Here is a 115343-nt window from a genome sequence, read left to right on the forward strand (position 1 = left end):
GATCGAATCGGGCCGTGAAGCTGATATCCTGCAGATATGGATTCTGCCTAATTTCATCATCTCCTGAACAGCCTAAAAATGGCAGACTCAGCAATAGATACAAAAAAAATTTTCTCATAAATCCTTTTTTCAAAGCTACAAGATTATAATTGTACTAGATATTAATATTTAGTATATTTGTTAGAAATCCCGTCAAAGCATGGGATTTTTTCTATTTATGTAAAACGTTCAAGATATGAGCAAAGTATCATACTATACCGCAGAAGGACTTAAAAAATTAAGAGACGAACTCAATCAGTTAAAAGATGTAGAGCGTCCCAAAGCTTCTCAGGCTATTGCCGAAGCCCGCGATAAAGGAGATCTAAGTGAAAATGCAGAATATGACGCCGCTAAGGAAGCCCAGGGTCTTCTGGAAATGAAAATTTCCAAGATGGAAGAAATCTATGCAAACGCTCGTCTTATTGATGAGTCCCAATTAGATACTTCTAAAGCCCTTGTTCACTCAACGGTGAAGATCAAGAACCAGACGAATGGTGCTGAAATGAAGTACAAGCTGGTAGCGCAGAGTGAAGCAGACCTTAAAACAGGGAAGATCTCTGTAGACAGTCCTATCGGAAAAGGCCTTTTAGGCAAGAAAGTAGGGGAGGTCGCTGAAGTTCAGGTGCCAAACGGTACTTTGAAGTTTGAGATCCTGGAGATCACTAGAGATTAACTCCTTCTGAAAAAGTTAAAAACAAGATCCTTTCTTTTTTGAAAGGATTTTTTGTTTTAATGAGGTTTGACCTTATTCATGAAAGTTCTAACTTGTATCAACTCAAAAACTAAACAGTTATGCCAACTATATTTACAAAGATCATAAACGGGGAGATCCCCGCTTACAAAGTCGCTGAAACCGATAAATTCCTGGCCTTTTTGGACATTAGACCCAATGTGAAAGGACACACTTTGTGTATTCCCAAGGAAGAGGTGAACAAGATCTTCGATCTGGACGAAGAAACCTATATGGGATTAATGGCTTTCTCCAGAAAGGTAGCCAAAGGGGTGGAAAAGGCGATTCCGTGTAAACGTGTCGGGGTAGCTGTGGTCGGTCTTGAAGTGCCTCACGTGCATGTTCATTTAATCCCTTTGAATTCTATGGGAGATATGAATTTCGCGCAGGTGCAGGAGCTTACAGACGCAGAGTTCAAACAGATCGCTGAAGATATTAAAGCCCAGATATAATGAGCCTTGAGGACTACAAACTTTCACTGGAGCTGCGTATTGACTTCAGTGACCTTGATATGTACAAACATGTCAATAATATTACATTTATAAGATTTCTGCAGTCTGGTCGGGTCAATTTCTGGGAAGCTACGGGTCTTGCTACCCTTTTTTCAGAAACCAATAAAGGAGCGATCCTGGTGTCAACTCATTGCGATTTCAAAAAATCGCTTTTTTATCCCGGGAAGGCGATCGTTAAAACTAAACTGGCTTACATCAAGAACAGCAGCTTCGGTTTGGATCAGGTGATATTGAATGAAAAGGGCGAAGTATGTGCCGAGGGGAGGGATATAGCCGTGTTTTTTGATTTTAGTAAGGATCAGTCTTTACCAATCCCTACAGATCTAAGAGAATCTATGCAACGGTTCTAACTTTTCGTAATATAATTTCAAAGGTGGTGCCTTTGTTTAACTCGCTTTTTAGTACTCGAATTCGTCCCTGGTGATATTTTTCAATGATCCTTTTTGCGAGTGACAGACCCAGTCCCCAACCTCGTTTTTTAGTGGTGTATCCGGGTTCAAAAATCTGTTTGTATTTGCTTTTTGGCAGCCCTTTCCCGGTATCCTTAATAAAAATATAGACATGACGGGTATCGTGTTTTAGGCTTATCTCCAGTTCTCCCTTTCCTTTCATGGCATCGATCGCGTTGCGTACCAGATTTTCAATGGTCCAGCTATAAAGTTGCGGGTTGAGGTTTACAAGAATTGTAACCCTTGGCAGGTCCAGGTTAAAAGTAATGAGCTTGGAGCTCCTGGCTTTTAGATAATCAAAGGAATCTTTTGTTTTCTCAACGATGTCTACCGGCTGAAGAGTGGGGGCAGATCCTATTTTTGAAAATCTTTCGGTGATGGTTTGAAGTCGGTCCACATCTTTTTCGATCTCGGTGAGATAGGTGGGATTCACTTTTTCTTCCTTCAGGATCTCTGTCCATCCGATGAGGGATGAAAGCGGTGTCCCGATTTGATGCGCCGTTTCCTTTGCCATTCCCGCCCACAACTTGTTCTGCTCACTGGTTTTAGTGGTCTTGTAAAAGAAATAGATCACCGCGATGAACAGAATGATAATGAACATAAGAGCCGCAGGATAGTATTTCAGTTTGTTGAGCATGGGGGAATTACCATAATAAACACGGTTAATTCGCCCTTCTCCCAAATCCATGTCTATAGGCTGATTTTCAGATTTGATCTCCTTTAAGAAATCCTGAAGTAATTCGGGGTCGTTTCTTACCTCGTCTTCAATATTCATGGCATCTACAATGTTCCCGTTCTCATCAACTAGGATTGTAGGGATGCTGGAATTACTGTTTATAATTGCCAGATAAAGGTCAAGGCCGGTGTCTGTGTCCACCTGATCGAGATACACCTGGGCTGATGCCCAAATGTTCATTTTTCGACGTTCCTCTTCTTTGATTCGCTGAAAGAACGCAACAGCATTCCAAACGATAAGTGAAATAAGTATTAGGGAAGTAAGGATAATGAACCAGCGGCGAAAGTTCCTTTTATCTGAAAACCTCATGTAGGCAATGCTTTTTGTGCGTTTAAATATAAGTGTTTTCACTTAATTAATATTGTAGCAGCCTCTTTTTCATTCCTTAGGTGGTTTCGTTACCTTTGTCAAAATTTTTGAAAATGCTCACTATAGATCCAAAGGAAATACCTACCTCTAAGTTGCATCAATACCTGCTGGGAGCCGTCGGTCCAAGGCCAATCGCTTTTGCCAGTACTATTGATGCCGAAGGAAGGCCGAACTTATCGCCTTTTAGTTTTTTCAATGTCTTTAGTGCAAATCCACCTGTTCTAATATTTTCCCCGGCCAGAAGGGGAAGGGATAATACGGTCAAACACACTTTTAATAACGCGAAGGCTACCATGGAAGTGGTGATCAATGTGGTGAACTATGATATGGTGCACCAGGTGTCACTTTCCAGCACCGAGTATGAAGAAGGTGTCAATGAGTTTGAAAAAGCCGGTTTCAGTATGCTTCCTTCAGAAGTGGTAAAACCTTTCAGGGTAGCAGAAGCTCCCGTGCAATTTGAATGTAAGATCAACGAAATAGTAGAACTCGGGAATGAAGGTGGGGCAGGAAACCTGGTAATTTGTGAGGTTTTGAAGATGCATATTCAGAATGAGATTTTAGATGAAAATGGTTATATTGACCAGCATAAAATTGACCTGGTTGCACGCATGGGTGGTAACTGGTATTCCCGAGCAATTTCGGGGATGTTCGAAGTGCCAAAACCGCTTCAGACTTTAGGGATTGGGGTTGATGCTATTTCTGAAGATATCAGGAACAGTAAGGTGCTAACAGGTAATGACCTTGGGAAACTGGGGAATGTGGAAAATTTGCCTTCCGCAGAAGAAATTAAAGAATTCGTTCAGGGAGATCCTGAAATTTCCGAATTTTTAAAGAATAATAATGGTGAGAATATTCATCATAAGGCAAAAGAATATTTAGAGAAAAATGATCCGGCTGCAGCCTGGAAAATATTATTAGCAAATAAAATGTGATATGGAAGTACAAGGAAAGATTAAGATGATAGGGGAAACTAAATCCTTTGGAAGCAACGGTTTTAGAAAAAGAGAAGTGGTAGTAACTACAGAAGAGCAATATCCTCAACATATTCTTATTGAGTTTGTGCAGGACAAATGTGACCTGCTTAACAATTACGGGGTTGGACAACCGGTTAAGATCGGTGTTAACCTTCGCGGAAGAGAATGGGTGAACCCACAGGGAGAGACCAAATATTTCAACTCTGTTCAAGGATGGAGAATTGAAAACCTTGCCGCTCAGCCTCAAGGTGGTGCTCCGGTTCCTCCGGCAGACCAGTTTGAGCCTGCGAGCGATATGAATGACGAAGATTATGACGATCTTCCTTTCTAGAAATTAGTAAATGAATTGTGAGCCCGGGAGATCTTCCGGGCTTTTTTTATTTTCAGCAATTCGCTATTTTTCCCTCTAAATAAAAATTGTTTCTGCTTGAAATTTCTGGGTCCAAATGATGATTTTCCGCCGGTAGAATCGGCGAACGCTGTAGGATTGCTGGCCTATGGAGGAGACCTTTCTCCTCAACGGCTTCTAAAAGCCTATTCCATGGGGATATTTCCGTGGTATGATGCCAACCAGCCCATTTTATGGTGGAGCCCTGATCCCAGAATGGTATTGTTTCCGGAAAATCTCAAGGTCTCAAAAAGTATGAAACAACTTCTTAAGAAAGACGTTTTTAATGTCACTTTCAACAGGGATTTCAAGGCTGTGATCGACAATTGTTCTACGGTACCAAGGAAAGGCCAGGAAGGCACCTGGATCACTCCTAAAATGAAACAGGCATACCTGGAATTACACCGGGAAGGAATTGTCTATTCGGTTGAGGTGTGGGATGAAAATGAACTCGTGGGAGGGCTCTACGGAATATATCTGAAGGAAAAGAAAGTCTTCTGCGGGGAGAGCATGTTCGCCAAAAAGAGCAATGCCTCTAAATACGGATTTATCAAGTTGGTGGAGAAGCTTAAGGCGGAAGGAGTGGAGGTTATAGACTGCCAGGTGTATACTGATCATCTTGCCAGCCTGGGTGCCGCAGAGATCCCCAGAGTGATTTTCCTGGAATACCTGAAATAAGCTCAGGCCATATTTTTTACCTCTTCATGACGAAAGCAATCCATCTCATGGTCATTTACCATACCCGTTGCCTGCATATGCGCGTAGACCACGGTTGGCCCCACGAACTTAAAACCTCTTTTTTTAAGGTCCTTACTAATCGCGATACTTAGGTCTGTGCTGGCAGGAGCTTGTTTGTAACTTTTCAGGTTGGTTTGGATAGGTTTCCCATCTACGAACTTCCAGATGTATCCAGAAAATGAACCGAATTCTTCCTGGATCTTCATATAAGCTTCCGCATTTGATATACTTGCCAGGATCTTTTGTTTATTCCGAATGATCCCACTGTCATTCATCAGTTCCTCTACCTTTTCTTTAGAATAATCGGCGATCTTTTTATAATCAAAGTTGTCAAAAGCCTTTCTGAAATTCTCCCTTTTCCGAAGAATAGTGATCCAGCTAAGTCCGGCCTGAAAGGTTTCCAGGATCAAAAATTCAAAAAGCTGGTCGTCTTCGTAAAGTGGAACTCCCCATTCGGTGTCATGATAGGCTTCGTAAAGGGCGTCGCCTTCACACCAGCCGCAACGTTGCTTTTTTTCCATTAGTCCTGAAAATAATAGGTGATGGTTCCGGGCTGAGTCCTTCTCCCCGGTAATTGTGAAAAACGTGCTCCCAATGCATATTCCAGCGCATTGTCGATTAAACATTCATTGGTGGTGGTGGAACTTCGTTTATTTACTGAAGTTTCGATCACCTCACCGTAGTCATTGACCACAATATTCACTACGACCTTGCCTTGTGAATCGCAGGTGTAAATAGGGTTGGGAATGTCAATGGCAGATCTTCCCTGCAGCGAGAATGAAATAGAACTGCTCCTGAAACTGCCTTTTTTAAGTGAAGTTTCGTTCGTTTGGTTATTCCCTTCGGAAGCTTTCTGAGTTTTTTTTCTTTTGTTCTCGGTGAGATTGATGTCTCCTGAAGAGGACTTCGCATCATCGGTTTCTGAAGCTTTTTGTTCAGCAGCGTTCTTTTCAAAGATCTCGTCCAGCCTGCTCTGCATCTTCCGCTGACTTTCTTCCAGGTCCTGGTTGAAGGCCTGGTGGGTCTTTAAAGTGGGAGGTCTTTGAGAAGTTTGTTTTTGTTCCTGCAGTTTGGGTTCCTGCTTTTTGGTTTCTTCAGGCCTCAGGTCATTGAGTTCAATAAGCGTTTCCCTTACTTTTTTGTTCGCATTGGAAATATTGATGTTGATCATGGCCAATAGCAAAACAGAAAAAAGCAGGACAGTAATGATCAGCGCTTTATGTCTCTCAAAAAAATCCATTTTTGTCTATTCTTCCTGAGAAAGATACTCATTTACAAAAGAATCGAGGTCATGGGCATCCGCTACGGAATGCTCTCCGATCCTGGTGCGTCGTAAAGCTGAAAGATGCCCGCCGGTTCCCAATTCCTTTCCGAAATCGTGAGCCAGGCTCCTGATGTATGTTCCTTTACTGCACACCACTCTAAAATGCACTTTCGGCATCTCGATCTGGGTGATCTCGAATTCTGAAATCTGCACGTTTCGTGCCGAAATCTTGACTTCTTCACCGCTTCGGGCGTATTCATAGAGTCTCTTTCCGTCTTTCTTTAACGCTGAAAACACTGGAGGATATTGTTGTATGTCCCCTAAAAAAGCTTTGGTGGCTTCCATTATTTTTTCTTCGGAAAGGTGATCGATCGGATAGGTGGCGTCTACTTCAGTTTCAAGATCGTAGGAAGGAGTCGTGGCGCCCAGCGTGATCGAACCGGTGTATTCTTTTTCCTGGCCCTGAATAAGGTCGATGGTTTTGGTGGCTTTTCCGGTACAGATGATGAGTAACCCTGAGGCCAGCGGATCCAAAGTTCCGGCATGACCTACCTTTATCTTTTTGATCTTAAAATTCTTCCGGATAAGCCAGCGAACCTTATTGACCAACTGAAAGGAGGTCCAGTCCAATGGTTTGTCAAACAGCAATACCTGTCCCGCTTTAAATTCTTCTTCTGTCATAAATCTTAGGCAAATGCGTATTCATAAGTAATGGCGATCACTCCCACCAGGAAGCAGTAGATCGCAAAATAGGAAAGCTTGCTCTTTCTTACCAACGCGATCATCCAGGTACAGGCCGCGAAACCGGCAATGAATGCCGCTGCAAACCCGGCCAAAAGAGGTAATGGTTCAATGGTGGTTCCGGTTAAGTCTCCGCTTAAAAGGTCTTTTGCGATCTTTCCGAGGATAAGAGGCACGACCATTAAAAACGAAAAACGTGCGGCTTTAGCCTTGTCATTCCCAAGTAATACCGAAGTTGAGATCGTTGCTCCACTTCTTGAAATACCGGGAAGTATGGCGATCGCCTGTGAAACTCCAATTACGAACGCGTCTTTATAACTTACCGGTTTTCCGGTGCTTTTTGCTTTATCTGCCAGCCATAACAGCAATGCAGTGATGATTAACATGAATCCTACAAAGGTTAGCGCCCCTCCAAAGAACGTTTCCAGTTCCTCTTCAAAAAGTACACCAACAAGTGCTGCCGGGATCATGGAGATAATGATTTTCAGGGAGAATTTGAATTCGTCATTCCACTTGAAGGCAAATAACCCGCGGAAGATCTCTGCCACGTCCTTTCTAAAAACAAGGATGGTACTTAAAGCTGTCGCGAAATGCAGTACCACTGTTACCATTAATGATTCTTCAGGAACACTTGTATCTCCTAAAATGGCTTTTGCGATCTCTAAATGACCACTGGATGAAACAGGTAAAAATTCGGTTAAGCCTTGGACGATGCCAAGGAAAATAGCGTCAACAACTTCCATTATTTATTTTCGGGGGTTAAGAAGAATGGCGTAAACCTCAATTGCAAATCCAAGTAGAACCAGGGCCGGTGCCAGGCGTATCCTTCTCCAGTTGTAGATCTCAGGATTAAAAACGTTTGGATCATCACTTCCGCCGCCCGACATGAGAATGAACCCCAGTGCGATCACCGCCAGGCCAATGCCCATGACAATGTAGTTCTTCTTTTCAAAGACGAAGTTAAGATCCTGTTTGTGCAAAGGTTTTTTGTTGTTCTTCTTCATTTTCAATGATTATATAATTTATTTAAGCCACTAATGCACTAATATTCTTTTAATAGCGGTCAAATTTAGTGACTCTCCTTTTATTTCTCTTCCCTAACTCCTTTTTTCTTTAAACCACAATTCGGTGGTGTATTAACTTATCACTTTCAAAATTCGCTAATACTGCTAGCTTCAGTTTTGAAATTTTAAGGTAATTTATGCATTGGGCAATGTGTGAATCATGAAGATGAGTAGTAGATTTTAATTCAAGTACTATTTTTCCGAATACAACAAAATCAGCGAAGAAATGATGAGGCAGGACTGTTTCCTTGTAATGTACTTGGAACTTCTTTTCCCTTTCGTATGGAATTTTGCGTTTTTTCAATTCATACTCTACAGCATCTGAATAAACAACTTCAAGAAATCCTCCACCTAATTCATTATGAACATCAAAAAGAATACCTACTAATTCATAAGATTCTTCTTTGTAGAGGAGATTTCCCATAGGTTATTAGTGCATTAGTGGCATTATCTAGTAATATAATTCGTCTGTTTTAAGATTCAGGAAACGCTGGGTCGCGAAAAACGTACTTAACCAGGTAATTATTACCCCCATCAAGAATACTCCTGCAAAAAGTCCTGCCAGCAGGTAAACATCATTAAGAAGATTCAGTTCAGGGAAACTTTTATCCATGTAGTAGAGCACGGCGCCCATCCCGGCCAAAGCCAGCACAGCACCTATCATTCCCAGTTTTACACTTTTCCAGATGAAAGGCCTTCTAATGAACCTTTTTGTGGCGCCCACCATTTGCATGGTCTTAATGATGAATCTTTTGGAGTAAACCGCCAGTCTTATAGAACTGTTGATCAATAATACGGCGATAAAAGTGAAAATTCCGCTCACCACCAGTATCCAGAAACTTATCCTGGTAACGTTCTCATTTAATAGGGAGATAAGTGGTTTGTCATAAACTACTTCATCCACAAAACTTTTTGAGGTGAGATCTTCTGCGATCTGGTCAATTTCTCCCGAACTAATATAATCTGCCTTAAGGTAAACGTCGATCGAATTTTGAAGCGGGTTGTAGCCCAGGAATTCCATGAAATCCTCACCAATTTCCTTGCTGTGTGCTTCGGCTGCTTCCTCTTTAGAAACGTAATTGGTTGTCCTGGTATATTCTGCCAGAGCCAGGCTTTTGTTGAGCTGATTGATCTCAACTTCTTTCGCCGTATCCTTCAGGTAGATGGTAAGGGCGATCTGTTCCTTGAAGTGGTCAGCTATTTTCTTGGTGTTCAATACCAACAAACCAAGCAGGCCCAATAGAAAAAGCACCAGCCCAATACTGATCACTACCGAAAAATAAGAGGAAATAAGACGTCTTTTTTGATACCTTTCAAAAGATGAACTCATATGGCAGATTCGTAAATTTCTGTAAAAATAAGAAAGTAAATCATTCTCTTTCTTTAAAACGCCCAAACTTTTCACTTTCGTACATTAACCGTATTTTTGCCCTTTCCGAAGGATTTCGGAAGTTTAAAAATGAGATGCTGACAAGATATGAGTTACAACTTCAATCAAATTGAAAAGAAGTGGCAGGAGTACTGGGCAAAGAACCAGACTTTTAAAGCTGAAAATAATTCTGAAAAACCAAAATATTATGTGCTGGACATGTTCCCTTATCCTTCGGGAGCGGGCTTGCATGTGGGACACCCGCTGGGTTACATAGCCAGTGATATCTATGCCCGTTTTAAAAGGCACAAAGGTTTTAATGTTTTGCATCCGCAGGGGTATGATAGTTTCGGATTGCCTGCTGAGCAGTACGCGATACAGACCGGTCAGCATCCGGTGATCACTACAGAGGCGAACATTAAAAGATATCGGGAACAGCTTGACCAGATAGGATTTTCCTTTGACTGGAGCAGGGAAGTACGTACCAGCGAGCCCGATTATTACAAATGGACCCAGTGGATCTTTATCCAGCTTTTTGAATCATGGTATGATTATGAGACCGAAAAGTCGCGCCCTATTTCTGAACTGGAAGAGATCTTTGCTGCGGAAGGAAACTCAGGCGTGAATGCGGCTTGTGATGAAGATGTAACTGAATTCACCGCGACCGACTGGAGTAATTTTACTTCCGAAGAAAAACAGGAACAATTACTGAAGTACCGTTTGACCTACCTGGCCGAAACAGAAGTGAACTGGTGCCCGCAACTGGGTACCGTGCTTGCGAATGATGAGATCGTGAACGGGGTCTCTGAGCGCGGTGGTTACCCGGTTATAAGAAAGAAAATGACACAATGGAGCATGCGTATTTCAGCTTTTGCTGAGCGTTTGCTGCAGGATCTGAATAAGATAGACTGGACCGAGAGCTTAAAGGAAAGTCAGCGTAACTGGATCGGTAAGTCCGTTGGGGCCCAGGTAAAATTCAAAGTGATGAACACAGATCATCATTTTGAAGTTTTCACCACCCGGCCCGACACTATTTTTGGAGTGACCTTTATGACTCTAGCCCCTGAACATGAGTTAGTGCAGAAGATCACCACCCCTGAACACAAGGAAGAAGTGGAAGCTTATATTGAAGCGACCGCTAAGCGAAGTGAACGCGAGCGAATGGCAGATGTTAAAACCATAAGCGGAGTGTTCACGGGAGCTTATGCTGAACACCCTTTCACAAAGGAACCGGTACCAATCTGGATCGGGGATTATGTGTTAGCGGGTTATGGAACCGGCGCCGTGATGGCCGTTCCTTGCGGGGACCAGAGAGATTATGATTTTGCCAAGCATTTTGACCTGCAGATCAGGAACATTTTTAAGAATGTTGATATTTCCCAAGAAGCTTATGCGGGAAAAGAAGGTACGGTGATCGCTAATTCTGATTTTCTGAATGACCTGGAATATAAGGAAGCCCTTAATAAGGTTATTTTAGAACTCGAAAAAATAGGTCAGGGTGCAGGGAAGACCAATTATCGTTTGCGGGATGCGGTTTTTAGCAGGCAGCGCTATTGGGGAGAACCCTTCCCTGTTTATTATGTGAACGGAATGCCGCAAATGATAGATATGAAGCATTTGCCCCTGCGCCTTCCTGAAGTTGAAAAATATCTTCCTACCGAAACCGGGGAACCGCCTTTAGGGAATGCTTCGGTTTGGGCCTGGGATACTGAAAATAATGAGGTGGTCGCCAATTCTTTGATCGACCATAAAACCGTGTTCCCGTTAGAATTGAACACCATGCCCGGATGGGCCGGAAGTTCATGGTATCTCTTCAGATATATGGATGCCGGGAATGAAGAGCGTTTTGTTTCCGAAGAAGCCCAGAAATACTGGGGGAACGTTGATTTGTACATTGGTGGTAGCGAACACGCGACAGGGCATTTGTTATATTCCCGATTCTGGACAAAATTCCTGCATGACCGCGGATTTTTAAGTGTAGAGGAACCTTTTAAGAAATTGATCAACCAGGGAATGATCCTTGGAACCAGTGCTTTTGTTTACAGGCTGGAAGGAGAGAATAAATTTGTTTCCAAAAATCTTGCAGAAGGAAAAAATGTTCAGCCTATTCACGCTGATGTTTCTTTAGTAAATGCTTCAGACGAACTGGATGTTGAAGACTTCAGAAACTGGAGGTCTGAGTTTGCAGATGCTGAATTCATTACAGAAGACGGGAAGTATATTGTGGGAAGAGAGGTGGAGAAAATGTCCAAATCCAAATACAACGTCGTGAATCCTGATGACATCTGTGAAGATTATGGGGCTGACACTTTGCGAATGTACGAGATGTTCCTGGGTCCGCTTGAACAGGCAAAACCTTGGAACACTGCGGGGATCACCGGGGTGCACAACTTCCTTAAAAAACTTTGGAAACTGTATCACAATGGAGAAGAGTTCAATGTTTCAGAAGAAAAAGCTTCCGCAGATTCTTTAAAAACACTTCATAAGACCATTAAGAAGGTGACAGAAGACATTGAAGATTTTAGTTTTAATACCTCTGTCAGTACTTTCATGATCTGCGTGAATGAGCTTACCGCTCAAAAATGTAATTCCCGGGAGGTTCTGGAGTCACTGGCAGTCCTTATCGCGCCTTATGCGCCGCATATAGCCGAGGAACTGTGGCAGAAACTGGGACATGACACTTCGGTTGCCACAGCTGAATATCCTGTTTTTGAAGAGAAGTTCTTGGTGGAAAGCAGTAAGGAATATCCTATTTCTTTCAACGGAAAAATGCGTTTTACCCTTGAACTTCCGCTGGATATGAGCAAAGAAGAGATCGAGAAGACCGTGCTGGCTCATGAAAAGACACAACAGCAACTGGAAGGAAGACAGCCTAAAAAGGTGATCGTTGTACCCGGAAAGATCGTAAATATTGTAGGTTAATCGGAAGCCAAGTCAGTACCTGAATTGACAAAATTTCAGCGCCCGATTAAAATTCAAGATTGGCTGGATTTTTGTTTATTTACTTGCGACTTTAAAACATTCAAAAACTATGATGGGATATTATTTAATAGCTATTCTCATTTTTATTGTGAGCGCCTACGTTAGCAATAAACTGAAAAGTAAATTCAAGCACTATTCAAAAGTGCATCTTCAAAACGGCATGAGCGGTCGGGAGATTGCGGAGAAAATGCTCGCAGATAACGGGATCTATGATGTAAAGGTTATTTCCACTCCGGGAAGGCTTACAGATCATTACAACCCGTCTAAAAAGACCATTAATTTAAGTGAATCGGTTTACACGCAGCGTAATGCTGCTGCTGCAGCTGTGGCTGCACACGAATGTGGGCATGCCGTACAGCATGCAAAAGCATACAGCTGGTTGCAAATGAGAAGTCAGCTGGTACCTGTAGTTAGTGTGGCTTCCAGATTTTCTCAATGGGTGATCTTTGGTGGACTAATGTTGATGGCGACCACTGCTATGGGGAGTACCATTTTATTGATTGGAATTATCATGTTCGCGATGGGAACCCTGTTCAGCTTTATTACGCTTCCGGTAGAATATGACGCCAGTAAAAGAGCACTGGTCTGGCTTGAATCTTCTAATATGTTGAATGCAAAAGAGCATGAAGCTGCTGAAGATTCATTGAAATGGGCTGCCCGCACCTATGTAGTGGCTGCAGTAGGTTCCCTGGCTACGCTCTTATACTTCCTGAGCATCTATATGGGAGGAAGGAGATAGAATTAACGCTATTTGAAAAAGAAAAAGAAAACAGAAAAGGACGCCAATGGCGTCCTTTTTTAATATTTAATAATGGTATCTATTCTCCATGTTTGATCCGTTCGTCGATCAGTTTAAGGGCAATGCCATCGGTGCCCATTATATCAAAGATTTCAAGGATCCTTCTAAACTTGTTTTCTTCTTCCATTTGTTCGTTCACGAACCATAGTAAAAATTGTTCAGATGCGAAGTCCTGCACCTTCCTGCATTTCGCGACAATGTTATTTATGGATTTTGTAATGCTGATCTCCTGGTCAAGAGCTGTTTCAAATATCTCCTGTAAGGAATTGAAATCATGTAATACATTAGTAACTTCAGGAGAATAGGCAGTTCCGCCGTTATCATTAATGAACCTGAAGATCTTCATCATATGTTCTCTTTCTTCCGAAGATTGCTTGTAAAGATAATCAGCGCTGCCTACAAGACCATTATGGTCACACCAGGACGCCATGGCAAGGTAGGCGGCAGATGAATGTGCCTCTTTGGAGATCTGCTCGTTGAGCATATCCATAATATCAACATTGATTCCTATTTTTTGACGTACGATATCTTTCATGACTTTTTTGCTTTTCCCTAAAATTACGGAAAAGTACCTTGTTTTCCTTCTTTTGAAGGAAATTTATACTAAGTCTAAATTTGAAAGGTGTTAAGCGTGGGTGACCAGAGAATTGAGTTCCAGCATCCCGAAAGTGGCTTTAATAAGCTGCTTAAGATCAATAACCTGTAAGGTGTCAAGGATAAAAAGATGTTCCCTGTTACAAAGAGTAAGGATCTCAATACCATTGTAATTCATATCCTTGTCGAAATGAGAATCAAGGTTAATGGCATTGACCTTCTGGCGTATGGAAAGTAACTGGCAGAAGGAAAGTTTCACCTGTTTATGACCAAAATCCAGATAAAAGGACCGGCTTTTGTCACACTGGTAGGAGGCGAAATAATATGATTTGTAAAGTAAGTTCATTCAGGGGTCAAAAATAAACCTTATTTAGAATTATTCCAAACAATTTAGGGCAAGTAAAAGGGCTGCTCATGTTAAAGTTTGAGCAGCCCGGTGTTTAAAGGTGGTTTAATTACCTACTTCTCCAAATGGGTTGTAACCCAGGTATTCTTTTTCTTCCTCTTTAAATACAATACCATTTTCGGCAAGTTCCTTCAAAATTGGCTCGTATACTTCTTTGGTAATAGGAAGTTGAACTCCCGGAGTGGAAATTGTACCGTTAAGGATCTTGAGTGCGGCAATGGCAACAGGAAGACCCACTGTACGTGCCATAGCCGTTTCTGACTGGTCTTTACCGATGTTCACCATCGTGGCATCGATCTGTTTCTTTTCACCGTTCAATTCATAGCCGAATTTGTGATACATCACGATCATATCCTTGTCTTCAGGAGCCAGGGACCACTTTTCCATTAATATCTTCTGAAGGATCTGTGCGGGAGTGGCATTTTTAAGTCCCACTTTTTTGTTGGGGTTGAAAATGTCAAGTTCCAGCAGTTTGTCCCACATGATGTCATCCTGGTCTATCTTAAGGTTATGGCGGAATTTAAGTTCTACTGAATCTGTAGGGGAGTAAGGCAGAAAAGAATTGACAAAGTCCCGATAGCTCATATCTTCGGAATTCTCCATGATATAGCTGTCATCTGTTAGACCCAGTTGAACGAACATGTTCCAGGCTTTACTGAAACCTACTCTTCTAATTGTACCGCGATATAAGGTAAGGGCATCATCCAGGCCGTAGATGCTTTTATATTTCAGGGAATTGCGGTTTGCATAGACTTCAAATTTTCCATAGCCCTCCACCTCGATGAATTCTGTTCTTCTGAAAAGTCGGTTATAAGGAATGTATTTGAATTTGCCTTCCTGGATGAACTTGGCTACACCGCCCTGGCCGGCCACAACGACATTTCGGGGGTTCCAGGTGAACTTATAGTTCCAGAGGTTGGTATCGCTCTCAGGAGCTACCAATCCTCCCGTAAATGACTCAAAAAGCAGCATTTTTCCGCCGTTATCACGAATACGGTCTATGACCTGCATAGCACTCATGTGATCAATTCCGGGATCAACACCTATTTCATTCATAAAGACAAGGCCTTTTTCTTTCACCTGCTCATCGAGCTGCTCCATTTCCTCACTTATATAGGAGGCTGTCACCATATTCTTTCCGAAGTGTAGGCAATCTTTAGCCACTTCTAAATGAAACCTCGCAGGAAGCATAGAAATAACGATATCGGCACTTTGTACGGCCGTTTCACGCTCTTCCTTTTTAAAGATATCAAGCGTTATTGCTTTCGCGTTGGGATGATCACCAGCTAGTTTTTTAGCATTTTCTAAAACCAGATCTCCAATGATCAATTGAAAATTTTCTGAAGTTGATTTTTTAAGTAGGTATTGAATCAAGACCCCGGTAGATTTTCCGGCGCCTACAATTAGTATTTTACGCATAAGGGATAAGTTGTAAGTTTGTTGTTTGTTTGGATAACGAATGTACTTAATTGCAGGCGTCTTTAAAAATTAACTATGAACAGAAATCTTTTACTTTCAGGGGCTTTCTTCGGAATGGTCGCGATTATTTTGGGAGCATTTGCCACTCACGGATTAAAACCATTGCTCACTGCGGATTCTATTTCAACTTTTGAAACGGGGGTTAAGTATCAGATGTACAGTGCTTTATTTATGTTGATCCTTGGTGGTCTTCCCCTGGCATCTGAAAAAGTTAAAAGAATCTGCTTTTATTTAACAACTATAGGGATCCTGTTTTTTTCCGGATCAATTTATTTTTTGGCGACGAATTCCCTTACAACATTTGATTTTCGTGTAATTGCGTTAATAACTCCTTTGGGCGGAACCCTCCTTATTGCCGCATGGATAGTGCTGTTAATCAGTTTCATTAAGTTAAAAAAGAAATAAAACAAAATACCTAACCCTGTATCTTTATAAGATTTTCTACTTTTGTTGACCTAAGATAAACACACAACTTATATTTTTTATGTTGGCAAAAAAACAACTTACGAAAACGATTGCGTTAGAGAGGTACGGGATTAAAAATGCTCAGGTTCACTACCAGCTTTCGCCAGAAGAGTTACATCAAATTACAATAGAGAAGGGTCAGGGGGTTGAAACCTCTACCGGAGCCCTTGCTGTAAACACAGGGGAATTTACAGGGAGATCCCCTAAAGACAGGTTCATTGTAGAAGATGAGATCACTAAAGATAAAGTTTGGTGGGGAGATATAAACATTCCTTTTCATGCCGACAAATTTGATGCACTGTATGACAAGGTGGTTGATTACCTATCGGGGAAAGAGGTTTATGCCCGTGACTCTTACGCGTGTTCAGATGATAAATATAGGTTGAACATTAGGGTTGTAAATGAATTTCCTTGGTCAAATCTTTTTGCTTATAACATGTTCCTAAGACCTGAAGAGGAGGAGCTGGAGAATTTCGCTGAAGATTGGTTGGTAGTTAATGCTCCCGGTTTCATGGCCGATCCCGAAATTGACGGTACCAGACAACATAACTTCGCGATACTGAACTTTTCTAAAAAGATCGCTTTGATTGGTGGAACCGGATATACCGGGGAGATCAAGAAAGGGATTTTCTCTGCTTTAAACTTTATACTTCCGGTTGATAAAAATACTTTGCCAATGCATTGCTCTGCCAATGTTGGGGAAGAGGGAGATACCGCTATTTTCTTCGGACTTTCAGGGACCGGAAAAACAACACTTTCCGCAGATCCTGAAAGAAAGTTGATTGGTGATGACGAGCACGGTTGGACCAAAGAAAATAAGGTCTTCAACTTTGAAGGAGGTTGTTACGCTAAGGTGATCAACCTTTCAGAAGAAAATGAACCGGATATTTATCGAGCGATCAAACCTGGAGCTATTGTAGAGAATGTGATCCTGGATGAGAATGGGGATATTGACTTCGCAAATACTTCCATCACTCAGAACACCCGTGTAAGCTATCCTATTTATCATATTAATAATATCCAAAACCCTTCAGTAGGAGAAAACCCAAAGAATATTTTCTTCCTTACTGCAGATGCGTTCGGAGTATTGCCTCCAATCAGTAAACTTACCCCGGGGCAGGCTGCTTATCATTTTATTAGTGGTTACACTGCCAAGGTTGCAGGAACCGAAGCCGGAATCGATGAGCCGTTACCAAGTTTCTCAGCTTGTTTTGGCGCGCCCTTCATGCCGTTGCATCCAACAAAATATGCCGAAATGCTAAGTGCGAAGATGAAGGAAAACAATGTAAACGTATGGCTTGTGAATACGGGATGGACCGGAGGACCTTACGGGGTTGGTTCCAGAATGAAGTTAAGATATACACGTGAAATGATCTCTTCTGCATTAGAGGGGAAACTTGATAATGTGGAATTCGAGCAGCACCCGATCTTTGGATTGGCGATGCCAACTTCTTGTGAGAATGTTCCAACCGAAGTTTTGAATCCGCGTAACACCTGGAATGATAAAGAAGCGTATGATAAGAAAGCTCAAACGCTGGCAGAGTCCTTCAAGAAGAACTTTATAAAATTTGAAAAACAGGCTAATGAAGAGATCCTTTCGGGAGCTCCAAAAACAGCCTAATGTTGATTAGTTGTGATTCAAAAAAACCGGCTATAAGCCGGTTTTTTTTATGGGTTGTAAAAAGCGATTTATGAATGCTTTTTATTTTGCTCTTTAATATACTTTTCCAAAGCCATGGTCATGGATGGAGTTTCAGGAGTTGGGGCCTGAATGTTCACAGTTAGGCCGTGCTCTTTTGCTGCCTTAACCGTGGTATTTCCAAATACAGCGATCCTTGTATTATTTTGTTGGAAGTCGGGGAAGTTCTCAAACAGAGATTTGATTCCGCTGGGGCTAAAGAAAACCAATATGTCATAAAATACTTCTCTAAGGTGGGAAAGGTCACTAACTACCGTTTTATAAAAAATGGCCTGTTTCCAGTCTACACCTAATTTATTAAGGGTTTTTGGTACATCCGGCTTCAGCATGTCTGAAGAAGGAAGTAAAAATTTCTCGTTTTTATATTTTTTGATCAGTGGAGAAAGCTCAGCAAAAGTTCTTTTTCCTACATAGATCTTACGTTTTCTGTACACTACATACTTTTGAAGGTAATAAGCTACAGCTTCGCTCTGGCAAAAATACTTGAGAGTATCTGGCACTTTGAATCTCATTTCTTCAGCAATTCTAAAGAAGTGATCCACAGAATTACGGCTGGTAAGGATGATCGCAGTGTATTTTGAAAGGTCAACTTTTTGCTGTCTTACATCCTTAGAAGAAACGCCCTCTACATGTATAAAGGGGATGAAATCAATCTTAACTTTTTGTTTTTCTTCTAGATCAAAATAAGGGGAATTTTCAACCTTCGGTTCTGGTTGAGAAACCAAAATTGTTTTCACTTTCATATACTTATACTTTTATTCACCTTACAGCTTTGTAATTAGCTTATATAAAATAAAATAAGGTCCAATTTCGAGAGCGCAAAGATACAAAATAAAATAAAACCAATTACTCAAAATGTAATTCTGATTTTTTCTATAAATGCTGGCAATTGTGATAAAATTCATTAAAAGGATGATGCCCACTGTAATATACAGGGCTAATGCCGAGGGTTCCCAAATATAAATAAATACTATGCACACTGGTAATAGAACTAAAGCCATGAAATTGCGGTAGCTCAATTTATAGAATAGGTAATAGTTCATTTTTTGATCTACCGAAAGCACATTTGCAATTATCTTTTCAAGAGAAAACTTAAGAAGTACCAAAGCGGAATAGGCGGTGGCGATCCTTAAGAATAGCACTTTTGGTCTGTCTATTGTTCCTTCGGAAAATACCTCATAAAACACATGTGCGAAAAGGGTTACCGTGATAACGTTAATCGTGAAGAAAAGCAGATTAAAAGGATGAAAAACATTTGGATCTTTTCCTTTTAAAAGCAAATACTTATCTGTTGCGAAGAGCATTACAAAGTGTGAAAATCGCTGGGGGAAAGCATATCTGGCAACCACAAGAAAAGCGAACACCAATAGTAAAAGGAGTGTGATCCAATCTTGTGAAACAGTGTATCTTTCTATGGCTTCCAACTCTAAAAATTTTCTACAAAGGTAGAATTTATACGATTAAAAACGCTTGTTAAACTAAAATGTAAAACTTAAAAATAGTTACATTTGCTCAAAAGAATTTTATGCCAGATGGTATTGTAGTAATACCCACCTATAACGAAAAGGAGAACATTGAGCGTATCGTAAGAAATGTATTTTCTTTACAACGCAAATTCCATATCCTTGTGGTAGATGACAATTCACCTGATGGTACCGCCGATATTGTAAAAAGGCTGCAGGGTGAATTTGGGGAACAGCTTTTTTTATTGGAACGCAAAGGAAAATCAGGGCTTGGCACGGCTTACATCCATAGCTTTAAATGGATCCTGGAAAGAGATTATGATTTGATCTTTCAAATGGATGCTGATTTTTCCCACAACCCCAACGATCTAATTAGATTATATAACGCCTGTAAAAAAGAAAATGCCGATGTTGCTATTGGCTCCAGGTATAAAACAGGTGTAAATGTGGTGAACTGGCCAATGAGCAGAGTGCTTCTCTCCTGGCTGGCATCAAAATATGTGAGGTTCATAACAGCCATGCCGGTAGCAGATACTACGGCAGGATTTGTGTGTTACAGAAGAAAGGTGTTGGAAACCATACATCTTGATGAAATAAAATTCGTGGGGTACGCTTTTCAGATCGAAATGAAATTTAAGGCCTACCTCGCTAAATTTAAAATAATGGAAGTCCCTGTGATATTTACCGACAGGACCAGGGGAACATCAAAAATGAGTGGCTCAATAATTTGGGAAGCTGTTTTTGGAGTAGTGAAAATGAAATTTAATAGTCTGTTTAATAAGATGACGATATAATGAAGAAGGTACTGATCAAAAATGCGAGAATTGTCAACGAAGGAAAAATCACCGAAGGAGACGTCTTTGTCGATAACGGAATTATAACTGAAATTGCCTCAAATATAAGTGCCAAGTCGGGAGATCTGACTATCATAGATGCCGAAGGGAATTATTTGTTGCCTGGGCTTATCGACGACCAGGTTCATTTTAGAGAACCGGGTCTAACTCATAAAGAAACATTAGAAGGAGGTTCAAAAGCAGCTGTTGCCGGAGGGATAACTTCTTTTATTGAAATGCCTAACACCCAACCTCAAACAACGACTATTGAATTACTCGAAGAGAAATTCAAATTGGCCGAAAAGAAGTCTTATGCCAATTATTCTTTTATGTTTGGCGGGACCAATGACAACCTTGAGGAAATTAAGAAGATCGACCCTAAAAACACTGCGGCACTAAAACTTTTTCTGGGTTCATCTACGGGTAATATGTTGGTGGATGATGAGAAAGTTCTGGAAAAGATCTTTAAAGAGTCTCCGGTTTTAATAGCAGCTCATTGTGAAGATGAAGCTACCATTAAAAAGAACATGGAAGAATGTGTGGAGAGATATGGAGATGATATTCCTATAGAACTTCATCCGAAAATAAGAAGTGAAGAAGCTTGTTTTATCTCCTCTTCAAAGGCTGTAGCCCTGGCGAAAAAAACAGGAGCCAGGCTTCACGTTTTTCATATTTCTACGGCCAAGGAATTGAAGCTTTTTGAAAATAAAAAGCCTCTAAAAGATAAAAAGATCACTGCTGAAGTTTGTATTCACCATCTTTGGTTCAATGATGAGGATTACGCTAAAAAAGGAACTTTTATCAAGTGGAACCCCGCTGTTAAAACAAAAGATGATCAGGAAGCATTAATGAAGGCTGTTCTGGATGATAAGATCGATGTTATAGCGACAGATCATGCTCCGCATACTAAGGAGGAGAAAAAGAATGTCTACACAAAGGCTCCTAGTGGTGGGCCATTAGTGCAACATGCCCTTCCGGCAATGCTGCAGCTCCATCATCAAGGGAAGATCTCCCTGGAAAAGATTGTAGAAAAGATGTGCCACAATCCGGCAATTTTATTTCAGATCGAAAAAAGGGGATTTATCAGGGAAGGTTACAAAGCTGATCTTGTGATTGTAGATCTCAATGCTCCATGGGCAGTTCAACCGGGAAATATACTGTACAAATGTGGATGGTCTCCTTTTGAAGGCACTACCTTTAAATCAAGAGTGACCCATACTTTGGTTAATGGGAACCTGGTTTATAAGAATTTCCAGTTTACTCCTTTTGTGCCCGGCGAACGTTTAACTTTTGACCGATAGGATGAAAAAGTTAGCTGCTTTCTTCGGAATTTTAATACTGTTTTCTGGTTGTCAGGGGATTCAAAAATCTGATGAGCCCGAAGGTCTTATTCCCGAGGATAAAATGGTGGAGGTGCTTACAGATATCTCGTTACTTCAGGGAGCTCGTAGCTACAATAAAGACTTAATGAATCAAAAAGGTATCAATGTCGAAAAATACGTTTTTGAAAAATATGACATTGACAGCCTTCAATACATTCGAAGTAACCGTTATTATTCTGAGAATTATAAAGAATATGAGGATATCTATTCGAAGGTAAAGGTTAGACTTGAATCTTTGAAAGTTGAATATGACAGTATCAGAGAGCAAGAGGAGAAAAGACAGGATTCACTGAGGGCTTTGGATAAAAAAGATACCTTAGATCCAGACCGTTTGAGGGATTTGCGCGATTCACTAAAATTAAAGCGAATTAAACGTAGAGATTCTCTTATAAAACCTATTTCGAAGATAGATACTTTGGCTAGGTAAGATCTTGCTTAAAACGCTTTCCGGTTCTTTGGATCACTGAATCCATAGACTCGAATTTAAAGTCTATTTCTTTACAAATCTTCTCGTTGCTGTAATAGCTCTTTTCTGTAAAGGATTTTGCCGAATTTAAGGTAAGGTTCTTCTCGTTTCCGGTGATAAGGCCTCTGATCCCCTGAAATATCCAGCCTGTATAGACCATCCATGAACGTAATTTTTTAGTTGGAGGTTGTTTGTCCAGGACCGTAGCAACTTTTTCAAAAATGGCTTTAAAGGATAGGTTTTCTGAAACCACAATAAATTGATCATTCTCGACCGGTGAATTCATAAGTAATTGCATGACCTTAACCACATCTTCGACTCCTACGAACCCGGTAACTTTATTGATGTAGTATTTAAGACCGTGTTGGATCTTTGAAAAGATTCTTCCGCTTCCGGTTTTCCAGAATCCCGCCCCAATGATTACTCCGGGATTAATCAAAACCACCGGAACGCCCTCCTGGCTGGCTCTCCATACTTCCATTTCGGCTCCATACTTGGTTATCGCATACATGTTGTGATCCTTTTCCTTATTCCAGTAAGAAGTTTCGGAAATTACCTTTTCCTTCGGTTTGAGATCAAGGGTCGCAATAGAACTTACAAAACAAAGTTTTTTGATCTTGTTTTTAATACAATAGTTCACCACGTTAGCGGTGCCTTCAATATTTGCTTTTCTAAGCAGGGAGTCTTTTGAGGAATCAAAAGAAACAAGGGCGGCGCAATGATAAACCTTTGTAATATTTTCAAAAGCTGCTTCCAGGGAGGGAACATCAGTTATATCGGCTTTGATCCATTCAATTGATGAATATAGTCTTTCGACCTCTTCTTCGGAATTTGAATAAGAAAAAACCTTTTTGACAGCCTTCAGGCTATGCGTCGATCTATAAATTGCCCGCACCTTTTGATTTGATCGCGCCAAATCTAAAAGAAGATGTGAACCCACTAATCCTGTGCCTCCGGTAACTAAAATCATTCCGTAAATATAGACAAATCCACTTAGGAAAAATCATGGTTTATGGTATCTTTACGGCTGTTTTTATTTCAAAAGAGTAACCATGAGCAAGAATTTTGTCGAAGAATTAAAATGGAGAGGGATGATACACGATGTCATGCCTGGAACCGAAGAACACCTCAATGAAGCTATGCGTGCGGCCTATGTGGGTTTTGATCCTACTGCCGATTCCTTACATATTGGTAATCTTGTGCCAATCATGTTACTGGCGCATTATCAAAGATGTGGTCATAAACCGGTTGCTCTTGTTGGTGGTGCTACCGGAATGATTGGAGATCCTTCGGGGAAATCCAATGAACGAAATCTCCTGGATGAGGAAACCTTGAGACATAACCAGGAATGCGTGAGAGAACAATTATCCCAGTTCCTTGATTTTACTTCAGGTGCCGAAAATCAGGCTTTGATGGTAAATAATTATGATTGGATGAAAGAATTCAGTTTCCTGGATTTCATTCGTGACGTTGGTAAGCATATTACCGTGAATTACATGATGTCTAAGGATTCTGTGAAGAACCGACTTAGCGGGGAAGGAGCCGATGGTATGTCATTTACCGAGTTCACCTACCAACTTGTACAAGGATATGATTTCCTGCATTTATACAGGGAAGAGAATTGCAGCCTTCAAATGGGGGGGAGTGACCAATGGGGAAATATCACCACGGGAACCGAATTGATTCGACGAATTGACGGTGGAAAAGGATTTGCCCTTACCTGCCCGTTGATCACCAAGAGTGACGGTAGTAAATTCGGAAAAAGTGAAGGCGGTAATATCTGGCTAGACTCCAAAAGGACTTCACCTTATAAATTCTACCAGTACTGGTTAAATACCAGTGATGAAGACGCTGAAAAATATATCAAAATATTCACTTTCCTGGATAAGGAAACGGTTGAAAACCTTGTGAAAGAGCATCAGGAAGCTCCGCATATGCGCTTGCTTCAGAAGCGTTTGGCGCAGGAGGTGACCACTACTGTTCACAGTGAAGAAGAATTTGAAAATGCCGTAAAGGCTTCCGAAGTTCTATTCGGAAAAAGCACCGCTCAGGATCTTAAGAACCTGAATGAAGCAACTTTCCTGGATGTTTTTGAAGGCGTTCCGCAGGCCACTGTTTCTCGTGAAGATGTGGATGCAGGTCTTGATATGATCGCGGCACTTTCAGCTAAAACAGAATTTCTTAAATCAAATGGCGAAGCCAGAAGAGCACTAAAGGAAAACTCTATTTCTGTCAATAAAGAGAAAGTTGGAGAGGATTACAGTATTACCAATGATGATCTATTGAACAATAAATATGTGATCATTAATAAGGGTAAAAGAAATACCTATATCATCAGGGTAGAATAGTTGAAATATTAGTTAGGAACAAAAAACCCCCACGTTGCCGGGCGGCGACTAAGGGGGCTTCTAACTAACCAACCAATTATGAAAACATAATCTAACCGTAAGTTAAGTCGTCTAAAAATCAATACCTTACAGTTGTGGTTGAATTTTTTTTGTTAAAGTATTAAAAGGTTGCAACCACGAATGTCGCTGTTGTCGAAACGGCCCAGTATTTCGGTTTTTCCGTCTCCAAGATCCTTTCCAAGATCCTGAGTTGCAATAAAAGAACAGGAATTTATATTGGCGAGGTCTATAACGTTTATGCCTCCTGATTTACCCCCGGGTAATAAACTTAACGCGTCTTCAGGATCACGAATCAGGATCTTCATCCAGGGCGGACATTCAAAAATACCATTTCCTGTAGAATAGGCCTGAGACAGTAATTCGGTCATTCCATATTCACTGTGAATTTTTTCTACATCAAAAGCCTTTTTGAGTATGCCGTGGAGTTCTGCCCGGATCATTTCCTTGCGGCGTCCCTTCATCCCCCCGGTTTCCATAATGACAGTATGTTTTAATGCCATCGGGAATTTTTCAGCAAGGTCGAGTAATGCAAAAGATACTCCTATTAAAAGGGTTTTTTGCCCTTGTTCTTCGAGGAGGTTCAGTTTTTCAACAAGCTTGTCAAGGTCATTGAGGTAAAATCCGCTATGAGGGTTTTCACTCGTTTTAATAAGGTCTTCCACCATATAGATCAGAGAAGATCCTTCACGTTCCAGATAGGAAGGTAATAATGCAAGGATGGCATAGTCCTGGATATCACCGTAATACAGGCTAAAGCCTTCGCGAAAACTTGTTTCGTAAATGGAAAGATCGGTGACATAATGTTTGCTGGTAGTTTGTCCGGTAGTTCCGCTACTAGAAAAAGTGATCTCTGAAGGGTTATTGGTACTAATGACTTTATGGGTCTTGAAAAACTCGATGGGTAAAAAGGGGATTTCTTCCACACTTTTTACCGCAGATGGGTATTTATTCAACAGTTCACAGAATTCCCGGTACACTTCATTATGGGTGTACTGGTATCTGAATATTTCTAAGGCTTTTGCCTGGAATTCTTCTGAATTGGAAATATCAAAAATATCTGTGGGTATGTGCATGTTCATATATCAACGCACAAAGGTACAGAAAAGGTCATTTTCTGATGAAATAATTAAAAAAGGTGTAAGACTTTAACGCACAACAAGTTTTCGGGTGGCAGAATTCTTCCCTTCCTGAATTTTCATGATATACACGCCCGGGTCAAGGGAGGATATATTTAGTTCGTTACCGGTTAGGTTTGCGGAAAGTACATTCTTGCCCAGTACATTATAAATTTCCACCACTTTGGATTTGTTAAAACGTGTGGTGATAAATACTTTTTGACCGGAAGCAGGGTTGGGGTAAATGGAAAGCCCCTCAATAGGAAATTCCTTTCCGTCTTGAGGTGTAGACACCTGAGCATTAGCCGGACTTGCAAACAGCAACAGGCTAATAATCAATAAGGAGGCTAAGTAGAAGTGTTTCATTATCAGGAATCTATTAAATCAAATTTACAATAAAAATTCAAAAACTAGACCAAAGGCTTAGCAGTGAATAGTTAAATTGTACTTAAAAAACAATATCCTGGATATCGATATCGTTACCCCGATTTTGAGGTTCTCTCCTGATTAAATTACCAAATTCTTACCTTAAGGTTACCAGAAGGTTAACATTTACATTCAAATCATGGGTGTTTAATATTATCTTTACTTTTACCAGTATTAAACGTTAACATAAAAATGAAAAAGAAAGATATCTGTATTCTCCTGGTGGATGATGAACCTGATATTATCGAGATCATTCGCTACAATCTTTCTTCGGAAGGTTATCGCATTATTACTGCAGAAAACGGTAAAGAAGCCTTGAAGATAGCCAAGAGTGAAAAACCTCATTTGATCATCCTGGATGTTATGATGCCTGAAATGGATGGTATGGAAACCTGTATCCAGCTTCGCAAAATTCCGGGACTTAAGGATACTGTGATCACTTTTCTAACAGCCAGAGGGGAAGATTATTCTCAAATGGCTGGTTATGATGCAGGTGCCGATGATTACATAACCAAGCCTATTAAGCCAAAGGTGTTAACCAGTAAGGTCAAAGCATTACTAAGAAGATTCAAGGATAATAAAAAGCCTGATTCAGATATACTTCAACTTTCAGGGCTCATCATCAATAGAGATGAATATAAAGTAACCATAGGAGAGGAGGAGATCATTTTACCGCGCAAGGAATTTGAACTTTTGTATTTACTGGCTTCCCACCCCGGAAGAGTTTATAAGCGTGACGAGATCATGGAAAGGATATGGGGAAATGATGTAGTGGTTGGTGGTCGTACCATTGATGTGCATATCCGGAAGTTAAGAGAAAAGATCGGGGATGATAGGTTCCAAACCATTAAAGGAGTAGGGTACAAGTTTGTAAGTTAAGATGGCGAAAAATTTTAGAAAATCATACAAATTCGCAGCGAAGACTTCGCTCTATCTCACTTTTTTTCTAACCATATTTTCTGCTGGTTTCCTGATATTCGCCGGTGAATTTTCAATGAAATTGATTCTGGTATATGGTCTTTCCTGCCTGATCTTTTCTTTTCTGATAATCCAATACAGGGTGGAGTTCTTCATTTATAAGAAGATCAAAAAGATCTACGAAAATGTTAGTCTTTTAAGTACTTCTTCGCTGGATCCCGAAGAGATGACTCTAACCGATATCGCGACTCTTTCTAAGGAAGTCGAAAAATTTGCTGAAGGGAAGAAATTGGAGATCGAAGCACTGCAAATGAGGGATAGTTACCGGAAGGAATTTATGGGGAATATCTCTCACGAGTTAAAAACTCCTCTCTTTACAGTCCAAGGTTATATTGAAACCCTACTTGACGGAGCTATGAAAGATAAAAAGGTTCGGAAGAAATATCTTAACCGGGCTTCAAAAGGGGTTGAAAGACTGATCTATATAGTGAAAGATCTTGATATGATCACTAAACTGGAAACCGGAGAACTGGGGTTGAATAAAGAGAACTTTGATATCGTTGAAGTGATTCAGAACGTATTTGACCTGCTTGAGATGAAAGCTGCCAAAAAGAATATAAATCTGGAATTTGGAACTCCTTATAAACCTGTTATGGTCTTTGCTGACAAGGAGAAGATCCAGCAGGTGCTCACAAACCTCATTGTAAATTCCATAAAATATGGAAAGAACGATGGTACAACCGAAGTTTTGATCGAAAACCTTTCAAAGAATAAAGTGATAATTCGGGTGTCTGACAATGGGGAAGGAATCCAGCCTGTGCATATTCCGAGGCTTTTTGAAAGATTCTACAGGGTTGATAAAAGCGGTTCCCGTAAGGAAGGCGGTTCAGGCCTGGGATTATCAATAGTAAAGCACCTAATTGAAGCTCATAAGGAAAGGATATTCGTAGAAAGTACTTTTGGAATGGGCAGTGAATTCTCATTTACCCTTAAAAAGGCCAAACAATCCTGAAAAATTTCCGGTGGACCCGGGGGCGCTTAATCCTGAAAAATTCTTAATCCGTTCCAGCATGGAACCTTTGAAGTCCTGTTGTTTGCAGAAAGGAGCAATTCCGAGTTTTTCCATTCGGGAAGCGAGATATTCCTGTTCAAATTGTCCGGGGGTGGGAATAAAAAACGCCTTTTTTTCCAGTTTTGAAAGGTCCATCAAAGTGGTGTAGCCTGATCTTGAAATGATCAGTTCACTTTCATTCAAAGCGTTTTCCAGTTCCCTTCCGAATAAATAATTATGAATGTGAATATTCGGGGATGGGCTTTGAAAAGATTCTTCTGAAATTACACCCCTCACAAAAATGATCTTTTTTTCGGTTTCTTTTAATTCAGCCAGAAGTTTTTCTTCTAGAAGAGTACGTTGAGGTTCCGGTCCCGACAGTAAGACCATATGATCATATTTTTTAGGCAGATCCTTTTTCTCAAATCTGCTTAAGATCCCCAGATATTTTATATTCTCTGCCGGGTGTTTAAGATGACCCAGGTAACCACTCAGATTTTTTCTTCCGGGTAGATCGGGAACCCAGCATTCAGTATACTTTTGAATATATTTTCGGTGAATGTGACTGCTTAGAAATGTAGTATTTCCTGATAGGACATTAAGCTGATGGGTGATAAAAACATTTGAAAGGTGCTCATATCTCACTCCAAATCGGCTGTCAGAAATAATTCCGGATAGATTCTCTTCTTCTACCAGTTTTTTCGTGGCGATTTTTTCCTGTCTGATGGTATTCAGGATCCCTGGGGTTTTAAAAAGTAATTTCCATTTTAGAAATTTTCCTTTAGTAGAATAAGAGATGTTGTAAGCTGGAAGTTCAAAACTTTTTAGTTGTGGAAACTCTTTCCGAAGTAATAAAAGCGCTGCCCCATCTGATGCCAGTACTGGCTCAAATCCCTGATTGATGAGTTCCTTAATTATAGGGATACAACGTGTTGCGTGACCAAGTCCCCAATTCAGCGGGGCGACCAGTATACGTTTCTTGCGCATATTGTAAATATAAAAAGATGGCCTGTGGATTTATTTTCTTTAATTTTACCAAAATATTAAATTTTCAGGTGGGAAGTAAGAATAAATTAAAGAGGTTTAGAGAAAACGAGACGTTTTCAAATGTGGTGCAGCCAACTCGCGAAGAAGTAGTAGAAGGAAAGTTCAGACTTCAGGGAAAATGGGTTGAAGAATTCTTTAAAAATGATAAACCTTTGGTGCTCGAATTGGGTTGTGGAAAAGGCGAATATAGTGTAGGGCTTGCAAAAGCATATCCTGAAAAGAACTTTTTAGGAATAGATATTAAAGGTGCCCGTTTTTGGCGCGGTGCTAAAACGGCTTTGGAAGAAGGTCTTGATAATGTTGGATTCCTGCGCAGCCAAATAGAATTGGTCGATCAGCTTTTCGGAGAAAATGAGGTGGATGAGATCTGGATCACCTTCCCAGATCCTCAGATCAAATATAAGAGAACAAAACATCGTATGACCAATTCTGAATTTCTTCAGAAATATAAAAAGATCCTGAAACCAGACGGAGTGGTAAATCTAAAAACCGACAGCGAGTTCATGCATGGATATACTCTTGGGCTGCTTCACGGTGAAGGTCACGAAGTAATACAGGCCAATCATGATGTGTACAAGAATGAATATTCGCCGAAAGAAGTGGTTGGGATACAGACATTCTATGAAAAACAGTATCTTGAGCAAGGAAAACCAATAACTTACGTCCAGTTCAGGATAAAATAAGCGCCTTTGGAGGAAACTAAAATTTTCCTTATTACTTACTTTGCTGCCCTGCTAGGGGTCGTGCCTCCCGGTCTTGTAAACATGAGCGTGGCGAAAACCTGTGTGCAAAGAGGTAAGAAGAACGGTATATATGTAGCCTTTGGGGCCTCTGTTGTGGTGCTCATCCAGGCCTTGATCGCAATTCTTTTAGCCCGGTATATCTTTAATAATCCCATCGTCCAGAATGTGCTGCTTCGGGCGGGACTGGTTATCTTTCTTATCATGATGATCTATTTTTTGATCATGGCCAAACGCCGGCAAAAAGTGGTGGAGGTGAGCCCTACTTCCGGAGTGAGAAGCATCATGAAAGGGGTTATGATCGGCGCGCTCAATGTTTTTCCAATTCCTTATTTTGTTGCCCTGGGAGCTGCTCTCAATGTCAACGGCAATGTGGAATATCATGTGTTAAATAACACCGTTTTTGTATTGGCTGCTTCCCTGGGGACTTTTACCACGCTTTACTTGTACGCCCTTTTCTTCGCTAAGATCGAAGCCGAAGGAACTATTTTCGCGAGGTATTCCAATTACTTTATGGCTGGACTCATGTTGATACTCGTTATAATCACTTTCATCAGGATTTTCTACTAAAAATGGAGAAGGAAAACTTTTTTGATCGGGTGTATGAGGTGGTTAAACTTATTCCTGAGGGCAGGGTGACCAGTTATGGAGCCATTGCAGTCTATCTGGGGGCTGCCCGAAGTGCCAGAATGGTTGGCTGGGCCATGAACAATGCTTCAAAAATGGAAGATATTCCCGCTCACAGGGTAGTAAATCGCAACGGACTTTTAACAGGAAAACATCATTTCCCCGGTACCTATGTTATGCAACAACAATTGGAGGCGGAAGGGATCGAAGTAAAAGATGATAAAATAGTTGATTTTCAACAGTATTTCTGGGATCCTTCCAGGGAACTTTAGCATCTATCTCCCTATCATTTATATCGATCGTCAAAAATGGGTAATAACATGGTTATCTTAGGTTTTCGGCTTATATTTGCGTTTAGAATGAATCTATATAAGCTATTCTAAATCGATACGACACAGCATGAAACTTGATAAAAAAGAAATATTAAAATCTCTGGAGACAATTTCTGTTTCTGGGGAAGGAAAAAATATGGTCGAAAGTGGCGCAGTTCAGAATATTATGACCTTTGGCGATGAGGTTGTAGTTGATCTTTTGCTTACCACTCCTGCACTTCACATAAAAAAGCGAGCTGAAGTTGATGTTATGAAAGCTATTCACGAGCACGTCTACCAAAAGGCTAAAGTGAAAGTAAACATCAAAGTTCAGGCTCCCGAAAAACAGGAAATCAAAGGGAAAGCGATCCCCGGAATTAAAAATATAATTGCTGTAGCCTCCGGTAAAGGAGGAGTGGGTAAATCTACCGTTACAGCTAACCTCGCAGTAAGCCTTTCAAAAATGGGCTTTAAAGTGGGGCTTTTAGATGCCGATATTTATGGGCCTTCAATGCCAATCATGTTTGATGTAGAGGCAGAACGTCCACTTTCTGTCAACGTAGACGGTAAATCTAAAATGAAACCGGTTGAAAATTACGGAGTGAAACTTCTTTCTATCGGCTTCTTTACCAAACCTAACCAGGCAGTGATCTGGAGAGGTCCTATGGCAGCCAAAGCGCTTAATCAAATGATCTTTGATGCCGCCTGGGGTGAACTTGATTTTCTTTTGATCGACCTTCCTCCGGGAACGGGAGATATTCACCTTTCCATCATGCAATCTATGCCAATTACCGGCGCCGTGGTGGTAAGTACTCCACAAAATGTGGCTTTGGCCGATGCTAAAAAGGGAGTAGCGATGTTCCAGCAGGAAACCATCAATGTTCCGGTATTGGGAATAGTAGAGAATATGGCCTATTTTACTCCGGAAGAATTACCGGAAAACAAATATTACATCTTCGGAAAAGAAGGTGCTAAGATGTTAGCTGAAGACCTTGAAGTGCCTTTCCTTGGCCAGATCCCGTTAGTGCAGAGCATTAGGGAGGCAGGGGACATTGGTCACCCGGCAGCTCTTCAGGATGGAACCCCGTTGTCTGAAGCTTTTGAAAAGCTAACTCAGAACGTGGTTCAGGAAACTGTTGAAAGAAACAGTAGTTTGCCTCCTACCGAAGCAATTAAAATCACCACTATGGCCGGCTGTAGTGCAGTTAAAAAATAGTCATGACTAGCGAAGAAGTACGTTTAAATGTTGAAAAGGCCCTTGAAGAGATCAGGCCGTTTCTAAAAAGTGATGGCGGTGATATCTCTCTTTTAGGGATAGAAGATGACCGCCTTGTGAAGGTGCAGCTTCTGGGAGCCTGTGTAGGCTGCACGGTCAATCAAATGACCCTGAAATCGGGAGTTGAAATGACCATAAAAAAATACGTTCCCCAGATCGAAAAAGTACTGAACATAGAAAAGTAGCTTTTTCACCAACTTTAAAGAGGAAGAAATGATTAAAACAGATATGTTGATCATCGGTGCTGGGCCTACGGGCCTTTTTGCCGTGTTTGAAGCAGGATTATTAAAGTTAAAGTGTCACCTAATAGATGCCTTGCCGCAACCCGGTGGGCAGTGTTCAGAGATTTACCCTAAAAAACCCATTTATGACATCCCGGCTTTTCCGGAGATACTTGCGGGGGATTTGGTGGATAATCTTATGGAACAGATCAAGCCTTTCGAACCAGGATTCACTTTGGGAGAAAGAGCTGAAACAATAGAAAAGCAGGAAGACGGTTCTTTTGTCGTTACAACAAGTGAAGGTACGAAGCACAATGCCCCTGTGGTGGTTATTGCAGGTGGTTTAGGTAGTTTCGAGCCTCGAAAACCACCTATTCAAAATATTGCTAAATACGAGAATAAAGGGGTGGCCTATATGATCAAGGAGCCTGAAGATTATCGCGGTAAGAAAGTGGTAATTGCCGGGGGTGGAGATTCCGCTTTAGATTGGGCTATCTATCTTTCTGAGGTTGCTTCGGAAGTATCTCTTGTTCATAGAAGAAATGAATTCCGTGGAGCCCTGGATTCTGTTGAGAAAGTTTCAGATCTGGCCCAGGAAGGAAAGATCAACCTTATTACCGAAGCTGAAGTAGTAGGTTTAAAAGGAGATGATAAATTGGATTCCGTTGTGATCCGGCACAAAGGCGAAGCTTCCGAAGAACAGATCAAGGAAACAGATTTCTTTATTCCACTTTTCGGACTCTCTCCAAAGTTGGGGCCCATTTCTAATTGGGGTCTGGAGATCGAAAAGAACGCTATCAAAGTAGATAACAGTTACGATTACCAAACTAATATTCCCGGTATCTACGCTATAGGAGATGTTAATACCTATCCCGGGAAACTGAAATTGATCCTGTGTGGTTTCCACGAAGCAGCAGTGATGTGCCAGAGCGCGTACCAGAAGATCTTCCCAGATAAGCGATATGTCATGAAGTATACGACCGTTAGCGGGGTTGATGGTTTTGACGGAAGCAGAAAAGAGGCTAAAAGAGAAGTGGTAAAAAGTATTAATTAACGCATGATTTTTGAGGGCCTCAAGGTTGAAAGCCTTTGAGGTCCTTTTTTATTCAAATGTCAGATATAAAGATCACAATTATTGACCGCGCAGGTCATGCCCATGCGGTAGATGCGCCCACAGATATGAATATGAACCTAATGGAGGTGATTCGTTTGCACGAACTCGCGCCTGAAGGTACTATTGGAATATGTGGTGGGATGGCCATGTGTGCTTCCTGTCAGTGCTACATTGAAAACAAGGAGCATCTCATGCCCGAAAAAAGCTATGAAGAGGAAGATATGCTGGACCAGGCATTTTTCGTAGAGCACAACAGCCGGCTTAGCTGCCAGATACCTATTGAAAAGGAACTGGATGGGCTTGAAGTGAAGATCGCCCCATTTAATGAGGATTAAAACTTAAAGTTTTGATATTCAATTAAAAAGGTTCGGTTTTTGTAATTCTATTATATACAATAATGAAAGTGATAACATGCTGTATACGGTGATTGTATTTTATGAAGAAACCACCCTGGAGTACCTTCAGAAAGAGGTTGTGGTCTCTGAAAAGCCGCTGAAATTAAAGTCTGAATGTTGTGAAAAATACAAAAAGGGCAAACGCTGTAAGCGCTGCCCTTGTTTTGACCTTCTTCAATAGATTTTACTGGAATGCCGGAATTCCTGTAATGTCGGCTCCTGTGATCAATAAATGTATGTCGTGGGTACCTTCATAGGTAATTACACTTTCCAGGTTCATCATGTGTCTCATGATACTGTATTCACCGGTAATTCCCATTCCGCCTAGTATTTGACGAGCTTCGCGTGCTATTTTAATGGCCATATCCACGTTGTTTCTTTTCGCCATGGAAATTTGCGCAGAAGTAGCGCGGCCTTCATTTCTTAAGACTCCCAGTCTCCAGGCCAGTAATTGAGCTTTGGTGATCTCTGTGATCATTTCTGCAAGTTTCTTTTGCTGAAGCTGGAAACCACCTATAGGTTTTCCGAACTGAATTCTTTCTTTGGAGTATCTAAGTGCAGTATCGTAGCAGTCCATGGCCGCTCCTATCGCTCCCCATGCAATTCCGTATCGTGCAGAATCAAGGCAGCCAAGAGGTGCTCCTAAACCGCTTTTTTCGGGCATCAGGTTTTCCTTCGGTACTTTTACGTTGTCAAATATCAGTTCTCCTGTCGCGCTGGCGCGTAAAGACCATTTGTTGTGAGTTTCGGGAGTAGAGAATCCTTCCATTCCCCTTTCCACGATCAAACCGTGGATCCTGCCTTCTTCATTTTTGGCCCATACGATGGCGATATCTGCAAAAGGAGCATTGGAGATCCACATTTTTGCACCGTTTAACAGGTAGTGATCTCCCTTGTCCTTGAAATTGGTGGTCATTCCGCCGGGATTAGATCCGTGGTCAGGTTCTGTCAATCCAAAACAGCCCATCATTTCTCCGGAAGCAAGTTTGGGAAGGAATTTTTTCTTTTGTTCTTCAGTTCCATATTTAAAAATCGGATACATCACGAGAGAAGATTGTACGGAGGCTGTAGAGCGTACTCCACTGTCACCTCTTTCGATCTCCTGCATGATAAGTCCGTAAGAGATCTGGTCTAGTCCTGCGCCACCGTATTCTTCCGGAATATAGGGTCCAAAAGCGCCTATTTCGGCAAGTCCGTTAATTAATTGTTTTGGGAATTCAGCTTTCTGAGCGGCTTCCTCGATGATAGGTGAAACATCTCTTTTCACCCATTCTCTGGCTGCATCACGAACCATTTTATGTTCGTCTTCTAAAAGATCGTCTATATTATAGTAATCGGGGGCTTGAAATTGATCTGCTTTCATTATTTGTTAGTTTTCTGTTTGTCTGGAAAGTAAATTTACGCAAACAGAAATTCAGGGCAAGTGAGAATTGCCTACGAATTTTACTGTAGAATATTATTTTAAGAAAAAACCGAAGAATTGCCCCGAAGAATAAGGAACAAGGTTTGAAAATTACATTTTCAGGTAGAAATCCTTGACCAGCTCAATATATTCAGGAGTGTAATTATGGCGGGAGTTTTCTATGGTCAGTTCAGAAGGTTCAAAATCTTTTTTCTCAAAACCAAACTCCAGTAAACTTCTTTTAACTTCAGAATTGACATCTCCTTTGACCCGGGTAATGCGCTGCGGAAAAAGGCGATATTCTTCCGCTATTTTTAGAAAATCCGCTTCTTCTTTCTTCGGAATAATGACATTAAACCTGCCTTCTTCAGATAATAAAAGTGAAGTGCCTTGTATCAATTCCTCAAACGGAAGAGCTTCAGCGAAACGAGCCCGATCTCTTTGAGCATTTCCGGAAGAATAGTCATCAGAATAGAATGGTGGATTAGAGATGATGAGATCATATTTCTCCTCCTCCTGCATTTCCTCTACAAATTCATCAAATGAAGCGTGGTAACAGAATAAACGGTCGCCCCAGTCGCTGTTCTCAAAATTTTCAACCGCCTGCTCATAGGCATCCTCGTCGATCTCCAAAGCATCAATAAGGTCTGCGCTGCTGCGTTGAGCCAGCATTAAGGCGATCACTCCTGTGCCCGTTCCTATATCTAAAATAGAAAAAGGTTGGTGGTCAAGTGAAGCCCATGCGCCTAACAAAACGCCATCTGTTCCTATTTTCATGGCGCAACGATCCTGGGCGACTGTGAACTGTTTGAATTTGAATGGGGTCAAAACTGTAAGTTTTAGGATGGTGTGAAATTCGGTAAGATAAACCTTATGTTACCTTAAATCTTTAAAGGTATAGATCAATAAGTCCTTCCGGGGTCTGAACGATGATCTTTTTGTTCTTTTTGTCAACCTTTTGAAGGAACTCGTCATTCATAGGGATAAGTATCTCCTTGCCGTCTTTCTCGATTTCAAAAAGAGCCTGGGATGTGGTATCGTTGATGCCTGTTAATGTTCCAACGGTTCCGTAGTTGACATCTTCTACCGTGAAGCCAATTACTTCGTGAAAGTAGAATTGATCTTCACTAAGTTCGGGAAGAAGATTTAATGGTAGATACAGGTCGCATTTTAAAAGGTCTTCTGCGTCCTCTTCGGAATCTACTTCTTCAAATTTCACCCTCAATAAATTACTTTTTTGAAGGTTGCTTTTTTCAATAAAAAATGGAACCAGATTATTGTCGTATTCGACAAAAACTGATTCCATTTCTAAATAACTTTCAGGTTCATCGGTATCGAGTTTGATCAATACCTCTCCTTTGAAACTAAATTTACTAACGATCCTGCCAAGGTAGAAACATTCTTCTTTTGTCATTGCTCGTTAGCTAAAAAAATTAAGCTTCTGCCTGATCTTGTTTTTCGTCAGCTTGCGCTTCCTCGGTAGTTTCACCTTCTGCTTCAGCTTCCGGAGCAGCTTCTTCTGCCGGGGCAGCAGCTGCAGCGGCATCAGCCTCACGCTTCGCGTTTACTTCCTTTTCAGCTTCAAGAGCTTTAGCTTTAGCAGCTTCCTGCTCTTTGCTCAATGCGTCTTTCTTAGCATCAACTTTTCCAGCTTTTTCCTCAACCCATGCATTGAATTTCTCTTCTGCCTGCTCTTCGGTCAAAGCGCCTTTTCTTACACCACCTACAAGGTGATTTTTAAGAAGGGCTCCTTTGTAAGAAAGGATAGCTCTTGCTGTATCGGTTGGCTGTGCACCATTCTGTAACCATTTTACAGAACTGTCAACATCTAACTCGATAGTCGCAGGATTAGTAGTTGGATTGTAGATCCCTAATTTCTCAAGGAATTTACCATCTCTTTTTGAGCGTGAATCCGCAGCAACAATCCAGAAAAAAGGCTTTCCTTTTTTACCGTGTCTTTGTAATCTTATTTTTACTGGCATAAAAATTAATTTGTGGGGTTCCCGACCCCGATTATTAATAAGGCTGCAAAGATACTATTATTTTTTTATTGTAAATAAGGAGGTTAGAAAAAAATTATTCGGCAAAACTCCACATTTTGTATGCTTTTAACGCTATTAAATATTTTCTGCCTAAAGTCCCGTTAATGACTGCTAAACCCTGTTAAACATTGATTTTCAGTGATTCTATAACTTACCTTTACTTATGATGTAAAACGATAAGCATCATTAAATAAATTATTGCAACCAAAAAAATGAAAAAGATATGAGCCATTCAAATGATGTGACTGAAAAGCTTAATGAGTTGTTGGAGAAGAATTATGATGCTGAAAAAGGTTTTCAAAACGCAGCTGATGATGTTAAAAATGAAAGATTAAAAGCTTTCTTTGGAGATAAAGCACGACAGCGGTATGACTTTGGTCATGAGCTTAAAGCCGAGATCAGTAAATTCGGGGGAACACCCGATAAGGGTACAAGCGTAAAAGGGGATGTTCACCGGGCGTGGATGGATCTTAAATCTGCACTGACTTCAGATAAGGAAGAAGAGGTGTTGGAAGAAGCTATTCGTGGTGAGAAAGCAGCTTTAGAAGAATATAATGAGGCAATCAACGAAAAGGAACTTCCGCCTTCTACTGCAAACTTGTTAATCAAGCAAAGGAATGCCATTGAAAGAACCCTTCAGGAAGTGAAGGGACTGGAAGAAGCATTTGATTAAAATATCAATATTTATTGGTCAGCCTTAAACTGCATTTTTAGCCGACCGGTATTTAGAGAGCCTGAAACTTTAAGTTTCGGGCTTTTTTTTGAATTCATATCAATTGATGAGTGGAAAATATCGTTAATAAATCCTGAAAAGTTTAGACGGCTGAACCTGAAATTATACTTATTTTTACCCCTTCAATGTTGCTTCTGAATTTCATGTCATCTGGCTGAAATTCATTTAAATAAATCTTCTTTATGTACCTGATTTTTGATACTGAAACCACCGGTCTTCCCAAGAGATGGGATGCCCCTTTAACCGATTCAGACAACTGGCCTCGCTGTATACAGATCGCCTGGCAGTTGCATGATGATATGGGAAGGGTGGTTGAACATCAGGACTACCTGGTCAAGCCTGAAGGATTTAACATTCCGTTTGACGCTGAGCAAATTCACGGGATCTCTACCGAGCTGGCGCAGGAACAAGGTATTACTCTTCAGGAGGTTTTAGAGAAGTTCAACATTGCATTGTCCCGTTCCAAATTCGTAGTGGGGCAGAATGTTGGTTTTGATGTGAATATTATGGGGGCTGAATTCCATCGTTTAGGCATGGAAAATTCGCTTCAGGAATTACCTGTTCTGGATACCTGTACAGAAACAACGGCACAACTTTGTCAAATCCCCGGAGGACGTGGAGGGAAATTTAAACTTCCGACGCTGACTGAACTTCATGAATTCCTATTCAACGAGCCTTTTGCCGAAGCGCATAATGCAACGGCCGATGTGGAAGCGACTACCCGCTGTTTCCTTGAATTGATCAGGAAGCAGGTTTACACTGCTGAAGAGCTGGATGTGCAACCGGATTATTTTCAGAATTTTTCCGAAGAAAATCCACAACCAATAAACCTTATTGGCCTGAAGCATATCAATCTCAAAAAAGCTTCAGATGAAATAAGGAGAAAACTGCAAAAAGCTGCCGGTGGTACTGAGATCTCTTCCGCAGAAATCGAGGAGAACCTGGAGAAGCTGGATGAGGTGGCATTTTCGCACCTTCACAACCATAGCCAGTTCTCCATACTTCAGTCTACCATAAGCATAAAAGATCTTGTTGATGCTGCTGCCAATAATGGAATGCCGGCGGTAGCTTTGACTGACCACGCGAATATGATGGGTGCCTTTCACTTTGTGAAGGAGGTTGGCACTTATAATAAAGGAGTGAAGGCGAAAATTGCCGAAGCTGCAGAAAATAATGAATCCGTCGATGCGAAAGAGTTGAAAGCCATTGTTGGCTGTGAATTTTTCGTTTGTGAAAACCATAAGGACAAGTCAAGAAAAGATAACGGTTACCAGGTGGTATTCCTGGCAAAGAATAAAAAGGGCTATCACAACCTGGCAAAAATGTCATCTATAGCTTATACTCAAGGGTTCTATTACGTTCCAAGAATTGACAAGGAAGTAATAAAACAGTATAAAGAAGATATAATAGTGCTAACGGGTAACTTATACGGGGAGGTTCCCGGTAAGGTCCTGAACGTTGGTGAAAATCAGGCAGAGGAAGCCTTGATCTGGTGGAAGGAACAGTTTGGGGACGATCTTTATATGGAGCTAATGCGCCATAACCAGGAAGACGAAGACAGGGTGAATCCTGTTTTGGTAAACCTGGCCAAAAAGCACGACGTCAAACTGGTGGCGACCAATAATACCTATTATTGCGAGCAGGAGGATGCCAATGCCCACGACATTCTTTTATGTGTCAAGGATGGTGAAAAACAGGCTACTCCTATAGGCCGTGGACGGGGTTACAGGTACGGTCTCCCTAATAACGAATATTACTTTAAGAGCGGGGATGAAATGAAAGCCCTCTTTAAAGACCTTCCGGAAGCAATATCAAATGTACAGGAGGTTGTTGATAAGATCGAGCCATATGAATTGGCAAGGGATGTGCTGCTGCCTGCCTTCACTATACCGGAGGAATTTGTAGTGCCCGAAGATGCGGTTGACGGTGGTAAGCGGGGTGAAAACGCCTACTTGAAACACATTACATATGTGGGGGCAAAGAATCGTTATGGAGAAATAACCCCTGAGATCAAAGAACGTTTGGATTTTGAACTTTCGGTGATCGAGAATACAGGTTATCCCGGATATTTCCTTATTGTGGAAGATTTTATTCGTGAAGCCAGGAACATGGACGTTTCGGTAGGACCCGGTCGAGGTTCGGCGGCGGGAAGTGCCGTGGCATACTGCCTGGGAATTACGAATATTGACCCTATAAAGTATGACCTGCTTTTCGAGAGATTCCTGAATCCGGACAGGGTGAGTATGCCCGATATTGATATCGACTTTGATGATGAAGGTCGTAGCCGCGTAATGGATTATGTGATCAATAAATATGGTGCGAATCAGGTGGCACAGATCATCACCTACGGTACCATGGCAGCCAAGTCTTCTATCAGGGATACGGCTCGGGTGCTGGATCTTCCTTTGAATGAGGCTGACCGGATCGCAAAACTCATTCCCAATACCAAACTGGGTAAGATCTTCGCGATGGATGAAAAGGAGATCAGGAGCAAATTCCGAAGTGAAGAAGTAGATAAAATTAATGAGCTCCTGAATATTTCCGAAGGAGATGACCTGGAAGCGCAAACGGTGAATCAGGCCAGGATCCTGGAAGGTTCTGTGCGAAACACCGGTATCCATGCCTGCGGGGTGATCATTACCCCCAGTGATATTACTAATTTCGTTCCTGTTTCGGTTGCCAAGGACTCAGATCTCTATGTAACCCAGTTCGATAACTCGGTAGTAGAGAGTGCGGGACTTCTAAAAATGGATTTCCTGGGGTTGAAAACTTTGACCCTGATCAAGGATACTGTGAAGATCGTAAAGGGCCGCCACGGAATTGATCTGGATCCTGATAATTTTCCGCTTGATGATCAAAAGACCTACGAGCTTTTCCAGAGAGGAGAAACGGTGGGAATATTTCAGTATGAATCCCCTGGGATGCAGAAGCATATGAAGGATCTTAAACCTACGGTTTTTGATGACCTTATCGCAATGAATGCCTTGTACAGACCTGGGCCAATGGAATATATCCCGAGTTTCATTGCCAGGAAACATGGAGATGAAGAGATCGCCTATGACCTTCCTGACATGGAGGAGTATCTGAAAGAAACCTACGGGATCACGGTTTATCAGGAGCAGGTGATGTTGCTGTCCCAGAAGCTTGCCGGTTTCACTAAGGGTGAAGCCGATGTTCTTCGGAAGGCAATGGGGAAAAAGATATTTGCTTTACTGGAACAGTTAAAACCGAAATTTCTCGATGGCGGGGAAGCAAAAGGGCATCCAAGGGAGATCCTTGAAAAGGTCTGGAAAGACTGGGAAGCCTTTGCTGCATACGCCTTCAATAAATCCCACTCCACCTGCTACGCCTGGATCGCTTATCAAACAGCTTACCTGAAAGCGCATTATCCGGCAGAATATATGGCTGCGGTACTATCCAACAACATGAATGACATCAAACAGGTGACATTTTTCATGGAAGAATGTAAGCGCATGAAGTTGAATGTACTGGGGCCTGATGTAAATGAATCGTATTACAAGTTCTCTGTAAATAAGGAAAACGCGGTGCGCTTTGGAATGGGTGCTATTAAGGGTGTTGGTGCCGGGGCGGTGGCCACTATTGTTGATAATCGTAAAGATAAAGGCCATTATAAATCAATATTTGATATGGCTAAAAGGATAGATCTTAGAGCCGCCAATAAAAAGGCTTTTGAGAACCTTGCTCTTGCAGGTGGTTTTGATAGTTTTGGTAATACTCACCGGGCTCAATATTTCCATGATGAAGGAGACGGGATCACATTTTTAGAGAAGGTGGTCAAATATGCGGCGAAATTCCAGGAGAATGAGAATTCTGCACAGGTCAGCCTTTTTGGGGATGCCAGTGATGTGCAAATTCCGGAACCTGTTGTGCCTCCTTGTGAGGAATGGGGAACCATGGAGAAACTAAAAAGGGAACGGGAAGTGGTTGGTATCTACATTTCCGGTCATCCTCTGGATGATTTTAAAACCGAACTTAAATGCTTCTGTAATGCGATCCTTGCGGATTTCAGTGACCTTGAAAATGCTGTTAATAAGGAACTGTCTTTTGGGGGAGTGATAAGTGATGTGCAGCATAGGGTTACAAAAACGGGTCAAGGCTGGGCTTCTTTCGTAGTAGAGGATTATTCAGACTCCTATGAGTTCAGGCTTTTCAAGGAAGAATATTTAAAATTCAGACATTTCCTGGTGCCTAATTCCTTTATATATTCAAAAGTGTTTGTTAAGGAAGGATGGACAAATAAAGATACCGGCAGGAAAAGTGAGCCGCGTTTGCAATTTAATAGCATGCAGTTATTGCATGGTGTTATGGAAGCTTATGCTAAAAAACTCACTATTCAGCTAAACATTGATGAACTGGAAGAACATAAGATCGATAATTTGAAAGAGATCTTTAATAATCACAGCGGGGACAATAAACTTAATTTTGTGGTGTATGAGATGAAGGAAAGGATCAAACTTCATATGCCAAGCAGGAAACAGAAAGTCAAGATCTCTCAGGAGCTGTTAAATGCTCTTGAAGAGGAACAGATCCTATATAAGTTGAATTAGGAAATTATAGATCCGAAGAAAATAAAAGAGGGGAATTTCATTGATGAAATTCCCCTCTTTTAATATATAAAATTCTGTTAAGATCTTATTTTCCGAATTCGATGGCAAGAAGTATTAACGCAACAAATGAGGTGCTAAAAATAAAGGCAGTGGTAAGTCCTAAAACTGCTTTTTGTGAAGTTGAGAATTCGTTAGTTTTTTCTGACCAAATTTGAGTTAAAATTGCCATAATTGTGTTTTTTAGGGGTAAAGTTGTTTCGTTAATGTGATTTTTTAAATTTTTCTTGAAGTAAAACTATATCTAAATTTCGGTTTGAAACAGACTTTTTTTAATAAAACGATAGAGCGTTTTGAATTTCTGATATATAACTCAAAAATTAATTTTTTTGTAAGTGGATTCCTACAAAAACGATGAGTTTTCCTACACAAGGAGTGTTAACATAATTCTCCCCGACTTCCGAAGTAGTTCAAATTGAATACAATAAATAATTATTGACCATATTTAATAGGTTATAAAAATAGAGAGCCTGGGGAGTGACAAATCTTCCGCTTTATTTAAAAAGGAAAAAGAGAATTTTAGGAAGTACATAACCAAGATCTTCCAGACTTGAATAAGTGAAGGAAAGGGGTATAAAAGAAGAAAGGGAATTCCAGTTACTGAAATTCCCTTTCTTTTATATGATGAGAATGTCTATTCTTATTTAGCGAATTCGATCGCAAGAAGTATTAACGCGATAAATGAGGTGCTAAAAATAAACGCGACTGTCAAACCAAGTACTGCTTTTTGAGTAGTTGTGAAATCGTTAGTTTTTTCTGACCAAATTTGAGTTAAAAGTGACATAATTGTGTTTTTTAGGGGGAAAAGTGTTCCGTTAATGTGTTTTTTTAAATTTTACTGATGTAAATCTATATTTTATTTTCAATTTATTTTGGCTAATCCTTAACAAAACGACAGACTGATTTGAATACTAGTTGAACCACTCAAAAAAATCAGTTTTTGAAAGAAAAAACCTACAAATATAATCTAATTCCTACATTTCCATCTATTTATTATGTAAGAAGGTCGCGGATAAAAACGATGGAGAGATTTGGACTAAAAGAATATTAAAATAAATCTCAATAATATGTGAATAATTAAATATGATATTGGGTTTGTAAGGTTTGGTAAAATATTTGACTATTTTTACATGAATTAAATCAGATTAAGAATTAAAAAAAAATAATTATGGCATTAGAGATAACTGACGCTACGTTTGAAGAAACAGTGTTGAAAAGTGATAAACCTGTAATGGTTGATTTTTGGGCAGCATGGTGTGGTCCTTGTAGAATGGTAGGTCCTATCATTGATGATATTAGTAAGGAGTATGAAGGGAAAGCAGTTGTAGGTAAACTGGATGTTGATGCGAACCAGGAGTTTGCTGCAAAATACGGAGTGCGTAACATTCCTACTGTTCTTATTTTCCAAAATGGAGAAGTTGTTGGAAGACAAGTTGGAGTTGCTCCTAAAACCACATATGCTGAAGCATTAGATCAACTTTTGTAATAACATATAATATAGTTTAAAAGTCCGGCGTTGAGCCGGACTTTTTTTATGCCGGAATTTCTGTAACTTGTTAAGAAAATTTCTTTTAAAGATGGATCTGGAGAAGGAGGTACATAAGGCAGGAGGTTTCATGAACCTGGATCTTCTAGCAAAGCAAGTTGTAGAAGGTTTTATTTCCGGACTTCATAAAAGTCCTTTCCACGGCTTCTCTGCAGAATTTGCAGAACACAAGGTTTATAATAATGGAGAAAGTACCCGGCATATAGATTGGAAGCTATTTGCTAAAACAGATAAGTTATTTACACGGCGCTATGAGGAAGAAACAAATCTTAGGTGTCACCTTATTATAGACAACTCTTCTTCCATGCATTATCCCTACTTAAAACATCAATCTCTTTCCGCTTTGAATAAGATTGGATTTTCGGCTCTGGCATCAGCCTGTATTATGCAGCTATTGAAAAAGCAACGTGATGCAGTTGGTTTAAGTATTTACAGTGATGAGTATGATTTTTATGCTCCTGAAAAAGGGAGTGAGCGTCATCGCAGGATGCTACTTCATAAATTAGATGAGGTGGTGCAGGGTAATGAGACTTCAACAAGCACCAAAACATATACTTATTTACATCAAATAGCTGAAAAATTACGAAGGCGTTCGCTCATTTTTCTTTTTACCGATATGTTTCAGACAGATGTAGAAGAGGAAAAGTTATTCGAGGCATTGAGACACCTTGCGTACAATAAACATGAATTGGTCCTGTTCCATGTAATAGATAAGGAAAAGGAACTCGATTTTAAATTTGGCGACCGGCCCATGCGTTTCACAGATGTCGAATCTGGAGAAAAGTTAGATCTGTATGCAGAAAATATTAAAGATGATTATGCAAGGATCATGGAAAAATACTTCTCAGATCTTAAATTAAAGTGCGGGCAATACGGGATCAAGTATGTATCGGCCGATGTGAAGGAAAATTTTGAAAAAATTATTTCTACATATTTGGTTGAACGTCAAAAGTTTGTGTGAGGAGTAAAAAAAACATGCAAATTATTTCAAAAAAACATTTGGCAAAGTGAAATTCTGCTGTATATTTGCACTCGCAATAAAGCAACGGTCTGGTAGTTCAGTTGGTTAGAATACCTGCCTGTCACGCAGGGGGTCGCGAGTTCGAGTCTCGTCCAGACCGCAAAATTGCAAAAAAGCTTCTCTAAACGAGGAGCTTTTTTTGGCAGTAAAGATTAGTTGTGTTGTTTGTGGTAAATCGTTGATTTACCTGGGTTTAGAAGTAAACCAATGAGAAGCTTTTCCTGTTTTCAGGGAGGGCTTTTTTGTTTTGTGATATTCCTAAAGGTATTAGAACCGGCATAAAGTTCCATATTCTTCCTTTTTGAATATGATAGGTTCTGAAATTTTAGCGGGTGTTATTTTTCTTTATTGTATCTTAAGCTGCTGTTTGGTACAGTATATTGAACTTTCTGTGCGGTATGTTCATAAATTGATAACGATTTTAGGTTTTTGATAGCTAATCATGTGTAGTAATGATGAAACGAATTAATCATTATATAATAATAGATGACGATCCAACGAACAATTTTATTTGTGAGACCGTTATCAAAAGGCTTGATTCTTCAGCGGTAGTATTAATATTTGAAGATCCTGAGAAAGCAATCGTCAAAATTCTTGATATGTATAGTACGTCAAGAGCCTATCTGCCTACAATACTTTTGCTGGATATTAATATGCCTACCATGAATGGCTGGGAATTCCTTGACGTATTCAAGACTTTTACCGACGTTTTAAAAGAGCAATTCGAGATCTATATTTTAAGTTCTTCTACGGAAGATTTTTCCTCTAAGAAAAGAGAGTATTCTTTTATTTCAGATTTTCTCCAAAAGCCTTTTACCCAAGCCTCTCTGGAAAAAGTGATTTCCGAAACTTCCATTTCATACCCTAAAGGAGGATCTTAAGCCCTGAACGTTTTGGTTTAGGAACAATTGAGTTTCGGTTGTATTCAAATATTAAGTAAGAAAATTACCCTATGTTGATTTAAATCAAGGTGGAATGCCTGGTAACTAGCTCACTTTAAAGAATTTAACTTTTCGTATAGTCAAACGGAGTAGTCCGGAAGTATCTTTGAAAATCTGAATTTAGGATTTTCCTATGTTCATTTCTAATGTCCCGCATCTTAATCGACCTATATTAAAATCAAAACCCTTACTTATTATGAAAACAAAAATTATGTGCTTATCCGGAATCTTTATGATGGCGGTTTCTTTTTGCGTTCATGCGCAAACTACTCAGAATCCTGTAAAGCCAATGATCGTTCAAACCATGTATCTAAATCCGGGACCTGATGCTGAAGGAATTAATTTAGATTCTCTTTTAACGGTTTATAAAAAGAATATTATAGATCCTAATCAACAAATCAAGAGTTCCAAAATTCTTTCTCACTGGTGGGGCGCAGATAGCAGAGAAATATTAATGATCTATGAATTGGGAAGTTTTGGATCTGTGGTTGAGACTTTTGAAAGACAGAATGAATTAGTGGAGGAGTATGTTAAGGATAACCCACAGTTTTTAGAGCAGTGGCAAACTGTAATGTCCAATTCTCATCATGGGGATGAGATCTATCGCATCATTGCAGAATGATCAATAATTCAATTTAAAAGCAGAAAGGCCCTTAATAGGGCTTTTTTGGTTTACTTACGGAGTTGCGCGTATTTTTCAATTTCAGAGTTTAACTCAGCCCCAAAGAGTATTATAAAGCTTGTTAGGAACATCCATAATAACATAACTACTACGGCTGATATTGAGCCGTAGACTTCACCGTAACTTCCAAAATTACTCACATAAAATGAAAACCCCCAGGATGCGATCAACCATAAAAGGGTTGCTAGCAATGCTCCGGGAAAAACCCATCTGAATTTTGGGGTCTTCTTATAGGGCGCGTGTTTGTACACCTCCCCCAGGAACCATATTAAAATTGCTGCAAGCAGCAGCCATCGGCCATATCCAATTAAATTCTCAATTCCAGAAGGTAAGCCGATCAGGCCTACCAGGGCCGGAAATACTACAATCAAGATCATGCTGATGATTAATAGCAGGATAGCACCTAATGTGAAAGACAGCGTGAGGGCATTTTGTTTCAGGAATCCTCGCTGATTCACGGTGTCGTAAGCGATGTCTACCCCGGTGAAAAGAGATTTGGTTCCTTTATTGGCACTCCATAAGCTAAAAAGAATACCGATAGCCATGCTCCATCCGAGGGCAGATTCCGGAGTGCTTACAAGTTTCTCCAACTGCGTTTTAAGAATTTCATATGCCTCCTGGGGCATCATCCCTGAAATCTGTGATAATTGGTCCTGTATGCTTTGAGGGTCCATTGCGAGGCCATAAATAGAAACCAGAGCGGCAATCGCCGGGAAAACTGCTAGAAATGAATAAAAGGCTACTCCGGCGGAAATGATAGAAACATTGTTCTCACTTATTTCTTTGAGAACTCTTTTTAGGATTGTTTTCCAACCTGAAAATTTGATTTTTGATGGCGATGCTAGGATATGTTGATCCATAATGGAATTTAAACGAGGTTCTCTCTAATTTAAAGATTCTAGTGCGTTTGATTTTGGAATCACCTATTAAACAATTGTTAATCGTGAAAATATCATGGAGTTATTCCAAATTTATGCGGAAAAATTCCCAAATTGAGTATATTTGGATATGGGAACAGATGTATCAATAGAAGTAAAACGCTTTAAGCAGGTTAGGGAAGAAAATAACTTCACCCAGGCAGAGTTTGCATCCTTGTTGGGAATCAATAATTCCACTGCAGATATAGAGCGCGGAAGGACAAAACTTTCAGGAAAGGTCATTGCAGAACTATTAAAGCAATTTGGGATCAATCCGTTGTGGCTTTTTGGAGAAAGTAATCAGAAACATTTACAGGTCAGTAAAGGGGATGTAAGCCCTAAGGTGATCAGCTTGAATTCTTCCGAAAACGAAAATATTGTATTGGTAAATGTAAAAGCGGCTGCCGGTTATCCGCACAATGTGCAGGATGTTGACTGGTACCAGCAATTACCGGCTTTTGATATGCCTTTACCTGAATTCAGAAATGCTACACATCGCGGTTTTCAAATCGAGGGAGATAGTATGCTGCCAAATTTCAGGCCGGGGGAGTGGGTCCTGGGAAAAGGAGTTCCTTCCATAGAAGAGGCCAGCAATAATCGTGTATATGTAGTGGTTCTCTATGACTCTGTCCTGGTAAAGAAACTTCAGAAGTTGCCTGATCCTTCTAAGGTGTTATTGATCTCCTTAAATGAGGAATATTTACCTATCGAAGTAAATGTAAATGACATACAGGAGTTATGGCAGGTGAACAGTAAGCTTACTTTTAATCTGGATACCCCTTCAGAAAGTGGTTTACTGAAACAATTGCAGCAATCTATGGAAGAACTTAAAAGTGAGTTCAAAACCTTTAAACAATAAAAAAACGGCCTGATAAAGTCAGGCCGTTTCTCAAGATCTGTGATCTTGAAATTGGTTGGTTAAAGTATTATGATATTATAGGTCGTCTGCTGCATCTTCCATTTCTTCAGCTTCTTCCTCCATTTCGTCTGCCATGTCTTCCATTTCATCTTCCATATCGTCCTCCATGTCATCAGACATTCCATTTTCCTCCATCATTTCCATGTCATCCATGTCGTCTGCTTCTTTTTCTGTATCTCTACAAGAAATAAAAGAAGTACTTACGGTAAAAAGCAATGCGAATAATAAAACTAATTTTTTCATCTTTTAAGGTTTTAGGGTTAGTGCCTTTTTACAGGCTTTATAATTTTGGACCCGGGGTTTAATTATCATCCCCGATTTCGTCAATTTCTTCGTTGATTTCCTTATTTACTTCTTTGTCAACTTCCTTAGCTGTTCGCTCAAGAATGCCTTCTCTTTCTTCAGGCTCTTCTACTTTTTCAACTTCTACTTTTTCAACTTCACGCACAACTTCTTTTTCTTTAACGGTGTCGCGACAGGAAGTCAATAAAAATGATCCGAAAATCAATAAAACGAACACTTTTGAAATTCTCATAGATTTGGTTTTAATGTTTCTAATCAGCCAATTTATAAAATCCTTTTTCTGGCACGGTTGTATTTAATAAAAATTTAATAACTAATGTCAACGGTTATTTAATTTACATGAAAAAAAGTGGAATTTTTCATATAATATTTAGATAAGCAGTAATTTGATTGAAACTAATACGGGTTTAAAAGATATTGCACCTTATTGTGTAAATGCTCACATGCCTCCTTGGAAAGAGGCTTTTCTAAATAGTCTATTACCTGGGGATAATTTTCAGCTTTTTTGCGGTCACTTGAATTTATTGAAGAGGTGACCATGGCAACATAAACATTTTTGTCGCATTTTTCAGAAGTAATTCTGTCCAAAAAATCCCAGCCATTCATGGAAGGCATGTTTATGTCGAGAAGTACCAGGATAGGATCCGGTGATTGCCTGTCACATAAATACGAAAATGCTTCAAAGGCATTATCAAAGCAATGTAGGGGTGAAGGAAGCTGACTTTTTTCAACCAGAATCTTATGTAGGAAGAGGACGACTGCATCGTCATCTATAATTACAATATCGGTGTTCATGTGTAGGGCGAACTATATAAGACCAGGGGCTTCAGTTTGCCAGAAGCCTCATATTTATTTGGATCTAAAGATAAAAAAATATTAAACCGGGTCAAGAATAATAGTTTTAAATAGCGAAAATATCACTTCTGAGCTCCCAGATCTTGAAAATGAACAATAGAAGATAGATTACGGTGACCACAAATTCCATAAAGCTGGACGCTAAAAGGCCTATAAATGATCCGGAAGCTGCTTTCAGGGCCGTGCGGGAATCAGATTTATTTATGATCTCTCCAATATAGGCTCCAACAAACGGACCTATTAAAATGGCAAAGGGAATAGGTGTGAAGATCCCAATTACTAATCCTAAACTGGCTCCTATCATCCCAAATTTACTTCCGCCAAGATATTTCGTGCCCAACGCGGGAATAGCATACTGTAAAGCGAAAATGATAAGAGTTATTAATAAAGTTATCCCAAGGAACGTATAATTCATTGGAATGGCTGTTGTGAAGTGTAATAGCAGAAGTCCTGCCCAGCTTAAAGGTATGCCGGGGAGCATTGGTAGAAAGCTTCCCAGTACACCTACTATTATTAATACACCGGCCAGAATAATTAAAATAAGATCCATATCTAAAATTTGCCGGAAGATAGCAAAATAGATGAAAATCAACTTTTAAACTAAATCCTTAGTTTAACTAAAAATTTAGTTTATATTTGTGTTACTCCTATCATTCTGGTAGTCAGTAAAAATGAATTCTTATGAAACAGTTGACCAAAGCAGAAGAAGAGATCATGCAGATCCTTTGGGATCTTAAAGAAGCAAATGTGGCATTAGTGATAGATCAGATGCCAGATCCCAAACCGGCATACAATACAGTTTCTACTATTATTCGCATTCTGGAGACCAAAAATTTCGTGGATCACCGAAAAGAAGGAAAGGGGTATGTATATTTTCCTGTGATCCAAAAAGAAGTTTACACAGATCAAAGCGTTAATAAACTTATAGATAATTACTTCAATGGTTCCTTCAAAAGCATGGTTTCCTTTTTTATGAAGAAGAACAAAATGGATACTAAAGAACTGGAGGCAATTTTAAAGGAAATGAATAAAAAGTAATCCTGATGACACAGTATATTCTACAATTAATTCTATTTCAACTGGTATTTTTACTGGTCTATGAGTTCTTGTTGAAGAAAGAGACCTTTTTTAATTACAACAGAGCCTATTTATTGCTTACTACTGTATTAGCCGGAATTCTGCCTTTTCTGAAATTCGGATTTTTGCGGGAAGCAATTCCTGCGGAAGCGATGGTTATGTTACCTGAAGTCGTAATTGGCGAAAGTAATAAGCTGATCTCCACCTCTTCTTCAGCGGCAATCGAAAATTCATTTGAAGTGAGCTGGTGGTTAGTTACTTATTTAGGAGGAGTAATGGTAAGCCTTATTCTATTTCTTGTAAAATTCCGAAGCCTTCTAAAGTTGTATAGATTTAAGTCAATAAGGCTTAATGAGAATACCCGCCTGGTAGAAGTGCCTGATTCTACAATAGCGTGTACTTTCTATAATACCATCTTTTTAGGAGACAAGATCAAAGAAGAAAGAGACCAAATTCTTTCTCATGAACTGGTGCATGTCAAGCAAAAACATACCGTGGACCTGCTATTTTTTGAGATTCTGAAAATAGTAATTTGGTTCAATCCGCTTATTTACATATACCAGTCCCTGATCTCAACCTTGCATGAATTCATCGCCGATGCCGGAGTTGTCAAAAAAGTTGAAAAGCAAGAATATTTTCAGCAACTGTTAAACACAGCATTCAATACAAGGGATATTTCATTCATCAATCAATTTTTTAATCATTCAATCATCAAAAAACGAATAATCATGTTACAAAAATCAAGATCAACAGGTATTTCAAAATTCAAGTTTTTAATCATTGTGCCGCTAATGCTGGCTATGCTCACTTATGTCTCCTGTGCACAGGAGAATAGCGTAAGTGTAAGTGAAAATGATTTGGATCCAACTGCAGGTTCAGGAGTGCTTTCTATAAAAGTTACCGATCTTAAAAATCAGACTTCGGAAGAAAAATCAAAAGTGGAAACTGCTGTAGCCACTTTAAAAGCCGGCGACGTCTATGAAAAAGTATTGATCACCGATGGAGTGAAAACCATTGAATTTACGATCGATCCTGACACCGGGAAAGAAAGAATTATGGTTAAGAACAATTCCGGCGAAAAATCCTCGGTCAAAGGAACATCCAAAGATCTGGTTGCTTTCAGTGAAATAAATGAGGTGCCGGTTTATCCCGGTTGTGAAGGGCTGACTACCAATGAAGATCGAAAAGCATGTTTCTCTGAGAACATCGCTGCTCATGTAAGTTCGAATTTCAATATTAAAATTGGGAAAGAACTGGGGCTTACCAGTATAAACAGAGTGTTTGTACAGTTCAAAATAAATATTGACGGAAGTATTGAGGTCGTAAAAGCGAATGCTCCCCATGAGGCTCTTGAGGCAGAAGCCGTACGGGTGGTTAATGAACTGCCGCAGATGAAGCCTGGTAAAAATAATGGGGAAGAGGTCGCAGTGCTTTATACCCTTCCAATTTCGTTTGTAGTAAACTAAACAACAATAAAGGTCGAAGAAAGTCTTCGGCCTTTTATAATTTCTAGAATGAGATATTTTTATTTTTTTATTTCGCTTTTGGTCTTTACTTCCTGTCAGCAAGAAGATGCACCTTCCCGCGTAATTATTTCCGGAAATCTCGGTGATGTTAACGCTGATTCGATAACACTTCAGACTAATCGTGAGTTGAAATTTTATGATCAACCAATTATTTCCGAAGAATTGAAAATTCAGGAAAATAAATCTTTTAGAGATACCCTTGAACTGCCCGCAGGACATTACGTTCTGGAAGCAGGAGATATTAAACGCAGCCTCTATCTTAAACCGGGTTATGATATTCACCTGAACTTTGAGAATTCAGAAATGGAAATTTCAGGAAATGGGGATAAGGAGAACCAATATTTGCAAGCCAGGGAGAATTTGAAAGAAAAATTAAGAGGCTATAATTCTTATCAGTATTACTCTAAACTCCCGGAAGAGAAATTTTTAAAATCCGTCGACTCTATTGAAACTCTCAATTTAGAGTTGATCGCTGAATATGAAGGAATAGATAACCGGCTGAAAACTACCGAAAAGAACTGGGTAAAAGTTGCCAGAGTTGATAAACTTAGAATGTACCCTTTAGCCCGGGCACGTTTCGTAGATCCAACCTACATCCCTTCTCCGGGGTATCCTGATGCCTGGGAAGGCGTAGATGTTAATGACGAAAAACTATTGGACGTGAGCCTCTTCGCGATGCTTATGTTAACCTCCAGTGGTAAGGAGGCAAAAGAACTGGGAATGGAACGTTGGGAATATATATTTTCTGATGATTATCCTGTTAAGAACGCAAAAATTAAACAGGAAATTCTCTACCTCGCCGGACTGTATACCATGTCTAGCTTTAACAATGTAGATGAATTTCACGCCAAAGCCAGGTCTGTGATCACCAATGACAAAAAGTGGGCGGTAATAGACCAGAAATTTAAAGATGTCACTCGTTTAGAGAAGGGCAGGCCGGCACCTGAGTTTGAGTTGAAGAATATGCAGGGAAAAAATATTTCACTTGAGGATCTAAAAGGCAATATCGTGTATCTTGATTTTTGGGCTAGCTGGTGCAGGCCGTGTATCGAAGAAATGCCGGCTTTTAAAAAACTTCAGAATGAATTCGCCTCGAGTAATATTAAGTTTGTCTCAATCGGGATTGAAAGTAAAAAGGAGAGCTTGGAAAAATTGATCGAGGCTCAAGGCCTGGAAGGAATTCACCTTTTTGACCCGGATAAGGAAGAGGACCTTAAAAAAAGGTATAATGTGGAAGGCATTCCTCATTATGTTCTTATTGACACCGACGGAAAAATGATCGAGAAAAGGGCAAAAAGACCTTCAGATCCTGCCTTAAAAACCCAACTTTCAGAACTTTTGAATTAATCTTCATTAAATCTCATTTATTTAAAAAGATCCGGAATTTACCCTGTTGTAATTCCGGATCTTCCATTTTAAGAGGGGAGATTTATAGATCCTGTTATTCACAGGCTAACCGGCTTGAGATTAAGCTCTTTTTCACTATTTTTGAATCTCACAGTCAGTTAACCTGCATGAAGAAAACTTTACTTTTTGTTTTTTTATTAAGCCTGACCTCCTGCGAATATTTCGAGACCCGAAAGGTCACTTCAGAAGAGATCCTTTCTGAAGAGACAAAGGAACTTAACTGGCAGGAAGTTGACCAGTACCCGGCCTTCGAGGAATGCAGGGAAGTGCTGGAATCTGATGCCGCAAAGGCTTGCTTCGGAAATAAGGTAGCCAGTTATTTTTATGCCCGGTTAGAATCAAAACAACCGGTGGTTACTGAAGCCCTGAACGATACCCTGTATCTATATCTGAAAATTTCCGAAAAAGGGATTCCCGCGATCGATTCTATGGAAGTAGATTCTTTGGTAGTTGCTCAACTCCCGGAGATCAGGTCCTGGCTTACCCAAAGTGTAGATTCCTTACCTAAGATCTACCCGGCAACAAAAAGAGGAATTCCTGTAGTGACTACTTTCAAAATGCCGATCGTTATCCAGGCGGAATAAGGTTTATAAATTGAATTTATAACCGATCGTAAAATCTATGGGGAAGCTGCCATTACTGTCCAGCACCAGGGAGACGATGTCGTTGTAACTAAAAGTTATGTAACTGGCCTCTGTGACCCTGTAATCGGTGCCAATCCCAAAACTTAAAGGCGCCTTAAATGAAAGTCCGCTATCATGATTTACAGCTACCACGTTTCCGGTTTCATCCAGGATGTCTAACTGGTCTTCAGAGTAAATGAAAGTTGCCAGTTCAGCGTCGATATGAATATCAAACTTCTCAAATATCAAGGGTCTAAATCGGTAGTTTATGGAAAATTGGGTAGAGCCGTAGTGGTAATCATCTCTTTTAAATGATTGCCTAAGCTGAAGAAAAGCGGCATGCCTTCTGGCAAGATTAGGGTCGTAGAACTCGAATTCCAAACCGAGTATGGGCGCGATCTTGTTTTCGGGATTTTCAGTGTACCTGTTATTCGATAATCCCGTAAAAAGGCTCAGGCGGTGCTTTATGTTTGCTGTTGCGGCATTATACGAATACTCTTCCTGCACCAGTGCGTTATAACGGTTCACAAAATGTTTCAGACTGTAAAGAAGAAATTTTACATCGCGGGTATCTATCTCGGCATCACTAGTAAAATCGGCTAACTGGGCTTTGAACTCTTCCTGGTTCACCCCTTCGACCTCAGAATTTTTAAGCTCCGCCATTCTTTTATACTTCTGAATGAAATAACGGTAATCCTGATCTTTCTGGGCCCAATAAAGGCTTAAAGTTCCTTTCACTTCTCTTTTAAGACTTAAGGTGTCACCTTCTATAATAAAGACTTCCTGTGCCGAAATCGAACCGGTAAAAAGTAATAAAACAATAAAAAGAATCTCTATTCTTCGCATTTCTAGGGGTGTGTGTTATTAAAGATACTAAAAAATTATCTCCGGAAATCTTATTTTTTGAAGCGGCGACCCTTCCAGGAATAACCTGAAAAGAGAGATAGAACAGCGATAAAGCTGCTCAAAAACGGGTAGATCAAACTGCACCAAAAATAATTTTTGAGAACTTTTTCTCTCTCAAAAAAACGAGCGCAATTGTAAATAAGTATAAAATCTATATTAAACTTTAATAGGAACGGGAAGAGCAAGAGAGCAGGAGAGATCTTTTCAAGCAATACTCCAACCATAGTTAAAACCAGGATCAGGTTCATTGAAAGAACGATTAACCCCACAAATTTTCCGAAAAAGTTATTGTACGCGGAGGTTTTTGCTGCCCAACGTATGCGTTGAGCGATAAGGCTACTCCAGTTGGGTTGAGCCTGGGTGGTAACGATCGCCGACTTGCTTTTCAAAAATGCTGTTTTCAAGCCCTCTTTTCTGAACTTTTCCAGGAGGAAGATATCGTCCCCGCTGGCTATTTTTTCATTCCCTTTAAAGCCATTCACTTCCTCAAAAGCCTTTTTCTCGTAACAGAAATTTGCCCCATTGCTCATAAAAGGCAGGTCAACACCAAATCCGCCGATGGTGGCCCCTTGCAGGCTGAAGACGTCAATTTCCTGAAATGAAGCAAGAAATCCTTTTGATGGAGAGATCTTTACAGGCCCCGCGATCATTTTTGCGTTCCATTCTACGATCGCGGAATTGAATTCCTGCAGCCAGGCTTCAGGAACCGTGCAGTCTGCATCGGTAGTAATAATATACTCGTGTTTCGCTTTTTTGATGGCAGTGGTGATCGCGTCTTTTTTCGGGCTTCCGAAGGTTCGGTTATTCTGAAGTAGTGTAAGTTCCAACTTCAGATTTTCCTCTATGAACTTATTGCACAATTCTTCCGAAGCATCTTCGGATGCATCATTGACCAAAATTATCTCAAATAATTCCGCGGGGTAGTTCAGGTTCTTAAGAGAATAAAAGAGAGGGGAGAGGTTATTAGCTTCATTTCTGAAGGGGATGATGACCGAAAAACGGGTTTTTGGAGGATGCACATTTCCGAAGAAATCCTGAGTTTTGGAAAAGCCATACAGTAAAAATAAGATCAGGAAAACGTAGGCAAGACTGACTAAAATGATCAGGATGCTCATGCTTTGACCGGTCTTGTCTTTTTATACTTGAGTACAAAATAACTTCCAAAGACCCCCGGAATGGCGAAATTCAGGATCCAGACCGTCAGGACGATGCTTAAGATCACGATCTGCGGCACATCCAGTAGGCCAAAGATCCACACCGCGAAACCTCCTTTAATAAGGGCGTCAAAAATGATCATGGTAGGTATGATGCTCGCCAGGATATAGGTGCTGAAAACCGCCGCGATCAACAACGGGTAAGAAACTTCCACCTGGAAGACCAGCAGTAAAAAATAGAACTGGTGCGTGAAGATCAGGTAACGGGCGCTGGCATAGATGAGCGTATTCCAGCGAATATTTTCGGGTACGTTGAAAAATGAGTCCTCCAGGCGTTGAATGGAATACCCCTTCAACCTGATCCTGAACTTTTTCATGATCCAGTAAATAAGGAAAGGAGAGATCAAAAGTCCGCTCACTAATACAACATTGATCAGCGGTAATGGCAGGTCCAAAGAGGTGATAAGGAAGAGTAATCCTGCGATTCCGAAGAAATAAGTAGCGAAAAGCTGTGCCATATTTCCCATAAAATTCAGGAAGATGATCTTTCTCCAGTTACTGCGGGCGTAATACAGGCATTTGGCGCCATACTCCCCGATTCGGCTGGGCGTGAAAATGGCCGCGGTAAATGAAGCCAGGCTCTCCCGCATCGCACTTTTAAATGACTGTCTTCTCACGCTGCTGCTGAGGGTTTGCCATTTCAGGATCTCAAAATACCAGTTGAAAAAGGTCAGCGCGCATAAAATAAGAATATTCGTGATCGAGAAAACCCTGTATTTAAAAAGGATCTCAAGGAATTGCTGGAGATTCATTTTCTCGTCGGAAGTGATCTTGTACCAAATAAAATACACTGCTGCCGAAACCACCAGGACCTTGAGAGCGAGTGACAATAATTGATTAGCTTTGTGCGATGTGATCCGCATAGATTTTTTTAGGGAGGTAATTGCTGCTTTCCTTTGAAATATCGATATTTTAGGAACTGTCTTGCAATAATACGAAGCTTTTGAATACCGAAAAAATCATTTTAGGCATTGACCCGGGAACCACCATCATGGGGTTTGGCCTTATCAAGGTGGTGAACAAGAAAATGTCTTTTTTGCAACTCAATGAACTGCAGCTGCAAAAATATGATGATCATTATGTGAAACTCAAGCTCATTTTTGAGCGTACCATTGAGTTGATAGATACCTGGCATCCGGATGAGATCGCTATTGAAGCTCCTTTCTTCGGAAAGAACGTGCAATCTATGTTGAAGCTGGGTCGCGCACAGGGAGTAGCGATGGCAGCTGGACTGAGCAGGGAAGTGCCGGTTACCGAATACTCCCCGAAAAAGATAAAAATGGCCATCACCGGAAACGGAAATGCCAGTAAGGAACAGGTGGCAAAAATGCTTCAGAGCTTACTTTCTCTAAAGACCCTCCCGAAGAACCTCGATGCCACCGACGGACTCGCAGCGGCGGTTTGTCATTTCTACAATTCCGGAAAAGTGGTGGCCGGGAAAAGCTATACCGGATGGGAAGCTTTTGTGAAACAAAATGCCGAAAAGGTCAATAAACAATGATCAATTAGCAATAAACAATTAAGACAATGGAGTTATGGAGGGAAAAGAAAATGTTCTGGAGAATAAGTCTTATCAGTTTGCTTTAAATGTTGTCAAACTTTATAAAGAGCTGGTAATTAATAAGGAATATGTACTTTCTCAACAGTTTTTGAAATCCGGAACTTCTATTGGCGCAAATGTTGCAGAAGCAAATGGTGCAATCTCCACCGCAGACTTTTCGGCAAAAGTATCCATCGCTTATAAAGAAAGTCTTGAGTGTAAATATTGGTTAAAGCTGCTAAAAGATTCTGGTTATATAAAGAAAGAAGATTTTCAAAATTTATTTGAACAGTCAGATGAATTATCAAGGATCCTTTTCTCAATTTTAAAAAAGACCCGAATAAAATAGGTTAAGATCTCCCGCTCATGGCAGGTATTTATATACATATTCCATTTTGCAAACAGGCCTGTCACTACTGTGATTTCCATTTTTCGACTTCGGTGAAAAAGAAGCCGGCCATGGTTGACGCACTGTGTAAGGAGCTAACGCTTCGGAAAAATGAGGTTTCAGAACCTGTAGAGACCATCTATTTTGGTGGCGGGACTCCGTCCCTTCTGGAAAAGAAAGAGCTAGAGCAGATCTTTAAGGTGATCTACGACACTTATTCAGTAGTTGCGAAGGCAGAAATTACCCTGGAAGCCAACCCAGATGATCTTTCCGAAGAAAAAATAAAAATGCTGGCTGCTTCTCCCATAAACCGTTTAAGTATTGGGGTGCAGTCCTTTTTTGAGAAAGACCTAAAGTTGATGAACCGGGCGCACAATGAAAAGGAAGCGCTCGATTGCATTCAGCTTGCGAAGAAATATTTCGATAATATTTCCATCGATCTTATTTACGGTATTCCGGGAATGAGCAATGAACGCTGGAAAGAAAACCTTCAAATTGCATTAGATCTTGAGGTGCCGCATATTTCCAGCTACGCGCTTACCGTTGAACCGCGCACCGCATTAAAAAGCATGATCGAAAAAGGCAAGATCGCGCCGGTGGATGAAGACCTGGCGAGGCAGCAATACGAGATCATGATCGAGGTCCTGGAAAAGGCCGGATTTGATAATTATGAATTTTCCAATTTCGGAAAACCTGGATACTTTTCTCAAAACAATACCGCCTACTGGTTTGGTAAACCCTACCTGGGAATTGGTCCCTCGGCCCATTCATTTGATGGCCGGAAAAGAAGCTGGAATGTAAGCAACAATACGTTGTATATCAAATCTCTTGAAAAAGACGAATTGCCGGCCGAAGTGGAAAACCTTAATGAGAATGACCGGTACAACGAATATGTGATGACCCGCCTTCGTACCAAATGGGGTATTTCCATTTCAGAAGTGGAAAGCAGGTTTGGCGCACCTGTCAAAGATTATTTGCTGCAGGAGGCAAAAAGTTTGTTGGAAAAAGGACTTTTAGAGCAGAAAGCTGATACTATAAAGGTCTCGAAAAAAGGGAAATTCCTGAGTGACGGGATCGCGGCAGAATTGTTTTTGGTAGATTTGGAATTGTAACTCTAAAAAGCGTCATCAACTGATGTTTTTTGGTCTTTCTGAAGAAGATATGATAAAATTAAATCTGCAGCTTACAACTTAACCATGATAGCAAAGATCCAGTATAAAGATCGGGAGTTTGAGATCGATCTGTCCAAACCATTCGATATTTCACTTTCTTTAAGAGGTGACGACAGAAATCCAATTGCCTGGTATCTCAAAGCTCCAAAAATAGAGCCGGTGCGTGAGGGAAACTGGATAGGAAAAGTGAGTGAAGGAGCATCGACCAATTTCAATAATGTTTATTTCAATCCGCATGGGCACGCCACACATACCGAATGCGTAGGCCATATCACACCCGAATTTCACAGCATCAATGAAAGCTTGAAAACCTTCTTTTTTCAAGCGAAACTGATATCCATTTCACCTGAAGCGATCGGCGAGGATGAGGTGATCACAAAAGAGGCTGTTCAGGATCTTTTAAAACCTAATGAGGTGGAAGCCCTGGTAATTCGAACCCTCCCCAATACCATCGCGAAACGAAGTAAGAAATATTCTCACACCAATCCTCCTTATCTGGAAGAAGCTGCTGCAAAATATATCAGGGAGTGCGGAGTGGAACATTTGCTGGTAGACCTGCCTTCTGTAGACAAAGAAAAGGATGAAGGGAAATTGCTGGCTCATAAGGCATTTTGGAATTATCCTAAAAACACCCGTTTTGAAGCTACTATTACCGAGCTGGTCTATGTGCCTTCAAAAGTGGAAGACGGAACGTATTTTCTGAACCTTCAGCCTGCTTCCTTTGAAAATGATGCCGCGCCTTCAAAGCCTGTACTTTATAAAATCGAAAAATGAATTTGACTTTAAAATTGGAAGAGCTGGCTATGCTCTTACTGGGAATGTTTTTGTTCCAATTTCTTGAATATGACTGGTGGATCTTTGCCGCCCTGTTCTTTGTGCCAGATGTTGGTATGCTGGGTTATCTCTTCGGAAATAGAATTGGCGCTGCCTCCTATAATTTCTTTCACCATAAAGGATTGGCTGTCCTGCTATACATTCTCGGATTAAATCTATCTTCTCCGGAATTACAACTTGCAGGCCTGGTTCTGTTCTCTCACGCCTCTTTCGACAGGCTGCTGGGTTACGGACTTAAATATGAACAAGGCTTTAAATTCACTCATCTTGGTAAAATTGGAAAGGCTTCAAAAGCTACAGAGTGATCCTGATTTCTGAAACTTCTGAGTATCTTTGAGGAAACCCTTTAATAAAGGTTTAAAGATCAAAGTTATGGATATAGAATCCTTCAGGTTGTACTGTCTCGCTAAAAAAGGAGTCACAGAGGAATTTCCTTTTGATGAGAAAACCCTTGTGTTTAAAGTGATGAATAAGATGTTCGCTTTATGTGGGTTAGAGCGTATACCTCTTCAGATCGCTTTAAAATGTGATCCTGAGCGGGCGATCGAATTGCGGGAAGAGTATGACGGCCTTATTACCGGGGCTTATCATATGAATAAAACTCACTGGAATTCCCTGGTCGTTGAAATGTTGCCTCCAGGTCTGGTCAGGGAATTGATCGACCACTCCTATGACCTGATCGTAAAAAGCCTTCCGAAAAAAGTACAGGAAGAATTAAAAAATATTGAAAACTGATTAATGAGCGATCCCCGAAGTTTTTACAAAACCCAAATTGAAAAATATAGTACACACTTAAGTACAGCCTCCAAAAAACTGGCTTTTTCCAGCCTGTTGAGATTACTGGTCTTCCTCGTAATGGCCTACCTGGTCTATCATTTCTTCGGAAACAGCAGTGTGATTACGGCGACCCTTGTTATAGGGATCGCGATCTTTTTATTTCTTGTTTCCAGGCATTCAGATCTAAGATACGAGCGCGATAAATACCGGGAGCTAATTAAGATCAATGAAAATGAACTGGAAGTGCTCGACCGGAAGTTTCTGCATTTGCCAGACGGTTCAGAATTTGAAGATCCATTGCACCCTTTTAGTCAGGATATTGATCTCTTCGGAAGGGCTTCCTTTTTTCAGTATTTGAACAGAACAGCACTGGTTGAAGGTAAGCAGGTGCTTGCCCAGATGTTATTGTCCAACAACATAGACAAGATCGAGAGGAAGCAGGAAGCTGCTAAGGAGCTTGGTGAAAAAGCTGACTGGCGACAAAATTTTTCGGCACTGGCAACCCTTGTGAAAACCGAAACACGAACGGGGACCATCCTCAACTGGCTGAAGAATTACAAAACATTTGTTCCAAAGGTTATGAAATGGTTGCCTTTTGCATTTTCGATCCTCTCCGGAATTGTTATCGCTGCTTATTATTTTAACCTCATAGGCGGAATTGAATTGGGACTTTGGTTTTTTACAGGGCTTGGCATTACCGGGATCTACTTAAAAAAGATCAGCCTGTTGTCTTCCAGTGTGAGCAAAGTGCAGGATACTTTTCACCAGTATTATCAATTGCTATCTCTTATAGAAAACACCGAATTTTCTTCAGAATTATTAAAAGAGAAAAAACAATTGATCTATTCTGAAAAGCAGAAGGCATCTGCTACTCTAAGAAAATTTTCCAAAGCCATTGACGCCCTTGATCAGCGAAACAATATGATCTTTGGAATTTTTGGGAACGGATTTTTGCTTTGGGATTTGCGACAATCATATAAACTGGAAACCTGGATAAGAGAAAATTCTGAAAGTGTTGAAAAATGGTTTAACGCCATCGAATTTTTAGATGCCTATAATACCCTGGGGAACTTCGCCTTTAACCATCCCAAATATGTGTTCCCTGATATAAACCATGATTCCCATATTGCCGAAGCCACTCAGCTGGCTCATCCTTTGCTGGATCCTGAAAAAAGGATCGCCAATGATTTTTCCATTGAAAAGGAGCAGTTCTTTATCATTACCGGGGCAAACATGGCAGGGAAAAGTACCTTTTTGAGAACCGTAAGTTTACAGATCCTGATGGCCAATGTAGGTTTACCGGTTTGTGGAGCTTCCTGCAGATACTCTCCCATTAAACTTATCACCAGCATGAGGACTACAGATTCTCTTACAGACGATGAATCTTATTTCTTTTCAGAACTAAAACGCCTGAAATATATCGTAGAAGAGATCAAGACCGATAAGTATTTTATCATTTTAGACGAGATCCTCAAAGGCACGAACAGTACAGACAAAGCCATAGGCTCCCGGAAATTTATTGAAAAGCTGGTGAGATCTAGATCCACCGGGATCATTGCTACTCATGACCTGAGCCTCTGCGAAGTGACCGAAGTGTTGCCTCAGGTGAAGAATTATTATTTTGACGCCGAGATCATCAATGACGAGCTGAACTTTGATTATCGCTTCAAAAAAGGAATTTGTCAAAATATGAACGCTTCATTCCTGCTGAAGAAAATGGAAATTGTAGATTGACGTGGTGAGTAAAAAGATGACAGTGGGACAGAGGAAGGTGTACGGGAAACCTTGGAATTTGAAATTTGAAAAATTGGAATTTGTGCAGGCATGGATAGTTTAACGCAAATAGTATTAGGCGCGGCAGTCGGCGAAGCGGTGCTGGGGAAAAAGGTCGGGAATAAGGCTATGTTATATGGCGCCATTGCCGGCACTATCCCAGATCTTGATGCGCTGGCTTCCCAATTTACAGATACCATTTCGGCGATCGAGATACATCGGGGCTTTACTCATTCTATTGTTTTTTCCGTTCTTGCCGCGCCTGTGTTCGGCTTCCTGATCTCCAAACTGGAAATGAGATCTCTAGCTAACTGGAAAGACTGGTCCTGGCTTATGTTCTGGGGGCTTTTCACACATCCCATCCTGGATTCCTTTACCACCTGGGGTACCCAACTGTTCTGGCCTTTAGAAACCAGGCTTGCTTTTAAAAGTGTATTTGTGATCGATCCCTTATACACCCTTCCTTTTTTGATCTTTTTGATCCTGGCGATGCGGCATAAAAGAGGGTCAGAAAAGCGTTTCAGGTATAATAAGTTGGGTCTTTTAATAAGTACAGCATATTTGGTGCTAGGCCTTATTTTTAAAGGGATCGCCCATAATAATTTTGAACATAGCCTGGAGCGGCAGGGCATTTTTTATGAACGCATTGATACCCGTCCTTCTCCCTTGAACACCATTTTATGGTCTGCCAATGTCGAGGCTGAAGACGCTTTCCTGTTGGGTTATTATTCATTTTTTGACACTCAGATGATACGTTTTGAGGTGGTTCCTAAAAATCATGATTACCTCGGAAGGCTAAAAGATGACAAAAACGTGCAGCGGTTGATCGAAATATCCAAAGGATGGTATACGATCACCCAAAAAGATGGTGATCTTTATTTCAATGATCTGCGCTTCGGAAAACTGAATCCTTCGAATCCCGATTCAAATTTTGCCTTCAGCTATAAACTGGTGCCCGATGGAGATACTATTCGAGCCGAAGAAGTAGAAAAACGACCAGATAACGCTAAAAAAATATTAGTTGATCTTTGGGAAAGGCTCAAAGGAAATTAACTTCAAAAATCATCTTATGAAACTACATTTTCGTCTGCTGTTACTTCTAAATCTGGTAATTTTTCCACAGTTGTCAGCACAGGAGGTTTCGGCGAAACTGGACTCTATTATTCAGATGGTTCAGGATCATGAAGGTTATGATAAAGAGGAATTCCCTTTGGGATTGTATTCCGAAGAATATTATAAAAAAGAAGCCGACTTTGCCCGGCAACAATTAAAAGAACTGGAAAAGGTAAGTTCTGAAGGCCTTTCGGAAACCCAACAGATCTCAATGGAGTTGTTGAGGTATAAGTTGCAGGAAACAATTGACTTTTATGAGTATGAAGCCTATTTGAATCCGCTGCTTTCAGATTCAGGATTTCATGTGAGCTTGCCATATCAGGTTCGCGAACTGAGTACTTATAAGCAGGTGCGTGATTATTTGAACAAGCTCAATGCGCTCCCGAAGTATGTAGATCAACACTTGAAGTTGCTCAGGAAAGGTATCAAAAAAGGAATTATTCAGCCAAAAGTGATCTTTGAGGGCTATGAGTCGACCTATAACGATCAGATAGTCGATGATCCTAAGAAGAGTTACTATTATTCCCCATTTCTGGACCTTCCCAAAACCCTTACCGCTTCACAAAAGGATTCAGTATTAATTGTTGCTGAAAAAGCCATTTCTGAGAAGGTTGTTCCCCAATTCCGCAGGATAAAAAATTTCTTTGAAACCGAGTATCTTCCTGCAACCCGCGAATCGATCGGAGTTTCTGAAATTTCCGGCGGTAGAGAATATTATCAAAACAGGTTGAATTATTATACTACCCTGGATCTTTCCGCAGAAGAGATCCATGAAATGGGGTTAAAGGAAGTGGCGAGGATCAAATCTGAAATGGAAATGATCATTGAGGAAGTGGAATTTGACGGAAGCTTTGAAGACTTCATTCATTTTCTGCGTACAGATGAGCAGTTCTATGCGAAGAGCGGGCAGGAATTATTAAAGGAAGCCCGTGATATTTCAAAACGCATAGATGCTCAGCTTCCGAAGTATTTCAAAAAATTACCCAGACAACCATATGGGGTAGCGCCGGTGCCCGATGCCATCGCGCCAAAGTACACGACCGGCAGATATATTGGTTCTTCTGAAGATACCCAGCCCGGTTATTACTGGGTGAATACTTACAACCTTTCAAACAGGCCGTTGTACGTGCTTCCTGCCCTTACGGCGCACGAAGCGGTACCCGGTCATCATTTACAGATTTCCCTGAACAAGGAGCTGGGTGACAGTATCCCAAAATTCAGAAGAGGCTTCTATTTATCGGCTTTTGGAGAGGGATGGGGTTTATACTCTGAATCATTAGCCGAAGAAATGGGAATTTATACTACGCCTTATGAGCGCTTCGGAAAACTTACTTATGAGCAATGGCGCGCCTGTAGATTGGTGGTTGATACCGGGATACATGCTATGGGGTGGACTCGTGAGCAGGCTGTTAATTTCCTGAAGGAAAACACCGCACTGGCCATGCACAATATCAATACCGAAGTTGACAGGTACATTTCCTGGCCCGGACAGGCAGTTTCTTATAAGATAGGGGAGATGAAAATTCAGGAATTGAGAAAGAAAGCTGAAGCCGCTTTGGGAACCGATTTCAAGGTGAGAGATTTTCATGAGATCATTCTGGAGCAGGGAACGGTGACTCTGCCTATCATGGAAAAAAGGGTGAACAGCTATATTGAAAGTGAATTGTCTAATGAATAGTCGGCTGCAAACCGATAAGGAAGTATCTTTACGACTTAAATAAATGTCCCCATGAGCCTAGAACAAGAATTATTTCAAAGAAGCGGATCCCAGTGTGAACTTTGTGGTGCCAAGGAAGACCTGGTGGTTTTTGAAGTGCCAGATTCACCTGCAACTGCAGAAAATCATATTTTAATTTGCGGCACCTGCAAAGAACAGATCGAAGATCCTGAAAAAGTTGATCCTAATCACTGGCGTTGTTTGAACGACAGTATGTGGAGCACTGTGCCTGCTGTGCAGGTTATGGCCTGGCGCATGCTGAACAGGCTGCGTGGAGAAGGCTGGCCACAGGACCTGTTGGATATGATGTATATGGAAGAGGACCAAATGGAGTGGGCAAAAGCAGGACAGGCTTCTTCTGAACCTGCAGGTGGTGTGATCCATAAAGACAGCAATGGTGTCACCATAGAAGCCGGAGACACGGTAGTTTTGATAAAGGATCTGAATGTGAAAGGTTCCAGTATGGTTGCAAAAAGAGGAACTGCCGTAAGAAGGGTTTCCCTGGTTCATGATAACGCTGAACAAATTGAAGGAAAAGTTGACGGTCAGCAGATCGTGATCCTTACCAAGTTTGTGAAGAAGATGTAAGCATAAAGCACCATAATAATAAAAAAACCTCCTGGTCAAGGAGGTTTTTTACTTTAAATTAAGTGTCTCAAATGCTATTTTTGAGCCTGCTTCAGTTTTGTGAAATGCTTATAGAAAAGCGGAATGGTCTCAATTCCCTTCAGGTAATTCCAGATCCCAAAATGTTCGTTAGGAGAGTGGATCGCGTCCGTATCCAGCCCGAATCCCATTAAAATGGTCTTGCTCTGTAATTCCTTTTCAAAAAGGGCCACAATGGGTATGCTTCCTCCACTGTGCTGCGGAATTGGAGCTTTTCCAAAAGCTTCTGTATAGGCATCATTAGCCGCCTGGTATTCTAAAGTGTCGATTGGCGTCACATATGCCTGACCTCCGTGATGGGTGTTCACATTTACTTTCACACTCTTGGGGGCGATCTTTTCAAAATGATCCTTGAAAAGGGCACTGATCTCTTTCCAGTCCTGGTCAGATACCAGGCGCATGGAGATCTTCGCGTATGCTTTTGACGGCAATACGGTTTTGGCGCCTTCTCCCGTGTAACCTCCCCAGATCCCGTTCACGTCTAAAGTAGGCCTGATAGACGCTCGTTCCAGCGTTGAAAAACCTTTTTCCCCGTGCACGTCTTCAATGTTCAGTTTTTTCTTGTAGTCTTCCAGATCGAAAGGAGCCTCGGCCATTTTAGCGCGCTCCGCATCGGTGTATTCGTTTACATTATCATAGAACCCGGGAATAGTGATATGGTTGTTCTCGTTCTGCAGGGACGCGATCATATTGCACAGGATGTTGATAGGGTTGGCAACCGCGCCTCCGTAAAGTCCGCTGTGAAGGTCGCGGTTTGGCCCGGTCACTTCCACTTCCATATAACTTAATCCTCTTAGCCCTGTGGTGATAGAAGGAGTGTCCTTGGCGATCATGCCGGTGTCACTAATTAGGATCACGTCGTTCTTCAGTTTTTCCTTGTTGCGTTCAATGAACCAGCTCAGGTTTTCACTTCCTACTTCTTCCTCGCCTTCGATCATGAATTTCACATTGCACGGAAGTTTGTCATTCTTGGTCATGTATTCCAGCGCTTTCACGTGCATGTACATTTGTCCCTTATCGTCACAGGCTCCGCGGGCAAAAATGGCCCCTTCGGGGTGTGTTTTGGTTTCTTTGATCACCGGCTCGAATGGCGGACTGTCCCAAAGATTTACAGGATCTGGCGGTTGCACATCATAATGACCGTAAACCAGTACTGTTGGCAGGTTAGGATCGATGATCTTCTCTCCAAATACCACCGGATGGCCGGGAGTTTCGTTGATTTCGGCCAGGTCGCAGCCGGCTTCGAGTAAACTTTTTTTCACCGCTTCGGCAGTGGTGAGCATGTCTTTTTTGTAATTTGAATCGGCGCTTATTGATGGAATCTTCAGCAGCTCAATGAGTTCGTCAATGAACCGCTGTTTATTTTCTTCCACATATGTTTTGGTGTCTTTCATATTGGTCATTTTTGAAGTTGAGTAAAGGTAAGAAATTTGAAAATTTTTTTCTTCTCTATTTGATATTTCAAAGTATTGCTTATATTTGCATCCGCTTACAACAAGTAAGTGGATTTATTGAAAAATCAAGCGGGCGTGGTGGAATTGGTAGACACGCTAGACTTAGGATCTAGTGCCTCGCGGTGTGAGAGTTCGAGTCTCTCCGCCCGCACAAAAGCCGAAGATTTCTCTTCGGCTTTTTTGTTTTTGGGCATTCCCTGAAAGATCTTCTGATTCAATCTGCTGAAAGTATCCGGTAATTTAAAGTTGACCGGCCACAAGATATTCCACATTTATAAATCGAAATGAATTGATAATACCCAGCTCCATGCTAAACTCCCGGTCAAAGGTGAAAATGCAACTGATTCTAATTCTTGATCAAATCACCGACAAGCGTCTCGTTTAATTGCAAATTGCGGTTTGTAACTGTTGTTAACCTTTGGCTGTGGTTCTTTAGGTTAAATATTCTTATAATACATTTATTAACAGGGGCTTTGTTCCATTTTAAATCAAATTCAATTTCTTTATATTCAAATTTATTGAAAAGCTGTTTTAGCTCATATCGATCTTCCGAATACAATTTATCAAATAGGGATTCGTCAAAGCATTGTTCTACAAGCACAAAGTATTTCTCAGCATCCTTATTTTTTAATAAATCAAATTTTTCAATATCCTTTCTCCAGTTTATAAATTGTTCTTTTTCTCCATTATTCCAACTATCCTTTCCATTTTTATCCAATCTTCGGGGATCATTAATTGCTTTTGAATACCGGGCAGTTTTTATTTCCATCCAGGATTCGGATTTCGAATTTTCCCAAAAAACCAAATCACATTCCACCTCTGAATTCTTGTCATAATTTCTTTCGGCTGCAACTACATAACCCTGGTTTCGTAAAGAACAATAAATACTTGATCTTATTTGTTCTTCTTTTAGTAATCTCTCATTGGCTCTGCTGTTTATTGATTGCAAGTCAAACTTCAGGTCACTAAAGATTTGTTCTATGTTCATATTTTTAAATTAGGATTGAGGTTTGGTGTATAGCAAGTGGGTCGAGCAGGAGACGCGGTCCCGATAGCCAGGGATTGGCGGGTTAGACCTGATTCATTTTTAGTCAATTCCAAATTTTACGGTTACTTCACTTGCTACTTTGATGGGCTTGAACTCAATTGCAGGTGGTTCATATTCATGCTTGCTCTTATTTGAGTATCCCATTACTACCACTTCTTGCAATTCCCCGTTGAAAGTATTGTAGCTTTCATAGGATTTATCTGAGATATGGATTGCACGGGTTATTTTCTGGTTCAACGGAGCCACTAAAAAGTCTGCCTGTTCTTTTGCTTTTTTGACCGCTTTTGATCTAAGTTCAAGTTTTAATTCCTCGATTTTGGAATATTCGGTCCTATCCAGGTTGACATTTGAAATTCCAATTTCTTCCAGTCCAACTAATACCTTCCCGGCTGTTTGAGAATCAAAGACCTTTAATTCATATGCCTTATCTTTCATTATATCTTTTTGCTTCAGAAAGTATTTTTTGAAATTACTGGCCAGGTCGGTCAGGGTTAATTGTTCTTCGGTGTCAATGCCGAGGGATCTTAATTTCTGGATCATTTTCGTTTCCATCTCTTCCACGGAAACTCTATTACGTTCATCCTTCTCCCTGATAAGGATGTCCAAATAGATAATGTCAGGTTTTATGAGCGTATCTACTTTAGCGGCGGTTTCAAGATAAGGCTGGTCGATAAAATTCTTGGTTTGTCCGAAAGTTAAATTTCCACAGAAAATAAGTCCGATAAGCAGGTAAAATTTCTTCATGAAGTTAGGTTTTTAGGGTGGATGTTTCTGGTATAGATTTGGTTAATTATTTTCCGGGTATTTGTGATGAACTGTTGTTGTGCCCAGTTAATGTAGTATTTCTATATTTTGAAGTTCCTTATCTACTTTTGATTTTATAAATCTGTCGTTTGTTTCTATGGATAAAGTTTTCTCCAGTATTGCTTTTTCCGTTAATAATATTAAATCCACAAAATCTAAGGAAATTATATCTGAATTATCACACAATTTTTGTGCTGGTGGAGAAAAGAAATATGAAGTTGCAAATAGACCTTCTATTGAAGTAAAGCTTCTCATAAATACACTTTTATAGACATCTTTGGTCTGGCTAAATTCTCTATTTCTAAGTAATAAAACCGATCCTGCAAAACCTCTTATTTCATTAATATTTACTAATGAATTATATTTTTTTGCTTGGCCAATGAGGTAGTTTTTTCTTTGTGAGTCAAATAGTTTAAATTTTTTTATGCCAATAAAATCAATTCCTTGATCATGTGATTGCTTAGTTGCATATGTTAGTTCGAAGTCAAACAATTTTATTAATAAGGCAGCAAATTTCTCAAAGTTATTTGCATTCAAGTCATTTATGTATTTGGCTATCTTCTGAACATTATCACTCTTATGAAGCTCAGATGTATTATAATCTATTTTTAAACCACAGTTCGGATATTTTGAAATATATGACTCAAATTGTATTGTTATATTTTGAACATCTAACTCATCCTCAACTCCATCTAAAAATAGAAAGTTGATTGTTTTATCTTTTCTTACTAATGCATCTACAATGGAAAGCCTTAATAATTCCGATTTAGTCGTCTTCATCTAGGATTCTATCTGAAATTCTTCGAATATTATTTAACGCAGTTTTATCTTCTATGTCAAGCTGTAGGGATGGTCCAAACTTTATATTCTTCAAAATCCTTTCCGCCCTTTTTATTTCTTTAGTAAATTTCTTTTTAGTAAATCCCTCGTTTTGTTCAACTGCTTCATGAATACTCCGGGAATCTTCCATCTTAACTAAGGATTCCTCATCGTCTATGATCTCATTCAATAACCTTATCTCTTTGTGGTTTACAATTATAGGATCCAATAATTCCCCATCATTAATTCCGGAATCTTCATCATCCTCAGGCGTTTCATAGTTTGGTGTGATCCACGTATAAAACCTTTTTAAATTTTCCTTATTTGTAAATTCTTTTTTTACTGAGTCCCATTCTAACCAATTTTTAACCTTCCTCTTGAGTAATACTTCTATGAAAATCATAAACCTATCGTGAGGATTAAACGATGGACTCACATCATAAGAAACATCGTCATTTATGAAATCTTGTATTGCGTGAAAAGCTTCAAGTTGTTGCTGAACTGATCTTTTATTCGAAACACCTAATTTATTTGCAATTTGAGCTATATTATAACCACTATCATGAAGTTCTGAAATTAATTTAGCTTGGTTATATCTGTCCCATTTTTTGTTACCACTAACATGTCGTAAGCCCATTAGAATTAGATATTCTTCTGGATTTTGATAGTCATATCTTACTACTTCAATCCCTTTATCTTCACCTTCCTCTTTTGAGAAAATATTATCATCAAGTTCCCCAATGTCGAACCCTTCTTCAAAGGATCTCTGTAAAACTTTCAAAGCAGCTACTCTTCTGTTACCTTCTATGACTACAAATCCTTTATCATCTTCCAATCTTCTTACAAGTATATTATCAACTTTTAAAAAGCCGTTGGATTTGAAGCTATCTATTAAATCTTTTACCTCAATATTATTTTTACCAGTGATAATATTAAAAGTTCGTTGTTGAAGGGCTTTCCCTGTAATTTTATCATCAGTTAAATCGGGAATTTCAGAGTATTGTGGTTTACTTCTTAATCTGTAATTATTTGGATCGAGATAAAGATTATCAAGTGTAATTTTTTCTGTGTTCATTTTTAAACTATAATTATTATCATTAATTGGGCACAACGTGTTATATAATCATCATTTGTATTGATTAACAGTTTCTACTTCCGGCTAAACCAAATAAAAGCTGTTCTTAATAAAAGGTACTTGCGGGAAACCGGCATTGGGGCTGCAAGAATGCGATCCGGTAGGGCAGAAGAGATGTTGCAGCTCGTTCAGTCGTAAATTTATTAATATTTTCTTAAAATTGGTGGATTCCTGTAAAGAAATCCGCCATGCAGACGGCAGAATGAAAAATGTCATTTTAGATGGTCTGCAGCTATTCTTTTAACCAGAAACAACAAAAAAAAGATCAAGGTTACCTCTTCCGAAGGAACTTTGATCTTTTCAAGATTGCCATGAATTTTGGGTGTACTAAATTATATTACGATCATTAACTTTTGGATAGAATAAAGTCAAAGTTGACTGTTACTTCATCTCCAACTTTTATAGTTCCAAGTAACATGACAGGCGGCTTCATATCAAAGTCTGTCATCTTTAATTTTTTGGAAACTGTGAGGTGCAAATCGCCATTTGGTAATTTTTTCCCAACTGCCGATATAGGAACCGATTTACTCACTCCGGCCATGTTCAATGTGCCATTGGCATCCATTTTAACAGCCTGGGAATCATTTGTTTTTACCGCGGCATTATTGAACGAATAAGTGATGTAAGGATATTTATCTGAATTAAAGGTTTCATAAGTTTTTTTATCCATTTTATCTCCTTTTTCACTTATTATACCCTTCACGGTAATTTTAATTTCTGCGTCTTTTACCAAGGTGACCACTTCGTCTTCTAATTGAAATGTACCCTTGCCTTCAATTTTAGTAATATTGGATTTCCACTCATGCAAGGAGGAAGTGCCCTGAACTGTTGCCTTTACAGATTTCATAGTAAAGGCGGCATTCACCGGTGCTGCCGGCTTTTCAACAACTGTTTCTTGAGGCTCATCAACAATTACCGGGGTTGGCTTATCAATCTCAACCGGTTTAGGCGAATCGACAGTTGTTTCGGGCTTAGCGACAACTGGTGATTCAGGCTTTTCTGTGGTTGTTTCTGGCTTAGCGACAACTGTTGTTTTAGGCTTTTCCGTTTTTGTTTCTTTCTCAGCAACTATTGGTTCAGGTTCATCGATGTTTGTTTCTATGGTGTCAATATCCTTTACATCAGAACTATCAAGATAAGCTTCTACTTGAGATGGGACGTCGGAAGTAGAAGACTCTATTTGAGTTTCTTCTGGGGTGTCATCCGTTTTAGGATTCTTGCACTGGACAAATACCATAGTTATTACCATAAAAAAGGCAATTTGTAATAGGGCATATTTTTTCATCACTTTATTATTTAGAGTGTTTAATTACAAAGGTTGGGTTCGCTATTTCTCCTTTAAATTTAAAGCTTTATCTGAAATTTCAGGGGTTTAGTAGATTTTAATTTCAGGACATATCAATGGTTGCAGTTGGATCATCCTGCAGGTTTTATAGGTAATTCAAAACCCTTTAGACCTTCCGGAGAAAACCATCACTTATGTTATTGGTGCCTTCAGGTTGTACCACTGCGAGGCAGATTGAAAGATCTCCTGAAATTTAGTATCTTCATCTGCTCTGCGTTGCCCCTGCCGTCGCAGCATCAAATCCCCCCGTATGAAAAATAGAATCTTGCTGGTCATGGTATTGACCTTGCTTCCCCTTCTTTCCATTGCCCAGCAACGTCAATTAATGGAAGCCAGGGTGGTAAACAATGACCGCGTGTTGGAAAACGTTCACATAAAGAATATTACTACCGGAGAATATACCCTCACCAACAAGAACGGAACTTTTCTCCTGCAGGCACAAGCGGGAGATACCCTGGTGCTGTCTCATGTTGCCATGAATGATCTCATCAGGATACTTGAAACCGATGAATTTTCAGATTTCAGAATGGAGGAAAGGGAGAATGAACTGGAAGAAGTCTCGGTAAGTGAGGTTTCTGAGATCAATGCTGTAAGTCTGGGAATAATTCAGAAAGAAATAAAACCCCTCACCACCAATGAAAGAAAACTGCATACCGCCGGCGATTTCAAATGGATCCATCTTCTAGGTATTCTGGGAGGCAGCCTGCAAATTGATCCCATTCTCAATGCCATTAACGGCCGTACCAAAAAGTTGAAGCGGAACATTACCATCGAAAAAAAGGTGAAAAATATCGCCTTTTTGGAAGGTTATGCCGATTATATGAAAAACAATATGGGCTTATCTGAAACTGACATGAGGAAACTGATTGCGCTGGCGGTCGAAGAAGGAGAGATTCAGGCTGTTATTGACAGCGGTAATGACGCGAGGGTCCAATTTTTTCTTCAGGATACCTGGATCAAATTCAGCGTTACGGAATAGGTGCCCCCGGAAGTTCAGACTTACAATACAACACCGATTCACGTTCGGGCTGTCATGCTGAGCCTGTTTTTCGCCCGCACTGAAAAGCTCTCAGAAATGGGGAGTTTTTTTGTTGCTGAAAATTTGTTAAATAGTTATTTTCGGAGGAGATGTTCCTTATTCACTAATCTAAATTTTAACTTTTCAGGAAGATAATCACAAATCTCTTTTCTGAAAGCAGTAATAGTAACCTGGATTCTTTCTCCCAAAGGCAGCTGGAATTTCATTGATTCAATCCCGTCTATTTAAAATATCACAACTCAATAAGCTGTATATTTGCAGTCTTAAAAACCGGGAAGTTCTATTTTAAAATTAACGACAGGGTATGGATAATAAGCACTTAGTAGAATCTATAAAAGAAAATTCTCAACGTTTTAAAAATAAGAATGCCTTCTACTATAAAGATAATGAGCTTAATAAATGGGAAGGTATTTCCTGGTTAGATTTCAACGATCGTGTAGAAAAGCTGTCGAAAGCACTTCTAGGCTTCGGGATATCTGAGCAACAAAACGTAGCTATCTTTTCTGAAAACATGCCCAATTGGATAATTGCAGATGTCGCAATTATGAGTATTAAAGCTGTAACTGTTCCTATTTATGCTACCAATTCTAAAAAAGAAGCTGAATACATTATAAATGATGCTGAGGTAAGCCTGCTTTTTGTGGGTGGTCAAAATGAGTATGATAAAGCGTACGAACTTTTGAATACCACTAAACATCTAAGGCTAATTGTAGCCTTAACTAAAACTATTAAGCTTCAGCCTTCAGAAAACTCTATGTATTTAGAAGATTTTGTAGCTGTTGAATCTACAAATCAGCTGGAAACAGAACTTCAGAAAAGATATTACGAGCGCGACTTAAATGATCTGGCAAGTATCATTTATACTTCAGGAACAACGGGCGAGCCAAAAGGGGTAATGCTGGATCATAATAATTTTGCAGCCTCCTTAAAGGCCCATGAATTTGAATTAGATATTTCAGATGATGATGTTTCCTTAAGTTTTTTGCCATTAAGTCATATTTACGAACGTAGCTGGGTCTTTTTCTGTTTATACCGTGGAGTGGAGGTCTACTTTAATCAGGACCCCAAAAAAATAGCCGATGTTTTAAAAGAAGTAAAACCTACGGTAATGTGTACCGTACCTCGTATTTTCGAAAAGATCTTTGCGGCAATTCAGGATAAAAGAAAAGAAGCCTCACCGGCCAAAATGAAATTAGCAAGCTGGGCCTTAGGTATTGGTAACAGGTATTACAACAAGCATAAGCGTTTAGAGAAAAAGGTGCCGTTAGCTTTGAAACTGAAGTATAAAATAGCTGATAAATTGGTACTGAGTAAATTGCGTGAAGTGTTTGGAGGTCAAATTAAATTCATGCCTTGCGGGGGTGCACCTTTGGCGCCCGATATGATCTCGTTCTTTCATTCATTCGGACTCAATATTAAATGCGGCTACGGCTTGACAGAGACTACCGCAACCGTCACCTTATTTGGCGATACGCAATTTGAATTTAATTCGGCAGGAAAACCTATTGCAGGTTCTCAAATTAAGATTGGTGATAATAACGAGATCCTGGTAAAAGGCCCCGGAGTGATGAAAGGCTATTATAAAAAGCCTGAAGCTACGGAGCATGTATTTAAAGACGGATGGTTTTGTACAGGTGATGCCGGAAAAATTGACGACAAAGGCAATCTTGTTATTACCGATAGGATTAAAGATCTAATGAAAACTTCCGGCGGAAAATATATTGCACCTCAGAAACTGGAAACTACCTTGATCAATGATTCATTTATAGAGCAAATCGCTGTAATTGGAGATCAGCAGAAATATGTTACCGCGCTAGCTGTCCCCAGTTTTGAGAATCTGAAAAAGTACGCCTTAGAGCATAAGATCACCTTTAAGGATATTGAAGAGTTGATCAATCATAATCAGGTCAAGAATCTGTTTGAAAAAAGATTTGAGGAGCTTCAAAAGGAGTTTTCAAAATTCGAAAAGATCAAAAAATTCACCTTACTGCCCAAAGAATTCAGCATAGAAGCAGGAGAAATAACTGCCACTTTAAAACTGAAGAGAAAAGTAATTCAGGAAAAGTACAAGGTCCTTATTGATAAAATGTATGCCGAATAACCGTTTTGACCGGTAGATAAAACAGTCCTGAATTAATTCAGTTTAATAACCTTACAGAACACCTTTTGAATGCCTTAAAATTGTTGAAGAAGGGATTGCATTTTGTGAAGAACAAAACAGCCCGTCAGAATAGAATTTGAAGACCAACGCCTCGGAAATATAGTTATTTTTAGCCTTACTTATTTTTTACCCAAATTATAAATAATAGACTGTGATAAAACCTACTATACCTGCCAATGAGATCGAAAGACTAAATGACCTTAGATCATATGACATTCTTGACACACTTCCGGAAAAAGAATTTGATGAGATCACATTTCTAGCATCTCAAATATGTGGTACGCCAATATCCCTTGTAAGTTTAATTGACGAAAACAGGCAGTGGTTTAAATCCCATCACGGTATTGAAGTCTCAGAAACTCCTAGAGAACAGTCCTTCTGTGGTCATGCTATAAATGATCCCGAAAATGTCATGATCGTTCCTGATTCAAGAAATGACGAACGTTTTCATGGTAACCCTTTGGTTTACAGGGATCCTAATATAATATTTTATGCCGGTATACCCCTGGTGTCGCCTAAAGGCAATGCTCTTGGGACATTATGTGTTATAGATAGTGTCCCAAGAGATTTAAATCAAACCCAGATAAAGGCTTTGAAAGCTCTGGGTAATCAATTGGGTAAATTACTTGAAAATAGAATTTCACTTGATAAACTGAACAGATCGGAACAAAAGTTAAAGGAAATTAATGCTACAAAAGATAAATTATTTTCGATAATTGGACACGATCTAAGAGGACCAATTGGCGGCCTTAAAACATTAACTGAAATATTGCTTTCTGATTTTGATCTTTCTGATACAAAAAAGATCAGGGATATTTTAAAGGTGATACAGACCTCTGCTAATTCTACCTATGATCTTTTAGAGAATCTTTTGACCTGGGCGAAATCACAACAAAATGACATCAAATTTGCTCCTCAGGAAATTCATCTGAATCCTATGGTCACTCAAACCGTTGAACTTTTTTCTGAATTGTCTAAAAATAAGGAAGTCATTATCAGTCCTGACATTTCGGAGAGTACATATGTTTTTGCAGATAAAAATATGCTGATGACGGTGTTGCGGAATTTAATCTCAAATGCCATTAAATTCTCGTCAAAGGGAGAGCTTATTCAAATTTTTTCTGAGAAAAGAGATGATGCTTTTATAATCACCGTAAAAGATCAAGGTACGGGAATAAAGGAGGAGGACAAGTCTAAAATTTTCACAAAAACCGAGCATTTTACTGCCTATGGAACCAATGGAGAAAAAGGTACCGGCTTAGGGTTAATGTTATGCCTGGAGTTCATTGAAAAACATGGAGGAAAAATATGGGTAGATAGTGAATTAGGAAAAGGGAGTGCTTTTAGTTTTACTCTGCCTTTAAAAGATGCTTAAGGATAAAGGCCGGTATTTGTCTTGAAGATCCTAATATCTTGAAAGGAAATTTACAAATGTCTCTCTTCACACTTCTCACATTTTTATCGCCTCTAAGGGCAATAACAGGCGACATTTTATTCCTCCAAAGTCTAATCGGGAACTCTTGATTGTTTCTTTTAAAAGAATATAACTGACTTATTAAAATTATTTTATCTTCACATAAATTTAACCTAATTTGTGCGTAGAATAAACACCCTGCTCTTGAAATGCTGATAAATTTTTTGAATACGATAGTAAGTGGGTAAAAAGCTGTTAATCTTTATATTTCTTCATATAAGCTATAGTGCTAGTTCGCAATTGGACGGTAGTGTACTGAGTTTTTATAGTGAAATGGATAAATTCCATCAAATCCAAAACCAAAGGATTGTTAATGGTGTTGAATATCGTGACCTATACAGAACAATAAATAATAAACATAGTTTTTTAAAAGGAAGAGATTTTCAAAAAGCATTGCTTTTCTATAACGATCAGTTATTTCCAGAAATATCCATTCGTTATGACTTTTTCCGAGATATAGTAGTGGCAAAAATTCAAATAGAAAATGGCCAGGTCTATATCATTCAACTGATCAATGATTTGTTAGAAAACTTTACTGTAGGTCAGCAAAAATTCATAAACGTCACTTTTGATAATAAGGTTTTTGAGAATGGATTTTATGAAATTCTGGCAAAATCTGATTGCGCCTCATTGTTGAAGAAGCGGAGGTTCAGACCTCTTGAGAAAAGAGATAAATCCTATATGTATTATGAATTCGAAGAAATTGATACACAGCGAATTATAAATATTTCAGGCAATTATATTAAAGCCTCAAAAAAGGAACTCATTGAAATGTTTCCAAAAAATAAGGGTGAAATAAAAGAGTTTTATAAAAAAAATCGCTCCTTAAGGAAATTAAATGAGGATAAATTTTATCAGGAGTTGACGATTATTTTAAGCAAAATAAGTTGCAGTTAAGGATTATGAGAAAATTTATATTGTGTTTCTTTCTTATTTTCCTTTTCTCAAAAGGAGTAGCCCAAAAACAAACAGGTATTGAAATCAGTTATCATAATAAAGATCTCAAAGAAGTTTTTCAATTAATATCCCAAAAAACTGGTTTCAAGTTTTATTATCTTAAAGACTGGCTTCCTGAAAAAGCTTTTTCAGCTACCTATTCAAATCAAACCATTGATCATATTCTCCAACAGCTTTTAAAAGACACTGTATTAAACTATTATATTCTCGATGAAAAAATTATTATCACTCAAAACAGTCTTGTATTTGATGAGTTTTTTCTAAAAGATACAACGTCTGTTACTCAATCTTTCCCATCTGAGGGTGATAAAAAACCAATATTTTACAATGAAAACACTTTTGATGAAGAAATAATTACCTATAAAATAGGTAAAGAAGACAATTCTTCTCGCAAAGATTTTTTTGAATTATCTGGAAAGGTTATGAATCGCGAAAACGGTTTTCCATTAAACAATGTAGCCGTAATTGTAGAAGGTGAGGATAAAGGTACATATACCAATATTGATGGAACCTATTCCATATCATTAGGGGCTGGGAGTCATCTTATCACAGCTAAATCACTTGGCAATGATGTTTTAACCAAAAGGGTTATTATTTACAATGATGGTAGCTTAAATTTTCAATTGAAGGAGAATTTCATGGAATTGTCTGAGGTTGTAGTCGATATGAAATCTGACAGAAATATTAAGGATGCATTTACAGGGGTTTCCCAAATTGATGTTCAAAGTATAAAAACCATGCCCCTTGTTCTTGGTGAACGTGATTTGCTAAAAGCTGCCACAACACTTCCCGGAATATCAAAAGCAGGAGAAGGAGCTCTAGGCTTTAACATTCGTGGCGGAAGAGAAGATCAAAACCTGATTCTTCTTGATCAAGGTATAATCTATAATCCCAATCACTTCTTTGGGATTTTTTCTGCAATTAATCCATTTACTACCGGAGGAATTGAGATTTACAAAGGTAATATTCCTGCAAGGTATGGTGGTAGACTTTCATCGGTTTTTGATATTCGAACTAAAAAAGGAAATACACAAGAATTAGCGGGTGAAGGCTCAATTGGTCCGGTGACTGGGAATTTAGCGTTAGAAATTCCGATAAAAAAGGATAAATCGTCTTTAATTTTATCAGGAAGAGCAACATATAGTGATTGGATTTTAAAAAGTTTGGATGAAAAATCCTTAAGTAACAGTGAGGCTTCTTTTTATGATGTTCTTGCAAATTACACCCATCAAATCGATGAAAAAAGTGATGTAAGTGTTACCGGCTATTATAGTAGTGATAAATTCAGTATTACTTCAGACTCATTATATTCTTATCAGAACAGAATGTTTTCCGGAACCTATTCGCGCAAATTAAATGAAGATCTTGAAAGCTCAATAAATGTATCCAATAGCGATTATGCTTTTGACATAAGGTATGAAAGCCAGTTTAGCGATAATTTTTTAAATAGTTTTAGAATAAATGACACCAAATTACGTCTGGATTTTGAACATGATATTAGTAGTGCCCATAACCTGAATTATGGCATGTCTACAAAGTTATATGTTATCGAGCCAGGTAAACTTGAGCCATTGGGACAAGAATCAAGCATAGAGGCCAAATATTTAAATAAGGAGAAAGGTATCGAATCTGGCATATACTTCTCTGACGAATATAATATGTCTGAAGATTTACTGCTGAATGCAGGACTACGGTTTTCAATGTTCAACGTATTAGGCCCGGATTTGGTTAATCATTATGCAACTGGAGAGCCCAAAACAGATAACAGTGTTATTGCAACCTCTAGTTTTGATAACAACGAATTCATTAAGACATATTCAGGATTAGAATACAGGTTTGCAGCAAGGTATAAGTTTGCTGATGATTTTTCTTTAAAAGGGGGATATAACAGTATGATGCAATATATTCATACTTTGTCCAATAACACTTTGGTTTCTCCTACTGATATCTATAAACTTTCAGACACTCATATTAAACCACAAAAAGCTCAGCAGTTTTCTTTGGGGCTTTTTAAAAATTTTAATGATAACCAATATGAAATTAGCCTGGAAGGTTATTTCAAATTGACAGATAATTTAATTGATTTTAAGACAGGGGCAGCTTTATTCTTAAATGAATTTATTGAGACCGAAACAATTCCTGGAAATGGTCAATCATATGGTGGTGAATTTTTGTTAAAGAAAAACTCTGGAGATCTGAATGGTTGGCTGAGCTATACTTATTCAAGATCGTTCATCAAATTAGACAGCGAGTTCCAGAGTCGACGTGTCAATATGGGTGAATTTTTTCCATCTAATTTTGACAAACCTCATGATTTTAGTGCCGTCTTAAATTATAAAATAACTAAGCGATTTAGTTTCTCTGCTAATTTTTTATACCAAACTGGAAGGCCTGTTACCTACCCTATAGGTAAGTATGAGTATAATAATTCAGAATATGTTGTTTACAGTGATAGAAATAAATTTCGAATACCTGATTATTACCGTCTTGATCTGAGTTTTAACGCTGAAGGAAATCATAAAATTGAAAAACTGGCACATAGTTTCTGGAGTATCTCCATTTATAATGTTTTAGGTAGAAATAATCCTTTTTCAGTTTATTTTGTCACCAAGGATGGACAAATAGAAGCGTATCAAAGCTCGATTTTTGCCGTACCGGTACCAACGATCACATATAATTTTAAATTCTAAGATTCTTGAAAATAAGATTTCCATTTAAATCCAATTTCATTCTGTTCATCCTGGGAGTGCTTATCATTTCCTGTACTGAGGAGATTCCTCTAAAGTCAGAAAATTTTGAAAGTATTCTTGTTGTAGAAGGAATAATTACAAACCAAGAAAAGTATCAGGAAATTAAACTTAGCAGGAGTTATAAGTTAGAAGAGAATGGTCCTTCCCCTGTTTCTAATGCAATTGTGAGGATCGTGTCCGAAAGTGGGAAAATTTTCAATTTTATTGAAGATTCTTCAGGCCAATATCGTTCCGAAAAACCATTTCGTACTTTAACAAATGAATCTTATGTACTTGAAATCGAGACCAATAACGGCAATTATTCTTCGTCTTCAGTGAAGGCCGTTGAAGAAACTAAAATCGAAAATATTCGTTCCATAAAAAGTACCATTCGTGGTGAAGATGGTGTAGCCATTTTAGTCAGCAGTGCTGATGAAAGCAGTAATAATTATTATAAATATGAATATGAGGAGACATATAAGATCGTTTCCTATTACAAAAAAGATCTGGATCTTATTATCAATGAAGAGGGGGAGTTTGAGGTTGTACCAAAAGCCAGGGAAGAAACTATTTGTTACAATACAGAAAAGAGTAGGAGTCTCGTTCTCTCCAGTACCGAAAATTTGGAACAAACAAGTCTCAGTAATTATTTAGTAACATTTATTCCTAAGACTGATTCTAAACTTGCCCATCGCTACAGTATTCTGGTCAAACAATTACGTCTAAATCCTGATATTTTTGACATCTATCAGACCCTTAAAAATTTGTCTGAGTCAGATAACCTGTTCTCTCAATACCAACCGGGGTTTTTGAATGGGAATATTTTTTCAGAAACTAATGAAAATGAGAAAGTGATCGGCATTTTTACTACCGCTGCTGTGGATTCAAAGCGGCTATTTTTTAGTTATACGGATTATTTTGATACTATAACAGATCCTAGACCTGACCACTATGGGCCGTGTGCCCTAGAATATTATACATTACCAGATGACCTTTTAAGAGAAGCAATATTAAATAATCAAGTAGAACTTTTCTATGAAGATCCTCCGGGTAACTTTGTAGTAATTGACCCTAGATGTGTTGATTGCAATTATTTTGGCACGAATATAAAACCAGATTTTTGGGAAGAGTAATATGAATAGAATTATAGTAAACTTTTTGATTTTATTTATTGGTGCCTATCATATTGGATATAGCCAGGTCCCAATCATCGAGAATCCTGAACAATACCAAGAGCAGGCATATATTCATTACAATTCTAATTTTTTAATGCCGGGTGAAAGATTATTTTACAGATTGTATATTCAAAATAAATCCGACTCGAAGGCAACTAATTTGAGTAAAATAGGCCGGGTTATTTTAATAGACTCAAATAATAAAATGGTATTAAACCACTTATTAAATCTGGAAAACGGATCGGCATATTCAGACTTTTTGATTCCATCCGATATAAAAACCGGTACTTATAAATTAATTGGATACACCAGATGGATGGAAAATTATGGCAACCTTGGAGTTTATGAATCTGACATATATATTTTAAATCCGTTCAACACTAAAATTGATTTTAAAAAATCTTCTAATCAGATTCAAAACCAAACTTTTCATAAAAATAGGCAATTGCATTCCGGCATAGAACTAAAATTATCTAAGGACCAGTTTGCACCACGAACAAAAGGAGTATTAACCATTAATGGTATAGAAGCCGAAAGTTTGAACAGGGTGTCGGTATCTATTAGGCAGAAAGATAATTCAACTCTTAACGTCTCGAAGAATGTTAATTCTATTCGAGATAATAATAGTAAAATCAATTTTTCGTTTAAAAACTCACCTGAATATCGGGGAAGAACCTTTTCGGGAAGAATATTGGATAGTTCCGGAAATCGGGCAAATGAAAGGTATAAAATTTTTTACTCAGTACCGGGAAGAACAGATCAATTTCGTGTTTTCCAAAGTGAAGAAGATGGCTCTTTTAATTTTCAAATTGCAAGTCCTATTGATTATTCTGAAATATTCCTGACAGCGGCCAGCAGGAATTTAAATAACCCGATGATCACATTGGATACCTTAAAATATAACTTTGAAGGGGTTGAAAGGGGGCAATTGGATTTTTCAGCCTTGAATCCTAAAACTCTCCGCGATAAAGCCATTCACATTCAAATTGAAAATTACTTCAAAGAAGTAAAAAAAGATTCTATACTTCCAGTTAAGCCTAGACCGATTTTTTACGGAAATAATCCAATAATTTATAATCTTGACGATTATACAAGATTTGAAACTATGGATGAAACTTTTACCGAAATCATTCAGTTTGTTTCCTTTAGATCTAAAAGGAAATCACCAAGGCTGGTAATTCAGGATTATTCGGCTCAGAATACTCTGGAGGGCATTCCTTTGGTTCTTCTTGATGGCCAGCCAATAAACGCACATGAAAAGATTTTTAATCTCGACCCTGAAACTGTATCCGAAATAAGAATTGTTCGGGATAAATATTTTTATGGACCTTCTTTTTATCAAGGTGTCGTAGACATAAGATCTAAAGGCACACCAGAAGTGGTATTTCCATTACAAAACAGTTATAAGGTTCAACCTGCGGAGCTTCAAAAATTATATTTCCATCCTAATTACGAAACCTCAGAAAACTCCAATGTTCCAGACTTCAGGTATCAGCTGTTATGGATTCCAGAACTGGAAAACTCTAAAATTGAATTCTATACTTCAGATATTACAGGGAATTTTGATATTCGACTTGAAGGTTTTGATGAAAATGGAAAATTCTTCTCTGTATCTAAAAGTTTTGAGGTTGTAGAATAGTTCAAATAGATATACTCTCCGATTTTATTTACTAATAGAGCCTATGAGAAGTTATGTTTTCTAATCGCTCATAAAGGTTTCCTGTTGCATAAGTACTTCGCTGAAGGAGATCTCTTCGGCAGCCAGTACCAGGAGGGTAGTAGGTAGGTTGTGGATGCGTTGTTGAAGGTTTTCGTAATATGTTCTGAAATTATCATTTGGCATTGCCATTCCCAGCAAAATAAGGTCTGCTTTTTGAGAAGAACGGTGAAGGATCTCATCAAAAGATCTTCCATTTGAAACAATCACTTCCAGTTCGGCCCCGGTTCGCAGGTTTTTCAGGATACCTTCCATGTTTTTACGGGTTTCTCCCGCTGCTTTTTCATTACCTACAACCATTTTAATGGTTATTTCGGTATCATGCCAGGTACGGCTGTTCTTGAGTAAATAGGAGATGATCATCATTAATCCGCCGTTTCCTTTTAGTCCGCCCCACCAGACATCGATCTTTTTGCGATTTCCAAAGACTGGATTATTATTAGCCCGAACTATGATCACATTGCGTTCCATGCTATGGAATTTCGTGATCATACCGCAATACTTTTCTCTTACGGAGTCTTCTTCACTGTCCCCTAAAATTACGGTATTGGGAACCAGTGGTCCTAAACCATAAGATTTCACCAGTTCTTCTGAACCTGAAAAGGGATCTTTAGAGGAGATCACACGTACCAGACCCTGCATGCCTCGTTTTAGCAGGAACTCATGGATGTTGTATTCCATTCTCTTTCGTTGGGTACCGGTCACATCTTTTCCCTGTAATACGGTAGCCACGGTAAGGATACCTCTATTATGTGTGATGGCAGAAGCAAGATCAATAAGATGCCATCGTCGGGTGGGAGCTCCCGAAAGAACAATTGGATTTGGACGCCAGTTCTTGATCTCTTTTTCCTGACCTAAGTTCAGTAGACCTTTTCTTATTACTGCCAGCCACAAGCCTCGTCTGACCCCGCCCCAGGTAGTTTTCAATTCTCTATTCTGAAGCCAAAAGAAAATTACTCCTACAAATACAAAAGCAACGGCCGTAGCTGTAGCGTTGATAAGGAACATTACGGCCATACAGCCCAAGGTTCCTAAAATGGAAAATATCCAGTGGACTTTAAATTCCGGTCTGAAGGACGGACTCTTTAATAAGCTTTCAATCCCTGCAGAGGCATTGAGCACACCATATGTCGTCAAAAAGAACATCGTTAAGATTGGAGCGATGATATTTAAATTTCCGAAGTAGACCGCTACCAAAGCCAATCCCAGTGTAAATATGGTGCCATTGCGAGGTGCGTCTTCCTGTCCGCTACCACGACCCAGCCAATCGAGTTTCTGAGGTAAAACACGGTCTCTCGCCAGGGCCTGTAAAACCCGTGGTGCTCCAAGAATACTTCCGAGGGCACTGGAAAGCGTAGCTCCCCAAACCCCTATAATGATAGCGTCTCCCCAATATGCTATTTTACGCATGATCATTGGGTCCTCGATGAGGGTCGAAGCGTCTGCACGGGTAGCAAGGATCACGGGTAAAGTCATATAAATAAGGTATCCTACACCTACAGCTGCGAGTGTACCTTTAGGGATCGATTTAGCAGGATCCTTCAGGTCTCCAGACATGTTTACACCGGCCATAATTCCGGTAACTGCCGGGAAGAAAACCGCGAAGACGACCCAAAATCCTTCTGAATTACTGTCAACGGTTCCCCACATTTCAATGTCGGTTTCCTCCAGAGGCCTTCCGAAGAGAAGTGAAAGAAGAGACAACCCAATTCCAACCATTATAAAATACTGGGCCCGTATGGCGGTCTTAGCCGATATGAGAGCCAGAATGGTAATGCCAAGGGTTGTTAACAGCCCTACTAATTTAAAATTGAGATTTGGAAAAACATTCACGACACTTTCAGCAAAACCAACAGTGTATAATGCAATAGAAAGAGCCTGGGCCAGGTATAAAGGGATTCCTATCGCTCCTCCGGCTTCAATGCCCAGGGAACGGCTGATCATATAATACGCACCTCCGGTTCTTACGCGTTTATCTGTGGCAATTGAAGATATAGAAAGGGCTGTAAGAAAAGTAATAGAGACAGAAAGAGTGACAATTAGAAAAGTACCAAGTAACCCGACATTTCCTACTACCCAGCCAAAACGAAGGTACATGATAACACCCAGTATGGTCAATATGGAAGGAGTGAAAACACCTCCAAATGTCCCCAGTCCTGTTACATTTTTTTCAATTACAGAAGATTGCGCGGGTAATAATTTTTTAAAAGGGTTGTTCAATGCTGGTACTGTAAACTGCCTGTAGGGTGATTAATAATCCTTTTCAGGACATGAATTTAATGATAATAATTGGTTCAAAAGAATATGAGGGGCCAAGTATATTATGGAAGAGACGGATTTCTTCTTAAATTAGAGGTGTAAATTTATTGATTATGAACGATCAACGATTAGGAATTTCGATCTTAAGCGGAATAGGGATGTTAGCTGCTTTTATGCCCTGGGTAAAAATGCCGATTCTGGGATATTCAATTGGAATAGATCATTCTGGTTGGATCACCTTGGCGATTTTATCCATACCCTTTATCCTTTCTTTCATGGGTAAGCGATCGGTTCCGTTAGAAGGATTAAAGCTTTACATTTCTCTTGCAGCTGCAATACTTGCGGCCGGTATCGGGATCTGGGAGATCATAGATCTTGATTCGGGCATTCTTTCTTCTGTGGAGTACGGACTTTACTTATTAGTGCTGGCTGCAACAGTAATTCCGTTGGCGGCATTTGTATTGGGTAATAATCGGCCTGATCCCACCTCAGGGAGCCGGAAGGAAAAAAGCGATGAAATGACTATGAAAAAAGCCGGCGCACCAGATTAAAACAACTTTAAAAAAACAACAGCCCGGCTTAAGGCCGGGCTGTTCTGTTTAGATTAAATTTTCTTAGTTAGCTTTTACTTCTTCAGGGATGTCCCACATATCTTCCAGTTCCTCCAGGGATTTCCCTTTAGTTTCAGGAATAAACTTGATGGTGAACAGGATGATGATCAGGATAAAACCTGAAAAGATGAAATAAGGAAGAGATCCGCTCCAGAATTCTCCCATATTAGCTTCACTTTCGGCAACCATCGGGAAGGTTTGAGTAACCAGATAGTTTGCGGCCCATTGTGCTGCTACTGCGATGGACATTGCTATACTTCGGATGTTATTCGGGAACATTTCTGAAAGGATCACCCAAACTACAGGTCCCATAGACATTGCGAAAGACGCGATAAATACTAAAACTCCAATTAGGGATAACAAACCTACAGACCCCGTCATTAAGGTAGATCCTAAAAGGACGAATCCGGTGATCATTCCTACGGAACCTATGTAAAGTAATGGTTTTCTTCCGAAGCGGTCAACGGTCGCCATCGCTACAAAGGTAAAGATGAGGTTTACAGCAGCCAGTAAGACTTGCTGCTCCAGGATGTCATCTTTTCCGAAGCCAAGTGCCTGTTCAAAGATATCTGCTCCGTAATAAAGTACGGCGTTGATCCCTGTGAACTGTTGCAAGGCGGAAAGTACAGTACCAATTACAATGATCGAGAAAATTCCTTTGGCGAAAATGCTAACTTTTACCTTAGATTTTTCTTTTTCGATGGAATTCTCGATCTCTTTAAATTCAATTTTGGCCATTTCATCCCCGTGAATACGCTTCAAAACTGAAAGTGCTTGAGGATTTTCACCGTTTAAAGCCAACCATCTCGGACTCTTCGGAACAAAGAATAACAAGATCAGGAACAACAAACTAGGGATCAATTCAGACCATAGCATAAGTCTCCATCCTCTTTCAATGTTTTCAGCTTCGGTCGCTGAATTTCCAATAAAATAGGTCGCGAGGAATACTACAAAGAAACCGATAACTATGGCAAGCTGGTAATAAGTTACCAGAGTTCCCCTGATCTTGGCCGGCGCTATCTCAGCAATATAAGTTGGCGCATTCATAGAAGCAATACCGATCCCAAGTCCTCCTAATATTCGGAAGACCACCAATAGGGAAACTGATTGTGGCAAAAATTCCGGTAAACCAGAGCCCCATGCCGAAACAGAGAATAAAATGGCAGAAACAATAAGTGAATATTTTCGACCAGCTGCTTTACTTAACGGGCCGGCTATGATCGCACCAAAAAAACATCCGATGAGGGCACTCCCGACAACCCAGCCTTTCATTCCTGCATCCAGGTCAAAATGCTGGCTAAAATAGTATTGAGATCCATTGATAACTCCGGTATCGTATCCAAAAAGTAAACCGCCCAGAGCTGATACAGCGGTTATTAAATAGAGGTAAGATTTATTTTTCATGATGGTTTTCAAAATTTGGTGTAAGGTAATATGTTTTAGAAAATATTAAGAGTGTTTAAGAATGGATATTATCAATTTAATTGATAAAACAGTGAAGGAAACCTCACTTAAGGTGAGCTACAAAAGTGGTAATTAGTTAACACTCCTGGAGTGATTACAATCATTTTTCTCAATTTCTTCTAATGCTTTATTATTACTAAATAATGGTCTCGTTATGACCTTGACTATTTTTTCTTATTTCTCAACATTTCCGGAGTTGCTACCGTTCTAAATCCTAAATGTTCATGAGAGGAGTCGAGGGATGTTTGCATCCTTGCCGAGATCCTGAAACTTGAACAATAGGAGGCGTGACATAAATAAGATCCCCCTTTGATGACTTTTTCGGGAACCTGAGGGTTATGTGGATTATATGGTCTTTTTGCTCCTTTCGGATTAATTAGCAGTCCGTTGGCTTGTGCTTCTTTATAGTAATTCACATTGTACCAGTCGCTGGTAAATTCCCAGACATTTCCGGCCATGTCGTACAGTCCAAAATCATTGGGAGGGAAGGACTTTCCAGGAGCGGCTTTTCCAAACCCATCGTCCAAGACATTTTCTATAGGGAATTCTCCGTTCCAGGTGTTGGCCATTTCACTGAGTTTTGAAACATCGCTTCCCCAGAAGAAAACTTCATCTTTCTTGCCCGCTCTAGCCGCATACTCCCATTCTGCTTCTGTAGGGAGTCGTCGTTCTGCCCATTCTGCATAAGCCATGGCATCTTCATAGGCCACATGTACCACCGGATGATCTTCTTTTCCTTCTATACTGCTTCCCGGTCCCTGAGGGTGTTTCCAGCTGGCCGCGATCTTCCATTCCCACCATTGTGAAAAGTCATACAGATTTCGAACTTTTTGTGCGGGTTTTTTAAAGATCAAAGATCCGGGTTGTAATAGGGAGTCGGGAGGTTTAGGAGTACCGGGCGGCACCTGTTTCTTTATTTCTTCCCAGCTTACTTCTCTTTCGGCTACGGTTACATAGCCGGTAGCTTCAATGAATTCTTTGAATTCAGCGTTGGTCACTTCGGTTTCGTCCATAAAAAAGCCGTCTATCTTCACTGGGTGTGCCGGTTTCTCGTGGTTCATCGCCATAGAATCACGGGCCACTGCACCCTGCATGAACTTTCCACCCGGTATCCACACCATGCCTTCAGGGGTTTTTATCCCTTCCGGTTTTTCGGTTAGGACTTCTGGTTCGGGTGGAGCCTGTTCTTTTTCCTGTTTACATGATATGAGCAGGACAACCGAGCTTAAAAAAAAGTATTTTAAGGGCGTCTTCATAAAGTGTATTTCGTCTGAACTTGTTTGTGGTTGAAAGATCTTCCTGAGCACTTGAAAAAGGTGGTCAGGAAGATCAGTGTTATGATAAAAATGTTCTTGACGCCTTATTCGGTTAATTTAAAGGAACCGGTCATCTTATTGTCTGAACTTCCACCAATAAAGAATTCGAATTCTCCCGGTTCGTAAACATATTCAAGCTGGCCGTTGTAGAATTTAAGATCATCGGCAGTCAGGGTAAAAGAAACCTGTTTCGATTCCCCTTTTTTAAGAGCTATCTTTTTAAAGCCTGCCAGTTGTTTTTTAGGCGGCGTAATGCTTCTTACCTTATCATGAATATAAAGTTGTACCACTTCACTTCCGTCAAAATTACCTGTATTGGTAATAGTCGCTGTGAAGGTGATTTCCTCCCCGGGTTTGAACGACTCCTTGTCAGCTTTAACATCAGAATATTCAAAATCTGTATAACTTAACCCATAACCGAATGGGAATAACGGAGTGTTTGGAGAATCCAGGTAATGAGATTTAAATTTGTCAAAGTGGTCTTCAGGAGCGGGTCTTCCGGTATTTCTGGCACTGTAATAAATTGGAATTTGCCCAACATTGCGTGGCCATGTTGCGGTTAATTTTCCGGAAGGGTTATGTTCTCCAAAAATGACATCTGCGATCGCGTTTCCGGCTTCAATTCCCGGGTGCCATACCTGAAGAATGCTAACAGGAAGTTCCATTTCTTCGGAAATATTCAATGGTCTTCCGCTCATTAATACCAGTACTACCGGCTTTTTGGTTGCTACGAGTTCCCTGATCAGTTTCTTTTGACTCTCGGGAATGCGAATATCTGTGCGGCTTGCCGCCTCTCCGCTCATTTCGGAAGCTTCTCCCACTACAGCTACAATAACATCTGCAGCCTTGGCCACTTTTAATGCATCCTGTAATAATTCTTCTGAAGATTCTTTTGAGATTTCGATACGAGATCCGAATACATTCACTTTTTTAGCAAAAATGGTGTCATCACTAATATTTGCTCCTTTTGCATAAGTAATTTTAGCATCTGGGGCTACATTTTTAAATCCTTCAAGAACCGGGATCGAAAGTTTATAGTCTCCGGTCGGCGCCCAGGTGCCAAGCATGTTAGTTTGGTTATTGGCCAGCGGGCCTATTAGGGCAATTTTCGAAGTCTTATCTAACGGAAGGATGCTGTTGTGTTTTTTAAGAAGCACAAAAGATCGTGTCGCTAATTTACGTGCAAAAGCACGGTGTTCTTTTGTAAGAATGTCTTTCGATGGCCTTTTTTCGTCTGAATATCTGTAAGGATCCTCCAGTAATCCCAGTTTATATTTGGCCTCAAGGATTCTTCTGGCTGCTTTTGTGATCTGTTCTTCGGAAACTTTTCCTTCTTCTACAGATTTCTTCAAAGTGGTTAAAAATCCTTCTCCCACCATGTCCATATCCAGGCCGGCATTGATTGCCAGAGCTGAAACGTCCTGCAGATCACCCATTCCATGTTTGATCATTTCGTTTACCGAAGTATAATCTGAAACTACAAATCCACCAAATCCCCACCTTTCACGCAGCAGGTCGGTCAATAACCACTTATTTCCTGAAGCCGGTACTCCGTCCACATCATTGAAAGAAGTCATTACACTTCCTACCCCGGCATCAACTGCTGCTTTGTAAGGAGGCAGGTATTCATTGAACATCTTGAGGCGGCTCATATCAACATGGTTGTAATCACGACCTGCTTCGGGCGCCCCGTATAGAGCCATATGCTTTACCGTCGCCATCATAGTGTGTGGTTGAGTCAGATCTTCTCCCTGGTATCCTTCCACCATGGCCTTCGCGATAGCCGATCCTAAAAAAGGATCTTCTCCGGCTCCTTCCGCGAAACGTCCCCAGCGAGGGTCACGGGAAATGTCTACCATAGGAGAAAAATTCCAGTTTATTCCGTCGGCAGTGGCTTCTTTGGCGGCTATCTGCGCAGACTTTTTAATTAATTCCAAATCCCAGCTGGCTGAAGTTCCAAGAGGGATCGGAAAAGTAGTTCTATACCCATGAATAACATCAGATCCAATAAGAAGTGGGATTCCCAGTCGGGAATTTTTAACTGCTAATTCCTGTGCCTGTCTAACCTTTTCGGGGCTGGAAACTCCGAAGACCCCTCCAACGTCACCTGCCTTTATTTTGGCTTCTACGTCTTCACTCACCACAGAGCCGGTGGCCACGCCTCCGCCAGGTGTTAATAGGTTTAGTTGTCCTATCTTTTCCTCTAGGGTCATTTTGGCAAGCAATTCTTCTACCTGCGGAATCTTTTCCTGTGCCTGAAGACATGAAAGTCCCATAAAAAACAGGAATACGACTGACAGATTAATATTTCTCATCTTGTTTACACTTTAAAAATTGATAATTGTCTTTTCTTTATTTCACTTCCACAATCTCAGTTCTTTCCGAGATCCCATTTTCACTAAATGCTTCAATACTGAAGTAGTATTTTGTATCGCGGTCCAGGTTGCGCATAAAATGTTCATTTACATCGTATATTAACCAGGACTGGTATAATTTATCAGGTGCGATACCCCAGCGGATATTGTAGCCCTGGGCTCCTATCACCGGTTCCCACTTAAAGGAAGCGTCTCTTCTGTCTTCCTGACGTGAAACTTTGAATTTCTTAACCTTTGCAGGTTTCTTGCCAAATCCTTTGCCAAATACCCTGATTTCTGATAGTGCCAGGTTATTCCCCGGTACTTCCACGTTATTGTAGCGTACGTATTTGGCTTTTACAGGTTGATTCAGGGGAATGTAGGCATTCGGCGCATCCTCAAAACTATTACTTCTGTCTACAACCTTTTTCCACTGTTTGCCATCCTCTGATACCTCCAGGGTAAAGCGGTGTCTTAAGCCGTCGGTACGGGTATAGATACCTGACTCCTGATCATGAAAATTCAATTGAAAAGCATAGATATTTCCTGGAGCCAGCATTTCGATCTTAATCCATTGTTTGTCATCATTGGCTTCAGCAACCCAGAAGGACTTCGGACTTTCGTCGGTTAACAATTTAGAGATAATTTCACCTTCGCTGTTTTTTTCAAGTGGCATTTCAGTGATGTCATAATCGTCATCTGTGGAAGTACTTTTCCTGATCTGCATTTGCGAAGAGGAGACTGTTGCTTTGCCTTTGTAAGAAAGCAGCATCCAGCCAGTATGCTGGCCCGCCTTTGTTGGATGATCCGGTCCAAACAGCGGGTAATCCCCGTAGCTGGTGTTCGTATACATTAAACCTTCCTCATCAAAATAAGTAGGGAACATGGCCAGGCGACGTTCCCAGTGAGAGTTGGAAGCCAGCGCCATAGTGGCAAAGTGCCAGTACTGCCCATTGGTTTGTTTCATTGTGATCCCATGACCGGCTCCGTTGGTAAAACCGCCCGGCTTGAAACTATAGGGGTTGTTTTTCATGTATTTGAACGGACCTAAGGGCGTTTCCCCAACGTAGGCAGCATCTGCATACACATTGAATTGAGTACCTGGTGCCGCATACTGCAAATAGTATTTGCCGTCATGTTTGGTCATTGACGCACCCTCCATGTATCCTTCCTTTAAAGTGGGGTGGAAATTATTTTCACCAAAACGTTCCCAGCCGTGTTCTTCTTCTACCAGATTGATCAATTCTTTTTCTACCCCGGTTTCAAGAAATCGGTCGTCTTTATCCAGCATTTTCACCCGAAGGGGATGTATGTTCGACGAGCCCCAATACAGGTATGTTTTCCCGTCATCATCAATAAATAATTCCGAATCCTGAATATTATTAGAGATTGAAGCTGTAGGAGTCCATTTACCGCTTTTAGGATCATCGGTGTAAAGAATACTCCCATAACCCGCGGGATCTCCAGCAAAGTATACCAACGAATCTTTATAATTGAAAGCGGTTGGCGCGTTTGACCCCTCAAAAAACCACTGCTTTGGTTTGATGAATTCCCAATTGATCAGATCGGTAGAATGCCAGTATCCAAATGAACGGGTGACAAACATGTAGTATTCGCCACGGAATTCGATTACCGCAGGATCTGCACCGGAACGGTAAGAAATATTCCTGCTTGAATTATAAACCATATAGGTATAATCAATATCCAGAGGATTGATATAAGTTTCTGGCACCACTTTCTGTGAGTGAACAATGACGCTAAATAGTATAGCTGTTGCTGTGAGTATATATTTAAAACCTTTCATTTAATCGTTATCTATTCATTTTTTTGATGAGAGAATAACCATGGTAGGAGATACGGTTCAGAAAGAGCCGAATCCCAGCTGTTATGATTGTCATTCGGGTATAGAGACAGTTTAGCGTTACCTCCGTTGGTATTGATCATACGCGCCATCTCCTTTGAAAATTTTGGGGGCACGATATCATCTTTTTCTCCGTGAAAGATCCAGATATTAAAGCCTTCAGGATAATCTTCGGTTATTGCGGGATCTGCCCCGCCACAAATGGCAAAGGCTGCCGCGAACATTTCCGGTTTCCGGTATATAATCTCGTAGGTTCCCATTCCACCCATTGAAAGTCCGCCCACATATATCCTGTTATTGTCCACGTAATCTTCCGCAGTAATAGAATTCAGAAGGGCCATGACCAACTGTAGGGATGTTGTAGGCCCTTCCTCCTTCTTAAAATTAAACTCAAACGGTGTTACCTCACGATTTACTTCGACCCGGGCCCAATAATCTTTTTTTGGTGCCTGTGGAAAAATGACAATTGCGGGAATTTTTTTTCTGATTTCTTCTTTTAAAAAAAGTTGTCCTCCATGGGTTAATTGTGCTTGGTTATCATTGCCGCGTTCTCCGGCTCCATGCAGGAACAGGACCAGAGGATATTTTTCGCTTTTATCAAAGCCTTCTGGGTAGAGGATTCGGTAGTTCAATGTATCCTTGTTCTGAATAAAAGCTTCCTGCTTATATTCCTCCAGGGATTGTGCTCCCACGGAAAAAGGGAGCATTAGAAGCGTATAGACCAGTGCTATAATAAGATACAGAAGCCTCATTTTAAAAGTTTTCATTTATTTATTATTGAATCCCAATTTATCAAGTCCGGTTTTGATTTCAGGGGCGTTCATGAACAGATCCCAAATAAGTCCGGACCTGTAATTTTCGATCATGACCACCATAGGCCCCTGATCAATTGCCAAGTACTGGGGCGCTACCCAGTCTTCCCCTTCCAGGCTAAAGGCATCGTAGAATCCTGCAGGACCCCATAACAGGTCGTTGAGATCTGTATAAAAATACCTCATAGCCCTAAGTGATTTTTCAGGAGTGTATGGAATAGAGCTTATGGCTGCCGTTGGGGAAACCACTCCGCGGTCATCATCGGGTGAGTGTGCTGAATATCCAACTCCGCCATCCTCTTTACGGGTATAGCTTGCAGTAAGTCCCCAGGAATTGGGACCGTAAGTTTCAAAGTTCTTTGGATTTTCCTGGCAATATTCATAATTGATCAGCGAGTGATTTACGTTGAGGTCCCAGTAATTCGCGTATTTATCTGAAAGTCCTTTGGGGTTTAGCCCCAGGTAAGAATAATGCGCCCAGAAAAGGGGACCGCCTTTATCCCCAGGGGTATTGTGTTTTAAGATCAATGGAAGACCGTATGCTTCAACATCGGTAGTGATATTTCCGCTGCGGGCCCAGCCATCGTGATAAGCTGCTGCGTCTATTGCGTGGTCAGGGGAGGAGGCAGCCATCACATAGGTGATAAGGCATTCATTATAACCTTCTATCATAAAATCCATTTCCCACTCATAATCGGGGGACCAGTGCCAGTAGATCCCGTTTTTGTTGTTAGTGTACCAGTTCCATTCGATGCCTTTCCAAAGTTCATCATATTTCTGCGCTACCGCTTTTTCTTCTTCGGAACCGTTCTTCAGATATTCCCTTACAACCAGAAAACCCTGAGCTAAAAATGAAGTTTCTACTATGTCTCCACCATTGTCTTTTCTTCCGAAGGCCTGGGTTTCACCTGTCTCTCCATTGATCCAATGGGGCCATGCGCCATGGAACCTGGTAGTATTATCAAGGAATTCAGCGATCTTGTCAAGTCTTGCCACTGCAGCATCTTGAGGGATAAACCCTCTTTCCATTCCCGCCACTATAGCCATTAACCCGAAACCGCTACCACCTGTGGTGACCACGTGGGCATCATTCTTTGGATAATTCCCATCGGGATGGAAACGTTCGCGGGCCATCCCCGAATTAGGTTCGGCGTAATCCCAGAAGTATTTTAAAGTTTGTTTTTGGACTATATCCAGTAGTTCTTTTTCAGAGATTTGGGTTTTTTCTACAACCTTATTTTCTTCCTTTTCCTGGACCTCGTTGGATTTATCATTACAGGAAGATAATAGCGTCATTATCCCAATCAAACAGAAGATTTTGAAAATTATATTCATTTTAAATTAGTAGAATTATTGAAAAAATATGCTGCAACTATTGGTGCAGCATATTTTTCATTCAATCAACCACATGGTATTTAGTAACCAGGGTTTTGGGTCAGAACATTATTACTTAAAGAGATCTGGTTGGCAGGGATAGGGAAAATTTCATTTACTCCCGGGGTGAATTGTTTGCCAAGAGCCTGAAATACTTCAGCAGCTCTACCTTGTCTTACCAAATCAAAAAAACGATCCCCTTCCTGGGCAAGTTCCACTCTTCTTTCCTGCCAAATTGCATTACGTAACTGTTGCTCGCTTTCAAACTCAAGGTCATCAAGATCGGCTCTGTCTCTTACCTCATTCAGGCTTTCCAGTGCAGCATCGTAATTTCCTAATTCAAGGTTAGCTTCGGCATTGATTAGAAGGATCTCGGCATATCTCAAGATCACTATGTTTGAGTCTGCATTTTCCGCGCAGTTATTCCTCCGGTAATTCTCTGAGGAAATATAGATTTTTTGGTTATATCGAGTTGGATTGGCAGGATTATTTCCAGCTGTGATCAGGTCTCCTTCCGGAGTGGTTTCACCAACAAATAAAATTGTTGCATCTCTTCTTAAGTCATTTTCTTCATAAGCTGCAGCCAGATCTTCTGAAGGAGAATTAAAGCCCCACCCAAATTGATCACGAACTCCCTGAACCTGTCCATATTGTGAGGTAGCTTCGCAATTTCCGTCGGCTGTGGATTGAATAGAAAAGATTATTTCAGAATTAAATTCATTTTGCCAACGGAAAAGTTCGTAGTAATCATCATAAAGGGAATAGCCCATTCCCATTACCTCCTGGGTTAGTTGCAGTACCTGCGACCATTCCTGGCGATACATTAGTACTTTTGCCAAAATCCCTTTAGCAGCCCCTTGTGTAACTCTTCCCAATTGATCCGGGCCGTAGGAAGCTGGTAATACTTGTGATGCCTCCTGAAGATCACGTACAATCAAGACGTAAACTTCCTCCTTAGTATTTCTTGGGAGATTATAAATGCCGTCTTCGGGAAGTCCTTCATAGATAGGAACACCCCCAAAAGTACGAACAAGGTTGAAATAGTGATAGGCTCTGAAAAATTTTGCCTCGGCCAAAAGACGTTCCTTTAAACTTTCGTCCATTTCGATATCGGGAACATTCGTTAACACCTGATTGGCCAAATTGATTCCTCTAAATTGACCGGTCCAGTAATCGTTAAGTACAAAGGCAGATGAATTGAAAGTGAAATTGCTGAAATCATTCAGGAATGCGGCATCTCCGGGATTACTTCCTTTGTCAGAATCATCAGAGGTTATTTGAGTAATCGCTAAATGAGCGAAGGCAGAGGTCAACCAATCTAACTGGTGGTTATATATTGCGTTAACAGCCTGCGTTGCATCTTCTGCCGACACAAAAAATTCTTCTGCCGGAGTTCTGTCTTCTAAAGGAATTTCCAGAAAGTCATCGCTGCAGGAAATGAATGCAAAAATGCTAAATATTAATATTAATTTTTTCATTGGTTTATCTTTTAAAAATGCCTTGTTAGAAAAGCATTCGATTTAGAAATTTATTCTTAAGCCCAGGTTGTACGTTGCAGACAGGGGATATACGTTCCTGTCGATCCCTGCTACTACAATTCCTCCATCATTCACCTCACCATTAACTTCTGGTGAGAATCCGTTATATTCGAATGAAGTAAAAGGGTTTTGGGCATTTACATAGACGGTGAGATCTTGCCAAAGGGCGTTATTTCTTAATATGCTACCTGGAATACTATAACCTAATTGAATATTTCTTATTCTAAAGTAGTCTCCTTCCTCTACATAAAAAGAACTGGGTCTTGAAGAATTTTGATCGGAATTAGGGGCCGGATAATCGTTAACCTGGCTACCAGGAGTCCATCTGTTCTCATAGAAATCTAGATCCCAACTTTCGTTTCCGAATCTGGAATTGCGATTAAAATTGTAAATTTCGTTTCCTGTTACTCCTTGAAAATCCATGCTGAAGTCAATTTGCTTGTATTCAATATTAAATCCAAATCCGTATGTGTAATCAGGGATCGGACTTCCAAGGAAAGTTTTGTCATCTTCGCCAATTTGACCATCCCCATTAAGGTCTGCGAATCTAAAGGCTCCTACCCGAGAACCGAGTTCATCTGCTTCGGCCTGATTTTGTATAACGCCGTCTACTTGGTATCCATAGTAAGCACCAATTTCAGACCCTTTCTCTAAACGCACAATTGGATTTCCAAAAAGGCCTGGTCCTGTATTTAAGAACGAGGAGCCAATAACTTCGGTAATCTCGTTATTAATTGTTGTTACATTACCATACAGGCTGTAGCTAAAATCGTCATTGATATAATTACTCCAGTTAAGAGAAACCTCCACACCTGAATTTCTGAAGCTTCCTGCGTTTGTTAGAAGGTTTGTATTTGTAGCACCTGATGAGGCCAACTGGGAAATGCTGAATACCGCATCCTGGGTTTCCCGGTTATAATAATTAACCTCACCGTTAAGCTTTTGATTGAAAAGTGCGAATTCTACACCCAGATCATATTCTTCAACCATTTCCCAAAATATGCTTGGATCTGAAAATTCACTAATGGAACGGCTAATAGCAGAGCGTTCTCCAAAAAAGTAAATATCAGGGTTGGTTGCGGTAATATCAAACCCGCGTGGTACACTTGCATTTCCAAGCCGTCCCCAACTTCCTTTTAATTTCAAGGTGTTTATGATATCAGAGTTGTTGAGGAAATTCTCGTTGGAAACAATCCATCCTAAACCAACCGACGGAAAGATCTCAGTATTATTTTCTGAAGGGAAACTTGAAGATCCATCACGACGGACGGTCGCATTCATCAAATATTTATTATCCAGTTTGTATTGAATACGAGCGAAAAGAGATTCAAAGCGTGTTTTAGAACCTTCATCTGAAAGTGATTCAGAATCTACATCACCCAAATCCAGGTATAGTACAGCATCGTTACCATTATATTCCACACCATTCGCAGAACCTTCTAATCTATAAAAGGATCTTTCCTCCTGGGAAAAACCTCCCAAAATCGTAATGTCATGTTTTCCGAAAGTTTCATCCCATGTTATTATATTTTCCCATAACCAATTTTCTCTTTCTGCACTACTTCTTGTTAAAGAACTCAAGTCAGATCCCTGGGTTGTACTAATACGATATTCCGGAGTATAACGGAAAGCTTTGGTGTCGGTATTATCACCAGAAAAGCTAATTCTAAATTGTAAACTTTCAATTGGGTTTATTTCGGCATAAACATTTGCCAGAACCCTCTGACCATCAGATTTCCCTCTGAAAAAGTCCAGGGTTCCTCTTGGGTTTGCAAAATCTCCTACTCCTTGCGGAGAGCCATATGATCCATCCTCTTTAAAAGCGTTGAACAATGGTGGAGCTATATAGGCCTGGTAAAATGGTTCATTTGAATCATTACTTCTGGAATCAGTATAGGCAACAGAACCTCCTAACGAGAAATAGTCGTTCAATTCGGTGTCAAGTGAAAGTCGCCCGGTTACCCGGGTGAAATCGTTTCCTGAATTAATATTTTTACCCGCATCTAAAATTCCATCTTCACTGAAATATCCTAAACTCACATAGTAATTGGTTTTTTCAGATGAACCCGCCACAGACAGGTTATGTGAAGTAATCATAGGTGTTTCCTTTAATATTTCATCAAACCAGTCTGTATCTGCTGAATAATCATTTGGGGAAAGGAAATTTGTGGAACCTTCGAAAGCCTGCTTTTCATTATAAAGTTCTATATATTGACCAGTATTAACAAGATCTGGAATATTGGTAACCTGTTTAAATCCGGTATAACCGTCATAACCCACAGAAACACCTTCTCCTCGTTTTCCAGATTTGGTTTCTATAACAATTACTCCGTTTGCAGCTCTTATTCCGTAAATGGCAGCACTTGATGCATCTTTTAGTATGTTAAGGCTTTTGATATCAGCACTGTTTAAGTAGTCGATATTATCTGTCAACACCCCATCTACTACGTAAAGCGGACTGGCGTTACTAACACTACCAACACCGCGGATTTTAATGTTAGGGGAAGCACCGGGTCTTCCGGAGTTGGTGATATTTACCCCGGCTACTTTACCCTGAACAGAACTAATAGGATTTACATTTGGTTGTTTTGTAAGTTCTTCTCCTTCTACAATTGCAATAGAACCAGTAATGTCTTGTTTTTGTTGAGTTCCATAACCCACCACTACCACTTCACTAAGTTCAGCAGCAGATTCTGTTAAGTTTACAGTATATTCATTTTGATTGCCTACATTGATTTCCTGTGCCTCGAAACCTAAAAAAGTAACGCGAAAGACATCACCAACTTCAACTTTTTCTAAGGTGAAGTTCCCGTCAAAATCGGTGATATCAAATATATTCTTGTCTATCACCTTCACTTCTGCCCCCGGCAGAGGCATTCCTTGTGGATCTAATATTTGTCCTGAAATTGTTTTGGTCTGTTGTGCAAAGACAGGATTTAAGATCAGAAATGCGAAAATTAAAAGTAACTTATTTTTCATACGATCAGTTATTTATGAATTCTTACCGAAAGTACAGCCGTTTTCCAGTTCTCCGAAATCGATATAGTACACAACTAATACTTCAGAAGAAATTCTATTTTAAGTGACTCAAAATTAGCGATTTAAAACAGAGATGAAGTAGTTGAAAATGTTAATTTAAGATAATGACGTAGTAATGTTGTAGTGGAAAACTCCCTAATTAAGAGTTTTGAATCTTTATTTAAAAATTCTTGATAAGGTAATTAGACAGATTCTCCTGGCTGTCCAATTCCATTTTTTTTCGTAATCGATACCGGTGAACTTCAACCCCTCTAACCGATTTTCCCATCAAAGGAGCTATCTCCTTGGAGGTCAGATTCATTTTTAAATACGAGCACAGTTTTAGATCCTTACTTGTTAAATGAGGAAAACTTTCAAGAAGGTCTTTAGAGAAGTCTTCATGAACCTCCTTGAAATTCGTTTCAAAAACCTGCCATTCATCTTTATTCTTAATGGCCTGGTTTATTTTGGTCATGATATGTTTCAATCGGTATTGGTTGGAGAATTTATCTTTGTCCTTGTTAAGTTCTCCCTGAATGTCCATTAACACCTCGTTCTTCTTTGCTGCCATCATAGTAGTGTTGGCGAGCTCCTTCCGCTTTATCATTATTTCGTCTTTCAGACGTTTTTTCTCCAGCCTTTCAATCCTTTCGCGGTGTTCCCTTTCCAGCCTCTGCTCTAAAAGATGCTGATGTTTTTTAAGCTTACGTTTATTGATTGTGTAAACCACTACTATTGTTGCCAGGATCAAAAAGGCGTAAACAACTAACATGAGGTTTGAAAGATACCAAGGCGAGTCTACAACAAACTTGAATTTTGTTACCTCAGAATAAGTTCCCTGAGGACCTAAAGCGAAAAGTTTTAACTGATAATCCCCTTGGGATAAATTCTGAAATGTCAGTTTTCCATCAATAATATGGCCTTCAATGTTTTGTTCCCCTGATAATTCATAATGTAATTCCGCCGCATCAGAATCGGGAAGCCCTGCTAAAAAAGTAAGTTGGCGTGCACTATTATAAGGGATTGTAGGGGAATCAGTTAGGTCATATCTTTGTTTTAGATCTATTACTCCTTTAATGACCGGTTGGCTAAGTTGAACTTCAGATCGAGAATCAATAAGCGCATTTAAATCAATTTTCGCGAAGCCATCCTTGAGGGTAAGATAAAATATTGAGTCTTTTGCTTTGATCATTCGTTCGTTCCCTTTGACCGTTCGCATATTCAATTCCTTGAAACTGACCTCTAACTCAGTATCTCTGAAATTGGTGAATTTTATATCATTAGTTAGTCTATCCCTAAACCAATATCCCAGTTCATCTTCAAGTAATAATTCATGATTCCTATAATTCTTAAGGTCCTTGAAAAGTTCAAGGGTGTCCTTGAACTTGTTATACTGATACCAATCCTTATTTTTTAAAATCGCGATTTGTCCATTCAACTTGAATATTTTGAGCCTGTGATTTAGGCCTTTTTGTTCATGGCCTATTTGGTCTTTAAAGCTGATCTCGTCTAGAGAGGAATTAATTCCTAACCTATATATTCCCTCATTTGCGTGTTCAGCCCAGATAACTGAAGGCCCTTCAAAAATGATCTTTTTAACTGGGAAATTAAGTTCTGTGAATTCTCTCATCTCTCCCGAAGGTTCATAAATGCTTATTCCCGTATAATTGCCGATGAGGTAAGTATTGGTGCGATCCTTAACCGGAATGATCTGAAAGCTTCCTGTTCTGTTTTCTATGACTTTGAAGGTATCGTCAACAACTTTATAAGTTCCTGAATTATGATTACTGTAAAGTACATCATCCAGCACTTCAAGGTTCCAGGAGTGTCCCTGAGCACCTTTGATCATTGTAATTCCATTATTGTCTAACCGGTAGACCCCTGTATTGCTGGCGGCATACAGGCTATTTCTGTAAAATGCGAGATCGTATACCGCTCCAAGTTCTCCAGTATGATCAGTGTAAAATTTTATTGGAGAAGCCAGGTCTATCTCATCAATTCCGTTATCAAGGCCTAGCCAGACTTTTCCGTTTCTTTTCGCCATCCCCAATACCGTATTGTTTTGAAGTCCGCTCTCACGGTTAAATATTGAGGTGTTGCCTGTTTCTATATTATGAAGGATCAAACCATTTCTAAGGGTTGCAATTAACAACTCATTCTGGCTGAATTTTGTGAGATGGTTGAATTCAAAATCAGATAGGAGCCTGTTTAATTCATTGCTATGATAAGTTGTAACTGAACTGCCATCAAATTTATACAACTTTTTTGCGGTCCCTATGAACAGATCATCTCCCACGACCTCTAGATCTAAAACTCTTTTCCCGGATAAGATTTCCTGGTTCGGGAGTGTATTGAGGCTTCCGTCGGTTTCTAGGTAGAATAAGCCTTCTTTCCCAACGGCGATCAATAAACGATCGTTAAAAACGATCATTTTGTTGGAAACAATTTCCTTTATGGGTTTAATCTTTCCTTTCTTATACTCGTAAATGGCCCCGAAAGAGCGAAAGTATATTGCATCCTTATAAGTTAAGATCTCCCAAAATTCTTCACTTTGCAGCGTGTATTCCTTTAGTAAAGACATTAGGGATGTATAGTGCATTTCCCCTTTTAAATCACGTGACCAATACCCAAATTCCTGGTAGGATCCCGTATATATTCGCTCGCCATGTGGAAGAACTGATCGAATGATTCCTCCGGTATCTAATTGGAATAATTCCCATGTCAGTCCATCAAAACTTAACAGCCCCTGGTTATTTGCAGCATAAATAATTCCTGAATCATCTATGGCTAGATCCCAATTTTGACTTGCACCATTATATTCAATTGAAGTATGATTTTGTATAGGAGGGATTAGTTCTTGTGCTGAAGCGATACAGCTCATAAATATCAATAAAACAGATATATATGAAGTTCTCATTCGTAGGTAGATTTGAATTGAGCAGTTTTTGATGTGGTAAATTTAGGCGCAAAAGTATTTAATTTTTTCTAGTTTTACCTTGATTTGAATTACACTTTTGGAAGAATGATCTCTAAAATGAATTTCTGCAGAAACCTGCTATTTATTTTTTTATTTCTTGGTCTTGTTTCTTGTGAAGAAGAAAACAGGAAGGGAATTCCCAGTGAGGTTAAGAGGCCTAACATTGTTTTTATTATGAGCGATGATCACGCCACCCAGGCTATTAGCGCATATGGTCATCCGGTAAGCCAGCTGGCGCCAACCCCTAATATTGACAGAATTGCAAAAAATGGCGCCAGGTTTAATAATAACTTTTGTACCAATTCTATATGTGGACCAAGCCGTGCGGTGATCCTAACAGGAAAGCACAGCCATATAAACGGATTTAGAATGAATGGGGAGGTTTTTGATGGATCTCAACCAACCTTACCTAAGTTTCTTCAAAAAGCGGGATACCAAACTGCTCTCTTCGGAAAGTGGCATCTTCATGGTCAACCGGAAGGATTTGACGAATGGGAAGTTCTCGTTGACCAGGGGAATTATTATAATCCGGATTTCATGACCGAAAATGACACCGTTAGGCTTGAAGGTTATACCACAGATATTATTACAGAAATGGGGCTATCCTGGCTTAAGGAAAATGCTAAAAAGGACAAACCTTTCCTTTTAATGGTTCAGCATAAAGCTCCACACCGAAACTGGATGCCGGCCCCCCGACATTTAACTTTATATGATTCTGTCGTCTTTCCCCTTCCTGAAACATACTTCTCTAAACATGAAGGTCAGGTTGCTGCTCAGCAACAGTTGCAAACCATCTATGAAGATATGTATGAAGGTCATGATCTGAAATTGAGTGTTGAAAAGGGAAGTGATTCTTTGAGACACAACCCCTGGAGATCTGATTTTGAAAGAATGACTCCGGAGCAACGTAAAACCTGGAATGACGCTTATCGTCCTAAAAACGATGCTTTTCACGAAGCTAATTATACAGGATGGGATCTCGCGGAATGGAAGGGGCAGAGATATCTTCGTGACTACCTTGCTACAGTAGCTTCGGTAGATGAGGGAGTAGGAAAGATATTGGATTATCTCGAGGAACAGGGTCTGGACGAGAACACTATAATTGTATATACCACAGATCAGGGATTTTATCTGGGTGAAAAAGGCTTTTTTGACAAGCGCTTCATGTATGAGGAGTCTCTGGCTATGCCTTTGTTGGTTCAATACCCGAAGGAAATTCCGGCAGGAACAACGATCGATGCCCTGACCCAAAACTTAGATTTCGCTCCAACCTTTTTAGATTACGCAGGGGCAGAAATTCCTAAAGCCATGCAAGGAAAATCCCTCAGACCGGTTTTAAATAGATCCGCGAAGGATGAGGATTTCAGAAATGCGGTTTACTATCATTATTATGATTTCCCGGCGTTTCATATGGTGAAAAGACATTATGGAATTCGCACGAACAGGTATAAATTGATACATTTTTATGATGATATCGATGAATGGGAATTGTACGATCTTAAAAAAGATCCTTCAGAACAAAACAACCTCTATGAGTCTAAAGATTATGCAGGTATTCAAAAGCAACTTCATCAAAGCCTGGATTCGCTGCAAAAGGTCTATAGGGTGACAGAAAAGGAATTCGCTCAAACCCCTCCTGAAAAAGTTAACAGGGCCTATAAAAATTTTGCGAACCTGGCCGGAGAAGACCCCAAGGATTACCCTGACTTTAAATATGAATCTAAGGATTAATAATTTTCGATTACCCTACACTTTTAAGAGCTCTTTCTTCGGAAAGGGCTTTTATATTTTTTTGATAAACCTAAAGCGGGGAGTTAATTATCTCTTTTTGCCTGTCCAAATGAACCAGGACCATTAGGTTCCTGCTTCTCCCTATAGTTTCCTTTACTATTTAAATAGAAGGTACAGGATGAAGAAAAAGGAAGCTGATTTAGGTATTCATTTCCGGAGGGAAAAAGATTTTAAATCAGATCAGGCTTTAAAAAAAAGAGTTTTTTATCGTTTTTTTACCATCAGGTGATTCCTGTCATTTTTTCAACTTCATCACTATTCTACCTTGGCTGCCTCAATTGATATAGATGATGAAAACAAGTGAAAAATTAAAAAACAGGTGGCTTATTGCGGCTTCGGCAGTAGGTATACACATTTCGATCGGGTCGGTATACGCGTGGAGCGTATATACCAAACCCCTTATACAAAAATTCGGTTGGGAACTGGCCGACACTCAATTTACATTTAGTCTCGCAATTTTCTTTTTAGGTATTTCCGCGGCATTTCTGGGGCATTACCTGGAGAAAAAAGGGCCTAGAAGATCAGGTTTGCTTGCCGCGCTTTTCTTCGGAATAGGGATCGCCGGCTCGGGCGTTGCGATTTACTTTGAATCCATTTATCTCCTTTATTTGTTCTACGGAATTTTTGGAGGGATAGGACTCGGTTTAGGGTATATCACCCCGGTATCGACCCTGGTAAAATGGTTCCCCGATAAACGCGGATTGGCAACCGGTCTTGCCATTATGGGCTTTGGATTCGCAGCGCTCATTAGCAGTCCTGTGATCGTATATCTTATTGATGCCGTTGGAATCGGGAATACTTTCTTTATTATGGGAAGTATCTACTTTGTTTTGATTTTGGTGTCATCACTTTACCTGGCTCCTCCGCCAAAAGACTGGGTACCTGAAGGATTCAATGTCGGATCAGACTCCGGAAAAAAAGGTGTGAAAACAGATCTTTCTCAGCTTACCGCCAACCAGGCGGTCAAGACCAAACGTTTCTGGTACCTATGGTTAATGCTTTTTATAAATATTTCCTGCGGAATTGCTATTATCTCGGTGGCTTCCCCCATGGCCCAGGAGTATGCAGGGATGAGCGTGGTCGCAGCTGCCACCATGGTAGGTATAATGGGACTCTTTAATGGTGCAGGACGTATTGGCTGGGCAACCTTTTCAGATATTATAGGCAGACCCATGATGTATACGCTCTTTTTCGCAATCCAGATCGTTGCGTTCTTCTTGTTGCCTACAGCCGGAAACGCATTCATCTTTCAGGCGCTCATATTTTTGATCCTCTCTTGTTATGGTGGTGGTTTTGCAACTATTCCTGCATATATAGGAGATGTTTTTGGAACCAAAGAACTGGGTGCTATCCACGGTTATATACTAACGGCCTGGGCGGCTGCAGGTATGGCCGGGCCATTATTTGCCGCATGGGCACGTTCCATATCAGATAATTATAATGTCACCTTATACTTTTTCGCAGGCTTGTTGTTAATAGCTCTTGTGATTTCCTTGCTCATACGTCAGGATATCAAAAAGTTACGAAGAGCAGGTTTAAAAGAACAGGAATTTACTCCTGAAACGGCGCCTGTTATGGAGGCCGTAGAAAGTTAGATTTTAGGTTAATAGTTAATTGTTGAGAGATCCCGGAAAGTCATTTTCCGGGATTTCTTTTTTTATTTTATTACTACAACGATTTCGAAATCAATTACTTATTAACTAAAACGTTTGAAGCTGTTTTCGCCCTGAGAAACTGATTTAGATCATGTCTTTCCCCCGTTTTCGGTCAGAAATTCGTACCAGAAAATACAGAGAAATGGAAACTATTATGATCAATTTCCCACTCTGAAAAATTTAAATTCTACTATTATGATTAATCTTTCTGAAGGTGTACTGGAATTCCGGGATGGAATTTGGAACAAAAAGATCGAAGTAAGAGATTTTGTGGTGAATAATGTGACTCCATACTATGGAGATGCCTCATTCCTGAAAGGAGCCACTGAGCGTACTAATGAGCTTTGGCAGCTATGCCTGCTGGCTATGAAGGAGGAACGCCAGAATAACGGTTGTCGCGCAATTGATACTGAAGTGATCTCAAGTATTACCAGCCATGGACCAGGATATATTAAGAAAGATCTTGAAGTAATAGTTGGATTACAAACTGATGAACTCCTGAAAAGAGCCATGAAGCCGTTTGGTGGAATTCGTGTTGTTGAAGGTGCTGTTGCTGAAAAAGGTCAGCAGGTAGCTCAGCGTGTTAAAGATGTCTTTGATTATACCAAAGACCATAATAACGCCGTGTTTGCTGCATATGATCAGGAGATAAGGGATTACCGCTCCAAGGGGATCCTTACCGGCTTGCCAGATAATTATGCCCGCGGAAGGGTGATTGGAGATTACCGCCGCCTAGCGCTGTATGGTATAGACCGGCTAATAGAAGCTAAAAAAGCCGATAAGGCAGCTGTTGAAGGGGCGATGACCGACCACAACATACGGCTTCGGGAGGAGATCAATGACCAGATCCTGGCCCTGAAGGAGATCAAAAAATTGGGGAATTTTTACGGACTCGATCTTGCAAGGCCGGCTGAAAATGCGCGCGAAGCCGTACAGTGGGTATACATGGCATATCTTGCAGCTGTAAAAGAACAAGATGGAGCCGCGATGTCTTTAGGGAATGTTTCTTCCTTCCTGGATATCTACCTGGAGCGTGATCTTTCTACCGGATTTATTACTGAATCCGAAGCTCAGGAAATGATCGACCAGTTTGTCATGAAACTTAGGATGGTTCGTCACCTTAGACCTGGAGCTTATGATGACATTTTTGGTGGAGATCCAACCTGGGTGACCGAAGCAATAGGAGGTCAATTTGAAGATGGCCGCACCAAAGTGACAAAGACATCATTCAGGTTTTTACAAACTCTATACAACCTTGGGCCTTCACCAGAACCTAACCTAACCGTACTTTGGTCAAAAGACCTTCCGGAAGGTTTCAAGAATTTCTGCTCACAGGTTTCTATTGATACTTCTTCCATCCAGTATGAGAATGATGACTTAATGAGGGAAGTGAGGGGATCTGATGACTACGGAATCGCCTGCTGTGTTTCATACCAGGAATTAGGTAAAAGAATCCAGTTTTTTGGTGCCCGCGTAAACCTTCCGAAGACACTTTTGATGTCTCTTAATGAAGGAAGGGAAGAGAATTCAGGAAAGAGACTATTAAAAGGAATTCCTGCTCTTGACTCTGAGATCTTAGATTATGATGAAGTGATGGCAAGCTTCAAAAAGTCCATGAAAGAAGTTGCCCGGGTGTACTCCAAGACCATGAATATCATTCACTTCATGCATGACAAGTACTACTATGAAAAAGCGCAAATGGCGTTTATAGATTCAGATCCCGGAGTAGATATGGCATACGGGATTGCTGGTATATCAATCATTGCCGATTCCCTATCAGCTATAAAATATGGGAAGGTAAAACCAATCAGAAACGAACAGGGCATTACGGTCGACTTCGAAGTAGAAGGAGAATATCCAATGTTTGGAAATGACGATGACCGTGTAGATGCTATTGCAAGGGAAGTGACCCGCTATTTCTCACAGGAACTTGCGAAACACAGATGTTATAAAGATGCAGTTTCAACCCTGTCATTATTAACGATCACTTCAAATGTGATGTATGGTAAAAAGACAGGTGCCACACCAGACGGAAGAAAAGCCGGCGAGGCTTTTGCGCCGGGGGCAAACCCTATGCATGGTCGTGATGCTCATGGAGCCATCGCTTCGCTTAACTCTGTTGCTAAACTTGATTATAGAGATGCTCAGGATGGAATTTCCAATACCTTCTCAATAGTACCAAAATCTTTGGGTAGCAGTGCAGAGGTGCAAACAGAAAACCTGGTAGGATTACTGGACGCCTATTTTATGCTAAAAGGGCATCATCTTAATGTAAATGTCCTAAACAGGGAAACATTGATGGATGCGTATCAACATCCGGAGAACTATCCCCAATTAACCATAAGGGTTTCGGGTTATGCGGTGAATTTTATCCGCTTATCTAAAGCACACCAATTGGAAGTTATTGCAAGAACCTTCCACGAAAGAATGTAGGATTTGTTTATGTTGTTGGAAAAGTATCAGGAGATTTAAATCTGTAGTAGCTCCATAGTCTTTCTCCTGATACTTTAATTTTTTAAACCCCGATAGAATGATAAAGGACGGTCTTCTTATAGCTCAAAATGTAGAAAAACTGAACCTGGAAAATTCAGAGCAACTTCGAATTCATTCTATTGAATCATTCGGTACACATGATGGCCCGGGTATAAGGATGGTTGTATTTGTACAGGGTTGCCAATTCCGATGCCTGTATTGCGCTAATCCAGATACGATGAATATCAAAGGTGGGTCTTTAATGGATATCGAAGATATTGTGGCCAGAGCAATTAAACAGAAACCTTACTTCGGAAAAAAAGGAGGGGTGACCGTTTCTGGTGGTGAACCATTACTTCAGAGAAGTATCCTCAAAAAGCTTTTTCTAAGATTACATGAGGAAGGAATCCATACTACCCTTGATTCTAATGGAAGATTGATCGACAAGGAGGCGAAAGAACTGCTCGATCACACTGATCTTTTGATGCTCGATGTAAAACATTTTCAAAACGACTGGCATAAAAAATTGACCGGGCTTTCGAATACCAATACGTTCAAAGTAGCCCAACATAGAGAAGCTACAGGGAAACCAATGTGGTTGCGCTATGTACTGGTTCCCGGATGGTCAGATCAGGAAGAATATCTTCATCAAATGGGGGAATATTTCAAAGACTTTAAGACTATCGAAAAGATAGAGGTGCTCCCGTATCATCAATTAGGAGTTCATAAGTGGGAAGCCCTGGGAATGGAATATAAACTTAAGGATGTAAAACCACCAAGCGCTGAAATATTAGAAAGAACTGCCGCCATTTTTCGGAATTACTTTAGGGACGTACGAGTGAATTAGTGTGACTTAATCTATTGTAAACCATTAAATGATAAACAGATCGATTCAAGGTGATTGACAGGGACAGAGAATTTATAATACACATTGGCAGAGACTAATAAAAATTACCATATGAATGGGAGGTTTTTTCGTAAGAGCCGTCTGAATATTCTATCAAATAAGTGATCTTTGCCGACTAAAATATTTAGGTGCTGATCCTTATTTCAAAGGTTTTTCAACCATTCAGAATATTAAAATTAAATCTTCAAAATGTCTTCACTCCTCGACTTTCTAAGTATTGACTATGTGGCTCTTTTCATAATTATTGGAATAGGGATAATATTGGGAAAGGTCTCCTTTAAGGGGCTTTCTCTTGACTCTTCGGCTGTAATTTTTGTGGCCATGTTTTATGGTTATATTATGTTTTCCCAGGGAGTGGAATTCTCATTACCCTCGATAATTCAGCAAACAGGTTTATTGCTTTTTATATTTACGATAGGAATGCAGGCGGGGCCCACATTTTTTGAGGTATATAAATCTCAAGGGACGAAACTAATCAGTTTGGCTTTTTTAACTGTTGTGATAGGAGCTATCACAACATTTACTTTAGCAATTTTCTTTAATGTAGACCATAAAATTGCGGTAGGACTATTTTCTGGAGCGCTAACGAGTACACCTGGTCTTGCAGCTGCTATTGAGGCTACAGGTTCATCTCTGGCTTCTATTGGTTATGGGATCGCATATCCTTTTGGTGTTATTGGTGTAATACTTTTTGTAAAGCTTGCTCCAAAGATATTTTCTGCAAATTTTGCTAAAGAAGAACAAAAGTATATTGAAGAAACTCAAGTGCAAATTCCCGAAGTTAGCCACAAAAACTTCATTGTGACCAATGAGAATGCAGATGGAAAAACCATTGGGGAATTACACATTAGAATGATGACCAAAGCGAATATTTCAAGGGTTATGAGAGCTAATGAGACCTCTATCCCTCCTGCAGCTGATCTAATTCTTCGCAAGGGAGATCTGGTAAGGGCCGTAGGGACAAATGAAGCCCTTGAAAAAGTAGAGTTGCTGTTGGGGCATCCTACTGATATTGATATCCCTGAGAGTGGTATGTTCGAACTTAAGTGGTATGTGATTTCCAAACGAAATGTGGTAAACAGAACTTTGGGAGAGTTAAATCTAAGAGAGAATTATAGGGCTACCGTTACAAGGATTCGAAGGGCAGGAATAGATCTACCTGCACGCCCTTCGGTTAAATTAAGGTTTGGTGACCGTCTTTTCATATCGTCGACCAGGGGAAATGTGAAAGGCCTAAGCTTACTTTTTGGTGATAGCATGAAAGAAGTTCAGACCACCAGCTTTTTACCCGTGGCACTCGGTATTGTAATTGGGTTGATCCTGGGAGCGGTTGAAATACCCTTTACTGGAGGAACTACTTTTTCATTGGGAATTACCGGGGGTGTTTTGTTAGCCGCGTTGATCTTGAGTAGAATCGGAAAAACAGGTCCTATTCTTTGGAACCTGCCGGGTACCGGAAATCACATTCTCCGGCAATTCGGTCTTTTACTTTTTTTAACTCCCGTAGGCTTAGCCGCCGGTAGTCATTTGGGACCCACTATTAAGGAGTATGGTTTTAGCCTCTTTGGGATAGGTGCAGTTATTACACTGGTTCCAATGATCATTGTTGTTTTGATAGCAAGAGTGTTTCTTAAGATAAATTTTTTATCGGTATTGGGAGCGTTGACCGGTGGTATGACCAGTACGCCGGGACTTAGTGCGGTTGACTCCATGACCAGTAGCGCAGGCCCACAGGTTGCTTACGCAACTGTTTATCCTTTTGCCCTGGTGGCTATAATTGTTTTCACACAAATACTTAGTTACATTTTGTGAAAAATCAGAAATATTTCTGTTTTAACGCCACGTCTTTTATCGATTAAATCATGCTTTACATGGAGTGAAAAATCGAATCATTTTAATGATATGTTAATCTTATTGTAAGAAGAAATCCGTTTTTTACTTTAGTGAAAGAATTTGAATCTTTTATGAGTCTAAAACCCAGTAAAATTACCCTTTTCGCTATCGGAGTTTTTGGAATAGCGGTTTTCTTATACTTGAATCTCCTTTTTTCTAATTTGTGACCTGAACGGAACTTTTCCTGCAATTTAATCAGGACCTTTTTTCAATAGTGTAATGTATCGGTTTAAAGCTTCCGTTATTGCTGTCCTCTGCCGAACATGCCGTCAAAGCCACAATAAGATCCATTTGCGCTTCGAACAGTACATGATCCCCCGCTTTTGAAAGAGGCGGATCCACACTCAATTTTCCTTTTTCATCAAATTGTACGTTCATGAAGATATTGAATGCGGTGGGGACATCATCCGGTTCAATACCAAAAGGCGCTAAACTCGTGTATAGATTCTCGAAACAGCTGGGATGATAATCTGGATTGTTGTACATGATCTTAAAGGTCTCAGGGCTGCAGGGCGCCAGCAGGAAATCATTTCGGCCATTGGTGTCTTCCACGATCTTCATCATTTTCTTGCTTCGGTTGCTCCACAGATAATTTCCTTTACTGATAAGTATACTTTCTTCGAAATCAAGGGTCTTTCCCGAAGAGATCTTTTCCCGTGTATCTTCCGCATTGAACAGTACCATATCGCTCACCTGTTCCCCTTCCGGATCTATCACTTTTAGCAGCTCTCCTTTTTTTAATTTAAAAGCGGTTCCTGATTGTTTTTCTATTTTATTGATCATGTTCTTTTTTTATATTTTGTCCCAATTCTTGATCCATTCCAATTCCTGTGCGCTCCAGGTTTGTGATAACAGAATGAATATCTTCTTTTTGAAATCCCTGGTGCAGTTTCGCGATCGCCTGGACCTTTTTCGGTTCACACCAAAATCCGGTAATAAGAGGTAGGTGTTCCTCGATCATTTTCTTCGGAATGTCCTTATAATACAAGGGATTTTTCTGAGAAGTTTCAAAATGTCTCACCAGGTTTTCCAGCGAAGCTTCCAACTCCCCATCATTCTGAAGGCTGATCTCAACATTGACATGAACTGCCGAGTAATCCCAGGTACTGATATCCTTTTCCTTATACCACGAAGAAGATACATATCCATGGGCACCATGAAAGATCAAAAGAGCTTCAGCCCCGTCTTTCAAATACCGGATCTGGTCATTGGAATGGGCGATGTGCCCATACAGCCTGAATTTTTCGGGAGTCCCTTCCGCTAGGGTAGGGATATGGGTAGCCAACAGGTCTTTCCCTTTCAGCACGAACGTGGCAAATGGATGCCGATTAATGAATTCAAAAATATATTCGGGATCTTTTTTCTGGTACTTCTTCGGTTGAAACATTCCTTATTTTTTATGGTGAAGAAAAGGACATTTCCATTCTTCTCCAACTTTTCGTCCGCTGTATTGACGGGCCTCCGATTTTTCTCCGAAGTCTTCCAGCATGGGATTAATATCACCCTGTAACTCAATGTCCCGTTCCCTGATCTTGTCTCTCACGGTTTGATAAGTTCCCATTTCCCTTAATTTTTCGAACTGCCAGTGCAAATTGAAAGCGATCGCGGGATAGGGGCTTTGCCTTGCTTTCCGAGAACTGTTAGGGTGTAAACCTACCATGTAAAAGGCGCGTCCGCCCAGGCTGAAACTGAAGTTATTGCTGTCAGGATCGGGGCTTACGTTCTTATCCCACTGGGAGTCGTCAACTTCGTGCAAATATTGCAGCTGTTGCCAAAGGGTATCTTCATATTCTTCTTCGGTATATTCCTTCCTGTCTTTAAATACTGCCAGAAAACTGAAAAATTCGTTAGAATCAAAATCGTAATTGGCAATATATTCCTTCAGGTCCTTTAAAATATTTTTCGCGGTTTCACGAGTTCCAAAATTCCCGTATTCGTGGTAATCTACCTGATCCATGCTAAATACCGTCTGCGCCATCACACAGGGATGATCTTTTTCCAACACGAATTGATCGAAGTCCTGTTTTGAATTTGTGGTCTTTATTTTTTCTCGAGAATATGTGGACATAATAAATAGTATTTGCTTAAAAATAAGGGGTGGGTCCCCTAAGGTCAAGGAGTTTAAGACTCCCTTAATTGAAATTTATGTAAGATTAACAGGTCATTCTTTATACCTGATGATGAGGTACAGCATGAATAAATTCAGAGCCAGGGCCGTACCGTTAGTGGCAATGATAGGAATGTCGTCTATAATGATCCCATAGGTGAGCCATAGCCCGAGCCCCGTTATGAGCACCAGGTACATACGGATAGAAACGTCATCAACTTCCTTTGTTTTCCAGGCTTTCCATATTTGAGGTGTTACCGCCGCGGTAGTAAATACGCCTGCTGCCAATCCAAGGATTTCGGTGCCGGTTAAAATCATCCGCCTATTATTTCCCCACCATTGACATGAATGACCTGCCCGGTTATATAACTACTGTCCTCTGAGGCAAGGAAAACATATGCAGGCCCTACTTCACTAGGCTGTCCGGGGCGTCCCAGCGGCACCTTTTTCCCGAATTCTGCAACCTGCTCTTCATCGAAAGTTGCTGGGATCAGCGGGGTCCAAATAGGTCCGGGAGCTACCGCGTTCACCCTGATTTTTCGATCGGCCAGCATTTTAGAAAGGGATCGGGTAAAGGAAGTAATGGCACCTTTAGTACTGGAATAATCCAGTAAATGTTTACTTCCCCTGTAGGCCGTGACAGAAGTGGTGTTAATAATGGTATCGCCTTCCTGCATGTGGTTCAGGGCTTCATTTACCGTGAAGAAATATGGGAAAATATTGGTCCCGAAAGTTTCTTTCATCTGTTCAGGTGAAACTTCTTCAGGT

The 115343-nt window shown here is 40.1% G+C and carries 110 protein-coding genes and 2 tRNA genes (2 of these 112 cut by a window edge); 59 read left to right on the forward strand and 53 right to left on the reverse strand.

Going from position 1 to position 115343, the window contains the following annotated elements:
• Window positions 1–118, reverse strand: the beginning of a protein-coding gene (locus tag ACFQ1G_RS11955) for a hypothetical protein (protein WP_380739851.1). It extends 308 nt beyond the left edge of the window; 118 of the gene's 426 nt are visible here — the first part of the coding sequence; it begins with the start codon at window positions 116–118; the stop codon falls past the left edge of the window.
• A 117-nt stretch (window positions 119–235) separates the two neighbouring features.
• On the opposite strand from ACFQ1G_RS11955, the gene greA reads away from it, so the two are divergent.
• From greA to ACFQ1G_RS11970, 3 genes are all read left to right on the forward strand, one after another.
• Complete coding sequence (greA, locus tag ACFQ1G_RS11960; protein ID WP_380739853.1) at window positions 236–712, forward strand: transcription elongation factor GreA; 477 nt, start codon at window positions 236–238, stop codon at window positions 710–712.
• Between the two features lie 119 nt (window positions 713–831).
• Entirely contained in the window at window positions 832–1221 is a 390-nt protein-coding gene (locus ACFQ1G_RS11965) for an HIT family protein (RefSeq protein WP_380739855.1), read from the forward strand.
• Window positions 1221–1631, forward strand: a complete 411-nt coding sequence (locus ACFQ1G_RS11970) for an acyl-CoA thioesterase (protein ID WP_380739857.1) — start codon at window positions 1221–1223, stop codon at window positions 1629–1631. The genes ACFQ1G_RS11965 and ACFQ1G_RS11970 overlap by 1 nt, the downstream gene beginning before the upstream one ends.
• Here the strand turns inward: ACFQ1G_RS11970 and ACFQ1G_RS11975 are convergent.
• A complete protein-coding gene (locus ACFQ1G_RS11975; protein ID WP_380739859.1) occupies window positions 1615–2817 on the reverse strand; it encodes a sensor histidine kinase in 1203 nt (400 codons plus the stop codon). The genes ACFQ1G_RS11970 and ACFQ1G_RS11975 overlap by 17 nt on opposite strands.
• Window positions 2818–2888: 71 nt before the next feature.
• On the opposite strand from ACFQ1G_RS11975, the gene ACFQ1G_RS11980 reads away from it, so the two are divergent.
• The 3 genes from ACFQ1G_RS11980 to aat all read left to right on the forward strand — a co-directional run bounded on the left by ACFQ1G_RS11980 (window position 2889) and on the right by aat (window position 4875).
• Window positions 2889–3767, forward strand: coding sequence for a flavin reductase family protein (locus tag ACFQ1G_RS11980; protein WP_380739861.1), 879 nt, complete (start codon window positions 2889–2891; stop codon window positions 3765–3767).
• A gap of 1 nt (window position 3768) precedes the next feature.
• Complete coding sequence (locus ACFQ1G_RS11985) at window positions 3769–4140, forward strand: DUF3127 domain-containing protein (RefSeq protein ID WP_380739862.1); 372 nt, start codon at window positions 3769–3771, stop codon at window positions 4138–4140.
• 96 nt (window positions 4141–4236) lie between these two features.
• Window positions 4237–4875: a leucyl/phenylalanyl-tRNA--protein transferase gene (gene aat, locus ACFQ1G_RS11990; RefSeq protein ID WP_380739864.1), complete on the forward strand. Its 639-nt coding sequence runs from the start codon at window positions 4237–4239 to the stop codon at window positions 4873–4875.
• A 2-nt stretch (window positions 4876–4877) separates the two neighbouring features.
• Here the strand turns inward: aat and ACFQ1G_RS11995 are convergent, their stop codons facing one another.
• From ACFQ1G_RS11995 to ACFQ1G_RS12025, 7 genes are all read right to left on the reverse strand, one after another.
• Window positions 4878–5456: a DNA-3-methyladenine glycosylase I gene (locus ACFQ1G_RS11995; RefSeq protein ID WP_380739866.1), complete on the reverse strand. Its 579-nt coding sequence runs from the start codon at window positions 5454–5456 to the stop codon at window positions 4878–4880.
• Window positions 5456–6175 carry a hypothetical protein gene (locus ACFQ1G_RS12000; RefSeq protein WP_380739868.1) on the reverse strand — a complete coding sequence of 240 codons (720 nt, stop codon included), beginning with the start codon at window positions 6173–6175 and terminating at the stop codon, window positions 5456–5458. Before ACFQ1G_RS12000 ends, ACFQ1G_RS11995 begins: the two co-directional genes overlap by 1 nt.
• A gap of 6 nt (window positions 6176–6181) precedes the next feature.
• Window positions 6182–6880 carry a tRNA pseudouridine(55) synthase TruB gene (truB, locus tag ACFQ1G_RS12005; protein WP_380739869.1) on the reverse strand — a complete coding sequence of 233 codons (699 nt, stop codon included), beginning with the start codon at window positions 6878–6880 and terminating at the stop codon, window positions 6182–6184.
• Between the two features lie 5 nt (window positions 6881–6885).
• Window positions 6886–7683 (reverse strand): undecaprenyl-diphosphate phosphatase, encoded by a 798-nt coding sequence (locus ACFQ1G_RS12010; RefSeq protein ID WP_380739871.1) that lies wholly within the window; start codon window positions 7681–7683, stop codon window positions 6886–6888.
• 3 nt (window positions 7684–7686) lie between these two features.
• Entirely contained in the window at window positions 7687–7944 is a 258-nt protein-coding gene (locus tag ACFQ1G_RS12015; RefSeq protein WP_380739872.1) for a DUF3098 domain-containing protein, read from the reverse strand.
• 109 nt (window positions 7945–8053) lie between these two features.
• Window positions 8054–8428: a GxxExxY protein gene (locus tag ACFQ1G_RS12020; protein WP_380739874.1), complete on the reverse strand. Its 375-nt coding sequence runs from the start codon at window positions 8426–8428 to the stop codon at window positions 8054–8056.
• A gap of 27 nt (window positions 8429–8455) precedes the next feature.
• Complete coding sequence (locus tag ACFQ1G_RS12025) at window positions 8456–9334, reverse strand: cell division protein FtsX (protein ID WP_380739876.1); 879 nt, start codon at window positions 9332–9334, stop codon at window positions 8456–8458.
• A 147-nt stretch (window positions 9335–9481) separates the two neighbouring features.
• Between ACFQ1G_RS12025 and leuS the strand changes: the two genes are divergently transcribed.
• Window positions 9482–12295 carry a leucine--tRNA ligase gene (gene leuS, locus ACFQ1G_RS12030; protein ID WP_380739878.1) on the forward strand — a complete coding sequence of 938 codons (2814 nt, stop codon included), beginning with the start codon at window positions 9482–9484 and terminating at the stop codon, window positions 12293–12295.
• 109 nt (window positions 12296–12404) lie between these two features.
• A complete protein-coding gene (locus ACFQ1G_RS12035) occupies window positions 12405–13094 on the forward strand; it encodes a zinc metallopeptidase (protein ID WP_380739880.1) in 690 nt (229 codons plus the stop codon).
• Window positions 13095–13173: 79 nt separating this feature from the next.
• On the opposite strand, the gene ACFQ1G_RS12040 is transcribed toward ACFQ1G_RS12035, so the two are convergent.
• From ACFQ1G_RS12040 to ACFQ1G_RS12050, 3 genes are all read right to left on the reverse strand, one after another.
• A complete protein-coding gene (locus tag ACFQ1G_RS12040) occupies window positions 13174–13689 on the reverse strand; it encodes a ferritin (RefSeq protein ID WP_380739882.1) in 516 nt (171 codons plus the stop codon).
• Between the two features lie 90 nt (window positions 13690–13779).
• Window positions 13780–14094 (reverse strand): hypothetical protein, encoded by a 315-nt coding sequence (locus tag ACFQ1G_RS12045; protein ID WP_380739884.1) that lies wholly within the window; start codon window positions 14092–14094, stop codon window positions 13780–13782.
• A gap of 105 nt (window positions 14095–14199) precedes the next feature.
• Window positions 14200–15573, reverse strand: a complete 1374-nt coding sequence (locus ACFQ1G_RS12050) for a saccharopine dehydrogenase family protein (protein ID WP_380739886.1) — start codon at window positions 15571–15573, stop codon at window positions 14200–14202.
• Window positions 15574–15648: 75 nt separating this feature from the next.
• On the opposite strand from ACFQ1G_RS12050, the gene ACFQ1G_RS12055 reads away from it, so the two are divergent.
• Window positions 15649–16038, forward strand: a complete 390-nt coding sequence (locus ACFQ1G_RS12055; protein ID WP_380739888.1) for a DUF423 domain-containing protein — start codon at window positions 15649–15651, stop codon at window positions 16036–16038.
• Between the two features lie 79 nt (window positions 16039–16117).
• The gene (gene pckA / locus ACFQ1G_RS12060; RefSeq protein WP_380739890.1) at window positions 16118–17719 is read left to right on the forward strand and encodes a phosphoenolpyruvate carboxykinase (ATP); all 1602 of its coding nucleotides are present in this window, start codon (window positions 16118–16120) and stop codon (window positions 17717–17719) included.
• Window positions 17720–17787: 68 nt separating this feature from the next.
• Here pckA and ACFQ1G_RS12065 read toward each other — a convergent pair whose 3' ends face one another.
• Complete coding sequence (locus tag ACFQ1G_RS12065) at window positions 17788–18540, reverse strand: uroporphyrinogen-III synthase (RefSeq protein ID WP_380739892.1); 753 nt, start codon at window positions 18538–18540, stop codon at window positions 17788–17790.
• A gap of 21 nt (window positions 18541–18561) precedes the next feature.
• Complete coding sequence (locus ACFQ1G_RS12070) at window positions 18562–19221, reverse strand: DUF4271 domain-containing protein (RefSeq protein ID WP_380739893.1); 660 nt, start codon at window positions 19219–19221, stop codon at window positions 18562–18564.
• Window positions 19222–19322: 101 nt separating this feature from the next.
• Between ACFQ1G_RS12070 and ACFQ1G_RS12075 the strand changes: the two genes are divergently transcribed.
• The 3 genes from ACFQ1G_RS12075 to ACFQ1G_RS12085 are packed head-to-tail and all read left to right on the forward strand — an operon-like array spanning window position 19323 to window position 21902.
• Window positions 19323–20054, forward strand: a complete 732-nt coding sequence (locus ACFQ1G_RS12075; protein WP_380739895.1) for a polyprenol monophosphomannose synthase — start codon at window positions 19323–19325, stop codon at window positions 20052–20054.
• A complete protein-coding gene (locus ACFQ1G_RS12080; RefSeq protein ID WP_380739898.1) occupies window positions 20054–21394 on the forward strand; it encodes a dihydroorotase in 1341 nt (446 codons plus the stop codon). The genes ACFQ1G_RS12075 and ACFQ1G_RS12080 overlap by 1 nt, the downstream gene beginning before the upstream one ends.
• A gap of 1 nt (window position 21395) precedes the next feature.
• Window positions 21396–21902, forward strand: a complete 507-nt coding sequence (locus ACFQ1G_RS12085) for a DUF4296 domain-containing protein (protein ID WP_380739900.1) — start codon at window positions 21396–21398, stop codon at window positions 21900–21902.
• On the opposite strand, the gene ACFQ1G_RS12090 is transcribed toward ACFQ1G_RS12085, so the two are convergent.
• A complete protein-coding gene (locus tag ACFQ1G_RS12090) occupies window positions 21895–22911 on the reverse strand; it encodes an NAD-dependent epimerase/dehydratase family protein (protein WP_380739901.1) in 1017 nt (338 codons plus the stop codon). The two genes, ACFQ1G_RS12085 and ACFQ1G_RS12090, sit on opposite strands and share 8 nt — an antisense overlap.
• Window positions 22912–22993: 82 nt before the next feature.
• Between ACFQ1G_RS12090 and tyrS the strand changes: the two genes are divergently transcribed.
• Window positions 22994–24289, forward strand: coding sequence for a tyrosine--tRNA ligase (gene tyrS / locus ACFQ1G_RS12095; protein ID WP_380739903.1), 1296 nt, complete (start codon window positions 22994–22996; stop codon window positions 24287–24289).
• Window positions 24290–24441: 152 nt separating this feature from the next.
• Here tyrS and ACFQ1G_RS12100 read toward each other — a convergent pair whose 3' ends face one another.
• Both ACFQ1G_RS12100 and ACFQ1G_RS12105 read right to left on the reverse strand, forming a co-directional pair.
• A complete protein-coding gene (locus ACFQ1G_RS12100; RefSeq protein ID WP_380739904.1) occupies window positions 24442–25422 on the reverse strand; it encodes a LuxE/PaaK family acyltransferase in 981 nt (326 codons plus the stop codon).
• A 72-nt stretch (window positions 25423–25494) separates the two neighbouring features.
• Complete coding sequence (locus ACFQ1G_RS12105) at window positions 25495–25830, reverse strand: T9SS type A sorting domain-containing protein (protein WP_380739906.1); 336 nt, start codon at window positions 25828–25830, stop codon at window positions 25495–25497.
• Window positions 25831–26082: 252 nt separating this feature from the next.
• Here ACFQ1G_RS12105 and ACFQ1G_RS12110 point away from each other — a divergent pair, with 252 nt between their 5' ends.
• Both ACFQ1G_RS12110 and ACFQ1G_RS12115 read left to right on the forward strand, forming a co-directional pair.
• Window positions 26083–26769 (forward strand): response regulator transcription factor, encoded by a 687-nt coding sequence (locus ACFQ1G_RS12110; RefSeq protein ID WP_380739908.1) that lies wholly within the window; start codon window positions 26083–26085, stop codon window positions 26767–26769.
• A gap of 115 nt (window positions 26770–26884) precedes the next feature.
• Window positions 26885–27820: a sensor histidine kinase gene (locus tag ACFQ1G_RS12115; protein ID WP_380739910.1), complete on the forward strand. Its 936-nt coding sequence runs from the start codon at window positions 26885–26887 to the stop codon at window positions 27818–27820.
• Here ACFQ1G_RS12115 and ACFQ1G_RS12120 read toward each other — a convergent pair.
• Complete coding sequence (locus tag ACFQ1G_RS12120; RefSeq protein ID WP_380739911.1) at window positions 27788–28846, reverse strand: glycosyltransferase; 1059 nt, start codon at window positions 28844–28846, stop codon at window positions 27788–27790. The genes ACFQ1G_RS12115 and ACFQ1G_RS12120 overlap by 33 nt on opposite strands.
• Before the next feature lie 68 nt (window positions 28847–28914).
• On the opposite strand from ACFQ1G_RS12120, the gene trmB reads away from it, so the two are divergent.
• The 7 genes from trmB to ACFQ1G_RS12155 all read left to right on the forward strand — a co-directional run bounded on the left by trmB (window position 28915) and on the right by ACFQ1G_RS12155 (window position 33530).
• Entirely contained in the window at window positions 28915–29589 is a 675-nt protein-coding gene (gene trmB / locus ACFQ1G_RS12125) for a tRNA (guanosine(46)-N7)-methyltransferase TrmB (protein ID WP_380739913.1), read from the forward strand.
• Window positions 29590–29595: 6 nt separating this feature from the next.
• Window positions 29596–30216 carry a LysE family translocator gene (locus ACFQ1G_RS12130; protein WP_380739915.1) on the forward strand — a complete coding sequence of 207 codons (621 nt, stop codon included), beginning with the start codon at window positions 29596–29598 and terminating at the stop codon, window positions 30214–30216.
• A 2-nt stretch (window positions 30217–30218) separates the two neighbouring features.
• Window positions 30219–30545: an MGMT family protein gene (locus ACFQ1G_RS12135; protein WP_380739917.1), complete on the forward strand. Its 327-nt coding sequence runs from the start codon at window positions 30219–30221 to the stop codon at window positions 30543–30545.
• 127 nt (window positions 30546–30672) lie between these two features.
• On the forward strand, window positions 30673–31800 hold the full coding sequence (locus tag ACFQ1G_RS12140; protein ID WP_380739919.1) for an Mrp/NBP35 family ATP-binding protein: 1128 nt from the start codon (window positions 30673–30675) through the stop codon (window positions 31798–31800).
• A gap of 2 nt (window positions 31801–31802) precedes the next feature.
• Entirely contained in the window at window positions 31803–32045 is a 243-nt protein-coding gene (locus ACFQ1G_RS12145) for a NifU family protein (RefSeq protein ID WP_380739921.1), read from the forward strand.
• A 28-nt stretch (window positions 32046–32073) separates the two neighbouring features.
• Window positions 32074–33135, forward strand: coding sequence for an NAD(P)/FAD-dependent oxidoreductase (locus ACFQ1G_RS12150; RefSeq protein WP_380739923.1), 1062 nt, complete (start codon window positions 32074–32076; stop codon window positions 33133–33135).
• A gap of 56 nt (window positions 33136–33191) precedes the next feature.
• Entirely contained in the window at window positions 33192–33530 is a 339-nt protein-coding gene (locus ACFQ1G_RS12155) for a 2Fe-2S iron-sulfur cluster-binding protein (RefSeq protein ID WP_380739925.1), read from the forward strand.
• 244 nt (window positions 33531–33774) lie between these two features.
• On the opposite strand, the gene ACFQ1G_RS12160 is transcribed toward ACFQ1G_RS12155, so the two are convergent.
• The 4 genes from ACFQ1G_RS12160 to ACFQ1G_RS12175 form a co-directional block, all read right to left on the reverse strand.
• Window positions 33775–34953 carry an acyl-CoA dehydrogenase family protein gene (locus tag ACFQ1G_RS12160; RefSeq protein WP_380739927.1) on the reverse strand — a complete coding sequence of 393 codons (1179 nt, stop codon included), beginning with the start codon at window positions 34951–34953 and terminating at the stop codon, window positions 33775–33777.
• Window positions 34954–35103: 150 nt separating this feature from the next.
• Complete coding sequence (locus ACFQ1G_RS12165; RefSeq protein ID WP_380740805.1) at window positions 35104–35769, reverse strand: tRNA1(Val) (adenine(37)-N6)-methyltransferase; 666 nt, start codon at window positions 35767–35769, stop codon at window positions 35104–35106.
• A gap of 112 nt (window positions 35770–35881) precedes the next feature.
• Window positions 35882–36406 carry a ribosome maturation factor RimM gene (rimM, locus tag ACFQ1G_RS12170; protein ID WP_380739929.1) on the reverse strand — a complete coding sequence of 175 codons (525 nt, stop codon included), beginning with the start codon at window positions 36404–36406 and terminating at the stop codon, window positions 35882–35884.
• Window positions 36407–36425: 19 nt separating this feature from the next.
• Window positions 36426–36974, reverse strand: coding sequence for a 30S ribosomal protein S16 (locus ACFQ1G_RS12175; protein WP_380739931.1), 549 nt, complete (start codon window positions 36972–36974; stop codon window positions 36426–36428).
• Window positions 36975–37257: 283 nt separating this feature from the next.
• On the opposite strand from ACFQ1G_RS12175, the gene ACFQ1G_RS12180 reads away from it, so the two are divergent.
• Both ACFQ1G_RS12180 and dnaE read left to right on the forward strand, forming a co-directional pair.
• On the forward strand, window positions 37258–37707 hold the full coding sequence (locus ACFQ1G_RS12180) for a ferritin-like domain-containing protein (RefSeq protein ID WP_380739932.1): 450 nt from the start codon (window positions 37258–37260) through the stop codon (window positions 37705–37707).
• 242 nt (window positions 37708–37949) lie between these two features.
• A complete protein-coding gene (gene dnaE, locus ACFQ1G_RS12185) occupies window positions 37950–42335 on the forward strand; it encodes a DNA polymerase III subunit alpha (protein ID WP_380739934.1) in 4386 nt (1461 codons plus the stop codon).
• 85 nt (window positions 42336–42420) lie between these two features.
• Here dnaE and ACFQ1G_RS12190 read toward each other — a convergent pair whose 3' ends face one another.
• Both ACFQ1G_RS12190 and ACFQ1G_RS12195 read right to left on the reverse strand, forming a co-directional pair.
• The gene (locus tag ACFQ1G_RS12190) at window positions 42421–42564 is read right to left on the reverse strand and encodes a hypothetical protein (protein WP_380739935.1); all 144 of its coding nucleotides are present in this window, start codon (window positions 42562–42564) and stop codon (window positions 42421–42423) included.
• Between the two features lie 468 nt (window positions 42565–43032).
• Window positions 43033–43176 carry a hypothetical protein gene (locus ACFQ1G_RS12195; RefSeq protein WP_380739937.1) on the reverse strand — a complete coding sequence of 48 codons (144 nt, stop codon included), beginning with the start codon at window positions 43174–43176 and terminating at the stop codon, window positions 43033–43035.
• Window positions 43177–43560: 384 nt separating this feature from the next.
• Between ACFQ1G_RS12195 and trxA the strand changes: the two genes are divergently transcribed.
• The 5 genes from trxA to ACFQ1G_RS12220 all read left to right on the forward strand — a co-directional run bounded on the left by trxA (window position 43561) and on the right by ACFQ1G_RS12220 (window position 46522).
• Window positions 43561–43878, forward strand: a complete 318-nt coding sequence (gene trxA / locus ACFQ1G_RS12200; protein ID WP_380739939.1) for a thioredoxin — start codon at window positions 43561–43563, stop codon at window positions 43876–43878.
• 91 nt (window positions 43879–43969) lie between these two features.
• On the forward strand, window positions 43970–44899 hold the full coding sequence (locus ACFQ1G_RS12205; RefSeq protein ID WP_380739941.1) for a DUF58 domain-containing protein: 930 nt from the start codon (window positions 43970–43972) through the stop codon (window positions 44897–44899).
• 86 nt (window positions 44900–44985) lie between these two features.
• A tRNA-Asp gene (locus ACFQ1G_RS12210) sits at window positions 44986–45059 on the forward strand.
• A gap of 352 nt (window positions 45060–45411) precedes the next feature.
• Entirely contained in the window at window positions 45412–45840 is a 429-nt protein-coding gene (locus ACFQ1G_RS12215) for a response regulator (protein ID WP_380739943.1), read from the forward strand.
• A gap of 256 nt (window positions 45841–46096) precedes the next feature.
• Window positions 46097–46522: a hypothetical protein gene (locus ACFQ1G_RS12220; RefSeq protein WP_380739945.1), complete on the forward strand. Its 426-nt coding sequence runs from the start codon at window positions 46097–46099 to the stop codon at window positions 46520–46522.
• A 50-nt stretch (window positions 46523–46572) separates the two neighbouring features.
• Here ACFQ1G_RS12220 and ACFQ1G_RS12225 read toward each other — a convergent pair whose 3' ends face one another.
• Window positions 46573–47442, reverse strand: a complete 870-nt coding sequence (locus tag ACFQ1G_RS12225; protein ID WP_380739947.1) for a YihY/virulence factor BrkB family protein — start codon at window positions 47440–47442, stop codon at window positions 46573–46575.
• Between the two features lie 148 nt (window positions 47443–47590).
• Here ACFQ1G_RS12225 and ACFQ1G_RS12230 point away from each other — a divergent pair, with 148 nt between their 5' ends.
• Window positions 47591–48358, forward strand: coding sequence for an XRE family transcriptional regulator (locus ACFQ1G_RS12230; RefSeq protein ID WP_380739949.1), 768 nt, complete (start codon window positions 47591–47593; stop codon window positions 48356–48358).
• Between the two features lie 75 nt (window positions 48359–48433).
• On the opposite strand, the gene ACFQ1G_RS12235 is transcribed toward ACFQ1G_RS12230, so the two are convergent.
• From ACFQ1G_RS12235 to ACFQ1G_RS12250, 4 genes are all read right to left on the reverse strand, one after another.
• Window positions 48434–48661: a hypothetical protein gene (locus ACFQ1G_RS12235; protein ID WP_380739951.1), complete on the reverse strand. Its 228-nt coding sequence runs from the start codon at window positions 48659–48661 to the stop codon at window positions 48434–48436.
• A gap of 58 nt (window positions 48662–48719) precedes the next feature.
• Window positions 48720–48953: a hypothetical protein gene (locus ACFQ1G_RS12240; RefSeq protein ID WP_380739952.1), complete on the reverse strand. Its 234-nt coding sequence runs from the start codon at window positions 48951–48953 to the stop codon at window positions 48720–48722.
• A gap of 164 nt (window positions 48954–49117) precedes the next feature.
• Window positions 49118–49516 (reverse strand): response regulator, encoded by a 399-nt coding sequence (locus ACFQ1G_RS12245; RefSeq protein ID WP_380739954.1) that lies wholly within the window; start codon window positions 49514–49516, stop codon window positions 49118–49120.
• A gap of 106 nt (window positions 49517–49622) precedes the next feature.
• Window positions 49623–50126 carry a DUF456 domain-containing protein gene (locus tag ACFQ1G_RS12250; protein WP_380739956.1) on the reverse strand — a complete coding sequence of 168 codons (504 nt, stop codon included), beginning with the start codon at window positions 50124–50126 and terminating at the stop codon, window positions 49623–49625.
• A gap of 131 nt (window positions 50127–50257) precedes the next feature.
• Between ACFQ1G_RS12250 and ACFQ1G_RS12255 the strand changes: the two genes are divergently transcribed.
• From ACFQ1G_RS12255 to ACFQ1G_RS12270, 4 genes are all read left to right on the forward strand, one after another.
• Window positions 50258–50614, forward strand: a complete 357-nt coding sequence (locus ACFQ1G_RS12255) for a BlaI/MecI/CopY family transcriptional regulator (RefSeq protein ID WP_380739958.1) — start codon at window positions 50258–50260, stop codon at window positions 50612–50614.
• Between the two features lie 5 nt (window positions 50615–50619).
• A complete protein-coding gene (locus tag ACFQ1G_RS12260; protein ID WP_380739959.1) occupies window positions 50620–52119 on the forward strand; it encodes a M56 family metallopeptidase in 1500 nt (499 codons plus the stop codon).
• Window positions 52120–52167: 48 nt separating this feature from the next.
• Entirely contained in the window at window positions 52168–53526 is a 1359-nt protein-coding gene (locus tag ACFQ1G_RS12265) for a TlpA family protein disulfide reductase (RefSeq protein WP_380739961.1), read from the forward strand.
• 167 nt (window positions 53527–53693) lie between these two features.
• Window positions 53694–54170, forward strand: coding sequence for a hypothetical protein (locus tag ACFQ1G_RS12270; protein WP_380739963.1), 477 nt, complete (start codon window positions 53694–53696; stop codon window positions 54168–54170).
• Between the two features lie 3 nt (window positions 54171–54173).
• Here the strand turns inward: ACFQ1G_RS12270 and ACFQ1G_RS12275 are convergent, their stop codons facing one another.
• From ACFQ1G_RS12275 to ACFQ1G_RS12285, 3 genes are read right to left on the reverse strand one after another with little or no spacing between them, the layout of a single operon-like run.
• Window positions 54174–55055, reverse strand: a complete 882-nt coding sequence (locus ACFQ1G_RS12275; protein ID WP_380739965.1) for a hypothetical protein — start codon at window positions 55053–55055, stop codon at window positions 54174–54176.
• A 50-nt stretch (window positions 55056–55105) separates the two neighbouring features.
• Complete coding sequence (locus tag ACFQ1G_RS12280; protein WP_380739967.1) at window positions 55106–56230, reverse strand: glycosyltransferase family 2 protein; 1125 nt, start codon at window positions 56228–56230, stop codon at window positions 55106–55108.
• A complete protein-coding gene (locus ACFQ1G_RS12285; protein WP_380739969.1) occupies window positions 56227–57192 on the reverse strand; it encodes a hypothetical protein in 966 nt (321 codons plus the stop codon). Before ACFQ1G_RS12285 ends, ACFQ1G_RS12280 begins: the two co-directional genes overlap by 4 nt.
• Before the next feature lie 80 nt (window positions 57193–57272).
• Here ACFQ1G_RS12285 and ruvC point away from each other — a divergent pair, with 80 nt between their 5' ends.
• The 10 genes from ruvC to ACFQ1G_RS12335 all read left to right on the forward strand — a co-directional run bounded on the left by ruvC (window position 57273) and on the right by ACFQ1G_RS12335 (window position 66231).
• Complete coding sequence (gene ruvC / locus ACFQ1G_RS12290) at window positions 57273–57830, forward strand: crossover junction endodeoxyribonuclease RuvC (protein WP_380739971.1); 558 nt, start codon at window positions 57273–57275, stop codon at window positions 57828–57830.
• 34 nt (window positions 57831–57864) lie between these two features.
• Entirely contained in the window at window positions 57865–58218 is a 354-nt protein-coding gene (locus ACFQ1G_RS12295) for a four helix bundle protein (RefSeq protein ID WP_380739973.1), read from the forward strand.
• Between the two features lie 17 nt (window positions 58219–58235).
• On the forward strand, window positions 58236–59369 hold the full coding sequence (gene hemW / locus ACFQ1G_RS12300) for a radical SAM family heme chaperone HemW (protein ID WP_380739975.1): 1134 nt from the start codon (window positions 58236–58238) through the stop codon (window positions 59367–59369).
• A gap of 84 nt (window positions 59370–59453) precedes the next feature.
• The gene (locus ACFQ1G_RS12305) at window positions 59454–60203 is read left to right on the forward strand and encodes a cyclase family protein (protein ID WP_380739976.1); all 750 of its coding nucleotides are present in this window, start codon (window positions 59454–59456) and stop codon (window positions 60201–60203) included.
• Window positions 60200–60568, forward strand: coding sequence for a DUF4260 domain-containing protein (locus ACFQ1G_RS12310; protein WP_380739978.1), 369 nt, complete (start codon window positions 60200–60202; stop codon window positions 60566–60568). The genes ACFQ1G_RS12305 and ACFQ1G_RS12310 overlap by 4 nt, the downstream gene beginning before the upstream one ends.
• Before the next feature lie 67 nt (window positions 60569–60635).
• Entirely contained in the window at window positions 60636–60998 is a 363-nt protein-coding gene (locus ACFQ1G_RS12315; protein ID WP_380739980.1) for an MmcQ/YjbR family DNA-binding protein, read from the forward strand.
• A 3-nt stretch (window positions 60999–61001) separates the two neighbouring features.
• Entirely contained in the window at window positions 61002–62774 is a 1773-nt protein-coding gene (locus ACFQ1G_RS12320; RefSeq protein WP_380739982.1) for a MutS-related protein, read from the forward strand.
• A 90-nt stretch (window positions 62775–62864) separates the two neighbouring features.
• Window positions 62865–63866 carry a metal-dependent hydrolase gene (locus ACFQ1G_RS12325; RefSeq protein WP_380739984.1) on the forward strand — a complete coding sequence of 334 codons (1002 nt, stop codon included), beginning with the start codon at window positions 62865–62867 and terminating at the stop codon, window positions 63864–63866.
• 16 nt (window positions 63867–63882) lie between these two features.
• Entirely contained in the window at window positions 63883–65604 is a 1722-nt protein-coding gene (locus ACFQ1G_RS12330) for a DUF885 domain-containing protein (protein ID WP_380739985.1), read from the forward strand.
• Window positions 65605–65655: 51 nt separating this feature from the next.
• Window positions 65656–66231: a PhnA domain-containing protein gene (locus ACFQ1G_RS12335; RefSeq protein WP_380739987.1), complete on the forward strand. Its 576-nt coding sequence runs from the start codon at window positions 65656–65658 to the stop codon at window positions 66229–66231.
• Between the two features lie 74 nt (window positions 66232–66305).
• On the opposite strand, the gene ACFQ1G_RS12340 is transcribed toward ACFQ1G_RS12335, so the two are convergent.
• Complete coding sequence (locus tag ACFQ1G_RS12340; protein WP_380739989.1) at window positions 66306–67703, reverse strand: dipeptidase; 1398 nt, start codon at window positions 67701–67703, stop codon at window positions 66306–66308.
• A gap of 129 nt (window positions 67704–67832) precedes the next feature.
• Here ACFQ1G_RS12340 and ACFQ1G_RS12345 point away from each other — a divergent pair.
• Window positions 67833–67914: transfer RNA gene (locus ACFQ1G_RS12345), tRNA-Leu, on the forward strand.
• Window positions 67915–68109: 195 nt separating this feature from the next.
• On the opposite strand, the gene ACFQ1G_RS12350 is transcribed toward ACFQ1G_RS12345, so the two are convergent.
• The 5 genes from ACFQ1G_RS12350 to ACFQ1G_RS12370 all read right to left on the reverse strand — a co-directional run bounded on the left by ACFQ1G_RS12350 (window position 68110) and on the right by ACFQ1G_RS12370 (window position 72854).
• Window positions 68110–68751, reverse strand: coding sequence for a hypothetical protein (locus ACFQ1G_RS12350; protein ID WP_380739991.1), 642 nt, complete (start codon window positions 68749–68751; stop codon window positions 68110–68112).
• A gap of 99 nt (window positions 68752–68850) precedes the next feature.
• Window positions 68851–69555: an SIMPL domain-containing protein gene (locus tag ACFQ1G_RS12355; protein WP_380739993.1), complete on the reverse strand. Its 705-nt coding sequence runs from the start codon at window positions 69553–69555 to the stop codon at window positions 68851–68853.
• 87 nt (window positions 69556–69642) lie between these two features.
• Window positions 69643–70395, reverse strand: coding sequence for a restriction endonuclease (locus ACFQ1G_RS12360; protein ID WP_380739994.1), 753 nt, complete (start codon window positions 70393–70395; stop codon window positions 69643–69645).
• Window positions 70382–71509, reverse strand: coding sequence for a ParB N-terminal domain-containing protein (locus tag ACFQ1G_RS12365; protein WP_380739996.1), 1128 nt, complete (start codon window positions 71507–71509; stop codon window positions 70382–70384). The genes ACFQ1G_RS12360 and ACFQ1G_RS12365 overlap by 14 nt, the downstream gene beginning before the upstream one ends.
• Window positions 71510–71915: 406 nt before the next feature.
• Complete coding sequence (locus ACFQ1G_RS12370) at window positions 71916–72854, reverse strand: YceI family protein (protein ID WP_380739998.1); 939 nt, start codon at window positions 72852–72854, stop codon at window positions 71916–71918.
• A 310-nt stretch (window positions 72855–73164) separates the two neighbouring features.
• Between ACFQ1G_RS12370 and ACFQ1G_RS12375 the strand changes: the two genes are divergently transcribed.
• The 7 genes from ACFQ1G_RS12375 (at window position 73165) to ACFQ1G_RS12405 (ending at window position 84088) form a co-directional block, all read left to right on the forward strand.
• On the forward strand, window positions 73165–73893 hold the full coding sequence (locus ACFQ1G_RS12375) for a hypothetical protein (protein WP_380739999.1): 729 nt from the start codon (window positions 73165–73167) through the stop codon (window positions 73891–73893).
• Window positions 73894–74257: 364 nt separating this feature from the next.
• Entirely contained in the window at window positions 74258–76054 is a 1797-nt protein-coding gene (locus ACFQ1G_RS12380) for an AMP-dependent synthetase/ligase (RefSeq protein WP_380740001.1), read from the forward strand.
• 211 nt (window positions 76055–76265) lie between these two features.
• A complete protein-coding gene (locus ACFQ1G_RS12385; protein ID WP_380740003.1) occupies window positions 76266–77489 on the forward strand; it encodes a GAF domain-containing sensor histidine kinase in 1224 nt (407 codons plus the stop codon).
• A gap of 279 nt (window positions 77490–77768) precedes the next feature.
• Entirely contained in the window at window positions 77769–78485 is a 717-nt protein-coding gene (locus ACFQ1G_RS12390) for a hypothetical protein (protein ID WP_380740004.1), read from the forward strand.
• A gap of 5 nt (window positions 78486–78490) precedes the next feature.
• Entirely contained in the window at window positions 78491–81235 is a 2745-nt protein-coding gene (locus ACFQ1G_RS12395) for a carboxypeptidase-like regulatory domain-containing protein (RefSeq protein WP_380740006.1), read from the forward strand.
• Window positions 81236–81240: 5 nt separating this feature from the next.
• A complete protein-coding gene (locus ACFQ1G_RS12400; protein WP_380740007.1) occupies window positions 81241–82407 on the forward strand; it encodes a DUF4249 domain-containing protein in 1167 nt (388 codons plus the stop codon).
• Window positions 82408–82570: 163 nt separating this feature from the next.
• On the forward strand, window positions 82571–84088 hold the full coding sequence (locus ACFQ1G_RS12405) for a hypothetical protein (RefSeq protein ID WP_380740009.1): 1518 nt from the start codon (window positions 82571–82573) through the stop codon (window positions 84086–84088).
• A 60-nt stretch (window positions 84089–84148) separates the two neighbouring features.
• Here ACFQ1G_RS12405 and ACFQ1G_RS12410 read toward each other — a convergent pair whose 3' ends face one another.
• On the reverse strand, window positions 84149–86386 hold the full coding sequence (locus tag ACFQ1G_RS12410; RefSeq protein ID WP_380740011.1) for a Na-K-Cl cotransporter: 2238 nt from the start codon (window positions 86384–86386) through the stop codon (window positions 84149–84151).
• A gap of 152 nt (window positions 86387–86538) precedes the next feature.
• Between ACFQ1G_RS12410 and ACFQ1G_RS12415 the strand changes: the two genes are divergently transcribed.
• Window positions 86539–86976, forward strand: a complete 438-nt coding sequence (locus ACFQ1G_RS12415; protein ID WP_380740012.1) for a hypothetical protein — start codon at window positions 86539–86541, stop codon at window positions 86974–86976.
• Between the two features lie 63 nt (window positions 86977–87039).
• Here ACFQ1G_RS12415 and ACFQ1G_RS12420 read toward each other — a convergent pair whose 3' ends face one another.
• From ACFQ1G_RS12420 to ACFQ1G_RS12460, 9 genes are all read right to left on the reverse strand, one after another.
• Window positions 87040–88452, reverse strand: coding sequence for a sugar porter family MFS transporter (locus ACFQ1G_RS12420; protein ID WP_380740014.1), 1413 nt, complete (start codon window positions 88450–88452; stop codon window positions 87040–87042).
• A gap of 212 nt (window positions 88453–88664) precedes the next feature.
• Window positions 88665–89756, reverse strand: a complete 1092-nt coding sequence (locus ACFQ1G_RS12425; protein ID WP_380740016.1) for a formylglycine-generating enzyme family protein — start codon at window positions 89754–89756, stop codon at window positions 88665–88667.
• Between the two features lie 104 nt (window positions 89757–89860).
• Entirely contained in the window at window positions 89861–92131 is a 2271-nt protein-coding gene (bglX, locus tag ACFQ1G_RS12430) for a beta-glucosidase BglX (protein WP_380740018.1), read from the reverse strand.
• A gap of 37 nt (window positions 92132–92168) precedes the next feature.
• Window positions 92169–93974: a family 43 glycosylhydrolase gene (locus tag ACFQ1G_RS12435; RefSeq protein WP_380740020.1), complete on the reverse strand. Its 1806-nt coding sequence runs from the start codon at window positions 93972–93974 to the stop codon at window positions 92169–92171.
• Between the two features lie 11 nt (window positions 93975–93985).
• The gene (locus ACFQ1G_RS12440; protein ID WP_380740022.1) at window positions 93986–94798 is read right to left on the reverse strand and encodes a carboxylesterase family protein; all 813 of its coding nucleotides are present in this window, start codon (window positions 94796–94798) and stop codon (window positions 93986–93988) included.
• Complete coding sequence (locus ACFQ1G_RS12445; protein WP_380740024.1) at window positions 94799–96178, reverse strand: glucoamylase family protein; 1380 nt, start codon at window positions 96176–96178, stop codon at window positions 94799–94801.
• A gap of 80 nt (window positions 96179–96258) precedes the next feature.
• Window positions 96259–97695 (reverse strand): RagB/SusD family nutrient uptake outer membrane protein, encoded by a 1437-nt coding sequence (locus ACFQ1G_RS12450; RefSeq protein ID WP_380740025.1) that lies wholly within the window; start codon window positions 97693–97695, stop codon window positions 96259–96261.
• Window positions 97696–97737: 42 nt separating this feature from the next.
• A complete protein-coding gene (locus ACFQ1G_RS12455; protein WP_380740027.1) occupies window positions 97738–100734 on the reverse strand; it encodes a SusC/RagA family TonB-linked outer membrane protein in 2997 nt (998 codons plus the stop codon).
• A gap of 220 nt (window positions 100735–100954) precedes the next feature.
• Complete coding sequence (locus ACFQ1G_RS12460) at window positions 100955–103690, reverse strand: helix-turn-helix and ligand-binding sensor domain-containing protein (RefSeq protein ID WP_380740029.1); 2736 nt, start codon at window positions 103688–103690, stop codon at window positions 100955–100957.
• 117 nt (window positions 103691–103807) lie between these two features.
• Between ACFQ1G_RS12460 and ACFQ1G_RS12465 the strand changes: the two genes are divergently transcribed.
• The 5 genes from ACFQ1G_RS12465 (at window position 103808) to ACFQ1G_RS12485 (ending at window position 112387) form a co-directional block, all read left to right on the forward strand.
• The gene (locus ACFQ1G_RS12465) at window positions 103808–105481 is read left to right on the forward strand and encodes a sulfatase family protein (protein ID WP_380740031.1); all 1674 of its coding nucleotides are present in this window, start codon (window positions 103808–103810) and stop codon (window positions 105479–105481) included.
• A gap of 347 nt (window positions 105482–105828) precedes the next feature.
• Entirely contained in the window at window positions 105829–107136 is a 1308-nt protein-coding gene (locus ACFQ1G_RS12470; protein WP_380740033.1) for an L-lactate MFS transporter, read from the forward strand.
• Window positions 107137–107391: 255 nt separating this feature from the next.
• Window positions 107392–109629, forward strand: a complete 2238-nt coding sequence (pflB, locus tag ACFQ1G_RS12475; protein WP_380740035.1) for a formate C-acetyltransferase — start codon at window positions 107392–107394, stop codon at window positions 109627–109629.
• A 97-nt stretch (window positions 109630–109726) separates the two neighbouring features.
• A complete protein-coding gene (gene pflA / locus ACFQ1G_RS12480; RefSeq protein ID WP_380740037.1) occupies window positions 109727–110515 on the forward strand; it encodes a pyruvate formate-lyase-activating protein in 789 nt (262 codons plus the stop codon).
• A 249-nt stretch (window positions 110516–110764) separates the two neighbouring features.
• Window positions 110765–112387: an aspartate:alanine exchanger family transporter gene (locus tag ACFQ1G_RS12485; protein ID WP_380740039.1), complete on the forward strand. Its 1623-nt coding sequence runs from the start codon at window positions 110765–110767 to the stop codon at window positions 112385–112387.
• Between the two features lie 276 nt (window positions 112388–112663).
• Here the strand turns inward: ACFQ1G_RS12485 and ACFQ1G_RS12490 are convergent, their stop codons facing one another.
• From ACFQ1G_RS12490 to ACFQ1G_RS12510, 5 genes are all read right to left on the reverse strand, one after another.
• Entirely contained in the window at window positions 112664–113251 is a 588-nt protein-coding gene (locus ACFQ1G_RS12490) for a DUF1989 domain-containing protein (protein WP_380740041.1), read from the reverse strand.
• Complete coding sequence (locus tag ACFQ1G_RS12495; RefSeq protein ID WP_380740043.1) at window positions 113241–113855, reverse strand: FMN-binding negative transcriptional regulator; 615 nt, start codon at window positions 113853–113855, stop codon at window positions 113241–113243. The genes ACFQ1G_RS12490 and ACFQ1G_RS12495 overlap by 11 nt, the downstream gene beginning before the upstream one ends.
• A gap of 3 nt (window positions 113856–113858) precedes the next feature.
• Complete coding sequence (gene gntA, locus ACFQ1G_RS12500) at window positions 113859–114536, reverse strand: guanitoxin biosynthesis heme-dependent pre-guanitoxin N-hydroxylase GntA (protein WP_380740045.1); 678 nt, start codon at window positions 114534–114536, stop codon at window positions 113859–113861.
• A gap of 93 nt (window positions 114537–114629) precedes the next feature.
• A complete protein-coding gene (locus ACFQ1G_RS12505; protein WP_380740047.1) occupies window positions 114630–114893 on the reverse strand; it encodes a SemiSWEET family sugar transporter in 264 nt (87 codons plus the stop codon).
• A protein-coding gene (locus ACFQ1G_RS12510) for an SDR family oxidoreductase (protein WP_380740048.1) crosses the window boundary here: on the reverse strand, window positions 114890–115343 show its 3' portion. The gene runs 401 nt beyond the window's last position; the window shows 454 of its 855 coding nt (coding positions 402–855); the start codon falls outside the window, past its right edge; the stop codon is at window positions 114890–114892. Before ACFQ1G_RS12510 ends, ACFQ1G_RS12505 begins: the two co-directional genes overlap by 4 nt.

Source organism: Salinimicrobium gaetbulicola (genome assembly GCF_042676025.1).
GTDB lineage: Bacteria > Bacteroidota > Bacteroidia > Flavobacteriales > Flavobacteriaceae > Salinimicrobium > Salinimicrobium gaetbulicola.

Coding starts and splice junctions, on each gene's coding strand:
- greA (WP_380739853.1), top strand. CDS start 236: ATGAGCAAAGTATCATACTATACCGCAGAAGGACTTAAAAAATTAAGA.
- ACFQ1G_RS11965 (WP_380739855.1), top strand. CDS start 832: ATGCCAACTATATTTACAAAGATCATAAACGGGGAGATCCCCGCTTAC.
- ACFQ1G_RS11970 (WP_380739857.1), top strand. CDS start 1,221: ATGAGCCTTGAGGACTACAAACTTTCACTGGAGCTGCGTATTGACTTC.
- ACFQ1G_RS11980 (WP_380739861.1), top strand. CDS start 2,889: ATGCTCACTATAGATCCAAAGGAAATACCTACCTCTAAGTTGCATCAA.
- ACFQ1G_RS11985 (WP_380739862.1), top strand. CDS start 3,769: ATGGAAGTACAAGGAAAGATTAAGATGATAGGGGAAACTAAATCCTTT.
- ACFQ1G_RS11995 (WP_380739866.1), bottom strand. CDS start 5,456: ATGGAAAAAAAGCAACGTTGCGGCTGGTGTGAAGGCGACGCCCTTTAC.
- ACFQ1G_RS12000 (WP_380739868.1), bottom strand. CDS start 6,175: ATGGATTTTTTTGAGAGACATAAAGCGCTGATCATTACTGTCCTGCTT.
- truB (WP_380739869.1), bottom strand. CDS start 6,880: ATGACAGAAGAAGAATTTAAAGCGGGACAGGTATTGCTGTTTGACAAA.
- ACFQ1G_RS12010 (WP_380739871.1), bottom strand. CDS start 7,683: ATGGAAGTTGTTGACGCTATTTTCCTTGGCATCGTCCAAGGCTTAACC.
- ACFQ1G_RS12015 (WP_380739872.1), bottom strand. CDS start 7,944: ATGAAGAAGAACAACAAAAAACCTTTGCACAAACAGGATCTTAACTTC.
- ACFQ1G_RS12020 (WP_380739874.1), bottom strand. CDS start 8,428: ATGGGAAATCTCCTCTACAAAGAAGAATCTTATGAATTAGTAGGTATT.
- ACFQ1G_RS12025 (WP_380739876.1), bottom strand. CDS start 9,334: ATGAGTTCATCTTTTGAAAGGTATCAAAAAAGACGTCTTATTTCCTCT.
- leuS (WP_380739878.1), top strand. CDS start 9,482: ATGAGTTACAACTTCAATCAAATTGAAAAGAAGTGGCAGGAGTACTGG.
- ACFQ1G_RS12035 (WP_380739880.1), top strand. CDS start 12,405: ATGATGGGATATTATTTAATAGCTATTCTCATTTTTATTGTGAGCGCC.
- ACFQ1G_RS12040 (WP_380739882.1), bottom strand. CDS start 13,689: ATGAAAGATATCGTACGTCAAAAAATAGGAATCAATGTTGATATTATG.
- ACFQ1G_RS12045 (WP_380739884.1), bottom strand. CDS start 14,094: ATGAACTTACTTTACAAATCATATTATTTCGCCTCCTACCAGTGTGAC.
- ACFQ1G_RS12050 (WP_380739886.1), bottom strand. CDS start 15,573: ATGCGTAAAATACTAATTGTAGGCGCCGGAAAATCTACCGGGGTCTTG.
- ACFQ1G_RS12055 (WP_380739888.1), top strand. CDS start 15,649: ATGAACAGAAATCTTTTACTTTCAGGGGCTTTCTTCGGAATGGTCGCG.
- pckA (WP_380739890.1), top strand. CDS start 16,118: ATGTTGGCAAAAAAACAACTTACGAAAACGATTGCGTTAGAGAGGTAC.
- ACFQ1G_RS12065 (WP_380739892.1), bottom strand. CDS start 18,540: ATGAAAGTGAAAACAATTTTGGTTTCTCAACCAGAACCGAAGGTTGAA.
- ACFQ1G_RS12075 (WP_380739895.1), top strand. CDS start 19,323: ATGCCAGATGGTATTGTAGTAATACCCACCTATAACGAAAAGGAGAAC.
- ACFQ1G_RS12080 (WP_380739898.1), top strand. CDS start 20,054: ATGAAGAAGGTACTGATCAAAAATGCGAGAATTGTCAACGAAGGAAAA.
- ACFQ1G_RS12085 (WP_380739900.1), top strand. CDS start 21,396: ATGAAAAAGTTAGCTGCTTTCTTCGGAATTTTAATACTGTTTTCTGGT.
- ACFQ1G_RS12090 (WP_380739901.1), bottom strand. CDS start 22,911: ATGATTTTAGTTACCGGAGGCACAGGATTAGTGGGTTCACATCTTCTT.
- tyrS (WP_380739903.1), top strand. CDS start 22,994: ATGAGCAAGAATTTTGTCGAAGAATTAAAATGGAGAGGGATGATACAC.
- ACFQ1G_RS12100 (WP_380739904.1), bottom strand. CDS start 25,422: ATGCACATACCCACAGATATTTTTGATATTTCCAATTCAGAAGAATTC.
- ACFQ1G_RS12105 (WP_380739906.1), bottom strand. CDS start 25,830: ATGAAACACTTCTACTTAGCCTCCTTATTGATTATTAGCCTGTTGCTG.
- ACFQ1G_RS12110 (WP_380739908.1), top strand. CDS start 26,083: ATGAAAAAGAAAGATATCTGTATTCTCCTGGTGGATGATGAACCTGAT.
- ACFQ1G_RS12115 (WP_380739910.1), top strand. CDS start 26,885: ATGAAATTGATTCTGGTATATGGTCTTTCCTGCCTGATCTTTTCTTTT.
- ACFQ1G_RS12120 (WP_380739911.1), bottom strand. CDS start 28,846: ATGCGCAAGAAACGTATACTGGTCGCCCCGCTGAATTGGGGACTTGGT.
- ACFQ1G_RS12135 (WP_380739917.1), top strand. CDS start 30,219: ATGGAGAAGGAAAACTTTTTTGATCGGGTGTATGAGGTGGTTAAACTT.
- ACFQ1G_RS12140 (WP_380739919.1), top strand. CDS start 30,673: ATGAAACTTGATAAAAAAGAAATATTAAAATCTCTGGAGACAATTTCT.
- ACFQ1G_RS12145 (WP_380739921.1), top strand. CDS start 31,803: ATGACTAGCGAAGAAGTACGTTTAAATGTTGAAAAGGCCCTTGAAGAG.
- ACFQ1G_RS12150 (WP_380739923.1), top strand. CDS start 32,074: ATGATTAAAACAGATATGTTGATCATCGGTGCTGGGCCTACGGGCCTT.
- ACFQ1G_RS12155 (WP_380739925.1), top strand. CDS start 33,192: ATGTCAGATATAAAGATCACAATTATTGACCGCGCAGGTCATGCCCAT.
- ACFQ1G_RS12160 (WP_380739927.1), bottom strand. CDS start 34,953: ATGAAAGCAGATCAATTTCAAGCCCCCGATTACTATAATATAGACGAT.
- ACFQ1G_RS12165 (WP_380740805.1), bottom strand. CDS start 35,769: ATGAAAATAGGAACAGATGGCGTTTTGTTAGGCGCATGGGCTTCACTT.
- rimM (WP_380739929.1), bottom strand. CDS start 36,406: ATGACAAAAGAAGAATGTTTCTACCTTGGCAGGATCGTTAGTAAATTT.
- ACFQ1G_RS12175 (WP_380739931.1), bottom strand. CDS start 36,974: ATGCCAGTAAAAATAAGATTACAAAGACACGGTAAAAAAGGAAAGCCT.
- ACFQ1G_RS12180 (WP_380739932.1), top strand. CDS start 37,258: ATGAGCCATTCAAATGATGTGACTGAAAAGCTTAATGAGTTGTTGGAG.
- dnaE (WP_380739934.1), top strand. CDS start 37,950: ATGTACCTGATTTTTGATACTGAAACCACCGGTCTTCCCAAGAGATGG.
- ACFQ1G_RS12190 (WP_380739935.1), bottom strand. CDS start 42,564: ATGGCAATTTTAACTCAAATTTGGTCAGAAAAAACTAACGAATTCTCA.
- ACFQ1G_RS12195 (WP_380739937.1), bottom strand. CDS start 43,176: ATGTCACTTTTAACTCAAATTTGGTCAGAAAAAACTAACGATTTCACA.
- trxA (WP_380739939.1), top strand. CDS start 43,561: ATGGCATTAGAGATAACTGACGCTACGTTTGAAGAAACAGTGTTGAAA.
- ACFQ1G_RS12205 (WP_380739941.1), top strand. CDS start 43,970: ATGGATCTGGAGAAGGAGGTACATAAGGCAGGAGGTTTCATGAACCTG.
- ACFQ1G_RS12215 (WP_380739943.1), top strand. CDS start 45,412: ATGATGAAACGAATTAATCATTATATAATAATAGATGACGATCCAACG.
- ACFQ1G_RS12220 (WP_380739945.1), top strand. CDS start 46,097: ATGAAAACAAAAATTATGTGCTTATCCGGAATCTTTATGATGGCGGTT.
- ACFQ1G_RS12225 (WP_380739947.1), bottom strand. CDS start 47,442: ATGGATCAACATATCCTAGCATCGCCATCAAAAATCAAATTTTCAGGT.
- ACFQ1G_RS12230 (WP_380739949.1), top strand. CDS start 47,591: ATGGGAACAGATGTATCAATAGAAGTAAAACGCTTTAAGCAGGTTAGG.
- ACFQ1G_RS12235 (WP_380739951.1), bottom strand. CDS start 48,661: ATGAAAAAATTAGTTTTATTATTCGCATTGCTTTTTACCGTAAGTACT.
- ACFQ1G_RS12240 (WP_380739952.1), bottom strand. CDS start 48,953: ATGAGAATTTCAAAAGTGTTCGTTTTATTGATTTTCGGATCATTTTTA.
- ACFQ1G_RS12245 (WP_380739954.1), bottom strand. CDS start 49,516: ATGAACACCGATATTGTAATTATAGATGACGATGCAGTCGTCCTCTTC.
- ACFQ1G_RS12250 (WP_380739956.1), bottom strand. CDS start 50,126: ATGGATCTTATTTTAATTATTCTGGCCGGTGTATTAATAATAGTAGGT.
- ACFQ1G_RS12255 (WP_380739958.1), top strand. CDS start 50,258: ATGAAACAGTTGACCAAAGCAGAAGAAGAGATCATGCAGATCCTTTGG.
- ACFQ1G_RS12260 (WP_380739959.1), top strand. CDS start 50,620: ATGACACAGTATATTCTACAATTAATTCTATTTCAACTGGTATTTTTA.
- ACFQ1G_RS12265 (WP_380739961.1), top strand. CDS start 52,168: ATGAGATATTTTTATTTTTTTATTTCGCTTTTGGTCTTTACTTCCTGT.
- ACFQ1G_RS12270 (WP_380739963.1), top strand. CDS start 53,694: ATGAAGAAAACTTTACTTTTTGTTTTTTTATTAAGCCTGACCTCCTGC.
- ACFQ1G_RS12275 (WP_380739965.1), bottom strand. CDS start 55,055: ATGCGAAGAATAGAGATTCTTTTTATTGTTTTATTACTTTTTACCGGT.
- ACFQ1G_RS12280 (WP_380739967.1), bottom strand. CDS start 56,230: ATGAGCATCCTGATCATTTTAGTCAGTCTTGCCTACGTTTTCCTGATC.
- ACFQ1G_RS12285 (WP_380739969.1), bottom strand. CDS start 57,192: ATGCGGATCACATCGCACAAAGCTAATCAATTATTGTCACTCGCTCTC.
- ACFQ1G_RS12295 (WP_380739973.1), top strand. CDS start 57,865: ATGGAGGGAAAAGAAAATGTTCTGGAGAATAAGTCTTATCAGTTTGCT.
- hemW (WP_380739975.1), top strand. CDS start 58,236: ATGGCAGGTATTTATATACATATTCCATTTTGCAAACAGGCCTGTCAC.
- ACFQ1G_RS12305 (WP_380739976.1), top strand. CDS start 59,454: ATGATAGCAAAGATCCAGTATAAAGATCGGGAGTTTGAGATCGATCTG.
- ACFQ1G_RS12310 (WP_380739978.1), top strand. CDS start 60,200: ATGAATTTGACTTTAAAATTGGAAGAGCTGGCTATGCTCTTACTGGGA.
- ACFQ1G_RS12315 (WP_380739980.1), top strand. CDS start 60,636: ATGGATATAGAATCCTTCAGGTTGTACTGTCTCGCTAAAAAAGGAGTC.
- ACFQ1G_RS12320 (WP_380739982.1), top strand. CDS start 61,002: ATGAGCGATCCCCGAAGTTTTTACAAAACCCAAATTGAAAAATATAGT.
- ACFQ1G_RS12325 (WP_380739984.1), top strand. CDS start 62,865: ATGGATAGTTTAACGCAAATAGTATTAGGCGCGGCAGTCGGCGAAGCG.
- ACFQ1G_RS12330 (WP_380739985.1), top strand. CDS start 63,883: ATGAAACTACATTTTCGTCTGCTGTTACTTCTAAATCTGGTAATTTTT.
- ACFQ1G_RS12335 (WP_380739987.1), top strand. CDS start 65,656: ATGAGCCTAGAACAAGAATTATTTCAAAGAAGCGGATCCCAGTGTGAA.
- ACFQ1G_RS12340 (WP_380739989.1), bottom strand. CDS start 67,703: ATGAAAGACACCAAAACATATGTGGAAGAAAATAAACAGCGGTTCATT.
- ACFQ1G_RS12350 (WP_380739991.1), bottom strand. CDS start 68,751: ATGAACATAGAACAAATCTTTAGTGACCTGAAGTTTGACTTGCAATCA.
- ACFQ1G_RS12355 (WP_380739993.1), bottom strand. CDS start 69,555: ATGAAGAAATTTTACCTGCTTATCGGACTTATTTTCTGTGGAAATTTA.
- ACFQ1G_RS12360 (WP_380739994.1), bottom strand. CDS start 70,395: ATGAAGACGACTAAATCGGAATTATTAAGGCTTTCCATTGTAGATGCA.
- ACFQ1G_RS12365 (WP_380739996.1), bottom strand. CDS start 71,509: ATGAACACAGAAAAAATTACACTTGATAATCTTTATCTCGATCCAAAT.
- ACFQ1G_RS12370 (WP_380739998.1), bottom strand. CDS start 72,854: ATGAAAAAATATGCCCTATTACAAATTGCCTTTTTTATGGTAATAACT.
- ACFQ1G_RS12375 (WP_380739999.1), top strand. CDS start 73,165: ATGAAAAATAGAATCTTGCTGGTCATGGTATTGACCTTGCTTCCCCTT.
- ACFQ1G_RS12380 (WP_380740001.1), top strand. CDS start 74,258: ATGGATAATAAGCACTTAGTAGAATCTATAAAAGAAAATTCTCAACGT.
- ACFQ1G_RS12395 (WP_380740006.1), top strand. CDS start 78,491: ATGAGAAAATTTATATTGTGTTTCTTTCTTATTTTCCTTTTCTCAAAA.
- ACFQ1G_RS12415 (WP_380740012.1), top strand. CDS start 86,539: ATGAACGATCAACGATTAGGAATTTCGATCTTAAGCGGAATAGGGATG.
- ACFQ1G_RS12425 (WP_380740016.1), bottom strand. CDS start 89,756: ATGAAGACGCCCTTAAAATACTTTTTTTTAAGCTCGGTTGTCCTGCTC.
- bglX (WP_380740018.1), bottom strand. CDS start 92,131: ATGAGAAATATTAATCTGTCAGTCGTATTCCTGTTTTTTATGGGACTT.
- ACFQ1G_RS12435 (WP_380740020.1), bottom strand. CDS start 93,974: ATGAAAGGTTTTAAATATATACTCACAGCAACAGCTATACTATTTAGC.
- ACFQ1G_RS12440 (WP_380740022.1), bottom strand. CDS start 94,798: ATGAAAACTTTTAAAATGAGGCTTCTGTATCTTATTATAGCACTGGTC.
- ACFQ1G_RS12445 (WP_380740024.1), bottom strand. CDS start 96,178: ATGAATATAATTTTCAAAATCTTCTGTTTGATTGGGATAATGACGCTA.
- ACFQ1G_RS12450 (WP_380740025.1), bottom strand. CDS start 97,695: ATGAAAAAATTAATATTAATATTTAGCATTTTTGCATTCATTTCCTGC.
- ACFQ1G_RS12455 (WP_380740027.1), bottom strand. CDS start 100,734: ATGAAAAATAAGTTACTTTTAATTTTCGCATTTCTGATCTTAAATCCT.
- ACFQ1G_RS12460 (WP_380740029.1), bottom strand. CDS start 103,690: ATGAGAACTTCATATATATCTGTTTTATTGATATTTATGAGCTGTATC.
- ACFQ1G_RS12465 (WP_380740031.1), top strand. CDS start 103,808: ATGAATTTCTGCAGAAACCTGCTATTTATTTTTTTATTTCTTGGTCTT.
- ACFQ1G_RS12470 (WP_380740033.1), top strand. CDS start 105,829: ATGATGAAAACAAGTGAAAAATTAAAAAACAGGTGGCTTATTGCGGCT.
- pflB (WP_380740035.1), top strand. CDS start 107,392: ATGATTAATCTTTCTGAAGGTGTACTGGAATTCCGGGATGGAATTTGG.
- pflA (WP_380740037.1), top strand. CDS start 109,727: ATGATAAAGGACGGTCTTCTTATAGCTCAAAATGTAGAAAAACTGAAC.
- ACFQ1G_RS12485 (WP_380740039.1), top strand. CDS start 110,765: ATGTCTTCACTCCTCGACTTTCTAAGTATTGACTATGTGGCTCTTTTC.
- ACFQ1G_RS12490 (WP_380740041.1), bottom strand. CDS start 113,251: ATGATCAATAAAATAGAAAAACAATCAGGAACCGCTTTTAAATTAAAA.
- ACFQ1G_RS12495 (WP_380740043.1), bottom strand. CDS start 113,855: ATGTTTCAACCGAAGAAGTACCAGAAAAAAGATCCCGAATATATTTTT.
- gntA (WP_380740045.1), bottom strand. CDS start 114,536: ATGTCCACATATTCTCGAGAAAAAATAAAGACCACAAATTCAAAACAG.
- ACFQ1G_RS12505 (WP_380740047.1), bottom strand. CDS start 114,893: ATGATTTTAACCGGCACCGAAATCCTTGGATTGGCAGCAGGCGTATTT.